Here is a 110,141-nt window from a genome sequence, read left to right as displayed (position 1 = left end):
CGCGCCCAGGCCGCCTACTATCAGCGCCGCTTCGGCGTGAAGCTCGACCCCGACACCCAGGTCGTGGCGACGCTGGGTTCGAAGGAAGGCTTCGCCAACATGGCGCAGGCGATCACCGCGCCCGGCGACGTGATCCTGTGCCCCAACCCGACCTATCCGATCCACGCCTTCGGCTTCATCATGTCCGGAGGCGTCATCCGCTCGCTGCAGGTCGAACCGGATGACGGCTTCATCCCGGCGGTCGAGCGCGGCATCCGTCATTCGATCCCGAAGCCGCTGGCGCTGATCCTCAACTACCCGTCGAACCCGACGGCGCTGGTCGCCTCGCTCGATTTCTACAAGGACGTGGTCGCCTTCGCCAAGAAGAACGACATCATCATCCTGTCGGACCTTGCCTATTCGGAGATCTATTTCGACGGCAACCCGCCGCCTTCGGTGCTGCAGGTTCCGGGCGCCATCGACGTCTGCGTCGAGTTCACCTCGATGTCGAAGACGTTTTCCATGCCCGGCTGGCGCATGGGCTTCGCGGTCGGCAACGAGCGGCTGATCTCGGCGCTGACGCGGGTCAAGTCCTATCTCGACTACGGCGCCTTCACGCCGATCCAGGTGGCGGCGGCGTATGCGCTCAATGGCGACGGCGCCGATATCGCCGAAGTGCGTGAGGTCTACCACAAGCGCCGCGACGTCATGGTCGACGCCTTCACCCGTGCCGGCTGGACCATCCCGGCGCCCGCTGCCTCGATGTTCGCCTGGGCGCCGATCCCGGAACCATTCCGCCATCTTGGCTCGCTCGAATTCTCGAAGCTGCTCATCGAGCACGCCGACGTGGCGGTGGCGCCGGGCGTCGGCTTCGGCGAGCATGGCGACGATCATGTGCGCATCGCACTCGTCGAGAACGAGCACCGGATCCGGCAGGCTGCCCGCAACATCAAGCGCTTCCTGGCGTCCAGCGCCAAGCAGCCCAACAATGTGGTGCCGCTCTCCGCGCACCGCTGAGTTTGCCTGACATCATCGAAACGAATTTTGAGGGGCGTCGCCGGACATGGCTGAAGCGTTGCGTGTTGGAATTGCCGGTCTCGGCACTGTCGGCGCCTCGGTGGCGCGCGTGCTCAGCGACAAGGCGGCGGAACTGACCCGCCAGTGCGGCCGCGAGATCGTCGTCACTGCCGTCTCCGCCCGCGATCCGAAGCGCGACCGCGGTGTCGACCTTGGCTCGGCCGAGTGGTTCGACGACGCCGTGAAGATGGCGGAGAAGGCCGATATCGACGTCTTCGTCGAGCTGATCGGCGGCGACGAGGGGCCTGCGCTCGCGTCCGTGAAGGCGGCACTGGGAGCCGGCCGCCATGTGGTGACCGCCAACAAGGCGCTGCTGGCCAAGCACGGCGTGCAGCTTGCCGAGATCGCCGAGAAGAAGGGTGTGCTGCTCAATTACGAGGCAGCGGTGGCCGGCGGCATCCCGGTCATCAAGACGATGCGCGAGGCGATGGCCGGCAATTCCGTCACCCGCGTCTTCGGCATCCTCAACGGCACCTGCAACTACATCCTGACCCGCATGGAGGCCGAGGGCATCTCCTTCGACGCCTGCCTGAAGGACGCGCAGCGGCTGGGCTATGCCGAGGCCGATCCGACCTTCGACATCGAGGGCCATGATACGGCGCACAAGCTGTCGATCCTGACCAGTCTTGCCTTCGGCACCAAGATCGCCGCCAACGACATCTACATGGAAGGCATCTCCAACATCAGCCAGGCCGACATCCGCGCGGCCGGCGATCTCGGCTACCGCATCAAGCTGTTGGGCGTCGCCCAGCGCACCGACAGCGGCATCGAGCAGCGCGTGCACCCGACCATGGTGCCGACGGCCTCCGTCATCGCGCAGGTGCATGGCGTCACCAATGCGGTGGCGATCGAAACCGACATCCTCGGCGAACTGCTGCTCTCCGGCCCGGGCGCCGGCGGCAACGCCACGGCGTCGGCCGTCATCGGCGATATCGCCGACATTGCCAAGAGCCGGCCGGGCTTCCAGCACGGTCCGGTCTTTGGCCGTCCGGCCAAGGAATTGAAACCCTACAAGAAAGCGCAAATGCGCAGCCATGCCGGCGGCTATTTCATCCGGCTGACCGTGTATGACCGCATCGGCGTCTTTGCCGCGATCGCCAAGCGCATGGCCGACAACGATATCTCGCTGGAATCGATCGTCCAGCACGCGTCCGGGCCGGAAACGGACGCGCAGAAGACGGTGATCCTGGTCACCCACGAGACGACCGAAGCGGCGGTGCGCAAGGCTGTCGACGGCATCACCAAGGACGGCCATCTGACCGACAAGCCGCAGGTCATCCGCATCGAGCGCGCCGGATAAATTCAATCATATTCTGTCTTTAATCAATTGATATTGCTGCGATTTCGAAAAATTGACGTGGCAAGTCTTGCCGTTGTCATGGAGCTTTGACACAAGAAGCGGGCCTCTGGCGGGAGGCAGCTTGGCAACGAGGATTTTCCATCGATGAATGTCGCCCAGAACATTGTCGCCGGTCTCGACCGGATACTCACCATGGAACTGGTGCGCGTCACCGAACGGGCCGCGGTGGCCGCCGCCAGGCTGCGCGGGCGCGGCGACGAGAAGGCCGCCGACCAGGTCGCGGTCGACGCCATGCGCCATGAGCTCAACCGGCTCGCCATCAAGGGCACGGTGGTGATCGGCGAGGGCGAACGCGACGAGGCGCCGATGCTCTATATCGGCGAAGAGGTCGGCACCGGCAAAGGCCCGGCGGTCGATATCGCGCTCGATCCGCTCGAAGGCACGACGATCTGCGCCAAGAACCTGCCCAACGCGCTTGCCGTCATCGCGATCGCGGAAAAGGGCAGCCTTTTGTTCGCGCCCGACGTCTATATGGACAAGATCGCCATCGGTCCGGGTTATGCCGAAGGCGTCATCGGCATCGACGCCTCGCCGGCCGAAAACATCGCCAGCCTCGCCAAGGCCAAGGGCGTTTCGGTATCCGAGATCACCGCCTGCATCCTCGACCGGCCGCGCCACGGCAGACTGATCGAGGCGGTGCGGGCGACGGGCGCGGCGATCCGGCTGATCGGCGACGGCGATGTCGCCGGCGTCATCCACACCACCGACCCGGAAGAGACCGGCATCGACATCTATCTCGGCACCGGCGGCGCGCCGGAAGGCGTGCTGGCCGCAGCCGCGTTGCGCTGCACCGGCGGCCAGATGCAGGGCCGGCTGATCCTCGACACGCCGGAGAAGGTGGCGCGCGCGGCCAAGATGGGCATTTCCGACCCGAAACGGATTTACCGGGCGCAGGACATGGCGCGCGGCGACGTGCTGTTTGCGGCAACTGGCGTCACCGACGGCAACATGCTCGATGGCGTCAAGTTCGGCCCCACCTACATCACCACGCATACGATCGTGCTGCGCTCGTCGTCGCGCACCGTGCGCGAGATCAAGGCACGCCACCAGGATCTGGAAAAGTTTTGATTCCTTCCTGCTTGGCCGTCGCCTATTGATGTCGTGACAGATGGCAATAGGCGGGCGGCGCGTCGCATGACGGGCGAGAAGAGGCTTTTCCTCGATATCAGGCAGTCGGCCACCGGTGTCTCCTGGGAGCACCGGCTGACCGAGCGGCAGGACATGACCGCACTTGCCATAGCGCAAGGCTACGGCGTGCCGGATATCGTCGCACGGGTGCTTGCCGGGCGGGGCGTGACCGCCGAGCAGACCGAGCGCTTCCTCGATCCGACGATCCGCGATCTCTTGCCGGATCCGGCATCGCTGACCGACATGGAGAAGGCCGCAGCCCGCATCGCCGGGGCCATCATCGCCAAGGAAAAGGTGGCGATCTTCGGCGACTACGATGTCGACGGCGCCGCGTCGTCGGCGCTGCTCAAGCGCTTTCTTGGGCATTTCTCGGTGCCGTCCGAAATCTACATACCCGACCGTATCTTCGAAGGTTACGGCCCCAACCCGGAGGCCATGCGCGACCTCATCTCGCGCGGCGCGACCCTGATCGTCACCGTCGACTGCGGCACCAACAGCGCCGTCTCCATCGACGCGGCGAGAGAGGCCGGCGCCGATGTCGTGGTGCTCGACCACCATCAGGTCGGCGGTCCGCTGCCGGCGGCGGATGCGGTGGTCAATCCCAATCGCGAAGACGATCTTTCCGGGCAGGGCCATCTTTGCGCCGCCGGCGTCGTTTTTCTCACCCTGGTGCAGACGGCCAGGATCCTGCGCGGCCGGCTGCCGGATGCCACGCCACCGGATCTGCTTTCGCTGCTCGACCTGGTGGCGCTGGCCACCGTTTGCGACGTGGTGCCGCTGACCGGCGTCAACCGCGCCTTCGTGGTCAAAGGGTTGCAGGTGGCGCGCCAGCAGAAGAACGAGGGGCTGGCCGCCCTTGCGCGGATGTCGCGCATCGGCGAGCCGATCAGCACCTTTCATCTCGCCTATCTGATCGGACCGCGCATCAATGCCGGCGGGCGCATCGGCGATGCCGCCCTCGGCAGCCGCCTGCTTGCCACCGACGATCCGGTCGAGGCCAACACGATTGCCGAGACGCTCGACCGGCTCAACCAGGAACGCCAGCAGATGGAGCTGGAGATGCTGGCGCAGGCACGCGCCGAGGCCGATGCCGAGCTTGCCGGCGGCAACGGCCCGGCCGTCGTCGTCACCGCCAGCACCACCTGGCATCCGGGCATCGTCGGCCTGCTCGCCTCGCGGCTCAAGGACCACGCGCGCCGGCCGGCCTTCGCCATTGCCTTCAACGCCAATGGCGTCGGCACCGGCTCGGGACGCTCGGTGTCCGGCTTCGACCTCGGGCGGCTGGTGCGCGAGGCCGCCGATGCCGGGCTGATCGTCAAGGGCGGCGGCCACGGCATGGCGGCCGGCATCACGGTCGAGCGGGCAAAGCTCGGGGCGCTGAGAGCCTTCTTCGAGGAGCGTGCGGCGGCCGAAGTGTTTCGGCTGCAGGACGAGGAGAGCCTGGCCATCGACGGTGCGCTCGCCGCCGAGGGCGCCACACTTGCCCTGCTCGACGCGCTGGAAAAGGCCGGGCCGTTCGGCGCCGGCCATGTCGCGCCGGTCTTCGCACTGCCGCGCCACAAGCTGGCGGATGCGCGGCCGGTCGGGACCAACCACATCCGCGCCGAGCTGCAGTCGCAAAGCGGCGGCCGCATCCAGGCGATCGCCTTTCGCGCCGTCGATACCGCGCTCGGCGAATTCCTGTTCAAGAACCGCGGCAAGACGGTGCATGTCGCCGGGTCGCTTTCGGGCAATTACTGGAACGGCAACCGCACGGTGCAGTTCCGCATCACCGACGCCGCGATTGCCTGAGATCTGTGTGATCGTGAGCGAGAGCAATTCCAGGAAAAGTGCGTAGCGGTTTTCCGTCCGGAATTGCGTGCCGGATATGAGGCCGATTAATCGCGACACGCTTTAGGCGAGAACCGTCTGCAGGCGGGTCAGTTCGGCGACCTGCGCCATCGTCGCCTGATAGCCAAGGCGGATCGCTTCGTCGGCGCGATGGAATTCGGTCAGGCCGACATGGCTGAGCTTGGGCTGCAGCGACATGTCGGGCGGGTCACCCGCCAGCCTGGCGCGCGAAATGCGATCCTGGATGATGTTGAAGGCTTCGACCATGACCCCGGTGATGCCGAGGCGTGTGTGGTGCGCCTGGTGTTCAGACTGGCCGGCCCGCGGCGCGTCATTCTCCACGACCAGTTCGCCGGCGCTGTGCTTGATCACGGCGGCGCGGCCGAACAGGTCGTAGTGAAGGTTGACCGCGACAACCAGCGGCTGCTCGTAGGCGCGGCAGACCGAGACCGGCACCGGATTGACCAGCGCGCCGTCGACCAGCACGCGGCCGTTGCAGGTCACCGGCTCGAACACGCCGGGAAGTGCGTAGGAGGCGCGCATGGCGGTGATCAGCGAGCCGCTCGACAGCCAGATCTCATGGCCGGTGCGGATTTCGGAGGTGACGCAGACAAAAGGCTTCGACAGGTCCTCGAAGCGGATGCCTGCCATGTGCTCGCGCAGCCTCGCGTCCAGCTTCATGCCGCCGAACAGACCGCTGCCGCGCAGATTGAGATCGAGAAGGCCGAAGATGCGCCGCTTGGTCAGGCTCCTGGCGAATTCCTCGAGATCGTCCAGTTTGCCGGCAAGGTAGCAGCCGCCGACCAGTGCGCCGATCGAGGTGCCGGCGATCATCGACACTTCGATGCCGGCCTCGTCGAGCGCGCGCAGCACGCCGATATGGGCCCAGCCGCGCGCGCAGCCACCGCCGAGCGCCAATGAAATGCCTGTCTTCTTGCCAGGCTTCGTATCGGATGCGCCGCCGGACGAGGAGGGGCCGTTGGCCTCTCGAACGTCAGGTCTGCTACGCAATGACGCCCATTCGAGCATCATGATCTCCCCTTGTCCCACATCCCTTCTACAGTAAGGATGTTTGAGAATAGTGAATATTAGTGCTTTGTGAGTATCAAATGGTTCACACCGGCTTCCGATACGTTTGTTTCGTATCGAACAGCGGTTTACTGCCGTCGTCGGCAAGCGTCGCCTTGCCGTCGTTTAGCCCCACCGTCCGATAAAAACATGAACGTCGGCCGGTGTGACAAGTTGCGTCGTGGCCCAACACTTTGACGCGCAACCATATGGCATCCTGATCACAATCCGTGAGCATCTCGACGACGGTCTGGAGATTGCCTGAGGTCTCGCCCTTCTTCCACAGCGCGTTACGCGAGCGCGACCAGTAGTGGGCGATGCCGGTCTCCAGCGTCAGCGCCAGCGCTTCGGCATTCATATGCGCGACCATCAGCAGCATGCCGTCGGCGGCATCGGTGACGACGACCGTGACGAGGCCATTGGCATCGAAGCGCGGTGAAAGGACACTACCTTCCTCCAGCGCTTTCTTGTCTGACGGAGCTTTGGGAAATTCCAGTGCCGACATCGCCGGATCTTCTTGTTTGACCATGATCTTGTCCAAAAACCGGTTTCCACTTTTTGGGATCATGGCCTAGCGGCCGGCGAGGGCCGATCAGACCCCGCCGCCGCGCACCATGGTGACAAAGCGGACCTGTTCTTCGGGCGTGTCCTTGAAGACGCCGGTGAAGGTCGAGGTCAGCGTGGTGGAGCCCTGTTTGCGGATGCCGCGCATGGCCATGCACATGTGCTCGGCTTCGATCATGACGGCGACGCCGCGCGGATTGAGCACGTCCTGGATGACGCTGGCGATCTGCGCGGTCATCGCTTCCTGCGTCTGCAGGCGATGGGCGAAGATGTCGACGACGCGCGCGATCTTGGACAAGCCGACGACCTTGCCGTCCGGCAGGTAGCCGACATGCGCCTTGCCGATGATCGGCACCATGTGATGCTCGCAATGCGAATGGAAACTTATGTCCCTGACGATGACGAGGTCGTCATAGCCGGCAACTTCCTCGAAGGTGCGGCCAAGCTCGTCGGCCGGGCACATGTCATAGCCGTTGAACATTTCGAGGAACGCCTTGGTGACGCGCTTCGGCGTGTCGATCAGGCCTTCACGCTCCGGATTGTCGCCGGTCCAGCGCAGCAGGGTGCGCACCGCAGCCTCGACCTCGGCTTCGCTCGGCCGGTCGGTGACCGGCTTTTCCATGTAAGTGGACTGGGGCATGAGTTTCTTGATGACGGCATCCATAAAGGCGTCTCCCGTAGTCCCTCTCTCAGGAGGGACGAGTTGAACGGACCACGACCTTTCGGGTGTAAGAAACTCGCGGTTTCCAGCCCTCAAGCGGCGTGAATTGATTTGAGCAAAGACGTGGCCTTTGGCTGCCTTGTCGATGCTCGACTGTGAGCATTATATATGGTCGTGCCGAGCGAATGAAAGACGCATCAGCGGCAATCGCTGTTCGCTCGGCGGCGACAGATTGGAAAAAAATGATCGACGACGTCTACAATGCGAAAATTCTGGGTTTTGCCGGAAATATCGCGCGGATCGGCCGGCTCGACCATCCGGATGCGACAGCACGGGCGCATTCCAAACTGTGCGGCTCGACCGTGACCGTCGATCTCAAGATGGATGACGGCGTCGTCACCGATTTCGCGCATGACGTGAAGGCCTGCGCGCTCGGCCAGGCGTCGTCTTCGATCATGGCCGAGCATGTCATCGGTGCCAGCGCGGACGAGTTGCGCGCGGTGCGCGAGACGATGCTGAAGATGCTGAAGGAAAACGGCGCGCCGCCGGAAGGCCGCTTCGCTGACCTCAGATATCTGGAGCCGGTGCGCGACTACAAGGCGCGTCACGCCTCGACGATGCTGACCTTCGACGCGGTGGTCGATGCGATCGGCCAAATCGAAAAGAAGCGCGCCGAAGAAGCAGCTTAAATTTCTTCTAGAGAACGCCGGCTATCGGCAAATTCGGCACGGATCCAGTCGGCGAAGGCCGCGGCCGGTCCGGGCAGGTTGCGCAAGCTCCTTGCCACCAGCCAGTAGGCGCCGGATGCGACGTCGATGTCGAAGGGCTTGATCAGCGCGCCGGATGCCAGTTCGTCCCTGACCAGCATGAGATCGCCCAACGCCACGCCATGGCCGAGCAGCGCCGCCTGCTTCGAAAGCGAGGTATCCGCAAACATAGGGCCGCGTGCGGGCGCGGCGTCGGCGGGCACGCCGGCCGCTTCGAACCAGCGCGCCCAGCCCTGGCGATTTTCCTCATGCAGCAGCGTGTAGCGGCCAAGGTCGATCGGCTTTTCCAGCGGCGGACCCGAGGCAAGCAGCGCCGGCGACAGGACCGGCGAGTCGACGGTTGAGCCAAGCCGCTCGGCCTCGCTGCGCGGCCATGAGGTGTTGTGTGCGCTGAAACGCAGAGCGAGCTCGGCCTGGTCGCTGCGGAATTCGATGGGCCGTGGATCGACTTCGACGGAAACGTCGATATCGGGTCGCATTGCACGAAATCGATTGAGTCGTGGCACCAGCCATACGGCTGCAAGGGACGGTTCCACGCTGACGCGAACCACGGACTGGGCCGGCGTGACCACCATTTCCGAGAGCATGTTGTCGATATCGCCAAAACTTCTGACGAGCTGATCAAGCAGCCGCCGGCCGGCGTCGGTCAACTCGACGCGGCGATGATGGCGGAAAAACAGGGGCTGGTGCAGGAAGGTCTCGAGTTCGCGGATCTGGCGGCTGATCGCGGCTTGCGAAACATAAAGCTCCTCGGCCGCCCGGCTGAAACTCAGGTGCCTTCCGGCCGCCTCGAAACTCCTCAGTGCCGTCAGGGGCAGGCGTCCGCGCTTCATTCGGGAGCCTTCAGCCCGTCGGCGACCTTTTGATGCAGTTTGACGGCCGGCATGCGTCTAGCTCCTTTCTCCGAGTTTACATCAAGCACACAAACCGCGCGAAATAACCCTACGGCCCGCTCAACACAGCAAGCACGAAGCCGCCATGGCCAAAGCCAGATCGCATAATGATTTCACATAATTGCATCGTCATCATGCAGCCCGGCAAACCTCGATATGCATAATCTCAAGTTATCCGAGGTGGAAATTATACTCGTTTGAAGACGAAGACCAGCGGCAGTCTAATCGATGCCAAAGGAGATACGGCCATGATCCAGTTCCTGGAGATTTTTGGCGACGTCATGCGGATCGCGACGTTTCAATGGTATGGCGAGAAGCGGCCACAAGCCGGACGCCGCGAACAAGGGCTGGCAAGTCCCACGCGCTGGGTATCCCCGGCAGATCGGCGTACGTTTCATCGTTGAGAGGCAGGACAGCCAGCATCGACAACCGGCATCACCAGAGGCCAGCCTCGACAAGGGCCAGCATCAACAGGGGATTGCGTTCTCTGCTCGAAGTCCACATTTATCCCGGGGCGAAACGCGATACGGAGAATGCGGTGCGCGACCATCATCGGCATGCGCATGCCGCAACGCCGGCCCGGCGCGGGCGCAATTGGCCGGGACCCTGGCGCAGGACGCCCGGCCGTATCCTCGGCACGTCGCTTGTGCGTCTCTACCAGCTGACGCTGTCCGGCTTTGTCGGCAATTCCTGCCGGCATCTGCCGACCTGTTCGGAATACGCGCATGAGGCGATCGCCCGCCACGGCCTGTGGGCCGGCGGCTGGATGGGGCTTTTCCGGGTGCTGCGCTGCGGGCCGTTCGGCACGCATGGCATCGACCGCGTGCCGGAGGCGCTGGCCGGGCGGTATGTTTGGTTCATGCCGTGGCGGTACTGGCGGATCGGCAAGATGCGTGGCGACCCTAAGGTCTGACTGATCCACGGGCCTATGAGCCGGCCGGTCTTTACGATCTGGTAGGGTTAACGCCAGCCTGCACAAAGACTGCGAATTTGAGACAAAATCGAGACAAGACGCCTCGCTAAGTCACTCCTGCCCACCGTCAGGAGAGAGACTGCCCATGCGCCAGATAGACCGCCTTCCATTCGTTTTTGCCATCGTTCTTTTTCTTCTGGCCTGGCTGTTTGGGTTCCCGATGCGGGCGCAGTCGGCGCCGCTCGACAATGTCGAATGCACGCTGATCCAGGATGAGGTGAGCGGTGAGACGCTTTATCGGGACGGCGTTTGCGACCAGCGTTTCAGTCCAGCCTCGACCTTCAAGGTGCCGCTCGCGCTCATCGGCTATGACGCCGGTATCCTCAGTGACGAGCATACGCCGAGCTGGGACTACAAGCCCGAGTTCAATGCGGTGAAGCGGGACCGGAAGACCGTCGATCCGACGATCTGGGAGCGCGATTCCGTTCTCTGGTATTCTCGCGAAATCATAAGCAGGTTCGGCAGCGAACGATTTGCCGGCTATGTATCGAAATTCGGCTATGGCAACATGGATGTCTCCGGCAATGCCGGCAAGAATGACGGCCTCACCCATTCTTGGGTGAATTCCTCGCTCGAGATATCGCCGGCCGAGCAGACTGCTTTTCTGCGCCGGTTGCTTGCCGGCAAAATGCCGGTGTCGGCCAGGGCTCATGAGATGACCAGGGCGATCATTCCGACCTTCCAGGCAGATGGCTGGATCGTGCAGGGCAAGACCGGCAGCACGAGGCTCGGCAATGGCGGCACCGACAAACGCTCACTTGGCTGGTTCGTCGGCTGGGCCGGGAAGGATGGCCGCCGGATCGTCTTTGCGCGGCTCGCCGTCGATACGAAGCGGACCGACATGCCGAAGGGCCTGGCGACGCGGGCGGCGTTCCTGAAGGATTTGCCCGATCTGATCAAATAGAACAGCCGCGCGACTTTACGGCGCCGGAATCTGCCCCTAAAAGGCTGCCGCCGCCGGACGCATCCGGCATTTCACCACCCGCGCTCGTTTGCGGGACTGGATAGGAGATATCTATGCTGAATTCCGTTTCCCTGACATTTCCCGATGGCTCCGTCCGCGACTACGAAGCGGCGATGACCGGCGCCGGCCTGGCGCCATCGATCTCGAAGTCGCTGGCCAAGAAGGCTGTCGCCTACGCGATCGATGGCGTCGTGCGCGATCTGTCCGACCCGCTCGGCAAGTCCGGCAAGGTCGAGATCATCACCCGCGAGGACCCGCGCGCGCTGGAACTCATCCGCCACGACGCAGCACACGTGCTGGCCGAGGCCGTGCAGGAACTTTGGCCGGGAACGCAGGTGACCATCGGGCCGGTGATCGACAACGGGTTCTACTACGACTTCGCCCGCAACGAGCCGTTCACGCCGGACGATTTCCCGGTGATCGAGAAGAAGATGCGCGAGATCATCCTGCGCAACAAGCCGTTCACCAAGGAAGTCTGGCCGCGCGAGAAGGCGAAGAAGGTGTTTGCCGACAAGGGCGAGCGCTACAAGCTGGAGCTGATCGACGCCATTCCCGAGGACCAGGATCTCAAGATCTACGCGCAGGGCGACTGGTTCGATCTTTGTCGCGGCCCGCACATGGCCTCGACCGGGCAGATCGGCAACGCCTTCAAGCTGATGAAGGTGGCCGGCGCCTATTGGCGCGGCGACAGCAACAACCCGATGCTGACGCGCATCTACGGCACGGCCTGGGCCGACCAGGCGCAGCTCGACGCCTACCAGACGATGCTGGAGGAAGCCGAAAAGCGTGACCACCGAAAACTCGGCCGCGAGATGGACCTGTTCCATTTCCAGGAAGAGGGGCCGGGCGTCGTCTTCTGGCACGCCAAAGGCTGGAAGATGTTCCAGAACCTGGTCAACTACATGCGCCGCCGGCTGGACGAGCAGGGCTATCAGGAGGTCAACGCGCCGCAGGTGCTGGACAAGAGCCTGTGGGAGACGTCGGGCCACTGGGGCTGGTATCGCGACGCGATGTTCAAGGTGACGGTCGCCGGCGACGACACCGACGACGACCGGGTGTTTGCGCTTAAGCCGATGAACTGTCCCGGCCATGTGCAGATATTCAAGCATGGGTTGAAATCTTATCGCGATCTGCCCGTAAAGCTTGCGGAATTCGGCAATGTGCATCGCTACGAGCCATCCGGTGCGCTGCATGGGCTGATGCGCGTGCGTGGCTTCACGCAGGACGATGCGCATATCTTCTGCACCGAGGAGCAGCTGGCCTCGGAATGCCTGCGCATCAACGATCTGATCCTGTCGACCTATGCCGATTTCGGCTTCGACGAGATCAGCGTGAAGCTGTCGACGCGACCGGACAAGCGCGTCGGAACCGACGAGGCCTGGGATCATGCCGAGGAGATCATGAGCGGCGTGCTGGAGACGATCCGGACGCGCTCGGGCAATCGCATCAAGACCTCGATCAATCCGGGCGAGGGCGCCTTCTACGGTCCGAAATTCGAGTATGTGCTGAAGGACGCCATCGGCCGCGAATGGCAGTGCGGCACCACGCAAGTCGACTTCAACCTGCCGGAACGCTTCGGCGCCTTCTACATCGGCTCGGATTCCGAGAAGAAACAGCCGGTGATGGTGCACCGCGCCATCTGCGGTTCGATGGAGCGCTTCCTCGGCATCCTGATCGAGAACTATTCCGGCCATTTCCCGCTGTGGTTCGCGCCGCTGCAGGTGGTGGTGGCGACGATCACCTCCGATGCCGACGATTACGCGATGAAGGTCGTAGGCCAGTTGAAGGCGGCCGGGCTGCTTGCCGAAGCCGACCTGCGCAACGAGAAGATCAACTACAAGGTCCGCGAGCATTCGCTGGCCAAGGTTCCGGTCATCCTCGTCTGCGGCAAGCGCGAGGCGGAGGAAGAGACGGTCAACATCCGCCGTCTTGGCTCTCGCGACCAGGAATCGCTCGGTCTGGCCGAGGCGATCAAACTGCTTTCCGACGAGGCGATAACGCCGGATCGCAGGCGCAAGCGCGCTGCCTGATCCGCATAGTCCCGACGAAATGGCGGTGGAGCGATCCACCGCCATTTTCACATGCCTGTCACGCCAAGCCTGTAACGAGCCGCCATGCTCAAGTTGAAACTGCGGGAAAGACCGTTTCCCGAGCTTTCCTACGCCAGTCCGCACCAGCCGGCGCTGACGCGCTGGTTTATCCATTCGATCGAAGGCCTGTCGGGGCGCGACCGCTTTGCGGCGCTCTATGATTTCTGGCGCCGGCAGGTGGCGCCGAGCGGCGAGCGCGTGTTCAGCCGCATGCTGGAACTGATCGACGTCAGGGTGCGCAGCGCCGATCAATGGCCGCCGGCAAAATTGCCCGATACGCCGCTGGTCATCGTCGCCAACCATCCGTTCGGCATCGGCGACGGCATCGCCGTTCTGTCGCTGGCCGAGCAGCTCGGGCGGCCGTTCCGCGTCATGATCCACAAGGACCTACTCAAGATCCGCGAGATGGAACCCTATTCGCTGCCGATCGATTTTTCCGAGACCAAGGATGCGCTCAGGAACAACATGGCGGTGCGCCACGAGGCAGTGCGGCTGCTGAAGGAGGGCGTCACCATCGTCGTCTTCCCGGCCGGCGGCGTCGCCACCGCGCCGAAAGGCTTTGGCCGCGCGCGTGACCTGCCATGGAAGATGTTTCCGGCCCGTCTCGTCCAGGATGCCAGGGCATCGGTCATACCGATGCACTTCTCCGGCCAGAACGGGCGGCTGTTCCATCTGGTCAGCGGTCCGATGAACATGGCCGAGCGCGACGGACGGGTAGCAAAATTCGTCGGCAAGGCGTCACTGACGCTGCGCATTTCTCTGCTCATTCACGAATTCGCGCGGCTGTCCGGCAAGTCGATCGACGTGCGTGTCGGCGACGTTTTGAGCTGGAGCGAACTGGAACCGCTGCGCGACCGCAAGGCTTTGCTCGAGCGCCTCTATCGCGGCGTCTTCGATCTGGCGCCGGCCATACCGCGCGGCCGCGTCCAATTCCTGCCGCGACGCATGCGCAAGGCGGCTTGACCGCAGGCCGGTTAGTCGGCGCCTTCCTCGGGATCGATCGCCGAGGCTTCGGTGGCCAGAACCTCGATCTCCTGGTTCTGTCCGGCGACGACCGTGAAATCCTTCTGGTAGATGCGGTCGCGGTTCTTGGCGATGATGGTGTAGTCGCCTTCGGCCAGCACCATCGAGGCGAAGGCACCGACGGTTTCCTGGATCGGATCGCCGGATTCGTTGAGCAGCGACCAGGACGTGTCGGCGATCGCCTCGCCGCCGGCCTCGCGCACCAGCTTCATGGTCATCTCGGCCGCCCGGTGCTCGACGGTGGCTTCGGTAAGCTTGCCGGCCTCGACGCGGATGTCGGAGCGGATCACGGCATTGACCGAGCCATAGTTCGAGACGACGTGGTAGGTACCGGCATTCAGCCGCACGACGCTGTTCGGTTCGACATCGGGGATGATCAGCGCGTGCTCGCCATTGGCTTCGGTGCGCCCTTCATAGATCGAGAAACGCAGTTTCTTCGGCGGTATGTGCGCCCCGCCCGACAGGACGGCGTCGAGCTTGAGGCCGCCGGCATCGAGCACCAGGCTTTCGCGCCTGGCCTCCTTGCCGACGGTGATGCGCTTGGTGGCGCCGGCGCGTCCGTAGGAAGCGTGCACCAGATAGCTGCCGGGCTCGAGCTGGAACACGGCGGTGCCGCCATGGGCGGAGGCCACCATGGGCAGCTTGCCGTCGCTCGCGGCTTCAGGCTTGAAGACCCGCCAGACGATACCGCGCGTGATGTCGGTGCCCTTGTCCGTCAGCTGCGCCGAGAGCGTGATTGCGCCGCCGCTTCCCAACGCCAGCGACGTCTCGTTCTTGGGTGACGAATAGCTTGAGATTCCGGGAAGTTTGAGGTCGCTGATGCCGTCCTTGGTCTGCGCGGAAGCAAGCGAAACCGGCGCCATGAACAGCGCGGCGGCGAGCCAGACCAGGAAAAGACGCAGTGTCCCCTCAAACATGCCTTGCGTTGAAGCCCAAGGCGGTGGCAATTTCAAGGCTTAAGAGTCTGATCCGCTCTGCCGGAGGCTCTTCCTTCCGGCGCGCCGCGCCAATGCCCGAGCCGCCCGAATTCCCGATGGCGCGCTTCAGCTCACAGTTCAGGAGACTTGCGCCCATGGCGTCGCCGATCATCGACTTTCTGCTGACCCGAAATTCGGCGCCGATTCCCGAGCTGAGGGAGCCTGCGCCCGGAGACGCCGAGATCGCGACGATGATCGCTGCCGCCGCGCGTGTGCCAGACCATGGCCGGCTCGAGCCCTGGCGCTTCATCCTCTATCGCGGCGAGGCGCGCGTCGAGATCGGCAAGAAACTAGCGGCACTCGCCGAACAGCGCGAAGGGCCGCTGCCGGAAGGCCGCCGCAATCAGGAGCTGGCACGCTTTTCGCGGGCGCCACTAGTGATCGGCGTGGTGTCGATCCCCCGGGAGAACCCCAAGATCCCGCAATGGGAAATGTTCCTGTCCGGCGGCATGGCGGCACTGAACCTGATGATCGCGGCCAATGCGCTGGGCTATGGTACCAACATGATCAGCAACTGGTATTCCGACGTGCCGGAGGGCAGGGCGATCCTGGGACTGGCGCCGCAGGAGCGCGTCGTCGGCTTCGTCCATATCGGCTCCTACCAGGGGCCGGCGCCGGAGCGGCCGCGACCGGATCCGGCAAAGCTCTATGCCGAGTATCAGGGGCCGTGGGCGGGTTAGGGAGAAAATGTTCTACGAACCGGCGAAAGGGCACGGGCTGCCGCACGATCCGTCCAAGGCGATCGTGGCGCCACGCCCGATCGGCTGGATTTCGACCTTGAACAGGGAGGGCAAGATCAACCTCGCGCCCTATTCCTTCTTCAACGCCTTTTCGACCCGGCCCTTCATCGTCTGGTTCTCGTCCGAGGGCGAAAAGGATAGCGCCAGCTTCGCCGAAGAGACGGGCGAGTTCGTCGCCAATCTGGTCAGCCGCGAACTGGCGGAGAAGATGAACCGCACGGCGGTCGATGCGCCGCGCGGCGTCAGCGAATTCGACTATGCCGATCTCGCCATGGCGCCGTCGCGCCTCGTCGCGCCGCCGCGCGTGGCGGCAGCGCCGGCTGCGCTCGAATGCAGGGTGACGGAAATCCTGCGGCCGAAGGCATTGGACGGTACCCAGACCAGTGCTGTCGTGGTCGCAGGTGAAGTCATCGGCGTGCATATCGACGATGCTTTCCTGAATGACGGCAGGTTCGACATCGTCAGGGCGGGCAATGTCGGCCGGCTCGGCTATATGGACTATGCCAGCATCAGCGACATATTTTCGATGCGGCGGCCGCGCTGGGGAAAGGAGTAGAGCGGTTCAGCTTTTGATGAATCGCCGACCCGCTCTAAGTATTTGTTTTTACGCGATCCCGGACGGAAAACCGATGCACACTTTTCCTGGAATTGCTCTAGCGGATCGGGTCAGGAGGCATCTTGTGATCGCGAAGTTGATCCTGCAGACATTCGTGTGGTTCGGCGTCATGGGCGCCTTGCTCTTCCTGTCGGCCGGCACGCTGAACTGGCCGGGAGCCTGGGTGTATCTGGCGGTGATGGTTGGGCTCAGCCTTACCTTGGGCGTGTCGCTGGCCCGGCGCGATCCGGGCCTGATGAATGAACGGCTGAGCCCGCCCATCCAGAAGAATCAAGCCGCGGCCGACAAGATCCTGCTGAGTGTGCTGCTGCTCGCCATGTTTGCCTGGCAGGCCATCATGGGGCTGGACTACCGTTTCGGCTGGTCGGCGGTTCCCGTGTGGGTACAGGGCATCGGTTCGGCGATCCTGCTGCTCGGGATCTGGATCTGCTACCGCACGATGCTGGAGAACAGCTTCGCGGCGCCCGTCGTGAAGATCCAGGAAGAACGCGGACAGCACGTCATCACCACCGGCCCGTACAGCTACGTCCGCCATCCGATGTATGCCGGTGCCATTCTCTTCTTTGCCGGCACGGCGCTTCTGCTTGGTTCCTGGTGGGGGCTGGCGTCGGTGCTCGTGTTCGTCATTCTCCTGGCCGTCCGCATATTCATCGAGGAGAAGACGCTTCGGACCGGCCTTCAGGGCTATGACGACTACGCTGCAAACGTTCGTTACCGATTGATCCCGCTGGTCTGGTAGCGGGTCGAACGTTCAGGCGGAAATCCCAGCCGCCTTGGCGCGCGCCAGAAGCCGCTCGGCCAGCCGCAGATGCGGCCGGTCGACCATCTTGCCGTCGATGCCGACCACACCGGGATTTCCGGCCGCCGCGAATGCCTCGACGATGGCCTGGGAGTGTTTCACGGCCTCGACCGATGGCGTGAAAGCGGAGTTGATCACCGACACCTGTGCCGGATGGATCGCCATCTTGCCGGTGAAGCCGTCACGCTCGGCCTCGATGCATTCGGCTTCGAAGGCGGCCATATCGCGAAAACCGGGGAAAACCGTGTCGATCGCGGCGACCTCGGCAGCGCCGGCGGCGAGGATGGTCATGGTACGGGCAAAGCGAAAGACATCGGTGTAGCGGCCGTTTTTGTCGCGCGCTGTGCGGGCTCCTATGGCCGCCGACAAATCTTCCGCGCCCCAGGTGAGGCCGACAAGCCGCGCGCTTGCTCCGGCATAGGTCGCGGCCGCCAGCACGCCCGCGGCCGTCTCGGTGATGATCGGCAGGATTTTGATCCCGCCATCCGGCAGGCCGTTTTCGGCCTCGTGCACCCTGAGTTTCGCCGAAAGCTGCTGGACATCCTGGCCGCTGTTCGACTTCGGCAGCATGATGCCGTCGGGTTTCGCCGGGATCAGGGCGGTGAGATCATCGTCGGTCAGGCCGGTCGATAGATCGTTGACCCGTACATAGATGGCAGACTTCGTCTGCTGCCTCTGGCTGGCGATGAAGCTGGCCGCAACCGCGCGCGCCGACGCCTTGTTCGCGGCCGCGACGGAATCCTCGAGGTCGACGATGATCACGTCGGCGCCGGCCCCAAATCCCTTTTCCAGTTTCTTTTCGGAATCGCCTGGAATGAAGAGCAGCGAGCGCATGCGTCAGGCCGCCTTTTTCATCATCATCGCCTGCCTCGTGCATTTGGCGACGAGGATGTCATCCTGGTTATAGGCGCGATGCTCGAACTCGACGATGCCGCGATCGGGCTTGGATTTGGACTCGCGTACCGAAACCACCGTGGTCTCGACGCGAATGGTGTCGCCATGGAAGACCGGATGCGGGAACACCGTTTCCTTCATGCCGAGGTTGGCGACGGTGGTGCCGACGGTGATGTCGTTGACCGAGATTCCGATCATCAGCCCCAGCGTGAACAGCGAATTGACCAGCGGTCTGCCCCATTCGCTCTTGGCGGCAAAATCGAAATCGATATGCAGCGGCTGCGGGTTCAGCGTCATCACCGAAAACAGCATGTTGTCGCTTTCGGTGACGGTCTTGCGCAGCGTGTGCCGGAAGACACGGCCGACGACGAACTCTTCCAGATAAAGCCCGGCCATGGTCGATCTCCTCGCTTCCCGTTGCTTGATAGGCGTTGGCCGCGGCTCCATCAAGCCGGTTAAGGAACATGGTGAACGCTTCGTAAACCATTTCCGGCCTACGCTTCCATTGGGGCCAGGCGCGTTCTGGCAAGGGGCGTAAGCAGGCGGCATGGTTGTTTCGCATTTTCTGAAATGGATTGACACGGCGCGGGTCTCCGAGCGCGCCGCCGCGGCCAGCGCGCTGGCTCGCGCCTACATCAATTCCGACCTGCCTTTCGAGGACCGCTGCGCCGCCGAGGCCGCGCTGACGCTGCTGCTCGACGACGCATCGTCGAAGGTGCGGCTGGCGATTGCCGAAGCGCTGTCGATGAGCCACCACGCGCCGCTGCAGATCATCAGTGCGCTCGCTTCCGACCAGCCGGAAGTGGCCGCCATGGTTCTGGCGCGTTCGCCGCTGCTTACCGACGCGGACCTGATCGATCGGGTCGCCGGTGGCCAGAAGGCGACGCAAAAGCTGATTGCCGACCGGCCTGTCGTCTCGATGTCGCTCGCAGCGGCCATCGCCGAGATCGGCGAGCCGGAGGCTTGCGCCGTGCTTCTCGCCAACAGCGGCGCCGACATCGCCTCGCTCAGCTTCCGCCGCATGGCGGAGCGGCACGGCCACCTCGCCCTGGTGCGCGAAGCGCTGATATCGGATGCGCGCCTGCCCGCCGACTGCCGGCACATGCTGCTGGTCAAGCTCGGCGAAACGCTCAAGACATCGCCGCTGGTGCTGGCGCTGATGGGCGCCGCGCGGGCCGATCGCGTCATGCGCGATGCCTGCGTCAAGGCCTCTGTGACCTTGATCGAAGGCACGCGCGCCGAGGAGCACGCAGCGCTGATCGAACATCTCCGCTTGCGCGGCGATCTCACCGCAAGCTTCATCATCCGCACCATCGCGCATGGCAAGGTCGACTTCTTCGGCTCGGCGTTGGTGGCGCTCGCCCAGCAGTCCGAGCAACGGGTGAGGGCGCTGCTCGCCGGCGGGCACGACGTGGCGCTGCAAGCGCTGTTCCGCAACGCCGGCCTCGCCGCCGCCACCCATGGCATCATCCTTCGCGCGCTGAAAGTCTGGCGCGAGGTTGCCAACGGCAAGCGCGTCGCCGGCGTGCAGGAAGTCAGCTGGCTGATGCTGAAGGAACTCGGCGGCCAATCCGCCGAAGGCGATCTCGCCGGGCTGGTGAAGTCGATCCATCTCGAAGCGCTGCGTGAAAATGCGCGCGGCCACGCGCTGGCGATAGCAGCCGCCTAGGGTGTGCTGATGTTCAGGTGATGCCGGCCTGCAAACGATGACTTCCTGCGTGCCGCGCCTAGGCCTTTGCGAAAAAGTCCGGAAAATCCTCAATCGCCGCGGCGATGATGCGCAGCGAGGCTGCTACCTCAAGCATCTCGGCCGCGTCGCTGCGCTCGGCGATGCCGGCCGCATATTGCCTGGCGACGGCGACAGTCGCCGTTTGCGGCTCACCCGGTCTGCGAAACAGCAGCTCGCGTGCCAGCCCGCGCAGGAAGTTGGTGATCGAGAGCACAGTCTCTGGCGGGATCGCTGCACTTTGCTGGGCGCCACGCAGCCGCAGGATCTCAAGTCCGACGGTGACGGCGGCGATGCTGCCACCCAGGACGGCATCGCCTTGCTTGCCTTTGCGCTGCAGCTGCGGCATCAGCTGGTTGACCCGGTCGTAGGCGAGGCTTTCGAAGGCCGACCGCCGCGGCACGCGCTCGTGCAGGCAAAGGCGCGCCAGATCCTCCCGCATCGCCTGCAGGATACGGTTGACGGTGACCCAGGGGTCGGCGGGCAGCACGACGATGAAGACGCCGATTGCCAGCAGGATGCCGACCAGAATCGACGCCGATCCTGCGAAGAACGGTCCGGGGTCGTAGGTCATGGCCTGATGCGGGCTGAGGAAGGCGAAGAAGTTGATGGCGAAGGCGGTCGCCACGCCGACATGGCGCGGATTGGCCATGCCGAGTGCTGCCGGCACCATGATCGGCACGACGAAGACGACGAACCAGCCGAAGCCGGGCAGAGCGGGAAGGGCGATCTGACCGACGAGAAATGCGAAGGGCAGCGCGAGCAGCGTGCCCTTGAAGAAACCCCAGGCAGAGTCGACGGGATCCGGGCGGGCGGCGAACAGGCTGGAGACGACAGCGACGAGAATGACCGTGCCCGCCGCTTCCGACCATTTCGTCGTCAGCCAGAACGCCGCCACCAGCAGCGTGGCAAGGGCGGCGCGCACCGCGTTGCGCCAGGCCGCGTGATAGTCTCGGTGCACGACCAGTGCCGGCTGGCGCGGGTCGCGCGCGGGGCGGGAAATGGGCGAGCGGAGCGCGTCCAGGCCGCGCAGCACCTGCTTCAGCGCCTCGGCGAAGTCGGCGGCGATGGTGAGGCGGGTGATGGCGCCCACTTTGTCGCCGTCCTGCCCGGCCGGCATTTCCGGTATCTGCCGCGCTTTGCCGGCGATCGCGTCGAGCCGCGCGACCCACGGTCCGGTGTCATCCAGCGCGCCCGGCTGTGCCGCCAGCTCGCCGACAAGAGCCTGCAGTTCGCTGCGCACCGGGATCAGCGCCGCATTCTTCGGCGCGGCATGGGAGTGCAGCGCGCGTGCCGCAGACAGCGCCCACAGAAGCTGTCCGATCGTGCGCCTGACCGGGTGGGCGCGGGTGGCGAAACTTGGCGCTTCGAGCCTTGCATAGGTGCGCATCTCGGCGAGCGTCTGGGCGTCGGTGATCAGCTTGCGCTGGAGGCCGGCAAGCGCTGCCGTATCGCCGCCGGAAAAGGCGCCGCCGGCATAGGTGGCGAGATCGAGAATGCTGCGCTTCAGCCTGGAGATGATGGCGTCGGCCGCCAGTTTCGGCAGGATCAGTCGGCTGGTCACGCCAGCGCAGACAATGCCGAGCACGATTTCGGCGCAGCGCGCGACGGCGAGATCGACGACGAGGTGCGGCTGCCCAAAGGCCGGGAGCCCGATGATCATCGCGGTGTAGCCGGCAAGGGCGGCGCCGTATGCCTCCGGGTTGCGCAGCAGCGACGAGACCAGCGTGCAGAGGCCGATCCACGCCGCGAGCGCAGTGACCAGCAGCCAGGGATTGGTGCCGAACAGAGAGGTAACGCCGATCGCCGCCAGGCCGCCGGCCAGCGTGCCGAGCAGCCGGTAAAAACCTTTCGCCAGCACCATGCCGGCGACCGGCTGGGCGACGATGAAAACGGTCATCATCGCCCATTGCGGGTGGTCAAGCTTGAGCGCGTAGGCGGCGAGAAGCGCAATCAGCCCGGCCGAAACGGTGCGCAAGGCGAAAATCCAGTCCGAGCGCGTCGGCTGTGTCAGGCCGACGAATTTCGTGCCGATAAAATCGATCAGCTGCGCCCAGGTCACATGTCCGTCTCCGCGCTTGAGAGCAAGCTAGAACGACAGACGCTCAGATATCCAGTACGTCCGTTTCGGCGAATTCGGCGCGTTCCTGGATGAAGCGGAAGCGGGCTTCGGGCTTGGTGCCCATCAGCGCGTCGACCGCGTCCTTGGTCGCGGCCTCGGCGTCGATGACATCGACCCTGAGCAGCGTGCGCTTCCTCGGGTCCATGGTGGTCTCCTTGAGCTGCGCCGCCATCATCTCGCCCAGCCCCTTGAAGCGGCCGATCTCGACTTTGGCGCGCCCGGTGAATTCGGCGCGCAGCAGTTCGTCCTTGTGCGCGTCATCGCGCGCATAGGCGACCTTGCCGCCCTGGCGGATGGAATAGAGCGGCGGCACCGCCAGATAGAGATGGCCGCCGCGGACCAGGTTCGGCATTTCCTGATAGAAGAAGGTGATCAGCAGCGAGGCGATGTGGGCGCCGTCGACGTCGGCGTCGGTCATGATGATGACGCGGTCGTAGCGCAAATCCTCGTCGCGATATTTCGACCGCGTGCCGCAGCCCAGCGCCTGGACCAGGTCGGAGATCTGCTGGTTGGCGGCGAGCTTGTCGTTGCCGGCGCTGGCGACGTTGAGGATCTTGCCGCGCAGCGGCAGAACCGCCTGGCTGGCGCGGTCGCGCGCCTGCTTGGCCGAGCCGCCGGCCGAGTCGCCCTCGACGATGAAGAGTTCGGCGCCGGCGGCGGCATTCTGCGTGCAATCGGCGAGCTTGCCGGGCAGCCTGAGCTTGCGCACCGCGCTCTTGCGCGACACTTCCTTTTCCTGGCGCCGGCGCACCCGTTCATCGGCGCGTGCGATCACCCATTCGAGCAGCTTGGAGGCTTCCTGCGGGTTGTCGGCCAGCCAATGGTCGAACGGGTCGCGGATGGCGGTTTCGACAATGCGCACCGCCTCGATCGTCGCCAGCCTGTCCTTGGTCTGGCCGACGAATTCGGGCTCGCGGATGAACACCGACAGCATGCCCGCCGCCGAGATCATCACGTCTTCCGAGGTCACGATCGATGCGCGCTTGTTGCCGATCAGATCGGCATAGGCGCGAAGCCCGCGCGTCAGCACGTTGCGGAAGCCGGCCTCGTGCGTGCCGCCTTCGCCGGTCGGAATGGTGTTGCAATAGGAGTTGATGAAGCCGTCGCCGCCGAACCAGGTCACCGCCCATTCGAGCGAGCCATGGCCGCCTTGCTTGTCGCTCTTGCCGGCGAAGATTTCACGCGTCACCTGGAACTCGTCGCCAAGCGATGCCTTGAGGTAGTCCTTCAGGCCGCCGGGGAAATGGAATTCCGCCTTGGCCGGGGTCTGATCCTTTTCCTTGATCAGCGACGGGTCACAGCTCCAGCGGATCTCGACGCCGCCGAACAGATAGGCCTTCGAGCGCGTCATGCGGTAGAGCCGCGCCGGTTCGAACGCCGCACCCTTGCCGAAGATCTGCTCGTCGGGATGAAAGCGGATTTTCGTGCCGCGACGGTTGTGCACCTCGCCGAGCTGCTCCAGGCCGGTCACCGGAATGCCGCGCGAGAATCTTTGCCGGTAAAGCTGCCGTCCGCGCGCGACCTCGACCTCGAGATGATCCGACAGCGCGTTGACCACGGAGACGCCGACACCATGCAGGCCGCCGGATGTTTCATAGACCTTCGAGTCGAACTTGCCGCCCGAATGCAGCGTCGTCATGATGACTTCGAGCGCCGGCTTCTTGAATTTGGGGTGCGGGTCGACCGGAATGCCGCGACCATTGTCGGTCACCGAAAGATAGCCGTCGGCGGAGAGCTCGACGTCGATGAAGGTCGCGTGGCCCGCAACCGCCTCGTCCATCGAATTGTCGATGACCTCGGCAAACAGATGGTGCATCGCCTTGTCGTCGGTGCCGCCAATATACATGCCCGGCCGGCGGCGCACCGGCTCCAACCCCTCCAGCACCTCGATGTCGGCGGCGCTGTAGCTCTCGCTGCCGTCACGCGAGGCGGCCGGACGCTTCGCCGCCTGGACCAGCGGATCGGCGGGGCGCGTCGGTGCGCGAGCCGGTTGCGGCTGCTTGTCCAGATCGCGAAAAAGGTCGTTGTTGTCGTCCATACTGGCCATAAAGTCCGGTGCTGCGAATCACCCCGCGATACTGCCACGCTTTTGGCGGGCGAACGAGGTTCCTGTTCCGTTCAGGGATCAAAGTGTCTCTTATTCCAAAACCATTCGATAACCAAGCAGGCGGAAATAGGTCGATGTGCGCATCACGGCGTTCCTGATTCTTTAACAATGACGCCTAGCGTAAGCGTCAACGAACAAAAGACCACGGGCGTCAGGGGTTTAGCGTGAGGGGCAAGGCCATAACCATGATCGGCATCGCCGCCGTTTTCGGCGCGATCTCGATCTTTGCCGCGGATTTCTGGGTCAAAAGCCAGGCAAAGGCCGATTCCGAGGAAAAAACGGCGTCAATCGTGGCGCCGGCGGCACCCAAGGTCGAGTTCAAGACCATCGTGGTGGCGAACGCGCCGCTGCGCTACGGCATGCAGATCGACCGCGCTCAGCTCAGCGAAATCCCGTGGCCGCAGGATTCCCTGCCGCAAGGCGCCTTCACCACCATCGGATCGTTGCTTGACGAAGGCAGCCGCGTGGTGCTGTCGCCGATCGAGATCAACGAGCCGGTGCTGCTCACCAAGCTGTCCGGGCCGAACGGCCGCGCGACGCTGTCCAACATGCTGTCGCCCGGCATGCGGGCGGTGACCATCCGCACCGACGAAATCGCCGGTGTCGGCGGTTTCGTGACACCGGGCGACCGGGTCGACGTCGTTTTGACGCGCGATGCCGGCGAAATCCAGGAAGTGGCCAAGAACGCGCAGGGTGCCGCCGGTTCGACCATCACCTCCGAGATCGTGGTGTCCGACGCCAAGGTGCTCAGCGTCGGCCAGGGCGCCGACGAGCGGCAGACCGCCCCGCAGGTCGCCAATTCCGTGACGCTCGAGGTGACGACCGACGGGGCGCAGAAAGTGGCGCTGGCCCGCACTGTCGGCACCTTGTCGCTGTCGCTTCGCTCGGCCAACGAAGACGGCGCAGGCAAGGATGGCCTGACCACCATATCGTCCTTCGGCGGGTCGGTCGCATCCAACGTCCAGGCTGCAGCCGGATCGCTGTTCGATGCGGCCACCAAGGAGCCGGAGAAGCCGAAATTCAAGACGATCATCGTAACGCGCGGCACGCAGGCCGAGGAATACAAGGTTCCTTCTCCTTCGAAGGAACCGAATCAATAACCGGTGGGGACCGGACGGGGACAGTGCAATGTTTGGGCTGAATAACTATCGCTTGACGCTGGGGCTGCGCTTCGGACGCGCGCTCGTTGCGGCGGCCTCGCTGGCCGCGGCCGGAATGCTTGGCCTCAGCGCGCCGGCCATGGCCAACAACGACGTCGTCTACGTCTCGGCGACCAAGAACGCCTCAATCAAGGTGGCCAAGGGCAAACCGAAGACGATCATGACCAGCGCGGCCTTCTACCAGATCGTCATAGGCGATCCGGAGATCGCCAACGTCAATCCGCTGACCGACAAATCCTTTTACGTGTTGGGTAACAATCTCGGTACGACCGGCATCGCGCTGTTCGACGAGAACAAGCAGCTCGTCGGTACCGTCGATATCGAGGTGACGCTCGACACCGACCAGTTGGCAAGCACCATTCGCGCCAGCGTTCCTGACGCCAACATCAAGGTGGGCTCCGCCAACGGTCGCGTGGTGCTGTCGGGCGTGGCGGACGACGCGGTCGCCGCCGATAAGGCGAGCAAGATCGCCTCGCGCTTTTCCGGCAACGAGGAGGTGATTAACTCGGTCAACATCTCGTCGTCGCAGCAGGTTCAGCTCAATGTCCGCTTCGTCGAGATCAACCGCCAGGCCGGCCAGGAACTCGGTGCAAAATACGGGGCCAATTTCCAATTCGGCTTTGGTGGGCGCAGCATCACGCCGCTGCCAGAGGTGACGCCAGACACCGCAGGCACAGGCGAGATAATCGGCAATCTCCTGTCGAACGGCGTTTCGATCGATATCGCCATCAAGGCGCTGGAAGAGCGCGGCCTGGCGCGGCGGCTGGCCGAGCCGAACCTGATCGCCCGCTCCGGCGAAACGGCAAGTTTCCTCGCCGGTGGCGAGGTCCCGATTCCGGTCTCTCAAGAAAACGGCAACATCTCCGTCACTTACAAGAAATACGGCGTCAGCCTGGATTTCAAGCCCACCGTGCTCAAGGACGGGCTGGTCAGCCTGGACATAGCGCCCGAAGTATCCTCGATCGACCCGTCTGCCTCGGTCGCTGTCGGCAACGGCATTTCCGTTCCGGGCTTCATCGTGCGTCGGGCAAGCACATCGGTCGACCTGAAGAACGGCCAGAGCTTCATGATCGCCGGCCTGCTGCAGTCACAGAACGATATCACCACCTCGCGCATTCCCGGCATCGGCAAATTGCCCGTGCTTGGATCGCTGTTTTCCTCGAAATCCTATCAGCGGCGCGAGACTGACCTGGTGATCATCGTCACCCCCTATCTGGTCAAGCCGGTCGATCCCTCGAAAAAGCTCCTCGAGCCGACCGATGCTACGCAGCCGGCGAGCGATGCCGACTATTTTCTGAACAACACCGAGGAAGTGAAGGCGTCCACCGGCAACCGCTCGGCGACGCTGGCCGACGGCAGCGTTGCGCAGCCAGTTGCCGTCACCACGGTCGGTCATTTCCTCGACTTGCCCAAGGATTGAAGCCATGCGTCTGGTTCCGGGACTATGCATCGTGCTGCTGCTTGCCGGCCTCTCCAGCGGCTGCACCAGCGACGACTATGTGCGCAGCGAAGGCGTGACGCCTGCCGCCGGCAATGCGCAGGCATCCAATACCGTCATGCAGATGGTCGATCCGTGGAAATACGGCGTCCAGAACACCAGGCTTCTGGTGCCGGCCCAGCGCGACACTCCCGCGAGCGGCGGTGCCGACGCGGCGGCCAGCGCGACGACGGCACCGACATCCACAACCAATTGATTTGATTTGTTACTGACCTGACGGGCTGACGACATGGCAAGCGGCATCAAGACCAAGAAGATCCTGCTCGTATCCACCGACAGGACGTTCCTGCAGGACACGCGCACGGCGTTCGCCGCGTCGGAGGTCATCGAGCTTTCGATAGTCGACAAGAACGTCACCGAGCTTCGCGGCGAGGTTCAGGAGGCCGATTTCGGCGCCCTTATCGTCGACATGGATGCGGCGAAGCTCGAGGAGATCGAGTCGCTGCAGCGCATCATGCGCCGGCTCGAGGGCCGTGTTCCGGTCGTCGTCGTCACGCAGGAGTTCAACGCCGCGGCGGTGCGCATCCTGGTGCAGCTCAAGGTCGCCGACTTCCTGGTCAAGCCGATCACCACCGCCGATCTGGTGCGCTCCGTCATCCGCGCGCTGCAGGGTCCGGGGCGGGAGGAGAACACCGAGTCGCAGATCTATACTTTCATGCCGGCCGCGGGCGGCGTCGGCACCACGACGCTCGCCCTGCAGACAGCGTTCCAGTTGCATCATTCGGTGACGCGGGGCGCCTCGACCTGCGTGGTCGACCTGAACTTCCAGCAGGGCGCCTGCGCCGAATATCTCGACCTCGAACCGCGCTTCGACATCACCGAAATCGAGAACCAGCCCGAGCGTCTCGACCGACAACTGCTCGATGTGATGCTGTCCAAGCACGCGAGCGGGCTCTGCGTGCTGGCGGCGCCGACGCGCCCGTCGGAAATGCGCTCCTTCAAGACCGATGTCGTGGTGCGCATGCTCGATCTCGTCTCAGCCTATTTCGACAATGTCGTGATCGACATGCCGCGCACCTGGTTCCCCTGGACGGAAACGGTGCTGCTCGGCTCCAACAAGCTCTATATCGTCGCCGAAATGACGGTGCCGTGCCTGCGCCACACGCAGAGGCTCATCCAGGCGGTCTATGAGACGGCCGGCAAGGAAGTGAAGCCGAATGTCATCGTCAACCGCTTCGAGCAGAAGATGTTCGACAATGGCATCAAGCATGCGGATGTGCAGGAAATCCTCGGCGAGCATTTCGTCGGCGGCATCTCCAACAATTACCGGCTGGTGCGCGAGGCGGTCGATCGTGGCGTGCCGCTGCACGAGATCGACCCGAATGCCAATGTCGTCAACGATCTGAAGAAAATCATCCTGCCGGAAGAAGCGGTCGCGACGCCCGAGAAATCGCGCTCGCTGTTCGGTATCGGCAAGGGATTGCTGAGGAGGAAAGCAGGATGATCAGCCGTTTTTCCACCCTGCAGAACCGCGACGCTCGGCCGCTGAGGGCGCCCGAGACCGCGCCGGTCACCCAGCACGCCGTGGTCATTCCGACGACCCGCAAGCCCGTCGCACCAAAGCCGGAGGTCGCACCGGCCAAGAGTGGCAACAAAGTGGGCGACGCGCGCGTTCGTATCCACCGGATGTTGCTCGAGGAGATCAACCTGGTCGCGCTGGAACGGCTGCCAAAGGACGAGATGCGCCGCCAGGTGCATGAATTCGTTTCCGAAAAGGCCCGCCAGGAGCGGATGGCGATCAATACCGTCGAGCTTGACGCGCTGGTCGACGACATCGTCGACGAGATGGTCGGCCTCGGCCCGCTGGAGCCGCTGCTGAAGGATCCCGAGATCAACGATATCCTGATCAACGGCCACCAGAACTGCTTCGTCGAAAAACGCGGCAAGCTTCAGCAGGTCCACATTCCCTTCAAGGATGAGGCGCATCTGCTTCGAATCATTAACAAAATCGTCGCTGCGGTGGGCCGCCGCGTCGATGAATCGCAGCCCATGGTCGATGCGCGCATGCTCGACGGCTCGCGCTTCAACGCTGCGATCAGGCCTGTCGGCGTCGACGGGCCGCTGGTGTCGATCCGCAAATTCTCCAAGAACAAGCTTGGCTTGCACAGACTGGTCGAGTTCGGCGCCATCACCCAGAACATGGCCGAAGTGCTGGCGGCGGCCGTGCACGCCCGCAAGACCACCATCATCTCGGGTGGCACCGGCACCGGCAAGACGACGATGCTGAATGCGCTGTCGGCCTTCATTCCCGAAGACGAGCGGCTGATCACCATCGAGGACGCGGCCGAATTGCAGCTGCAGCAGCCGCATGTGGCGCGCATGGAAACACGTCCGGCCAACATCGAAGGCCACGGCGAACTGAAGCAGCGCGACCTGGTCAAGAACGCGCTGCGCATGCGCCCGGACCGCGTCATCCTCGGCGAGTGCCGCGGCGAGGAAGCCTTCGACATGCTGCAGGCGATGAACACCGGCCATGAAGGCTCGATGGCGACCATCCACGCCAACACGCCGCGCGACGCCATCTCTCGCCTGGAGCAGATGCTCGGCATGACCGGCATGCCGATGACGGTGCAGTCGATCCGCAGCCAGATCGCCAGCGCCATCGACATCATCGTCCAGCTGACGCGCCTGTCCGACGGCAAGCGCAAAGTGACCAGCGTCGCCGAGGTGACCGGCATGGAAGGCGACGTTATCCAGATGCAGGAGATCTTCCGCTTCGTGCGCACCGGCATGGAGGCCGACGGCAAGATCCTCGGTCACTATGAGGCGACCGGCATCCGCCCGCGCTTTCTCGAAGATCTGCGCGCCATGGGCATCGAGTTCCCCGGACGCTATTTCGAGCCCGGCCGGCCGCAGGAGTAGCAGGTGTTCGAGGGCTTCAGCGCGATCTACGTCGTCTATGCCGCGGCCGCGCTCACCGGCATCATGATCGCTGAGGCCTGCTATCTGCTCTATGCCGGCCGCAGCGACAAGCGCACGGCGATCAACCGGCGCATGAAGCTGCAGGAAAACAAGATCAGCCAGGAGCAGGTGCTGATCCAGCTGCGCAAGGAGCGGGGTCTCGAGGCCGGAGCGTCACGGTTTTCGCTCGACCAGTTCCGTGCGCTCCGCACCCAGTCCGGCATGGTCATGCCGTTGCCCAAATTCCTGACGATCACCTCCGGCGTGGCGTTTGCGCTGGCGCTGGTTGCTATCTGGTATGGCCTGCCGCTGCTGATGGGCCTGCTGCTTTTCGTCGTGCTGCTGCCGGTGCTGCCGGTGATGGTGATGCGCTCCCAGCGCAATCGCCGGCTGAAGCGGTTCGGCATGCAGCTGCCGGAGGCGCTGGAGCTGATCACGCGCGGCCTGAAGGCCGGCCACCCCGTGCCGGTGGCGATCGCCATGGTGTCACGCGAAATGCCGGACCCGATCGGCACTGAATTCGGCGTCATTGCCGACGAGGTGACCTATGGCTCGGACCTGGTTTCAGCGTTGAACGCGCTGTTCGACCGCGTCGGCCATGAGGACCTTCCGCTGTTCGTCACCGCGGTGTCGATCCAGACCAGCTCGGGCGGCAATCTGCGCGAAATCCTCGATGGGCTGTCGATGACGATCCGCGACCGCGGCAAGCTGCGCCGCAAGGTGCGCGCCATTTCGACCGAAGGCCGCATGTCGGCCTACATCCTGACGGCGGTGCCGGCGCTGCTGTTTGCCGCCATCATGGTGCTGATGCCGCAGTTTTATCAAGATGTGTGGGATGAGGCGAAGACCTGGTACCTGCTTGGCGGCTCGATCTCCTGGCTGATGCTTGGCAACCTCATCATGTTCAAGATGTCGAACTTCAAATTCTGACATGCAAAGCGTCATCGAATTCCTCGCCTCGCTTGCGCCAACGTCGCTGATACCGGTGGCGCTGCTGTTGCTTGTGCTGGGCGGTGGCGCGGTGGCGTGGCCGCTGGTCGCCGCGCAAGGCGACCGCAATGACGTCAAGCGCCGACTGAAGGTGGAGGACAGCCAGGCGGTCGAGCGGACCGAAGCAGCGCCCAGAAAGAAGCCCAGCGCGGTGCGCGAGAAGGCGGTCAAGCAAGCGCAGGAATTCTACGCCAAGAGCGATCCGGAAAACGTCGCGCGGCTGCGCATGAAACTCATCCAGGCCGGCTATATGGAGCCGCGTGCGGTGGGCACGTTCTTCCTGATCCGCTTTGCCGCCTTTGTCGGCGCCGCCGTCGGTGCGTTTCTGATCAACCAGTGGATGGCCAGCGCCGATGCGACCATGACCAGCCGCTGGAGTTTCGTCATCCTGTCGGGAGCGGCCGGCTACTTCCTGCCGGGACTGGTGCTGAGCCAGAAGGTAAGCGAAAAGATGCGCGAGTACCGCAACGGCTTTCCCGACTTCATGGACCTGATGATCGTCTGCTCCGATGCCGGCATGAGCATGGAGGCCGGCATCGAGCGGGTTTCGAAAGAACTTGCCAAGACCTATCCGTCGCTCAGCCATAATCTGCAGATGGTGTCGCTGGAGCTGAGGGCCGGCCGCAGCCTCGACGACGCGCTGAAGGCGCTTGCCGATCGCCTCAGCCTCGACGAGGTGCGTTCCTTCGCCACGCTCCTGCAGCAGTCGAAGGAACTTGGCACCAGCCTGTCGGGGGCGCTGCGCGTGTTTTCGGACGAAATGCGCCACAAGCGCATGTCGCTCGCCGAGGAGAAGGCGCATGCCTTGCCGGCCAAGATGTCGGTGCCGGTGACGGTCTGCATCCTGCCGGTGGTGCTGATGATCGCCATCATCCCGATCATCGTCAAAATGACGGCGGATTAGGATCTCGGCTTTGCGTCAAATGCGCCCCTTGTTCGAAACCAAATTTTAGGCGCGTTTCGGCACCGAAGGTTAATCGCCTCCTTGTACAGTGCTTCCTGAAGAACGACCCGGCAAATCGGGCGATTGGGGCAGGGGCATGCGTCACAGAACTCTCACGGCAATGGCCGCGATGGCAGCCGTCTTGATGATATCAGGTTGCACGTCGAGCAACGTCGACACGACCAAGACCACCGCCATCCAGCCAACGGCAAAAGACGTCAGCGCGTCCGACCTGGACCAGGGCAAAGCGCAGTTCCGCGAGGCGAATTACGGCCTCGCCGAAAAGCACTTCCGCAAGGCCGTCGAACTGAAGGCCGACAATGCCGAGGCATGGATGGGGCTCGCCGCTTCCTATGACGAACTCGGCCGTTTCGACTTCGCCGACCGTGCCTACGACCAGCTTTTGAAGGTTGCCGGCCGCAAGCCGCAGATCGTCAACAATATGGGCTATTCGCAGCTGCTGCGCGGCAACAAGAAGAAGGCGAGGGCGCTGCTCCTGGAGGCCAAGGCCCACATGGCCGACCAGACGGTGGTCGACGCCAATTTGGCGCTGCTGGCCAAGAGTTGATCGGCCTTCGCATCCGTAGCGTGCAGCGGCCCACCGAGGCAGGACATCGACTCTTTGTAAACCCTGTCCGCAGGTTGGGCGGGAAACCTGGCCAAAAATGGTATCTGCGGGCCGCCCCTGGCTTATGATGCATTGCAACCAAGGATCGCAAAGGCTGCCGCGCACATATGTTGGATTTCAGTTCGCTCCTGCTCGCGGCGGCGCTGTCGGGTACGTGTCTCAGCATAACCCTGCTTGCAATCTGGTTCACCACGCCGATGGCGCGGTTTGTCCTGACCGTGGCTTGCGGCATGCTTGTCCTCGTCGCGCATGTGGTGCTGTTCTGGCAGTACGGCAGAGATCCAGGCCCCTTGCTGTGCCAGGCCGTGCTTGCGCTGCTCAGCCTGGGCTTTCTGATCATCTGTCTGTCGGCCATGCAGTATCTGGGCGTTGGCCACTATCGAAGCGTCGTCTTGCCGACCGTTGCGGCAATGGCCGTCTGCGCGGCTGTCACCTATTTCGGCCTCGATGGCGTCGGCTTCATCCTCACCTACGTTGCCGTGACGGCGCTGCTGACGGTGACCGGGGTACTGTTCTGGATCCAGGGCGGTCATGACCGCCGGATTCTGCTGGTCGTTTCGTTCCTCAGCGGCACCTGTGCACTGTCCTTCGGACTGTGTGCCGCGATTCTGGTCGTCAACGGACAATGGGTGCTCGGCGTGGCGCCCGACAACTGGGCCGAACGATTGAATTCTGTCGTCGCGGTTGCTTGCATGACCGGTCTCGGCGCGTTGACGCTGTCGCTGCACCATTTGCAGGCGCAGATCGAATTGAAGGCCGAGACCTTGACCGACCCGCTGACCGGGCTGATGAACCGGCGCGCCCTGATGTCGCTCTATGGCGACCGCGCCTTCGGTCCGTTCATGTCCGTGGTCATGTTCGACCTCGATCATTTCAAGCGGACGAACGACGTATTCGGCCATCCGGTCGGCGACAAGGTTCTGTGCCGCTTCGCCGCGGTTATCCGCAAGTATGGCAGGACCGGCGTCGATGCGTTTCGACTGGGCGGCGAGGAGTTCGCGCTGGTCATGTCGCGCATGACGGAAGAAAAGGCCTACGACTTTGCTAGCAAGATCGGCGTCGCCTTCGGCGCCGAAGTCGTGCCCACCCCGCGTGGCCCCTTGCGCAGCACCGTCAGCGGCGGCATCGGCTTCGGCGAGGTCGGCGGCAGCAGCCTCGAGGACGTGCTGGCCGAGGCCGACAAGGCGCTCTACGCGGCCAAGAACGCCGGGCGAAACCGCGTGCTTGTCCTGGACAAGGCGAGCAAGGCCGACGGGCCGGCCTTGCGTTCCGCCTGACCCGTCGCGCGAAATTATTCGGCGGCGCCCAGATATTCCGACAGCGGCGGGCAGGAGCAGACGAGGTTGCGGTCGCCGGCGACATTGTCGATGCGCGACACCGGCGGCCAGTATTTGGCTGATGTATCGGTGTCACCTGCCGGATAGGCGGCCTCCAGGCGCGAATAGGGATGGGACCACTCGGCGGCGAGCGCTTCCGCCGCGGTGTGCGGTGCGTTGACCAGCGGATTGTCGGCCAGCGGCCATTCGCCCTTCGCCACCTTGGCTGCTTCGCCGGCAATCGCGATCATCGCCTCGCAGAAGCGGTCGAGCTCGCGCTTGGGCTCGGACTCGGTCGGCTCGACCATCAGCGTGCCGGCGACCGGGAACGACATGGTCGGCGCATGGAAGCCATAGTCGATCAGCCGCTTGGCGATATCGTCGACGCTGATGCCGGCGCGATCCTTGAGCACACGTGTGTCGAGAATGCACTCATGGGCGATGCGATCGTGCCTGCCCTTGTAGAGGAGCGGGAAGTGCGGCGCGAGCCGCGTCGCCACATAGTTGGCCGAGATGATGGCGGTTTCCGTAGCCTGCTTCAGGCCGGAAGCGCCCATCATGCGGATGTACATCCAGGTGATCGGCAGGATGGAAGCGCTGCCGAACGGTGCGGCCGCCACGGCATGCGCAGAGCCCTCGGTGACATGACCCGGCAGATAGGGCTGCAAATGGGCCTTGACGCCGATCGGCCCGACTCCCGGACCGCCGCCGCCATGCGGAATGCAGAAGGTCTTGTGCAGGTTCATGTGGCAGACGTCGGCGCCGATGTCGCCGGGGCGGGCGAGGCCGACCAGCGCGTTGAGGTTGGCGCCGTCGAAATAGACCTGCGCGCCATGCTCGTGGATGAGGGCGCAGAGGTGGCGCGCGCCTTCCTCATAGACGCCATGCGTCGAGGGATAGGTGAACATCAACGCCGCGAGATTCTTGGAATGCTCGTTGGCCTTGGCCCTCATATCGTCCATGTCGATATTGCCATCCTCGGAGCAGCGCACGACCACGACGCTCATGCCAGCCATCGCCGCACTGGCCGGATTGGTGCCATGCGCGGAGGACGGGATCAGGCAGACGGTGCGGTGGCCATCGCCGCGCGAGCGGTGATAGGCGCGGATGGCGAGCAGCCCGGCATATTCGCCCTGGCTGCCGGCATTTGGCTGCAGGCTGACCGCATCGAAGCCGGTGATCTCCGACAGCCAGCCTTCCAACTCGCCGACCATGGCGCGGTAGCCCGCCGAATGGCTGGCCGGCGCGAAGGGATGCAAATTGGCGACGCTCGGCCAACTCACCGGCATCATCTCGGCCGCGGCATTGAGCTTCATGGTGCAGGATCCCAGCGGGATCATGGCGCGGTCGAGCGCCAGGTCCTTGTCGGCCAGCCGGCGCAGGAAGCGCATCATCTCGGTTTCCGAGTGGTTGTCGTGGAAGACCGGCTGGCTGAGGAACTCCTTGCCGCGCGGTTTTCCGGGCAGGGTGCCGACACCGACAGCGCCGGCCTTGGCGCCGAACAGCGCGGCAATCGCCTCGAGATCGGCCTCGGTCGAGGTCTCGTCGAAGCTGATGCCGACATGGTCGGCGTCGATGGCGCGCAGTAGCCGGTCGGTTTTTTCGGCGGCGGCGGCAGTCGCCTTGGCCTTGCCTTTCACTTCCACCGTCACGGTGTCGAAGCGGCTGGCGCCAAGCACCGAAACGCCTGAGGCCTTGAGGCCGGCAGCCAGGCGGCTGGCGAGCTCATGAATGCGTCCGGCAATCGCCTGCAGGCCGGCGGGGCCGTGCCAGATGGCATAGGCCGTCGCCATATTGGCAAGCAGCGCCTGCGCGGTGCAGATGTTGGAGGTGGCCTTGTCGCGGCGGATGTGCTGCTCGCGCGTCTGCAAAGCGAGCCGGTAGCCGGGGCGGCCCTTGCTGTCGGTGGACTGGCCGACGAGGCGGCCGGGCATCAGCCGGGTCAATTTGTCGGAGACGGCGCAGTAGGCGGCGTGCGGGCCGCCAAAGCCCATCGGCACGCCAAAACGCTGCATCGGACCGACGGCGATGTCGGCGCCAAGCTTCGCCGGCGCGTCGGTCAGCGTCAGGCCGAGCGGATCGGCAATGAAGATGACCAGCGCACCAAGGGCGCGGGCTTTGTCGATCGCTGCCTTGTGGTCGCCGTAGACGCCAAACGTATCCGGCCAGGAGACGAGCAGCGCGGCGGTGTTGTCGTCGATGATCTCGCCATCGACCTCGGTGCCGAGCGGCTCGGCGCGGGTGCGCACGACGTCCAGCGTCTGCGGGTGCGGCGTGCCGGCGAGCGCCACCTTGGTGCGCTTGTCGCGATGGTGGCGCAGCGCAATGCCGACGGCCTCGGCCACGGCGGTGGCCTCATCGAGCAGCGAGGCCGACGCCACCGGCAGGCCGGTCAGTTCGGCGACCAAAGTCTGGAAATTGAACAGCATTTCCAGCCGGCCCTGGCTGATCTCGGCCTGGTAGGGCGTGTAGGCCGTGTACCAGGCCGGATTCTCGAACAAATTGCGCTGGATGACCGGCGGCACGTGGACGCCGTGATAGCCGGCGCCGATGAAGCTCTTCAGCACCGTGTTCTTTGCCATGGTCGCCGACAACTCGGCCAGCGCTTCAGCTTCGCTGGCCGGCGCGGGCAAGGTCAGCGGCAAGTCGAGGCGGATCGATCTCGGCACGGCCTGACTGATCAGCGTCTCGACCGAGGGCACGCCGATCGTGGCGAGCATCGCTCGGACATCGTTGAGGCCGGGACCGATATGGCGGGCGGCGAAGGGGGTGGGTGCTGCGCTCATTGTCATGATCCTCAGCCGATATGGGCCTTGTAGCCCGCCTCATCCAGAAGGCCTTCGAGCTGGCTTTCATTGGCGAGCCTCATCTTCCACAGCCAGCCTTCACCGGTCGCGGCTGAGTTGACCAGGGACGGGTCCGACGACAACGAACTGTTGGCGTCGGTGATTTCGCCGTCGACCGGCGCGTAGACGTCCGAGGCCGCCTTGACGGATTCGACCACAACCGCCGTATCGCCCTTGCTCAGTTTCTTGCCGATTTCGGGCAGTTCGACGAAAACGAGATCGCCGAGCTGCTCCTGCGCGTAGTCGGTTATGCCGACCGTGGCGATGCCGCTTTCGACGCGGAGCCATTCGTGGTCTTCGGTGAAATAGGTCTTTGCCATCGGGACTTATCCTTTGCGGTAGCGATGAGGTGTGAAGGGCAGGGGATTGATATCGATCGGGATTTTCGTCCCGCGAACGTCGGCGAAAAGTCTTGTGCCGGGCTTGGCCAGCGCAGCCTGGACATAGCCCATGGCAACCGGGTGGCCGGCGGAGGGACCGAAGCCGCCCGAGGTGACGTGGCCGGCCGGATTGCCGTCGGCGTCGAACAGGGCCGCTCCCGCACGCACCGGCTGGCGGCCTTCCGGCTTCAAGCCGACGCGTTTTTGCGCCGCGCCGCGCTCAACGATTGCGCGCAGCGCGTCGGCGCCGACGAACGAGCCCGAGGCGCGAACATCCTTGGGGATCGCCCACATCAGCCCGGCGCTGGCCGGATCGATCTCCGGCGTGATGTCCTGGCCGTGCAGGCAGAGCCCGGCTTCCAGCCGCAGGCTGTCGCGGGCGGCAAGGCCGATCCAAAGCACGCGCTCGTCTTCGAGCAATTTCGCGACCAGATCCCGCGCGTCCGCTTCCGGCAGGCCGATCTCGAAACCGTCTTCGCCGGTATAGCCGGAGCGGCTCATGAACAAGTTTTGCCTGGGTTCGATGCCGTGCATGAACAGCAGCGAGCCGGTCTCGATGCCGGCGCGGGCAAGGGCCGCCCATGCCTCGAGGCCCTGGATGGCCAGGAAGACGCGGTCGAAGGCGTCCACCTTTGCGTCGAAATCCTCGGCCAATGTCCGCAGGTGCTTCTCGTCGGTGGCGGCGTTGCCGGCATTGGCGACGACCATGAAGCGGTCATCGCCAAGCCTTGTGACGATCAGGTCGTCGATGATGCCGGCGGCTTCATTGAGGAAGAAGGTGTATTTGGACTGGGAGATATCGATCGCCCCGGCGTCGAGCGGGCAGGCGCGGTTGAGAAGTGCCGCGGCACCGGGACCGCTGACCTCGAACAGCTTCATGTGCGAGATGTCGAACAGGCCGGCATGCTCGCGCGTGTGAAGGTGCTCCTTCATCACGCCGGCCGGATAGGTGAGCGGCATCGACCAGCCGGCGAACGCGCCAAAGCGTGCTCCGGCAGCAGCGTGCAGGTCTTCGAGGGGTAGGTGGCTGGTGTCTTCGCCCGTCATGTCTTCTCCAGAGTCGCACGCAATCGGCCGCTGATGGCGACCAGTCCGTGCCCCTCTGTCTGAAGCCTGAGAGACTCGCGCCCCGTAACTCTGTCGGCAGCGCTTACACCTTCGGCGCGGGGGCAAGCCCCGACTTTCCAGAGTGTCTTTCCCGTCTACGGTTCTTTTGCCTGAGAGATTTCGGGCGATTTCCCCTTCGGCGGCAGCTCTCGCTGCTCTCTCCCGCAAACAGGTAGGACTCAGACCTTGAGCCCTCGACTCGTCATCCATAGCCCGTGAACGACACCTTGTCACCTGCCAGCGACATCTAAAGCGCGTCGCGTTGCAACGGACTCAGGCGATGCGCTTTAGATCTTTGTTTTGATGCATGTCGTTCTCCCAAAACCGCGGCACACTTTTGGGCGACATGCATTGGCTGACAAGTCTTCGCTAACCACGCCGTTTGCCGGATTCTCAAGACACTGCTGATATGCTGGTCGACATGGTGGCTTGCGACCGGCGGCAGCCGGCGCGGACGGGGACAAGAAAATGGGCGAACTGATCATGAGCGCGCCGGTGGCTGGACTGACCTCGAAGAACCGCATCACGGCCGAGGACGTGACAATGCTGCGCCGCGAGGTGTTCGGCGACGGCGTGGTGAGCCGCGGCGAGGCCGAGGCCCTGTTCGCGCTCGACGCCACGGCTCGCGACAAGTGCCAGGAATGGCCTGAATTCTTCGTCGAGGCGATCACCGACTACATCGTCCACCAGGAAAAGCCGGCGGGCTATATCTCAGAGGACAATGCCGACTGGCTGGTGCGGACGATCTCGCGCGACGGCATGGTCGACAGCCGCACCGAGCTCGAGCTTCTGGTGCATGTGCTGGAAAAGGCGAAATCGTCGCCGAGCCGGCTTTCCGCCTACGCGCTGGAGCAGGTCGCCCATGCGGTGATCGACGGCAAGGGGCCCCTGATGCTCGGCGGCCATCTGGTGCCCGGCCAGATCGCCAAGGCCGAGGTCGATCTGTTGCGCCGCATCCTCTATGCCTATGGCGGCGACGGCAACATCGCCGTCACCCGCGCCGAGGCCGAGGTGCTGTTCAAGATCAACGAGCGGACCGCCGCGGCCAGCAACGACCCATCCTGGAACGATCTGTTCGTCAAGGCGATCGCCAATTTCGTCATGTGCTCGGCCGGCTACGAGGCGCCGACGCGCGAAGTGGCGCTGCGCCGAGACGCCTTCTTCGATCAGGCCGATCCCGAAATCGGCGGCTTCTTCGGCCGCATGGTGGCGGGCGGGCTCGCCAGCATCATGGAAGCCTATCGCTCGCCCGATGATATCGAGGCCGACTGGGAAGCGAAGAACCGGGCAGCGGAAGCGCTGGCCCGCCGCGCCGAGACGATCGACGCTGGCGAGGCGAAGTGGCTGGCCGAGCGCATCGGCGCCGACCGGCCGTTGCTCGATAATGAGCGCGCGCTGTTGACGCTGATCAAGCATGCCTCGCCGGAAATCCATCCGGCGTTGAAGCCGCTGCTCGACAAGGTCGCCTAGGTCCAGCGATATCAAGGTGATGCCGGCTGCAAGTGGTGGTTTCCTGCGCTCCCGGTGCGTACTTTAGGTACGCTCCGCTCCGGTTCTCGGAACCCGTCTAGACTGGTCGCTTCGCGCCCGCCTTCGACCCCGGCTCGGCCTGACCTCAATCTCGACGGCCCTGTATGGTCCATTCACTAGATTCCAGCGTACCAGTCGTAGCCATTGTCTTCCCAATAGCCGCCGCGGCCGCCGCCGATGCTGGCGAAGCTGTCGACCAGTTCGATCTTGTAGAGATACTTCGGCATCTTGTAGCCGAGCTGCCGCTCGACTCGCACGCGCAGCGGCGCACCGTTCTCGACCGGCAATGGCTTGCCGTTCAGACCATAGGCCAGGATCGTCTGCGGATGGCGGGCATCGATCAGGTCGATCGTGCCGTAATATTTGATGTCGCCGGCAAGACTCCGGTCGATCGTGTCCAGGCAATGGAACATGACGTAGCGCGCCTGTGGCTTGACCACCGCCTGGTCGAGAACCAGCGACAGCGGCGTGCCGGTCCATTTGGCGATGCAGCTCCAGCCCTCGACACAGTCGTGGCGGGTGATCTGGGTGCGGCTCGGCATGTTCTGAAGCTGCTCGCGGGTCAGCGAGAGCGGCTTCTCGACGAGGCCTGAAATCTCCAATCGCCAGTCGGCGAAGTTGTTGGCGAGCAGGCCCTTGTATGTATCGTCGTCGGGCGCGGTGACGCCGTTCGGCCGTTGCGGCTGGCGGATGTCGGCCTCGGTGAATTCCTGGGCCAGCGCATCGCGGCCGGCGAGCCAGCGTTGCGCGCGATATGTCAGACCGTTGGCGCCTTCCAGGAAGCTGCGCAGGCCGTCGCCGACGCCAAGCCCACTGTCAAAGGCATCGCAGCCCGATAGCATGATGCCGGAAGCGCCAAGGCTGGCCGAGGTCAGGAATTTTCGGCGGCTGATCTCGAACTTTGCCATGTCAGGCGCTCCTCTCGGGCGTGTTGTCGCCATGCGCCGGCGGGTCGGTGCGGTACCAGCCGGTGATGATCGAGCGCAATTCGTTGATCGGGCCGGCGGCAAGGATCATCAGCATATGGATGACGAAGAAGCCGACGAGCAGCACCATGACCGCGAAATGGATGGTGCGCGCCGTCTGCCGGCCGCCGAGCAGATCGTTGAGGAACGGCAGCACCGAATTCATGCTCGGCGACATGGCAAGGCCGGTGATGATCATCAGCGGCAGCAGCACGAACAGCACGCCGCCATAGGCCATCTTCTGCAGCGTGTTGTATTCGCGGGTGTGGTGGAACTTCAGTTTGGCGTGGTCGACGATGTCACGCGGCAACCGCTTGAGGTCGTCGATGCGCGGCGCGAGATCGCGGCGCAGATGGCCGTTGATCAGGCTGGCGACGAGCCACACGAGCAAGGTGGTGCTCAAAATCCAGGCGAAGAAAAAATGCACGACGCGGGCGGTGCCGAGATCATAATAGGACGGAATGGTCGCCCAGGACGGGAAGCCGCGCGCCGTTTCCTGGCCTGCCGGTCCTGACCAACCGAGCACACCGGTGGTGTCGAAACGCTTCCCGAAGATCTCGGTGTAGCCGCGCGTTCCGGCATCGGTGTTTTCGGCGCCAATGGCGAAGACGGTGTTGTTGTAATCGAACCCGGACTCCTTGCCGATATAGAGCTGGGGGCGGGCGTTGAAGATCTGCAGGCCGGAAAGCAGCATGAAGAACAGCGAGATCGCCCACAGCCAGTGGGTCAGCCGCGTCCAGCGCGACTGGCGATAGATCAGCGTCGCATCCTTCGGCGCGGCATCCACCTCGGCGGTTGGTTGGCTCCTGGCAACGGTATCCATCGTCTTTTGTACTCCCGGCCGCGCGTCCCGTCGCGGCCTCTCAGTTGTTCGTTCTCCTCCCAATACGTCGCCAGCCCAAGCGATGTTTCACACGATCACGTTTTTATTACGGGCTGCCGAGGCTGACTGCGAGGTTGACCGCGGCAGCGACAATGACCGTGTTGAAGAAGAACGCCAGGATCGAATGGACAAGCACCACGCGACGCATATGCGAGGTCGTGATGCCGGTGTCGGCGGTCTGCGCCGTCATGCCGATGACCGTTGCGAAATAGAGGAAATCCCAGCCTTCCGGCCGTTTGCCGCCGGGGAACTCGAGGCCGCCGACCGGTATCTTCTTCTTGGTGGTGGCGTCGATCTCGTCGCCGTCCATCCAGTAGACATGAGCGTAGTGGAGCGCCGCCATGGCATGGATGGCAAACCAGCCGAGCGGAATGGACATCATTGCGAAGACGAGCTCCAACGGGTGCGCGCTGTCCTTCTGGTTGATGAGCTGAAAAAGCGAGCCGATGGCGATGCCGACGACGAACAGCGTGACGGCAAAGATCACCAGCACCGGCAGGTCGGTGGCGCGCGCGTTCTTGCTGAGATAGTGGCCGGTAAGCCGTGGCATAAGAGCGAGCACGAGAACGACGTAAGTGGCAAAGAACGCGTTGGCGCCGATCGAATAGGGGAGCGGCGCATTGAGCAGCAGTGCAACGACGAGTGCGACGACACCGACGACAGCGGACACGGCGAACTGCTTGTGCCGGGGCATCGGCAACTTGGCGGATGTGTCGTCAACCATGGCCCAGCCTCTGAAGGGCGCCTGAAGTCAATCCGGTGTGGCGGATTTGAGCGCCCGCCGCAAGATGCGGTCGAGCTCGCCGAGAAACCGCGAACGGTCCTGCGGCATGAAGCCGGCATTGTAGCCCTTGCTTTCGCCGGTCTCGCGCAGATGCTGTTTCAAATCGCGCATCGCCACCGCCATGCCGATCGTTTCCGGCGTGAACGGCCGCCCGGTCGGGCCGAGCACATGGGCGCCGAGCGTCACCGCGCGGGCGGCGAGCGGGATGTCGGCGGTTACGACGACATCGTTGGGCCTGGCATTGTCGACGATCCAATCATCGGCGGCATCGGCGCCCTTGGAGACGACGATGTTGCGGACCATCGGGTCGCGCGACGGGCGCAAGCCGCCATTGGAGACGAAGGTGATGACGATGCCGTGGCGCTCCGCGACCTTTTCAACCTCGGCTTTCACCGGACAGGCATCGGCATCGACGAGGATGGCAGGTGCAGGCATTGTCTCTCCAAACGAGCATGGGGCCGGAGACATGCCCGGCCCCATGTCTGAAATCGAAACGAATGTCAGGCCGGCAGCGCGCCCGACTTCTTCGCAGTCCAGGTGGCGATATAGTCCATCAGGCCCGGATTGAGGCAGTCATAGGGCTCGATGCCGATTGACTTCAACTGTGCGCGGATGCCGTCCATGCGGCTCGGATCGACACCGGATTCGATGATCGAGGAGACGAAGGCGGTGAAGCCCGGCGGCGACCAGCCGTCCTCCTCGAAGCGCTCGGGATGGATGAAGGAAAGCCCCTTGAACGGATGATCGCGTTCGACCGGACCGTGCATGTGGACGCCGCAGCCGGTGCAGGCATGGCGCTGGATCAGCGCGCTCGGATCGACCACTTTCAACTTGTCGCCGTTCTCGACGACGGTGACGTCGCCGGTGCCAGCCACGGCAACAACCGAGAAGATCGCGCCATCAGGCTTCCAGCATTTGGTGCAGCCGCAGGCGTGGTTGTGGGCGATCTGGCCCTTGACCTTGACCTTCACCGGCTTGCTGGTGCAGGCACAAACCAGCGTACCGCCGGCAAAGCTCGCGCTTTCCCTGGGCAGGCCATTGTCGATTTTCGGATGCAGTTTTTCCGGCATTTTATTCCTCCCTTGTTGAACCCTGTGCAACGTCAGTCGCTGGCCCTTCGGTCGGCGGCTTTTCTTCTCTCAGTAAATCACCACGCTCCTGATCGACTTGCCCTCATGCATGAGGTCAAAGCCCTTGTTGATGTCTTCGAGCTTCAGCGTGTGGGTGATCATCGGATCGATCTGGATCTTGCCGTCCATGTACCAGTCGACGATCTTGGGCACATCGGTGCGGCCGCGCGCACCGCCGAAGGCGGTGCCCATCCAGGTGCGCCCGGTGACCAGCTGGAACGGCCTGGTCGAGATCTCCTGGCCGGCGCCGGCAACACCGATGACGACCGACTTGCCCCAGCCGCGATGCGAGGCTTCCAGCGCCTGGCGCATCACCTTGGTGCTGCCGGTGCAGTCGAAGGTGTAGTCGGCACCGCCGATCTGGTCGGCACCGCGCTTGGTCATGTTGACGAGATGAGGAACGACGTCGCCGTCGATCTCCTTCGGATTGACGAAATGCGTCATGCCGAATTTCTCGCCCCAGGGCTTCTTGTCGTTGTTCAGATCGACGCCGATGATCATGTCGGCGCCGGCAAGTTTTAGGCCCTGGATGACATTCAGGCCGATGCCGCCGAGGCCGAAGACCACGGCGGTGGCGCCCTGCTCGACCTTGGCGGTGTTGATCACAGCCCCGATGCCGGTGGTGACGCCGCAGCCGATGTAGCAGATCTTGTCGAAGGGGGCGTCGGGATTGACCTTGGCCAGTGCGATCTCGGGCAGCACGGTGAAGTTCGAGAAGGTCGAGCAGCCCATATAGTGGAAAATCTTGTCCTTGCCGATCGAGAAGCGCGACGAGCCATCGGGCATCAGCCCTTGCCCCTGCGTGGCGCGGATCGCGGTGCACAGATTGGTCTTGCGCGACAGGCAGGACGGGCACTGGCGGCATTCGGGCGTATAGAGAGGAATGACGTGGTCGCCCTTCTTGAGCGAGGTGACGCCCTTGCCGACATCGACGACGATACCGGCACCTTCATGGCCAAGAATTGCCGGAAACAGGCCTTCCGGGTCGGCGCCGGACAGGGTGAATTCATCGGTGTGGCAGATGCCGGTCGCCTTGATCTCGACCAGCACCTCGCCATCGCGCGGGCCTTCGAGGTCGACCTCCATGATCTCCAGCGGCTTTCCGGCGGCAACAGCGACAGCGGCGCGCGTTTTCATCAGGCAGTTCCTCCCAAGGCAATCGATAAGGTTTTCCGGTTTTGCCAGGACGATGAGCCTGCCCAGCGTATGCCCGCGTGCCCGTCCCAGCTGAACTCACGATCCACCTTATAGGGTTCGGCGGTGCCGGCCAACTTCCCCTTGCGACGTTTTTCGGCGCACCGGCCAGAAGGTGCTGGGTGGACCGCCGGGGCACTTGAGACATGGCCGGAGAGGCCATAGAACTGGTTCCTCCGGAGGACATGAATTCAGTATGTTCAAGAAGATCCTGATCGCCAATCGCGGCGAGATCGCCTGCCGTGTCATCAAGACGGCGCGCAAGATGGGCATCGCCACCGTCGCGGTCTATTCGGACGCCGATCGCGACGCCGTGCATGTCGATATGGCCGACGAGGCCGTGCATATCGGGCCTGCGCCGGCGGCGCAGAGCTATCTGGTGGCCGAAAAGATCATCGCCGCTTGCAAGGAAACCGGGGCTGAAGCCGTGCATCCCGGCTACGGTTTCCTCTCGGAGCGCGCGTCGTTCTGCGAGGCGCTTGAGAAGGAGGGCATCGTCTTCATCGGACCGAAGCCGAAAGCCATCAAGGCGATGGGCGACAAGATCGAATCGAAGAAGTTCGCCAATGCCGCCAAGGTCAGCACCGTGCCCGGCTGGCTCGGCGTGATCGAGAATGCCGATCATGCCGAAAAGATCGCCGGCGAGATCGGCTATCCGGTGATGATCAAGGCCTCGGCCGGCGGCGGCGGCAAGGGCATGCGCATCGCCTGGAGCAAGGCCGAAGTGCGCGACGGCTTCGACCGGGCGCGCTCGGAAGCCAAAAGCTCGTTCGGCGACGACCGCGTCTTTATCGAAAAATTCGTGGTCGATCCGCGTCATATCGAAATCCAGGTGCTGGCCGACGCGCATGGCAACGCGCTCTATCTCGGCGAGCGCGAATGCTCGATCCAGCGCCGCAACCAGAAGGTCGCCGAGGAGGCGCCGTCGCCGTTCCTCGACGCCAAGACCCGAAAAGCCATGGGCGAGCAGTCGGTGGCGCTGGCCAAGGCGGTCGACTATCAGAGCGCCGGCACGGTCGAGTTCATCGTCGACAAGGACAAGAACTTCTATTTCCTTGAAATGAATACAAGATTGCAGGTCGAGCACCCGGTGACGGAGCTGGTCACCGGCATCGATCTGGTCGAACAGATGATCCGCGTGGCGGCCGGCGAAAAGCTCGCGATCAAGCAGAGCGACGTGAAGCTGAACGGCTGGGCGGTGGAAAGCCGGCTCTATGCCGAAGATCCATACCGCAATTTCCTGCCGTCGATCGGCCGGCTGACGCGATATCGGCCGCCGGAGGAGGGGACGTTCGGCGATATCGTCATCCGCAACGACACCGGCGTCACCGAAGGCTCCGAGATTTCGATGTTCTACGACCCGATGGTGGCAAAGCTCTGCACCTGGGCACCGACGCGGCTCAAGGCCATCGACGCGATGTCGGAGGCGCTGGACAGTTTTGTCGTCGACGGCATCGAGCACAACATTCCGTTCCTGGCCGCGCTGATGCAGCACCCGCGCTGGCGGGAAGGGCGACTGTCGACCGGCTTCATCGCGGAAGAATATCCCGACGGCTTCGCGCCGATCGTGCCGGACAAAGACGAGAAGGCGGTGCTGGCATCGATCGCGACCGCGATCGAATTGCTGCGCCGCGACCGGCTCGATCGGCTGGGCGGGCGGCTGGCGCCGCATTCGGGCATCCTGAAACGGGACTGGGTGGTCAAGATCGGCGCCGACTATCTTTCGGCCGCCATCATCGAGGGCATGATCTCGATCCCGATGGAAGTCGACCTGTCGATCGACGGCGGCAAGGCGCTGACCGTGGCCTCAGACTGGCGGCCGGGCGACCTCATCTGGCGCGGTACGGTCGACGGCCGCAGGATCGCCGCACAGATCAGGCCGGTGCCGAACGGGTTGTGCATCGCCTGGAAGGGCATGTCGGTGACGGCTCAACCCATGCTGCCGCGTATCGCGGAGCTTGAAAGGCTGATGCCGGAAAAAGTGCCGCCGGATACTTCGAAAATGCTGCTTTGCCCGATGCCTGGTCTCGTGGTGTCGATTGCCGTCGCCGAGGGGCAGGAGGTCAAGGCCGGTGAGACTCTGGCCGTGGTCGAGGCGATGAAGATGGAAAATGTGCTGCGCGCCGAGCGCGACCTCACCGTGTCGAAGCTCAACGCCAGGCCCGGCGACAGCCTCGCCGTCGACGCGGTGATCATGGAATTCGCCTGATGTTTGTCACGGTCTGAAGGAGGGCAGGCCTGGAAGGCCCGCCCCCCGAGGTCAGATCAGGCGTGTGCCACCAGCGCGCTCTGATCGGTGACGACATAGACGCAGGCACGGCAGGCGTCCGCGCCACGCTGGCTGTACCAGCGGCATGTGCCACGGATGACGCAGCGTGGCAGGTTTTCGGCAGGCTGGATGTTCTGGTCGGTCATGCCTGTCAGCACCTTTTCGATGACGCCGCAGGAATTGCCGGTCCATTGCTTGCACTTGCCCTCGACGCAACGTCCGCCAAAGCGGAAACGCGCTTCGGGCACGCCCGATTTGCTCGCCTGCTCGACGAAGTCCGCGTCGATCTCGAGCCGGGTCGGGATCGGTTGCACAATGCCGTCGGCCCCGACGACGCCGATCAAAAGCGCTCCGGGTTCGGCGCGGGCGCTTGGACACGACTTTTCGCCGTGATCGGCGATCTTCGGGCTCGCCGAGCCGTTTTTGCCGTCTGGCGGAGCGAGCGACATGGCGTCAGCGGATCAATCCGCCGATCTCTTTCTCGACGGCGGGCAGCTTGAGCTGGTCGATATGCGCAACCAGGCCGAGCCATTCCTTCGGGAAGCGCAGGACGACGTCCGGCTGTGCGCGGGTTTCGGCAATCGACGCCAGCACCGCCTGCTGGATGGTCTTTGCCAGCTTCTCGTCCATGCTCTTGGAGAGTTTGAGACCGGATAGATCGACGACAAAACGACTAGCCATGGAAATTCTCCTCGTAAAAAACTTCCTCTACATCCGGCAGTTTGTGGGAGCTGTTTCAGATCAACCATGAAGCGCTTCACACGGATCCGGAACGAAAGGGGAGCCGGGGGCTTTTCCACTCGAAATCGACAAGTTTCGGGGGATCGGGAGATGCCGGGATCGGGAACGCTGGCGGCTCGTTGCGGGGGAGCCTAGATTAGGGCGACGAACCAAGATTCGCGGATCAGATTGAAGGCAGGCCGGGTGGCAGACGAGAAAATGACGCGCGATCCGTTGCTGCGTGAAGCCTATGAGAGGGCGTCGAGGCCGGAAGCGCCGGCGCGGCCCTTCATTCATCTGCGCGTGCATTCGGCCTATTCGCTACTGGAAGGCGCCTTGCAACTCGGCACCGTCGTCGGCCACGCGGTCAAGGACGAATGTCCGGCCATCGCTGTCACCGACACCAACAATCTGTTCGGGACTCTGGAGTTCGCGCAAAAGGCGGTCAAGGACGGCATACAGCCGATCATCGGCTGTCAGATCGATCTCGCCTTTTCCGGTGAAAACAGCGACGGCCAGCGCGACCGTCGGCGGCAGGGACCGGAGATGCGCGCCGTGGTGCTGATTGCCGCGACCGAGGCCGGCTATGCCAATCTCGTCCGCCTCGTCAGCCGGGTTTATCTCCATACGCCGCCTGGCGAGCCTGTACACCTGACGACCGACATGCTGCAGGGGCAGTCCGATGGCCTGATCTGCCTGACCGGCGGGCCGCGCGGCCCGATCGGCAGCGCCTTGAAGGAGGATCGGCGCGATCTCGCCGAGGCGCGGCTGCTGACGCTGAAAGCGCTGTTCGGCGACCGGCTCTATGTCGAGCTGGAGCGGGTTTCCGGCTATGACCGGACGGTCGAGAAGTCGACGGTCGATCTTGCCTACACCCACGACCTGCCGCTGGTCGCCACCAATGAGGCGTTCTTCTCCGCGCGCGACGACTACGAGGCGCATGATGCGCTGATTGCGATTGCCGAGGGCTCCGTGGTCGCGGCCGACAACCGCCGCCGGCTGTCGCCGGACAACTTCCTGCGCAGCCAGGCCGATATGGCCAGGCTGTTTTCGGATCTGCCGGAAGCGGTCGACAACACGGTCGAGATCGCGCTGCGCTGCTCCTACTACCCGAAGAACCGCAATCCCATCCTGCCGCGCTTTACCGGTGGCGATGGCGCCGACAATGAAACGGCGCTGAAGGCAGAGGCCGACGAGTTGCGCCGCCAGGCCCATGAAGGGCTGGACGCGCGGCTCGCGGCGCATGGACCCACTGCCGGCTATACGGCCGAACAATATCGCGAGCGGCTGGATTTCGAACTCGGCATCATCGAGAAGATGAAATTCCCCGGCTATTTCCTGATCGTGGCCGACTTCATCAAATGGGCGAAGTCGCAAGGCATCCCGGTGGGGCCCGGCCGCGGTTCGGGCGCCGGTTCGCTGGTCGCCTATTCGACGACTATCACCGACATCGACCCGCTGCGCTTCTCGCTGCTGTTCGAGCGCTTCCTCAACCCCGACCGCGTGTCGATGCCCGACTTCGACATCGATTTCTGCCAGGACCGGCGCGAGGAGGTGATCCGCTACGTCCAGCAGAAATACGGCCGCGACCAGGTCGGCCAGATCATCACCTTCGGTACGCTGCAGGCACGCGCCGTGCTGCGCGACGTCGGCCGCGTGCTGCAGATGCCTTACGGCCAGGTCGACAAGCTTTCCAAGATGGTGCCGCAGAACCCGGCCAATCCGGTCAAGCTCGCCGATGCCATCGCCAACGAGCCGCGCTTTGCCGAGGAGGCGGAAAAGGAGCCGATCGTCCAGACGCTGCTCGACACGGCACAGAAGCTGGAAGGGCTCTATCGCCACGCCTCGACGCACGCCGCCGGCATCGTCATCGGCGACCGGCCGCTGTCGGAGCTGGTGCCGATGTACCGCGATCCGCGCTCGGACATGCCGGTCACCCAGTTCAACATGAAATATGTCGAGCAGGCCGGGCTGGTGAAGTTCGACTTCCTCGGCCTGAAGACGCTGACGGTGCTGGAGACGGCGGTCAAGCTGATCCGCCGCCGCGGCATCGAGATCGATCTCGCCCGCATTCCGCTCGATGACCCCGATACCTACGCGATGCTGTCGCGCGGCGAGGTGGTCGGCGTGTTCCAGGTGGAAAGCGCCGGCATGCGCAAGGCGCTGATCGGCATGCGGCCCGACTGCATCGAGGACATCATCGCCCTGGTCGCGCTCTACCGTCCGGGTCCGATGGAGAACATCCCAACCTACAACGCCAGAAAGCATGGCGAGGAGGAGATGGCCTCGATCCATCCCAAGATCGACCATCTGGTGAAGGAGACGCAAGGCGTCATCGTCTACCAGGAACAGGTCATGCAGATCGCGCAGGAGCTGTCCGGCTATTCGCTCGGCGAAGCCGACCTTTTGCGCCGCGCCATGGGCAAGAAGATCCGCGCCGAGATGGACAAGCAGCGCGAGCGTTTCGTCTCGGGTGCCGTCGAGCGCGGCGTCGGCAAGCCGCAAGCCGACTTCATTTTCGATCTGCTGGCAAAGTTTGCCGACTATGGTTTCAACAAGTCGCACGCCGCGGCCTATGCCGTGGTGTCCTATCAGACGGCCTATCTCAAGGCGCACTATCCGGTGGAATTCCTGGCGGCGTCGATGACGCTCGACATGGGCAACACCGACAAGCTCGCGGATTTCCGCCAGGACGCGCTACGCCTCGGCATCCAGGTGCTGGCGCCGTCGGTGATGACCAGCTTTCGCGACTTCGAGGTCGGTGAGAACAAGATCTTCTATTCGCTGGCAGCGCTTAAAGGTGTCGGCGATGCGGCGGTCGAGCACATCGTCGCCATGCGCGGCGAAAAGCCGTTCAAGAACCTTGCCGATTTCTGCGAGAGGGTCGATCCGAAGATCGTCGGCAAGCGCGTCTTCGAAAGCCTGATCACCGCCGGCGCGCTCGATTGCTTCGGCCACGATCGCGCCGCCATGATGGCAGGTGTCGAGCGGATGATGGGACTGGCGTCGCTGGCGCAGCAGAATGCGGTGTCGGGTCAGGCCGACATCTTCGGCGCCTCGCTCGGCGCACAGTCGCAGGCGCTCAACCTGCCGGCGACCGAGCCTTGGCTGGCCGCCGACCGGCTGCACCGCGAATTCCAGGTGGTCGGCTTCTATCTCTCTGCGCACCCGCTCGATGAATACAAGGCGGCGCTGCAGAAGATGCGGGTGCAGAACTGGGGCGAGTTCTCGGCCGCCGTCAAACGCGGTGCCGCAGCCGGCCGGCTTGCCGGCACTGTCACCACGAAGCAGGAGCGCAAGACGCGCACTGGTAACAAGATGGGTGTCGTGCAGTTTTCCGACACGTCGGGCCAATATGAGGCGGTGCTGTTCTCCGAGGGGCTGGTGCAGTATCGCGACCTGTTGGAGCCCGGCCGTTCGGTGGTGATCACCGTTTCGGCCGAAGACAGGCCGGAAGGCGTCAACCTTCGCATCAACTCGGTGCAGTCGCTGGAAGACGAGGCCAGCCGCATCCAGAAGGCGCTGCGCGTCTTTGTCCGGGACGATGGGCCAACGTCGATCATTCAATCGCAACTCAAACAGCGTGGCGACAGCCAGGTCAGCATCATTGTCCTCAAGGGAGAGGCGCAGGGCGAGGTCGAGATCGCCTTGCCAGGCGGGTATCGCGTCTCGCCGCAAATCGCATCCGCCATGCGCGCGGTGCAGGGCGTGGTGGAAGTGGAACTTGTTTGAGGTATGCTGATATTCAGGTGATGCCGGCCTGCAAAAGGCGGCTTTCTGTGCTTCCGGTGCTCACGTACTTCAAGTACGCTCCGCTCCGGTTCTTTAAAACCACCATTTTTGGGCTCGGCCTGACCTGAATCTCAACATACGTTGGAGCCGATTGCTGGCCGTCGGGGGGGCGCCATGGATCCGCGAACAGCCGCTTTTGAACTGATACGGATGGTCAACGAGTACCGGGTGTCGCAGGCGATCTGCGTTGCCGCGACGCTCGGCATCGCCGACCACATCAAGGACGGCAAACGCTCCGCCGCCGAGCTTGCCGAATTGACGGACACGCATCCGCGCGCGCTCTACCGCCTGCTGCGCGCGCTGGCAGCCATCGGCATTTTCCATGAGGGGGAAGACGGCTTGTTTTCGCTGACGCCGCTTGGCGGCGCCTTGCGCCTCGACGCCGAGCATTCGGCCGCCCCATGGGCGACTTTTGTCGGCCAACCCTACTACCGGCAGGCATGGAGCGATCTGCTCTTCAGCATCAAGACCGGCAAGAACGCGTTCCGGCATGCGCACGGCAAGGGCGTGTGGGAATACCGGGCCGAGCACCCTGAGGAATCGCTCATCTTCGACCGCGCGATGGGGGCGAATTCGAAGAACGTGGCGGCAGCGTTGCTGGCGAGCTACGATTTTTCGCCCTTTTCGGTGATCATGGACGTTGGTGGCGGGCGGGGCTCGCTGCTTGCCGAAATCCTCGCCGCTACGCCTGACAGCCGCGGTATTCTGTTCGACCAGCCGCATGTGGTGGCGACCGCGGCTCAGGTCATGGAGGCGGTGGGCGTCGCCGATCGCTGTGACATCGTCGGCGGCGATTTTCTCGCCGCGCTGCCCGAGGGAGCCGACGCGCTGCTGCTCAAATGGATCCTGCATGACTGGGACGACGAGACCAACGTCGCGATCCTGAAGAACTGCCGCCAGGCGATCCGTGCCGATGGCAGGCTGCTGGTGTTCGAGGCCGTTCTTGCGCCGCCCAATGAAGGGGCGAACGCAAAATTCGCCGACATCAATATGCTGGTCGGGCCGGACGGCCAGGAGCGGACGGCGGCGGAATACAGGTCGCTGTTGGCCAGGGCAGGGTTCGCGGTGACGGACATCATCGCGGCCGGGCCGCATATCAGCATCGTCGAGGCCAGGCCGGCGTGACCGGGAGCAATTCAGCCCTGGCGCGGCTTCGCGATGTGCTGCGCAGGCTCTATCACGGGCGCACACCGGCGGCCTTCCGCTTTCAGCTGGTGGCCGTCATCATCGATCTTGCCATCATCGCCTTCTTCATCGCCACGCCGGTCCTTCAGGACAAACCGTCGTTCCTCTGGCTCGACTATTCGGTGGCAGCGCTCGTCGCTGCCGACATCATCGCCCGGCTGCTTGCCTCCAACGACATGCTGCGGCTGATCAGGCAGCCGACCTCCTGGGTCGATATCTTCATCCTGCTGACGCTGCTGATGCCCACGGCCTTCGCCAATCTCGCCTTCCTTCGCATCCTCAGGCTGTGGTCGCTGTCGCGCAGCGGTTCGCTCTGGCGGCATTTCGAGATGCGTGGGCTGAAGCCGTGGCGCGAGGCAAGCCAGGCGGTGATCAATCTTTTGACCTTCCTCTTCGTCGTCACCGGCTTTGTCTACACCTTCTTCTTCCGCAGCCAGGCAGGTCTCGAAGGCTATATCGACGCGCTCTATTTCACGGTCGCGACAGTGACCACGACCGGCTTTGGCGACATCGTGCTGCCGGGGATAGCAGGCAAGCTGACGGCGATCGCCACCATGATCATCGGCATATCGCTGTTCGTGAAGCTGGCGCAGGCGATCTTCCGTCCAACCAAGGTGTTCTTTCCCTGCCCGCAATGCGGACTGCAGCGGCACGAGCCGGACGCCGTCCACTGCAAGGCCTGCGGTCATCTCCTGAACATACCGGACGAGGGAAGCTGATCGAGTTGGCTACGAGGTGGCGACCTCGGCCGGTTGCGGCGCCTTGCGGTGCAGATTGAGCAGATTGCCCAACAGGATCAGCAAGGCGCCGCCGGCGGTGAAAACGTCGATCTGCTCTTGGTAGAGCAGCCAGCCGATCAGCGCCGACAGGGGCACGCGCAGGAAATCCATCGGCGAGATGACGGTGGCATCGGCATGGGCAAGCGCACGGGCCATGCAGAAATGCGACGACATGCCGGTGAAGGCGACGAGCAGGATCCATGGCCAGAGCTCGATCGGCGGGTTGCGCCACACGTAGAACGCCGGGATGAGGCCGAGCACCGACTGGATGATCAGCATCCAGAAGATGATGCGCACGACGCTGTCCGTGCGCGTCAGCGACTTGACCATGACCACCGAGATGCCGAAGCAGACCGCCGCGCCCAGCACGACAAGATGTCCGGGGTCGACGGAACCGACGCCCGGGCGAACGATGATCACGACACCCACCAGGCCCAGCACGATCGCTGCGAGCCTCGGCCGCGACAGTTTTTCGCCCAGGAAGCTGACGGCCAGGATCGCCGTCCAGATCGGCGTGGTGAACTCGATCGAGATCAGCACGGCGAGCGGGATCAGCGTCAGCGCATAGAGCCACGCAGCCTGGCCGGCATAGTGGACCACGTTGCGGCCAAAATGGGCCAGCGGCCGCTCGGTGCGCATCGCGGCAAAGCCGCCATTCGTGATCACCAGCGGCAAAAGGATGAAGAACCCGATCACCGAGCGCAGCTCGAGCACCTGAAAGACGTTCAGTTCGGCCGTCGTGGCGCGGCCTGCGACCGACATCGCCAAAAACGACGCGATCGACAGCGCCATCCAGAACGCGGCCTTGGGGATCGAGGGAGCGGGTGCCATGCGCGCTGTGTCGCAAGCTCCGCCTTTTGCCGCAACCGCTAGTCGACGCATTCGACTGGGCCAGCCGCAAGAATCCGGGCGTTAAAAAACAGTCATGTTGGAGGCGGAACCTGCAGTCTTGGCGGGCGTTCCTTGAGTCTGCGTATTGCCAGCTTCGCTGGCTGCACTACGTTTCCGATACACTTCTCGGGGGAGAGTTCGATGAAATCACTTGCATTCCTTGTCCTTGCCGGCGGCCTGATGGTCGCGGCGGACGCCCGTGCCGACGATGCCGACTTCCTGCGTTCGTTCCAGGGCAGCTTCGCCGGCAAAGGGACCGTCAAGGTGACCACCGAGGCACCGACGGTGAATGTTTCCTGCACCTTCAGTTCCGGCGCGACCGCGACATCGCTGTCGCTCGACGGCAAATGCCGCGGTCTCGCCGTGGTGACGCGTGCCATCAGCGCCGATCTGAAATCGAACGGCGCCGGCTACACGGGCGTTTATGTCGGATCCCGCACCGGACCGGCGCAGCTCGCCGGCAAACGGTCCGGCAATGCGATCAATTTCGGCATTCGCTGGGCGAAGGAGGTCAATGGCGACCGCAAGGCGCGACTGACGGTCGAGAAAACCGGGGGCAACGGCATGCGGCTGACGGTCACCGACGTCGATCCCAAAACCGGCAAGACCGTGGTGACCAGCCGTATCGACCTGCAACGTAGCTGAGCGCGACGCAGGCCGACTGTCGCCGGGCGGTCCTGGAGCGGTTCAGCTTTTGATAGAAACGCTGCCCCGCTCTAAATATTTGTTTTTGCACAATTCCGGACGGAAAACCGCTGCGCACTTTTCCTGGAATTGCTCTAATCCTCGATCGGTTCGGGTGGGTTGGCGCTGCGGCCCTTGCCGAAAGTGTAGCCGGTTTCCACGGCCTTCTTGCCGAACTTGTCGCGCAGCGTGTCGATGGCGCCTTCGGCGAGCGCGCGCTTGCGCGACTGGATGTCGACCAGATCGGGCGGATCGGCCTTGTCGTCGTCCGAGAGATCGCCGACGCCGATGCCGAGCAACCGGTACTTTGTCCCATCCGCTTCCCGACGCAACAGGTCGAGCCCGGTCTGGAAGATGCGGTCGGCCAGCCGTGTGGGATCGCCGAGTTGGCGGTTGCGAGTGCGGAGCTTGAAATCCTGGCTCTTCAGCTTCAGCACCACGGTGCGTCCGGCAATGCCCGACTTCTTCAGCCGTGCCGAGACTTTTTCCGACAGCGCCCGCAGCACCGGGACAAGCTCGGCCATGGCCGAAATGTCGGTGTCGAAGGTGGTTTCCGCCGACACGCTCTTGGCGTCGCTGTCGGGGTGGACGCGGCGATCGTCCTCGCCGCGCGACAGATGGTAGAGCCGGTCGCCCATCACGCCGTAGCGGCGCATCAGATCGCCACGCTCCATGCGCTGCAACTGGCCGATGGTGCGGATGCCGTCACGCTCCAGGCTTGCGGCGAAGGCCTTTCCGACGCCCCAGATCAGCGTTACCGGCTGTTCGGCCAGGAAGCCGAGCGCCTCGGCCTCGCCGATCACCGACAGGCCGCGCGGCTTGCGGAAATCGGACGCCACCTTGGCCAGGAACTTGCAATAGGAGAGGCCGGCCGAAACCGTGATGCCGAGTTCCTTTTCCACCGTCAGCGCGAAACGCGCCAGCACCACGGCAGGCGGCATGCCATGCAGGCGCTCGGTGCCGGCAAGGTCGAGAAACGCCTCGTCGATGGAGAGCGGCTCGACCAACGGCGTCAGCGCCTGCATGAGCGCGCGCACCTCGCGGCCGACGCGGACATATTTTTCCATGTCCGGCGGGATGACGACCGCTTCCGGGCAGGCTTCGAGCGCCTTGAACATTGGCATCGCCGAGCGCACGCCGTGGATGCGGGCGATGTAGCAGGCGGTTGAGACGACGCCGCGCTTGCCGCCGCCGACGATCACCGGCCGGTCCTTCAGCGCCGGGTTGTCGCGCTTTTCGATGGCCGCGTAGAACGCATCGCAGTCGATATGGGCAAGATGCAGCCGGTAAAGCTCGGGGTGGCGGGCCAGCCTGGGGCTGCCGCAGCGCTCGCAGCGGCGCGTCTCGCCGCGCTGAAAGGTCAGGCAGTCGCGGCAAAAACCGTGATCGGGATTGTTGACAGGAGCCGCCATCGCTGCGAACATAAAGAGAACAGATGCAATGGTACGTCAGGACGGAAGCTGCCACAAGCGGTTAGCCGGGAGAGAGTTCATGAGCACGACCATCGCGCCGCTGGCGCCCGAACTGTGGGCGGATTTCGAGGATCTTTTCGGCAAGCAGGGCGCCTGCTACGGCTGCTGGTGCACGCATTTCCGGCTGGCGCCGGCGGTGCGCCGCGCGAGCGACCGGGAGCGCAACAAGGACCATATCAAGGCGCGGATCGAAGCCGGGCCGCCGCCCGGGCTGCTGGCGTTCGAGGACGGCAAGGCGGTCGGCTGGATGCAGATCGGTCCGCGCGCCGACGTGCCCGAATGGAACAATCAGGGCAGGGGCTCGGCTCCCGTCGATCCGGCGGACGCAGCCGACCCGGACGTCTGGGCGATCTCGTGCTTCTTTATCCGCGTCAAGGCGCGCGGCAGGGGCATCAGCCATCGCCTTGTCGAGGGCGGTATCGCGTTTGCGCGGGAAAACGGCGCGCGGCTGGTCGAGGCCTGCCCGATCGACCTGTCGCGCGATTCGCGCTCGATCGGCCTGTTCGTCGGCTCATCGCGGGTGTTCGAGAAGGCCGGCTTCGAGCGACTTGTCGAACGTAAGCCAGGCCGCCCGCTGATGCGGTTGGTGCTATAGCTAGGAACGCGACGGCCCAGCGTACTGGTGTTCGTCTTGCGGCTGTGATGGTATTTCCCTAACAGGAGCAAGAAGTGATTTTTGCCCGCAAAGGCCAAAGGGAGAAGCGACGTGAAGCGTGTTTTGCCATTTGTTTTCGTTCTCGCGCTCAGCGCGCCTGCCTTCGCCCAGACCGTCGACAGCCAGGGCGCGAAGCAGCTTTCCGAAGATCTGTCCCGCTATGTCGGCAAACAGGCGATCGAGAAAGGCGTGCTCAAGGTCTCGGTTGAAGGCGACGCTTACAGGATCGCGTTTGATTTCAAGGCGCTGGTCAACGCCTTGCCGGAACAGAAGCTCGTGAAGCTGGACTTTGCGCCCTACGCCATGATGGTGAAGCCGCGCAGTGACGGATCCTGGGACGTCTCGATGGAGTTCTCGCAGACCGGGTCCTTCGAGGTCAACGGGCCGGAAGGTTTGCAAAGCACCCAGTTCACGATCAAGGACGGCAAAGGCAACGGCGTCTACAATCCCGATCTGGCTGCGTTCACCAGCGGCTCCAGCACGATGGCCGGCATGACGATGACGTCCAAGGATGCCAAGCAGCACATGGAGGTCAGCGCCGGCGCCAGCACGGCAAACTTTGCCGCGACCAAGTCCGCGACCGGCGGCGTCGACGTGACAATGACGCAGAAGATGTCGAGCTTCGTGGAAGCGATCAAGTTCGACGATCCTGAGAGTGGGATGAAATTTCCGGTCACCGTGAAGTCGCCGGAACTGTCGGTGGATGCAAACGGCAAGGGAATGCGGACAAAGCCGCTGCTCGACCTTTTGGCATTCGCCGTGGCCAATGAAGACGAGGCCGCGCTGAAAGCAAACCAGGCGCAGCTCAAGTCGCTTCTTCTGGCGGCGCTGCCCTTGTGGGAAAGGCTCGACGGAACCTACGGCTTCAAGGATTTCGCGGTCGAAAGTCCGGTCGGCAATTTCGGCGCAGCGCAGCTGAGCACAGCGTTCGGAATGGACGGCATCGCCCAGGACGGAAAGATCAATTATGCGATCAAGGCATCGGGGCTGACGATCCCGGCGCATCTCCTGCCCAGTTGGAGCGTGGCATTGCTGCCCACCGATATCGATCTTAACTTCGGCGGTGCGAATATCGATCTCGACAGCATGGCGAAGAAGACTATCGAGACCCTTGATCTCAACAAGAATCCACCGCTGCCGGCTGATTTCGGCGATCAGATTTCCGCCGATTTCCTGGCCAAGGCGCCGAAGCTCGTCATCGGGCATAGCACGGTGAAGAACGGCAGTATCGAGGTAGCGCTGGAAGGCGAGATGACCTTCCCCGGTGAGAAGCCCGATGCAAATGTGACAATCGATGTCGCCGGCTATGACAAGATCGTGGCGAGCCTGCAGGAAGCGGCCAAGACCGAGCCTGAGGCGGCGCAGTATTTTCCGATCGCGTTGGCCATCAAGGGATTTGGCAAGACGCTGCCGGACGGCCGCATCGAATGGGCAATCAACGCCAAGCCGGACGGTTCGGTCACCGTCAACGGCGCCATGCTGAAGCAGGCCGATCCTGTCACGGATGACAGCACCGATCAGGATGGCGGTTCGGGCGAGGACGGCGGGGCAGGAGCGAAGCTGAAGCCCTGAGTGTTCAGGCTCTAAAGTCCGAGCGCCGCCGCGATCTTCGGCGCGGCGTCGCGCCAGTCTTCCGCGACGGTGACGCCGTCCGGCGCCGGCGGCAGGAAGGCGCGCAGCGAGTTGTCGGCCATCAGATGGACGAGATACGCGTCGGCAACCGAACTTTGCACCGACGCCAGATTGGACGGCTGGTCGTCGACGAAAACCACCGGCCGGCGCTTCTTACCGCGCAATTTGGCCACAGCCGGCCCCTTGGCCATTTCGGTGGTCAGAAGCGGGTAGGGCAGCCCGAGCGCATCGAGATGGGCGCGGCGCACGGCACGGTGCTTGTGCGGCATGGCCGTCAGAAGGACGATCTCGGCGCGGCCACCGAGCGTGGCAAGGGCTTCTGCGGCGCCGTCAGTGATGCTTTGCCAGTCGGCCTGGGCGTCGAAGAATTCACCCAGAAGCGCCGTCACCTCTTCCTGTTCGATCAGGCGGCCGCTGGCGGCCTCGGCGATGTTGCCGGTGAGGCGGAAGGACGCCAGCGTCAGGCCGAAGCCGCGCGATTTGAGAAAATGCGGGAAGGGCCGGATGAATTCGAGCACGACGTCGTCGACGTCGAGCACCAGCAGCGGCCGGTCGTCCGCGGCAAGCTCTTCGATCTGCCGCGCCGTCTCGGGATCGTCGCTCATATCGAACGCTCATGATCGTCGTCGCCGAGCGGCAGCGCGCGCAAGGCCTTGCCGACGGCAGCCGGCGGGGTTCCGGTCTCCTCGGCGAAGCGCAGCAAGGTCGGCTCGTGGGCGAGGATGAACTGCAGCACGCCGGCCAGGAAACCCGGCTCGCCTGCCGCCCTCCGGATCGACTGCGCCTCGATGCCGGTGATCGCCAGGAAGCGCGGCAGAAGCTCCGGATCGGCCGCGACGAAGCCCAATGCCTTGACGGCAATGGTCTCCGCTTCCTCGCGCATTGACGCTGCGTTTGCCATCATTACCTTCTTGGTGCGGAATGAGTCTCTTTCCGCAGTAATGGCAAGCGTCGCTTGCGGCAAGCCACCACCGTCTCCGCGTTGGAATCCGGACAGCTTTTGCGGCGGCCGGTTTCCGTTTCGTCAATCAAATTGGCGTAGAGTGGCGAAGGGTTGGGTGCGATCCGGCAAGGACGCATGACGATGGTCTTCACGCAGAAGGCCGTCGGGACGGGAAATCGATGCCTAAGAAGGTCATGATCGTCGAGGACAACGAGCTCAACATGAAGCTCTTTCGGGACCTCATCGAAGCCAGCGGTTACGAGACGGTTCGCACACGCAATGGCCTGGAAGCGCTGGATCTGGCGCGCCAGCACCGGCCGGACCTGATCCTGATGGACATCCAGCTGCCGGAGGTTTCGGGGCTGGAAGTAACCAAATGGCTGAAGGAGGATGACGATCTCCACTCGATTCCGGTCATTGCGGTCACCGCCTTCGCCATGAAGGGCGACGAGGAACGCATCCGCCAGGGCGGCTGCGAGGCCTATATTTCCAAGCCGATCTCGGTGCCGCGCTTCATCGAGACCATCAAATCCTATCTGGGCGATGCCTGATGTCCAGCCAAGCCGGAGCCTTGTGACATGACCGCGCGGATCCTCGTCGTCGACGACATCCCTGCCAATGTGAGGCTGCTCGAGGTTCGGCTGCTGGCCGAATATTTCGAGGTGCTGACTGCCTCCAACGGGCCGGACGCCATCGAGACCTGCGAGAACGGCAAGGTCGATGTCGTGCTGCTCGACGTGATGATGCCCGACATGGACGGGTTCGAGGTCTGCAAGCGGCTGAAGAGCGACCCGGCGACCGCGCATATCCCGGTCGTCATGATCACCGCGCTCGACCAGGTTTCGGACCGGGTGCGCGGCCTCGAGGCTGGCGCCGACGATTTCCTGACCAAGCCGGTCAACGATCTGCAGCTGATGACGCGCGTCAAGAGCCTGGTCAGGCTGAAGTCGCTGACCGACGAGTTGCGGCTGCGCGCCTCGACCACCCGCAACATCGGCATCGAGGAGCTTTTGAGCCGCAACTTCACCGCGGCCGACACCACTCCGAAGGTTCTTTTGATCGACGAGCGCAAATCGTCCTTCGAGCGGATCCGGAAGATGCTGCGCGGCAGGGCCGATCTCGACATCGCCACCGATCCGCATGCCGGTTTCTTCCAGGCCGCGGAGACGCCCTACGAGTGTGTGCTGATCTCGACGGCGTTCGCCGATTTCGATCCGCTGCGGCTGTGCTCGCAATTGCGCTCGCTCGATCGCACGCGCTTCCTGCCGATCATCCTTCTGGCTGACGAGGGCGAGGAGGGGCGCATCATTCGCGGCCTCGAACTCGGAATCAACGATTTCCTGATGCGGCCGATCGACCGGCAGGAACTGACCGCGCGGCTGCGCACGCAGGTGCGCCGCAAGCGCTACAACGACCAGCTCCGCGCCAGCGTCACCCAGACCATCGAGATGGCCGTGACCGACGGACTGACCGGGCTGCACAACCGCCGTTACCTCGACAGCCATCTGCAGACGCTGTTCGACCGCGCGGTGGCGCGGCGGCGGCCGCTTTCGGTGATGATCACCGACCTCGACCGCTTCAAGGCCATCAACGATCTGCACGGCCACGACGGCGGCGACGACGTGCTGCGCGAATTCGCGCGGCGGTTGCGCAAGAACGTGCGCGGCATCGACCTTGCCTGCCGCTTCGGCGGCGAGGAGTTCGTCGTGGTGATGCCGGATACGGACGGCGCGGTGGCCGAAAAGGTCGCCGAACGCATCCGCGCCGAGATTGCCCAGTTGCCCTTTGCCATCGGCCATGAGGGCAAGACGATCGAGGTCACCGTCAGCGTCGGCGTGTCGTCGGTGCTGAAGGGGAACGACACGGTTGCGGCGCTGATGAAGCGCGCCGACCTTGCGCTTTACGAGGCCAAGAGCGGTGGCCGCAACCGCGTCGTCGCCAAGGCTGCATAGAGCCTGTTCCCTTCCGATGGGGCCGGGATGAGGCTCTATCTTTTCTGTTCGAGCATGATCTTTTCCGAAACCGGATACCACTTTTGGGGGATCATGCTCTGGCGCCGGCGCCCGATTATCCGGTCAAGCCAACAAGGTTAGGAATTTACCTTAATCCAAGCGATTCGCGAGGCTTGGTTAAGAAACTGTTGATTTTCATAAGGTCTTGCGCAAATGTGAAGCCATAGACCAAGACGACCGGCACGAGGGTAGATTTGCCGGTTCGATCCGAAAAATACCCCATGATGCTCAGGTCCGCCGCATCTCCTGGGTCCGTGGGGTCGGCCGGCCGGCGCTGGCACATAGTGGCCTCCTCGTACCGCTGCCAAACGCCGACCGGCCCCCTTTTTCCCGAAAGACGACATCAGGATTCCGCGCCGAGCGGCGGAAGACCTGTGTTTTTGGCGCGGGCTTGCGATCAGTTCGCCAAACGAAAAACGCCGCCCGGTGGGCGGCGCTTCGGCATACTCGGAGGAAACCGATTACTTGATCTTGGTTTCCTTGAATTCGACGTGCTTCTTGGCGACCGGATCGTACTTGCGGAACGACAGCTTGTCGGTCTTGGTACGGCTGTTCTTGCTGGTCACGTAGAAGAAACCGGTGTCGGCGGTCGACAGAAGCTTGATCTTGATGTTTGCGGCTTTGGCCATGATGTTCGTCCGTTAATGTTCGTGGAGTTTTGGCCGCTGGAGCACGGGGAAACACCCGGACGCGGGAAACTTGGCGCGACACATAAAGAACGCGCCCGGAAAGTCAAGCCCGGCCGGGCCTTTGCCGTGCCCAATGCCCATATTGCCGCCGGTAACTGAGCGTGCCGGCGGTAGCAGGCGTCTTCCCTGACCGGCGAAGCGGCCTTCTTCCAGTCGCCAGTCGTATTCCACCAGCGGTTGGGGTTGGCGCGGTCGTCGAGGCCTTTCGAGCGGCTGGCGAGTAGTGGCTGGATGCGGATCACCGGCTCCTGGTAGGAGTGCGCCTGGTAGATCGCCTCGACGATTCGGGCGGCCAGCATCTGGTCGTCGGGCAGCTCGAACGACACCTCGACCGTGCCCGGCCGCTCACGCAGGATCGTCTCGGCGCCGGCGGCAGCACCTTCGAGCGGCCGGTAGCGCTCGACGCCGCCAGCCGACTGGAAGGCGTTGCTGTCATAATTGCCCATGCCGAGCGGGTTGATCGCCACCACCGCTTCCATAATGCGGTCGACATCGGCGGGCGGTGCCTGGAAGCTGACAAGCAGCAGCAACTCCATTCGCACCGATCTGGTTTCAAATCCACTGTCGATCATCTGATATCTCCCTGCTTGTGGAGCGCCGATATAGCAGGGGTGCTGCTGACACGGTGATGTCAGTAGCCTCGCGCGCCGAGGCGCTTGATCGAGCCCGGCTACAGGATTTTCCGGACGAGCCTGATGCCGACCAAAGCGATGTAGGCGGCGAAGAAAACACCGAGCGACCAGCCGAAGCCGGAGGGTCCGAAGATGTCCATGCCGATGCCGATCGCCTGCGGCCCGAGCACCATGCCGACGCCATAGCAAAGCACGAAGGCGGCGTTGGCGGAGGCCAGCTCATGGCCGGAGAGCTGGGAGCCGAGATGGGCAAGGCCGATCGTGTAGAGCGCGGCGACCACACCGCCCCAGACGAACAGAAGCGCTGCCATCAGGTGCCAATTCGCGGCGAAGTGCGGCATGAAGATCGTGCCGGCGAGGCCGACGGTGGCGCAGGCCAGAAGCAGATGGCGGCGGTCCGGGACGCGGTCGCTGATCATGCCGATCGGGATCTGCAAAAGCACGTTGCCGAGGCCGATCATGGTCAGCAGCAGGGCGGCGTCGGCTTCGGAGTAGCCGATGCGGCTGCCATAGATCGGGAACAGTGCGAAGCCGCCGGTCTCGACGGCGCCGAACACCAGCACCGCGAAGGTGGCGGTCGGCACCAGCCAGATGTAGCGCAGGAAATTGCTGGTCTCGCCGTCCGCCACGATCGTCGGGCTCTCGTTGCGTGCCGCCAGCACCGGTATTGCGGCGAGTGTCACCAACCCGATGATGACGCCGAAGGGCCTGAAGCCGGAGCTGCCGAGATGGGAAAACAGCCACGGTCCGGCGGCGAAACCGAGCGACAGCACGGTGGCATAGATGCCCAGCACCAGGCCGCGCCGGTGCGGGGGTGCCGAGGTGCTGATCCAGAATTCCGACAGGATGAACAGCACCGTCAGCGCGATATGCAGCACCACGCGCAGCGGAAACCACATCCAGAAGTCCGGCGCGAAATGGAAACCGACGAAGGCGAGCGCGCCGGCGGCAATCATGGCTAGCATGGTCCAAGCGACGCCGAAGCGCATGGCAAGCGGCGTGGCGAGCGGTGCGCCGGCGATCGAGGCCAGGCCGGCGACGGCCGTGTTGAGGCCGATCATCGAGGCCGAGTGGCCGCGGGTCTCCAAAATGACGCTGAGCAGCGGCATGCCGAGGCCGATGGCGATGCCGACGACGCTGATCGAGGAGATCGCGGCGACCATCGGCAGCCAGTGTACGCGTTCGTCGCCCTGTTGCTGGGTATCGACCGTCATGTGATGCCTGAATTACCTATAGAATTTCGCGGATGAAGCGGTTGCGGACAAGCCTGTAGAGTGGCACGGAGCCGCCCGGACGCAGCAGCGGATCGTCGGCGAGCCGCCTTTCCAGTTCCTCCAGGATCATGCGGGTGATGTCGGGTATGTCTGCCTGCCTGGCCTTGGCCAGCGGCAGCCAGACCAGTTCCTCCAATTCGTTGGTCGGACCGCCGCCCGGAAGCTCGACCGCGACGTCGCTGCGCCAGGCGCTGAAGAAGCGGGTGTCGAAACGACGCACCCGGTTTGGCGGCGTGATCGCCCGCGCGATGAAGCGCAGCGGCTCCAGCGATGGCATGACACCGTGTTCGGCAAAGCCCTGCCAGTCGCGCCTCGTCGTCGCGAAGGCGCCTTTGCGGCCGATGAGCAGGCCGGCTTCCTCGTAAGTCTCGCGGATCGCCGACAGCGCAATGGCGCGGGCGCGCGCTACGCTCGTGCGGCCAAGGCCGGCGGTCAAATTGGCTTGTTCCTCCAAGTGGAGTGCTGCGGCTACGGGAATGCGGCTATCGGCCGGATCGGTGCGGCCGCCGGGAAAGACGAATTTCCCCGGCATGAAGGCATGACCGGCGTGGCGCCGGCCCATCAGCACCTGGATGTCATCGCCTTTGCGGTCGAGCAGGATCAGCGTGGCGGCATCGCGCGGACGCAGCGCCCTGGCCCGTGGCGGGATTTCGTTCCGCTCAACCTTGTCGATGTCGGCCTTGGTCATCCCGTCCATACGCTCGACCTGATGCATGTCGTCCAGAAGGTTCGGGGACCAACGACCTGCATGGAAATAAGATCTGAAGCGTGTCGCGTGAACCCGTTCATACGCGACGCGCTTTAGCGGAAACTTGTCTCGTGCGAAAGTGGCGTTCAGCCATCGCCGATTGCACCAGCCGCGACTTCAAGTCTCGGGGTGAGACTCGATGACATCCTTTTCGCCGCCGAAGCCGTGCATATAGAGCGCCCATTGCAGGCCGATGACGGCGCCCTTGACCGGCTGCAGCAGCACCACCGCAAGCAGGATGGTCAACGGCACCCAGATGGCGATGTGCTGCCAGGTCGACAGCGTGGAGGTCGCCTCGACGCCCATGAAGGCGCCAAGCACGATGTGGCCGACGATGACGATCACCAGATAGGCGGGCAGGTCGTCGGCGCGGTGGTGATGCAGTTCCTCGCCGCAGACAGCGCATGCGTCGACGGACTTGGTGAAGCCGCGAAACAGCTTGCCTTCGCCGCAATGCGGGCAGCGCCCGAGCAGGCCGCGCTTCATCGCCGTCCACAGCGGGCGCGCAACGCGGCCCGAATGAAGTTCGCCGCCGAAAACCTGGTCTTCCATCTGCAACTGTCTTGCCATCATCGTCTCCTGCCGCGCGTGCCTGGACGCGATTGCGACGCGCGGGCGCGGCCCTTGGCCTTGTGGAACGACCGTTTGGAGCCGGGCAGCGGCTTCGGGTCGGTCAGCATCTCGAAACGCATCGCGCCGGCCATCGGCGCCACCTCGACCAGGCGAACCTCGACGCGGTCGGCAAGCTGGTAGCCCTTGCCGGTGCGCTCTCCGTACAGCGATCGAGCCGTTTCGTCGTAGATATAGTAATCGCCGTCCAGACTTGACACCGGGATAAAGCCATCCGCGCCGTACTGCGGCAATTGGACAAATAGTCCCGATTTGGTGACACCAGAGATGCGGGCGTCGAAACGGTCATCGATGCGCTCGGCCAGATAGGCTGCGACCAGACGGTCGACCGTGTCGCGCTCGGCCGCCATGGCGCGGCGTTCAGTGCCGGAGATCAGCACGGAAACATCTTCCAGCCGGTCCGCTTCGTTCTGCGTCAGGCCGCCCGCGCCGAGGTCGAGTGCGGCAATCAGCCCGCGATGTACGATCAGGTCGGCATAGCGGCGGATCGGCGAGGTGAAATGCGCGTAGCGTTTCAGATTGAGGCCGAAATGGCCAATATTCTTTGGCGAATATTCGGCCTGACTCTGCGAGCGCAGCACCACTTCGTTGACCAGGCCCTCATTGTCGGCGCCGCTGACGCGCTCGAGGATGCCGTTGAACTGCGCCGGCCGCATCTGGGCGCCGCGCGCCAGCGACAGGCCGAGCGTCTGCAGGAATTCGCGCAGCGATTCCTGCTTGGCCAGCGAAGGCGCATCGTGGATGCGGTAGACCAGCGCCTGGCGCTTGGCCTCGAGCGTTTCGGCGGCCGCGACATTGGCCTGGATCATGAACTCTTCGATGAGCTTGTGGGCGTCGAGCCGCTCCGGCACGACGACGCGGTCGACGTTACCGTCCTGCTTGAGCATGATCTTGCGCTCCGGCAGGTCGAGTTCCAACGGCTGGCGGGAGTCGCGACCGCGCTTGAGAATGGCATATGCGTCCCACAGCGGCTTCAGCACCGTGTCGAGGATCGGGCCGGTCTTGTCGTCAGGCACGCCGTCGATGGCCGCCTGCGCCTGCGGGTAGGCAAGCTTTGCCGCCGACTTCATCATGACACGGTGGAAGGAATGCCTGACTTTGCGGCCGTCGGCCGAAAAAATCATGCGCACGGCGAGTGCCGGGCGGTCCTGGCCCTCGCGCAGCGAACACAGATCGTTGGAGATGCGCTCGGGCAACATCGGCACGACGCGGTCGGGGAAATAGACCGAATTGCCGCGCTTCAACGCCTCGCGGTCGAGCGCCGAGCCATAGCGGACGTAAGCCGCGACATCGGCGATCGCCACGGTGACGACAACGCCGCCAGGGTTCTTCTCGTCGGTGTCGGGCGTGGCGAACACGGCATCGTCATGGTCCTTGGCGTCGGCCGGATCGATGGTGACCAACGGCAGGTCGCGCCAGTCCTCGCGATGATCAAGCGTCGCCGGCTTCACAGCCTCGGATTCGGCGATGACGTCGGCCGGAAAGATATGCGGGATGTCATGGGCGTGGATGGCGATCATCGAGACCGCCTTCTCGCTGGTCAGCGAGCCCAACACCGCCAGCACTTTTGCGCGCGGCAGCCCATAGCGGGAGGCGCGCGCCGGCTCGACCTCGACCAGATCGCCGTTCTTGGCGCCATTCTGGAATTCCTTGTCGACGACCAGTTCGGGCTGGCGCCGCTCCACCGGCTCGATCCGGAAGGTGCCGTCCTTCAGCACACGAAAAATGCCGAGCACGGCATCGGTGCGCTTCTCGAAGATCTTCATCACCCGGCCGGTATAGGCGGGGCCCGTCGCATCGTCGGTCGGGAAGGTCTTGGCCAGTACGCGGTCGCCGATGCCTGGCGCCGGACCATTGCCGCCGCGCGAGACGCGGATCGAGACGACGGGCGGCTCGCCGCTGCCGACGGTCTCGGCCGGATGCGCCAGCAGCACGCCATCGCCATCGCGGCCAAAGATGTCGAGCACGGCAACATGGGGCAGGCTACCGACGCGGGCGAGCCGCTTGCGCTCCTTGGTCAGGATACCTTCGTCCTGCAGGTCGCGCAGCATGTCCTTCAGCCAGATGCGGTCCTCGCCGCGCAGGGCGAACGCCTTGGCGATGTCGCGCTTGCCGGCGCGGTCCGGGTTCTCGGCGATGTAGCGCAGGATCTCGTCGCGCGAGGGCCGGTAGTCGTCCTTCACCTTGGCGCGGGTATCGGCGGTGCGCGGATCGCCGTGGCTTCGTCCGGAGATCCTGCGCGCCACGGCCTGCTATCCCTTTTTCTTCGCCGCCGGCTTTTTGGCGGCCGCGGGCTTCGCACCGGCTGCCTTGCGGAACGGCTTCTTGCCGCCGCCGCCCTTGGCTTCCTTCTCGGCAATCAGCGCCAGCGCGTCCTCGATGGTCACCGCCTGCGGGTCCTTGCCCTTGGGCAGCGTCGCGTTGACCTTGCCGAAATTGACGTAGGGCCCGTATTTGCCGTCGCGCACGACGATCTTGCCGCCGCCATCCGGGTGATCGCCAAGCTCCTTCAGCGCGGCCGGGGTGCCGCCATTGCGGCCGCCCTTGCCCTTCAGCTGCTTCTCGGCGATCACCGACACGGCGCGGTTGAGGCCGATCGAGAACACGTCCTCGATGCTTTCGAGATTGGCGTAGGTGCAGTCATGCAGCACGAACGGCCCGTAGCGGCCGAGCCCGGCCGAAATCATCTTGCCGCTCTCCGGATGCTTGCCGACATCGCGTGGCAGTGCCAGCAAAGCGAGCGCCTTTTCGTGGTCGATGGTGTCGACCGTCCAGCCCTTGGGCAGGCTGGAGCGCTTGGCCTCCTTGCCGTCGCCGCGCTGGATGTAGGGGCCGAAGCGGCCGCTGCGCAGCGTGATCTCCTCAGCCGTGTAGGGATCCTTGCCGAGCACCTTGGTGCCGTCGTCGCCATTGCCGTTCTCGCCATTGGGGTTGGCGGCGTCACCAAGCTGGCGGGTGAACGAGCATTCCGGATAGTTCGAGCAGCCGACGAAGGCGCCGAATTTGCCGAGCTTGAGCGACAGATTGCCGGTGCCGCATTTCGGGCAGATGCGGGGGTTCGAACCGTCTTCCCGCGCGGGGAACACCAGCGGCGCCAGCTCTTCGTTCAGCGCATCGAGAACGTCGGTGACGCGCAGTTCCTTGATGTCGGCGACGGCGCCGGAAAAGTCTTTCCAGAAGTCGCGCAGCACATCTTTCCAGGCGAGCTTGCCGTCGGAGATCTCGTCGAGCTTTTCCTCGAGGGATGCGGTGAAATCATATTCGACATAGCGCTCGAAGAAGCTTTCGAGGAAGGCCGACAACAGCCGGCCCTTGGCCTGCGGCACCAGCTTGCGTTTGTCGATCTCGACGTAATCGCGGTCTTCGAGCGTCTTCAGGATCGCCGTGTAGGTCGAGGGGCGGCCGATGCCGAGCTCTTCCAGCTTCTTGATCAGCGAAGCCTCGGAATAGCGCGGCGGCGGCTCGGTGGTGTGCTGGGTGGCGTTGATCGCCTGGCGCGCAAGCTGTTCGCCGGCGCGGATCTCGGGCAGGCGGCGGCTTTCCTCGTCCTCTGCGTCCTCGTCCTTCTGGTCGGTGTAGGCGGCGATGAAACCATCGAAGCGAACGACCGAACCGATGGCGCGAAGCTCGGCGGTGCGGGCGCCGTTGACCGCCTCGATCTCGACCGTGGTGCGCTCGATCTCGGCCGGCTGCATCTGGCTGGCGATGGCACGCTTCCAGATCAGCTCGTAGAGCCGCGCCTGGTCGGCATCGAGATATTGCCGGACCGAAGCCGGCGTGCGCATGAAATCGGTCGGGCGGATCGCCTCGTGCGCTTCCTGGGCGTTCTTGGCCTTCGTCGTGTAGAAACGCGGCTTTTCCGGCAGGTATTTGGGACCGAACTCCTTGGCGATCGCATCGCGGGCGGCGTCGATCGCCTCCGGCGCCATCTGCACGCCGTCGGTTCGCATATAGGTGATCAGGCCGGCGGCCTCGCCGCCGATGTCCATGCCTTCATAGAGGCGCTGCGCCACCTGCATGGTGCGGCTGGCGGAAAAGCCGAGACCCGAGGAGGCCGCCTGCTGCAGCGTCGAGGTGGTGAAGGGCGGACCGGGATTGCGCTTGGTCGGCTTGGCTTCGACAGAAAGCGCCTTGAAGGTGGCACCTTCAAGCATCGACTTGATGTCGTCGGCCTGGGCCTTGTTGGCGATGTCGAGTTTTTGCAGCTTCTTGCGCTCGAAAGCGGTGAGCCGGGCCTCGAAATTCTCGTTGCGCGGCGTGCCGAGGATAGCGGCGACTTGCCAGTATTCCTCGCGGATGAAGCGCTCGATCTCGGATTCACGGTCGCAGACCAGGCGCAGCGCCACCGACTGGACGCGGCCGGCCGAGCGGGCGCCGGGCAGCTTGCGCCACAGCACGGGCGACAGCGTGAAGCCGACGAGATAATCCAGCGCGCGGCGGGCGAGATAGGCGTCGACCAGCGGCGCGTCGATCTGGCGCGGGTTGGCCATCGCCTCCAGCACCGAGGATTTGGTGATGGCGTTGAAGACGACGCGGCTGACCGGCTTGTCCTTCAGCGCGCGCTTCTGCTTCAGCACTTCCAGCACATGCCAGGAGATCGCTTCACCCTCGCGGTCCGGGTCGGTGGCGAGAATCAGGCCGTCGGCATCCTTGACCGCCTTGGCGATGTCGGCCAGGCGCTTGCCGGAGGCTGTATCGACGGCCCAGGACATGGCAAAATCCTCGTCCGGGCGCACCGAGCCATCCTTGGCCGGCAGATCGCGGACATGGCCGAACGAGGCCAGAACCTTATAGTTCTTGCCGAGGTATTTGTTGATTGTCTTTGCCTTGGCCGGCGATTCGACGACGACGACGTCCATGAGGTCTCATATCAGCTGTGGGGCGGCAGAAGAATTCCGCAGCGCGCGACGCGTTCTTTTCGTCGCTCACATGGCCGCGCTTTTTCAATCGGTCAAGGGCAAGCGCCCAAATTGGCGGGACGTCGGCAGCAATACACTCTTAGAGTGTATGGAGAAAATCACAGAATTTCGGGAAAGGCGGTTTGTGCTTCGAGCGACCGGAAACGACTCGGGGATACGTGGCCGGCGCCCGCGCAAATCCGGCTGAGTGGGCACAATTGCCTGCATAGTGAAACCGGCCGCCGGCGCATGGAGGGTGCCCGGCGACCAGTCGACTCGAAGTCCTGCCAGCAGGCAAGACGATGATTGGGAACTCTAGTCAGCCTTGACGACGTGCCAGACTTCGCCGACGCCGTCGCCGGTCATGTCGCCGGCCTTCTTGTCCTTGATGAAGGTGTAGACCGGCTTGCCCTCATAGGCCCACATCTTGGTGCCGTCGGTGCGGTCGACGACTGTCCATTCACCGTCGGCTTTCGCGTCGGCCTCGGCCTTCAGCGGCGGCCAGTTGGTGGCGCATTTGTCGTAGCAGTTGGTCTTACCCTTCTCGTCCTTGTCATAGGTGTAGAGCGTCATGCCGTTGGCATCGGTGTAGATCTTGGTGCCGCCGACATCGGCTTCCTTCCACGCCTCGGCGGCGAAGGATGCGGCGGTGCTGAGCAAAAGCGCAGCGAGCCCGGCTGTGATCGTTTTCATGGAAATCTCCCTGGGTATCCGAAGAAGCGCGCGGGAAATCGCGGCTTCTTTTTGATCAACGCGTCCAGCCGTTCGTTTCTTCCCCGGTCTGTCGCTCCAGGGCCGGCGGCTTGCCACAAAATGGTGATTGGTGGACAAGGCGGTGCGTCGCTATATGCGCGCCAGCATTGTTGGAGCTACGGAATGGCATTGGATATCGGCTATGTCAGCGCGGTTGGGGCGGGGGCGATCTCGTTCCTGTCGCCTTGCGTGCTGCCGCTGGTGCCGCCCTATCTCTGCTACATGGCCGGCGTCTCGGTCGACGACTTTCGCGGCGATGCCGGCGCTACGGCAAGGGCCGGCGCGCGTGGCGCATTGATTGCGTCCTCGATTGCTTTCGTACTCGGCTTCTCCACCGTCTTCGTCGCGCTTGGTGCCGGCGCTTCGACCATCGGTCATTGGCTGCGCGTCTGGCAGGAGCAACTGGCGATGGCCGCCGGCGTGCTGATCATCCTGATGGGACTGAATTTCCTCGGCATATTGCGCATCCCGCTTCTGTCGCGTGAGGCGCGCTTCCAGTCGCAAGGCAAGCCGGCCAGCCTGATCGCCGCCTATGTCATGGGGCTGGCCTTCGCCTTCGGCTGGACGCCCTGCATCGGCCCGGTGCTGGGGCCGATCCTGACGCTGGCCGGCGGCCGCGAGACGGTCGGCGAGGGGGCGCTGCTGCTTGCCGCCTATTCGCTCGGGCTGGGCATCCCGTTCCTGATCGCCGCGCTGTTTTCCGGCGCCTTCATGCGCTTCCTCGGCAAATTCCGCGTCCATCTCGGTCGCGTCGAAAAGGCGATCGGCGCGCTGCTTGTGGTCGCCGGCGTGTTTTTCCTCACCGGCGGGGTGCAGAGCGCGTCGTATTGGCTGCTGGAGAATTTCCCGGCGCTGGGGCAGTTGGGGTAAACCCGATCCACCATCTCACCGGAATTTAACCGCATTGGTGCAGCATGGCGCCAATGCTAGATAGTTTCGATTCCTGATCCCTTTTCATACGGTTGCCCTTTCATGAGCTCGAGATCCTGCCTGTCCGTCATCCTTGCCGCCGGCGAAGGCACGCGCATGAAAAGCGTGCTGCCAAAGGTGCTGCACCAGATCGCCGGCTTGCCGATGGTTGTCCATGTGGTGAAGGCGGCTGAGGCCGCCGGTGCCGGCGACCAGGCGCTGGTGATCGGCCATGGGGCGGAGGAGATGCGCAAGGCGGCACAGAAGTTTGCGCCGAAGGCCGAGACTTTCGTGCAGGAACGGCGGCTCGGCACCGCGCATGCCGTGCTTGCCGCGCGCGATGCGATATCAAGGGGTTACGACGATCTTCTCGTCATGTTCGGTGACACGCCGCTGATCGATCCGGGCGCGCTGACCGCGGCGCGGCTGAAGTTGGCGAAAGGTGCTGGCGTCGTGGTCATCGGTTTTCGCACCCCGAACCCCACCGGCTATGGCCGGCTGATCGAGAAGGGCGGCAAGCTGGTCGCCATTCGCGAGGAGAAGGACTGCACCGACGAGGAGAAAAAGATCACCTTCTGCAATGGCGGGCTGATGGCGGTGGCGGGCAAGCAGGCGCTGAAATTGCTCGACCAGGTCGGCAATAAGAACGCCAAGGGCGAGTATTACCTGACCGATATCGTCGAGATCGCCGGTGGCCAAGGGCTGGATGTCGTTGCCACCGAAGCCAGTTTCGAGAACGCGCTTGGCATCAATAACCGTGCCGAGCTGGCCGAGGCCGAAGGCATCTGGCAGCGGCGCCGGCGGCGCGAGGCCATGCTGTCCGGCGTGACGCTGATCGCGCCCGAAACCGTGTTCTTCTCGCACGACACCGAGATCGGCGCCGACACCATCGTCGAACCCAATGTCTGGTTCGGGCCGGGAGTGAAGATCGCCACGGGCGCCAAGATCCATGCCTTCAGCCATATCGAAGGCGCCACCGTCGCTTCCAACTGCGATGTCGGGCCGTTCGCCCGGCTGCGGCCGGGTGCCGATCTCAAACAGAAGGCCAAGGTCGGCAATTTCTGCGAGGTCAAGCAGGCTGTCATCGAGGAGGGCGCCAAGGTCAATCATTTGACCTATATCGGCGATGCCCGCGTCGGCGCGGGCGCCAATATCGGCGCAGGCACCATCACCTGTAATTATGACGGCTATTCGAAATTCTTCACCGACATCGGCGAAGGCGCCTTCATCGGTTCGAACTCCTCGCTGGTGGCGCCGGTCACGATCGGCAACGGCGGCTACATCGCCTCGGGCAGCGTCATCACCGAAAGCGTGCCCGACGATGCACTGGCCTTCGGCCGCGCCCGCCAGAGGACGCTGCCCGGCAAGGGCAAGGAATTGCGCGAGCGCTTTGCTTCGGCGGCGGCTGCCAAGAAAGCTGCCGCCAAATAAGGCAGGGAGTCAGCCGGCTGCATCCGTGCCAAACGCAGCGGTCACTTCGATCTTGCCGACGATTGACCTGTTGAAGTCAGGCAGGTCTTCGGCAGGGATCCAGTACTCCAGATGCGCCTTGCTGCCGGCATGCTCGACTCGGTAGCGGTCGAGAAGCTCCTTCAAGACGTCAAACCGGGTGACAAAACCCGAGCCGCTGGCGGGTACATTCCAGTCGCGTGCGATCTGCGTCGCATAGGCTTCGGACAGAACCGGATAGAAAATCGGCTGGTCGGGCAGGCGTGGCGGGAACGCCCGCATGCCCGATGCCTCGATCAATTTCAGCTCTTTCGGTCCAACAGGACGCCAGAGTGTCACGGTGGGTTTGGTTTCGCTCATGGCCAGACTTTAGCCAAATATTTCTGAAACGAGAACCAAGTGCCTGAAAAGCCGAACGATTGCAGTAACCGGATTGCAAGAGCGGTCTGTCATGGTGCATTGCGAGCAGGACCGTTCCGCTGACACGGAACGAAACGCAAAGTGACTTTTACGGCAGGCCGGCAATCCCTAGATAGCGCTGGGTTTCTGCAGGGAATCGGGGGCAAGGGCCATGTGCGGTATCGTCGGAATTGTCGGCCAGCAGCAGGTCGCGCCGCTTATCGTCGACGCGCTGAAACGGCTCGAATACCGCGGCTATGACTCGGCGGGCGTCGCCACCATCGAGAACGGCGCGCTCGGCCGCCGGCGCGCCGAAGGCAAGCTGGTCAATCTCGAACGCCTGCTGAAGAACGAGCCGCTGGATGGCACGATCGGCATCGGCCACACGCGTTGGGCGACGCATGGCGTGCCGAACGAAACCAACGCGCATCCGCATTTTTCGGACGGCGTCGCCATCGTCCACAATGGCATCATCGAGAATTTCGCCGAATTGCGCGACGAGCTGATCCGCGACGGCTATGAATTCTCCTCGCAGACCGACACCGAGGTCGTTGCGCATCTGGTGGCGCGCGAACTGGCCAAGGGGCTGAAGCCGGTCGAGGCCGCGCACCAGGCGCTGAAGCGGCTGGAAGGCGCCTTTGCGCTGGCCATCATGTTCAAGGGTGACGAGGATCTGATCGTCGGCGCCCGCAACGGCCCGCCTTTAGCCGTCGGCCATGGCGACGGCGAGATGTTTTTGGGGTCCGACGCCATCGCGCTGGCGCCCTTCACCAACTCGATCACCTATCTGGAAGACGGCGACTGGGCGGTGGTGCGCCGCAACGACGTCGCCATCTTCGACATGGACGGCAACAAGGTCGACCGCAAGCGCCAGCAGTCGCTCTCGACCAGCTTCATGGTCGACAAGGGCAACCGGCGGCACTTCATGGAAAAGGAAATCCATGAGCAGCCCGAAGTGATCTCGCACACGCTGGCGCATTATGTGGATTTCGTCTCCGGCGTTTCCAAGCCGCTCGAGCTGCCCTTCGATTTCGCCAAGATCGGACGGCTGGCGATCTCGGCCTGCGGCACCGCCTATCTCGCCGGGCTGATCAGCAAATACTGGTTCGAGCGCTATGCACGGCTGCCGGTCGACATCGATGTCGCTTCGGAATTCCGTTACCGCGAGATGCCGCTGTCGGCGAACGACGCCGCTTTCTTCATCTCGCAGTCGGGCGAGACCGCCGACACGCTGGCCTCGCTGCGCTACTGCCGCAAGGCCGGGATGAAGATCGGCGCGGTCGTCAACGTGCGCGAATCGACCATGGCGCGCGAATCCGATGTGGTGCTGCCGACACTGGCCGGTCCGGAGATCGGCGTTGCCTCCACCAAGGCTTTTACTTGCCAGCTCTCAGTACTGGCTTCGCTTGCGGTGCGGGCCGGCGTGGCGCGCGGAACGATTTCGCGCGAGCAGGAGCGGACACTGGTGCGCGAACTGTCGGAAGCGCCGCGCTTTGCCAACCAGGTGCTGAAGCTCGACGGGCAGATCGAGCGTATCTCGCGCGAACTCTCGCGCTACAAGGACGTGCTTTATCTCGGCCGCGACACCAATTTTCCGCTGGCCATGGAAGGCGCGCTGAAGCTCAAGGAAATCTCCTACATCCACGCCGAAGGCTATGCCGCCGGCGAGCTGAAGCACGGGCCGATCGCGCTGATCGACGAGAACATGCCGGTGATCGTGATCGCGCCGCATGACCGTATCTTCGAAAAGACGGTGTCGAACATGCAGGAAGTGGCGGCGCGCGGCGGCAAGATCATCCTGATCACCGACAGCAAGGGCGCGGCGCAGGCGAGCGTCAAGACGATGGAGACGATCATCCTGCCCGACGTGCCGGAAATCATCTCGCCGATCATCTACGCGCTGCCGATCCAGATGCTCGCGTACTTCACTGCCGTGTTCATGGGCACGGATGTCGACCAGCCGCGCAATCTGGCGAAATCGGTGACGGTGGAATAGGCGCCGTTTAAAAACTTCGCAATTCCAAAGCGCCTTGCGGTTCACTAATGTCGCGTTGCAATCAGCGCGCCGCGGTGAACCCATGTCCGACGCTTCCAAGACCTCAGGCATGACCCGGCTGCGGAATTATTTCCTGACCGGCTTCATCGTCTGCGCACCGTTGGCCATCACCGCCTATATCGCCTGGTCCTTCATCGGCTGGGTCGATTCCTGGGTGAAACCCTATATTCCGGCACGCTACAGCCCCGACACCTATCTGCCGGTCCCGGTTCCGGGCTTTGGCCTGATCGTTGCCTTGATCCTGATCACGCTGATCGGTTTCATGACGGCCAACATCGTCGGCCGCGCCATCGTCAACTTCGGCGAACGCTTGCTCGGTCGCATGCCCTTGGTGCGCGGCATCTACGGTTCGCTGAAGCAGATTTTCCAAACGGTGCTGTCGAACAAGGGCGACATGTTCCACCAGGTCGGGCTGGTCGAATATCCGCGCAAGGGCGTCTGGTCGCTGGTTTTCGTCGCCAGCGAGAAGGAAACCGAGATCAACCAGAAGCTCGACCAGGAAGGCGATCCGCTGATCGCGGTGTTCATGCCGTGCACGCCGAACCCGACCACCGGCTTCCTGATGTATGTGCAGAAGTCCGATATCGTGCTGCTCGACATGACGATCGAGGACGGTGCCAAGCTGATCGTGTCGGCCGGGCTGGTGGCGCCGGAGGTGAAGGCCAAGATCGTGACCGTCAACGGCGAGCGGATCGAAGGTCCGCTTGCCAATCCGCCGCTCGGTGTCGGGCCTCAGCCGGCGCGCAGCAGGCGCACGGCCTCGTCGCGGCCGAACAGATAAAGCAACAGCCGCAGGGCCGAGCCGCGCTCGGACTGCAATTCCGGATCGCGCGACAGGATCAGCCTTGCGTCATCGCGGGCGGCTTCGAGCAGGTCGGCATGCGCCTCGATGCGCGCCACCTGGAAGCCCGGCGTGCCGGACTGGCGCGTGCCGAGCAATTCGCCTTCGCCGCGCAGCTTCAGGTCCTCCTCGGCGATAAGGAAGCCGTCCTCGGTCTCGCGCATCACCGACAGCCGGCGCTTTGCCGTCTCGCCGAGCGGGTCCTTGTAGAGCAGCACGCAGGAGGACGGCTTGTCGCCACGCCCGACCCGCCCGCGCAGCTGGTGCAACTGGGCAAGGCCGAAGCGCTCGGCGTGCTCGATGACCATGATGGTCGCGTCCGGCACGTCGACGCCGACCTCGATGACCGTGGTGGCGATCAGGATGCGCGTCTCGCCCTGTTTGAAGGCGCGCATAGCCTCGTCCTTTTCCGTACCCTTCATGCGACCATGCACCAGCCCGATCCGGTCGCCGAACAAAGGCTTCAGCGAGGCAAAGCGGTCCTCCGCCGACATCAGTTTGATTTCTTCGGATTCCTCGACCAGCGGACAGATCCAGTAGATTTTTTGGCCGCCGGCGACGGCGTCGAGCATGCGGCCGACCAGTTCGTCCAGCCGTTCGAGCGGCAGGGTGACGGTGCGGATCGGCTGGCGGCCGACCGGCTTTTCGGTCAGCTTCGAGACGTCCATGTCGCCAAAGGCGGTCAGTACCAAAGTGCGCGGGATCGGCGTCGCCGTCATCACCAGCATGTCGGGCGCGTCGCCCTTGGCGGTGATGGCGAGCCGCTGGTGGACGCCGAAACGGTGCTGTTCGTCGACGACGGCGAAGGCGAGGTCGTGAAACGTCACCGTTTCCTGGAACAGCGCATGGGTGCCGACGACGATGTCGATCTCGCCGCTCGCCAGACCGGCGAGCGTGTCGGTGCGCTCGCGGCCTTTTTCGCGGCCGGTGAGGATGGCGACGCGCAGCCCGGCCCTTTCCGCCAAAGGTGTGATCGTTGCCAGGTGCTGGCGCGCCAGGATTTCCGTTGGCGCCATCAGCGCCGCCTGGCCTCCGGCCTCGACGGCGCGCGCCATGGCGAGCAGCGCGACCACCGTCTTGCCGGAGCCGACGTCGCCCTGCAGCAGGCGCAGCATGCGCTCGGGATCGGCGAGATCGGCGTTGATTTCGGCCAGCGCGAATTCCTGGCTGGTGGTCAGCGAATAGGGCAGGGCCGCGCACAGTTTTTCGACGATGCGGCCATCGCCGATCAGCGGCCGGCCGGACAGGCGGCGGACCTTCGCCCGCACTAGCGCCAGCGACACCTGGCCGGCCAGCAACTCGTCATAGGCAAGCCGCCGCCATGCCGATCCTTCGATGGCGACATCGATCGGGTCGGCCGGGTTGTGGATGCGGGCAAGCGCCTCGCCAAAGGCGGGAAAGGTCTGGCGGCGCATGAAGGCGTCGTCCTGCCATTCCGGCAGCTCCGGCAGCCGGCCGAGCGCCTGGCCGATCGCCCGGCGCAGCACTTTTCCCGACAGGCCGGCGGTCAGCGGATAGACCGGCTCGACCAGCGGCAGGGCTTCGGCGTCATTGGCGAGTGCGATATGATCGGGATGGACCATGGTCGGGCGGCCGTTGAACCATTCCATGCGGCCGGAGACGACGACATGCTCGCCTACGGGCATGGCCTTTTCGAGATAGGCGGCATGGGCATGGAAGAAGGTCAGCCCGATCTCGCCGGTATCGTCATGGGCATAGACCCGATACGGCACCGACCGGTTGCCGCGCGGCGGCGGCTGGTGGCGGTCGATGCGCACGTCGAGGGTGACGATGGCGCCTGCCGGCGCGAGCGCAATGCCCGGCCGGTTGCGGCGGTCGATCACGGTGTGGGGCAAGACGAACAAGAGGTCGCCGGCGCGCGCGGCGCGGTCGCCGAGATCGGCAGCCACCACCTTCTCGATCAGCAAGCCGACCTTCGGCCCGACGCCGGCAAGCGAGGTGATCGGGACGAACAGCGGATCGAGGAGGGAAGGACGCATGATGTCAGCTTATGTCGCGACGGCCATTGCGCAAGGCTGACACCGCCCTCTATCCACGCTATATGCGCCGCTTCAGACAGGGATGCGGCACGATGACCGGAACGAAACGATCAAGCGAGGGGCTCGATGCCCGCCGCCGCAAGCTTCTGTTCCGTTCCTGGCATCGCGGCATGCGCGAGATGGATCTCATCCTCGGCAGCTTCGCCGATACCGAGATCGGCGCCTTGACCGGCGACGAAATCGACCAATATGAGAGGCTCCTCGACATTCCCGACACCGAATTCCTGCCTCTGATTACCGGCGAACGCGCGGTTCCGCCTGATATCGATTGTGCCGTGCTGCAAAAGATCCTGGCGTCGCGCCGGACCATGACATTCCGAACGACGTGATTTCATGAGCCTCATTCCCACCATCGGCCTGCCGAAAGGCCGCGCCGGCCAGTTCATCGTCGATGGCGTCGCCGACGGCTACGAAGCCTTCGCGCTGGTGCAGGCTGCGCACGAGATTGCTCCCGACAAGCCGGTGCTGTTCGTGGCGCGCGACGGCCAGCGCCTGCCGGCGATCATAGAGGCGCTGGCCTTTGCCGCGCCCGGCCTGCCGGTGCTGGAATTGCCGGCCTGGGATTGCTTGCCTTACGACCGCGTCTCTCCAGGCTCGGACGCCGCCGCCAAGCGGCTCGACGCGCTGACCGCAATGATCGCGCTGGCGAGGAGGCCGCACCGCGCGGTCATCCTCACCACGGCCAATGCGCTGTTGCAGCGTATTCCGCCGGCCGATCTGGTCGAGGCGCAGACCTTCCATGCCAAGCCTGGCAACCAGATCGACATGAACGCGCTGGTGTCGCGGCTGGAGACCTCGGGTTTCGAGCGGGTGCCGACGGTGCGCGGCGTCGGCGAGTTCGCGGTGCGCGGCGGCATTCTGGACCTGTTCGCGCCCGGCTGGACGGAAGCGCTGCGGCTCGATTTCTTCGGCGACACGCTGGAATCGATCCGCGTCTTCGACGCCGCAACGCAGCGCACCACCGGCCAGCGCAAGTCGATGGCGCTGCAGGCGATGAGTGAAGTGGCGCTGACGCCCGAGACCATCAGCCGCTTCCGCCGCGCCTATATCGAGGCCTTTGGCGCGCCGCAGCGCGATGACGGACTCTACGCGGCGGTCAGCGAAGGGCGGCGCTTTGCCGGCATGGAACATTGGCTGCCGTTGTTCTACGAACGGCTGGAGACGGTGTTCGACTATCTGCCGGATACTCCCGTCGTCTTCGACCACCTGGCGCATGAGGCGCTGGCCGAACGGCATACACTGATCCTCGACCACTACGAGGCGCGCCGGAAACAGGCCGACGGCGCGCTGAAGGACGCCGTGCCCTACAAGCCGGTGGCGCCGGACCTGCTTTACCTCTCGCCGGAAAACCTCGTTGCGTCGCTGGGGCCGCGCGAAGCCATCGACTTCACTGCCTTCGACGCGCCGGATGCAGGCGCCAAAAAGGTCTTCCACGCCGGCTCGCGCCACGGCCGCGCCTTCGTCGAGGAACGCGCCGACCCCAACGTCAATGTCTTCGACGTCGTCGTGAAACACATCGCCGCCGAGCGCGCCGCGCGCCGTCGCGTCGTCATTGCCGGCTGGACGGAAGGCTCGCTCGACCGACTAGGCCAGATCCTGGCCGAACATCATCTCGGCAATCTCGTGCCAGTGGCGACGCTTGCCGAAGCGGACAAGCTCGAGCCGGGGCAGGCAGCACTTGCGGTGTTGCCGCTGGAATCCGGCTTCGAGACCGAAAAACTGGTCGTCGTCGCCGAGCAGGACATTCTGGGCGATCGGCTGATCCGGCGTTCGAAGCGCAAGAAGCGTGCTTCCGACTTCATCGCCGAAGCCTCGTCATTGTCGGCCGGCGACATCGTCGTGCATACCGACCACGGCATTGGCCGCTTCATCGGCTTGCGCACCATCGAGGCGGTCGGCGCGCCGCATGACTGCCTCGAAATCCACTATGCCGGCGACGACCGGCTGTTCCTGCCGGTGGAGAATATCGAGCTTCTGTCGCGCTACGGCTCGGATTCGGCCGAAGCAACGCTCGACAAGCTCGGCGGCGGCGCCTGGCAGTCGCGCAAGGCGCGGCTGAAGCGCCGCCTGCTCGACATGGCCGGGCAGTTGATTCGGATTGCCGCCGAGCGGCAGATGCGCTCGGCGCCGTCGCTGGTACCGGCCGATGGCCTCTATGGCGAGTTCGCCGCGCGCTTTCCCTATGAGGAGACCGACGACCAGCAGACGGCGATCGATTCCGTCATGGACGATCTGGGTGCCGGCAAGCCGATGGACCGGCTGATCTGCGGCGATGTCGGCTTCGGCAAGACGGAAGTGGCGCTTCGCGCCGCCTTTATCGCTGCCATGGAAGGTTTCCAGGTTGCAGTTGTCGTGCCGACGACTTTGTTGTCGCGCCAGCATTTCAAGACCTTTTCGCAGCGCTTCTCCGGCCTGCCGATCCGCGTCGCCCAGGCCTCGCGGCTGGTCGGCGCCAAGGAACTTGCCGAGACCAAGAAAGGCATCGCCGAGGGCACGGTCGACATCGTCGTCGGCACGCATGCGCTGCTCGGGTCCGCGATCTCATTCAAGTATCTCGGCCTGTTGATCATCGACGAGGAGCAGCACTTTGGCGTCAAGCACAAGGAACGGCTGAAGGATCTCAAGACCGATGTGCATGTGCTGACGCTGTCGGCGACGCCGATCCCCCGCACCTTGCAGCTTGCCTTGACCGGCGTGCGCGAACTGTCGCTGATCGCGACACCGCCGGTCGACCGCATGGCGGTGCGCACCTTCATCTCGCCCTTCGATCCGCTGGTCATCCGCGAGACGCTGCTGCGCGAGCGCTATCGCGGCGGCCATTCCTTCTATGTCGTGCCGCGCATCAGCGATCTCGCCGAAATCCATGATTTCCTGCGTGAATCCGTGCCCGAGCTGAAAATCGCGGTGGCCCATGGCCAGATGCCGCCCGGCGAGCTCGACGACATCATGAACGCCTTCTACGACGGCCAGTACGACGTGCTGTTATCGACCACCATCGTCGAATCCGGCCTCGACATCCCGACCGCCAACACGCTGATCATCCATCGCGCTGACATGTTCGGCCTGTCACAGCTCTACCAGCTGCGCGGCCGCGTCGGCCGCTCGAAGGTGCGGGCCTATGCGCTGTTCACGCTGCCGGCCAACCGCAAGCTGACCGATACGGCCGAGCGGCGGCTGAAGGTGCTGCAGTCGCTCGACACACTCGGCGCCGGCTTCCAGTTCGCCAGCCACGACCTCGACATCCGAGGCGCCGGCAACCTGCTCGGCGAAGAGCAGTCCGGCCACATCAAGGAGGTCGGCTTCGAGCTCTACCAGCAGATGCTGGAGGAGGCCGTCGCCGAGGTGAAGGATTCTGGCGAGGTGCAGGATGGCGGCTGGTCGCCGCAGATCGCGGTCGGCACGGCGGTGATGATACCGGAGGGCTATGTTCCGGACCTGCAGCTCCGGCTGACGCTCTACCGCCGCCTCGGCGATCTCGAAAACACCGAGGAGATCGATGCCTTCGGCGCTGAATTGATCGACCGCTTCGGGCCGCTGCCGGAGGAGGTGAAGCATCTCTTGAAGATTGTCTTCATCAAGGCGCTCTGCCGCAGCGCCAATGTCGAGAAGCTCGATGCCGGGCCGAAGGGCGTCGTCATTCATTTCCGCAAGCGCGAGTTCCCCAACCCGGTCGGGCTGGTCAAGTTCATCGGCGAGCAGGGCTCGCTGGCCAAGATCCGGCCGGATCACAGCGTCGTCTTCATCCGCGACTGGCCGAACGCAGAAAAGCGGCTGGCCGGCTCGGCGGTGGTGATGACGCAGTTGGCGCGGCTGGTGGCCGCATAGCAAGGCGCCGGGCGCTTCGCTGCGTCGGCCTCCATTCGCCAGCGCTGAAATTCCGGTCTAGAATAGGAAATCGGCTTCGTGTATGGAGCCGCCACCCCATATAGGGGCGGAATGGCGGGCGATGGCGTTCGCTTGTTTGTTTGACGCAATTCGGGACGGAAAACCGTTTCACACTTTTCCTGGAATTGCTCTGAAAGGGCGTTTGGGTGCAACGATGACGAAATGGTCGCCGAATTCCTGGAGGGCAAAGCCGATCAAGCAGGTTCCTGCTTATCCGGACCTTGCCACGCTGAAGAACACGGAAGCCCAGATCGCCACCTTTCCGCCGCTGGTTTTTGCAGGTGAGGCGCGCAAGCTGAAGAAGCAGCTTGCGGCTGTCGCAGCCGGTGACGCATTCCTCCTCCAGGGCGGCGATTGCGCCGAGAGTTTTGCCGAGCACGGCGCGGACAATATCCGCGACTTCTTCCGTGTCTTCCTGCAGATGTCGGTGGTGCTGACCTTCGCCGGCGCACAGCCGGTGGTGAAGGTTGGCCGTGTCGCCGGCCAGTTCGCAAAGCCGCGCTCGTCCGACAACGAGACCAAGGGCGAGGTGACGCTGCCGAGCTACCGCGGCGACATCATCAACGGTATCGAGTTCGACGCCAAGTCGCGCATTCCCGATCCGGCCCGGCAGGAGATGGCGTACCGCCAGTCGGCGGCGACGCTCAACCTTTTGCGCGCCTTCGCGCAGGGCGGCTATGCCAGCCTGGAGAACGTACATAGCTGGATGCTGGGCTTCGTCTCCGACAGCCCGCAAGGCGAGAAATACGAATCGCTGGCGAACCGCATCACTGAGACGATGGATTTCATGCGCGCGGTCGGCATCACGTCCGAAACCAATTTCGCGCTGCGCGAGACGGATTTCTACACCAGCCACGAGGCGCTGCTGCTCGGCTACGAGGAGGCGCTGACCCGCGTCGATTCGACCTCGGGCGATTGGTACGCCACGTCGGGCCACATGATCTGGATCGGCGACCGCACGCGCCAGCCCGACCATGCGCATGTCGAATATTGCCGCGGCATCAAGAACCCGCTCGGCCTGAAATGCGGTCCGTCACTGACGCCGGACGGTCTGCTGGAGCTGATCGACCTGCTCAATCCGGAAAACGAACCGGGGCGGCTGACGCTGATCGCGCGCTTTGGTTCCGACAAGGTCGCCGACCATCTGCCGAAGCTGGTGCGGGCGGTGCAGAAGGAAGGCCGCAGCGTGGTGTGGTCATCCGACCCGATGCACGGCAACACGATCGAGGCTGCCGGCTACAAGACGCGGCCGTTCGACCGCATCCTGAAGGAGGTGCAGACCTTCTTCGAGGTGCACCGCGCCGAAGGCACGCATCCGGGCGGCATCCATGTCGAGATGACCGGCAAGAACGTCACCGAATGCACCGGTGGCGCCCGTGCCATCACCGCCGAGGAATTGCAGGATCGCTACCACACGCATTGCGATCCGCGCCTCAATGCCGACCAGGCGATCGAGCTGGCCTTCCTGGTCTCGGACCTGCTCAAGAAGAGCCATCCGGTCCAGCAGAAGCAGGCCGCCAACGGCTGAGTTTGCCTGCAAGCAGAATGGATTGAAGAAGAAGCGCTGGAGAAATCCGGCGCTTTTTTCGTTTGCGCGGCGATGCATGACGGGCCGTGATCACATCAGTGCTTACGAAAATGTGTTCTCACACGACCATCGCAAAGCCAGGATTGAGGCAGAACGCACGGCGAACTCCGAGCCCTCTCGATGCGATCGCCAGCACCATGCGCCACGAGCATGCCATCATTCACCACCGCGCGCTTGATTTCTGGTCGGCGCGCGCCGCGATCCTCGTCATCATCTGTCTGCAGCTTCTCGTCATCAACGATCTTTCGTTCGGCCCACGCTGGCTGGCTCCCTCGATCGAAGCGACGCTCCTCATCCCTCTCTCGATCGCAACGGCCTGGACGCAAATGGCAACCCAGAGGGCCGTCGAGCACGATCACTGGTACACGATCGGCCGGTTTCGCGTGTTCATCCGTCGGATGGCGCTGGTGATGACCGGCGTCATCAGCATAATGAATTGCGGCGCGCTGGCCTTCCTGGTGCGTGCGCTGCTGGAGGGCCACGCCGGCGCCGGAACGACGCTTCTCGTCGACGCGCTGAATATCTGGGTCACCAATGTCATCGTCTTTGCGCTCTGGTTCTGGAGCACCGACCGGGGCGGACCGCCGACCTGCGGCCTCGTCAAGCGTGCGCAGGCCGACTTCCTGTTCCCGCAAATGACGCTGCCAGATCGCGAAATCCGCGACTGGCTGCCCGGCTTCGTCGACTATGTGTTCCTGGCGTTCACCAATTCGACGGCATTCTCGCCGACAGACACCTTGCCGCTGTCCAAGCGCGCCAAGTTGTTGATGATGGCGGAGGCGATGATCTCGCTGCTGACGATTGCGCTGGTGGCCGCGCGAGCCGTCAACATACTAGCTTAAAGCCGCCCGCGGTCCCAGCGTAGGCCGGCGAGCCTCGGGTCGGAAAAAGCCGTCCTGGAGAACTCGATGCGCTTTTCGGGGAATTCGCAGATCGCCTGCACGCCGAAGGCGCCGAGGCGGATGCGCCAGGTTTGCGGCTCCAGCGGCTTTGCCTTGGCAAAACCCTTGCAGGTCAGCAGCGCGATGTTGGCGCCTTTCGGGTCGCGCGCCGAGCGGTAGCGGATCGCCTGCAGCCCGGCCTCGCGCGCGACGTCGGCAATGGACTGGCAAGCGCTGTAGTCGGTCGGATGCGTCCATGCGGCCTGGTCGCGATCGAGCGGCGGTCGTGCCAGGTCGATGGCGTTGGCACATTTGATGGCGGAGGCGAAGGCGGTGTAGTCGGCGGCGTCGCGCGGCCAGGGTGTATCAGGGGATTCCGCGAAGAACAGAAGACGGTAGAAGGCCATCTCGGCCACCGCCGTCAGCATCGTCTCGGCGGCATAATAGACGCCCAAGGTCCTGCCGGCGCGGCGGAAGCGCGATCCGTGCGGGTAGACCGAACCGTAGCGGAAAGGCGTCGCCAGCAGATAATGGAGATGCCGGCATTCGAGCGGGATTTGCGGCTTGGTCTCCTCGATCAGATCCTCGAGCAGCGCCTGTTCGTCGAGCGTATCGACGACCTTCAATGTCGAGACGCGGTGCTGCGCCTCGACCATGCGCCAGTACTTGCCGTCGAGTGGAACGGCCTCAGACGAGAGCGCGGCGGGAGTCCAGATAGGCGATGACATCGACAAGCCCTGAAATGGTCTGGATTTTCTCGACGGGCGCGCCATCGAAGGCCGTGTTGGCATTCTTCAGCCATGCCCGGGCGATGGTCTCGTCGCCGCCGACAATGGCGTCGAGCGAACGGAACAGGCGGACGAACAACACCGCAAGCTCGAATGGCTTGGTGCCGCGCTCCAGCAGGAATTCCTGCCTGCGCATGCGCGAAACCGTGGCTTCCGAAACCCCGATGATCGAAGCCAGTACCCTGGCGGTGACGTCGAGCAGTTCAGCGGCGCGCAGCGTGGCCTTGGTGAGAACCGCGTTCTCGGCTGCGCCGGCGGCGATTTGAGGCTGTATCATGGGTGCGAACTTTCCATTTCCATGGAAAATATAGGACACAAAAATTTACATGGAAAGGTGGCGGCAACAATTTTTCTGAATTCTGGCGGGCAATCCCCGTCGCAGAAGGGGCCGCGCGATGCCTCAGTCCTTCTTGTAGAGCAGCCAGCTCTTGCCGGCGCGGCTGGCCATCGCCGAATGCCGGGTGACGCGGTTGCGCCCGCTGACCTTCGAACGATAGAGCGCCCGGTCGGCCTTGGTGTAGAGATCCTCGGGGCTTTCGGCCTCCGATGCCATGCAGATGCCCATCGACACAGTCACCGTGCCGTAATTGGTGCCGGTCTGGCTGCTGGTGAACGGCGTCTGCTCGATCAGCATGCGGATGCGCTCGGCGATCTCGTAGGTGGTGTCCTCACTGGCGCCTTCGACGATCAGCGCGAACTCCTCGCCGCCGGTGCGGGCGACGAACATGTCGCCGCGGATGCTGGTCTGGAGGATCTCGGCGATGATCTGGATGATCCTGTCGCCGACCGGGTGGCCGTAGCGGTCGTTGATGTCCTTGAAGCGGTCGATATCGGCAAGGATCAGGGCGTTGAACAGGATGCCCTTGTTGCTGTTGTAGATCTTGGTGATTTCCTTGTCGAAGGCGCGCCGGTTCCAGATATGAGTCAGGGGATCGGTGTCGGCGAGGCGCTTGTATTCCTCGAGCTTCGACTTGACGCTCTCGAGTTCGGCCGTCTTGTCGCTGAGCGTGCTCGCCACCTGCTTGCCGTGGTCGATCGTCGAATTGGTGGCGGCCGACATGGCGCCGACGATCTTCTGCAGCAGGTCCTGCGACAGCAGGCTGCGGTTGCTCAACCCGCTCGATGTCTCGTCGAGGATCCTGCCGTATTTCTCGATATGGGTGCGTTCGCTTCGCAGCAGCGAGGCGATGTCCTCGAGTTCCTTGGCGATGACGTCCCGGGCGTGCTCGACGATGCCCGGACCGTGATGCTGGGCAAAGAAGGTACGCCCGATGCGGTCAAGGTCTTCCTGAGTCGGCCGGTTGCTCAACGAGACGACGGCGAGGCTGAGCTCATGGTTGCTGCCGCTCAGCGCCTCGTAGAAGATCTCGTAGTTGCGCGGCAGGCCCAGCACGCCGAGCTGGCGCATGGTTGCCACGACAGTGCTTGCAATGTCCGTGTTCCTGTCGGTCGGGGCGGCTGCCGGCTGCATGTTCTGTTCACTCTACCCCTAAGAGCCACCGCGGACCTGCGAGTGCCGGACGTCGACGATGCGGGGAGTGCGACCGAAATTCCAGACGTGCGAAGAGATGCGTCCCCAAATCACGACCTCCGCTTGCAGGGACAATAGATGCGAGCGCGCTAAAGTTTCCTTAATGCGCTGCATTGCAACGCATTTTCCTCTACCTCAGGATGCAAGAGGTTTTTTTGGTGAGCAGGCGGCCAGGATTTCGGAACGCGTCCTTGCGGTGTCGCTTTTGTCTGTGCCTGGCCGGTGCAAAACTGGAATCCTGCGGGCGAAACTGACTCCTGGCAGCGAAATCAAACGGAGGCCGAGATGAGCGACGATCACAGCGGATCATGCCTGTGCGGGGCGGTGCGCTTCAGGACGCGGGGGGCCTTGCGCGGCGTGATCTACTGCCACTGTTCTCAGTGCCGCAAGCAGAGTGGGCACTACTATGCCGCAACCAACGTCCCCGATGAAAACATCACGATAGCGGGCGCCGAGAACATCAGCTGGTACGAAGCGTCGTCGTTCGCCAAACGAGGCTTCTGCAAGACATGCGGCTCGGTGTTGTTCTGGAAGCCTCACCAGGATGCCTATGTTTCGGTCATGGCCGGATTGTTCGATGCGCCGACCGGGCTTCAAGGTGAGAGTCACATCTTCGTTGGCGACAAGGGCGACTACTACACGATCGACGACGGACTGCCGCAATTCGAGAAATCGACGCCGACGCTCAGGGTAGCGGACGAATGATTTTTGCGGGGTCTCCCTTATTCCCTTGATCCAGCGGTTGCGATATCCCCTGCCGGTGACTCGGAAAGGGACGTTGGGCATGCAGCGGCTTATCGATGCTTACTTCAACTCGGTGCGGGCGTTTCGCAAGCTGGCCGCCAGCGAGAAGGCTTTCCAGCAGGAGCTGATGCTGCTGGTGCTGGCCTTGCCGCTCGGCTGGCTCGTGTCGGTGTCGTGGCGCGGCTATGCGCTGCTGATCGGCGCGGTGCTGCTCCTGATCATGGTTGAAGTGCTCAACACCGGCATCGAGGCGGCGTGCGATGCCTTCAGCCGCGAATTCAACGTCGACATCCAGCTGGCGAAGGATTGCGGCTCCTTGGCGGTGCTGATTTCGGTGGTGATCGTCGCCGGCGTCTGGGGCATCGCCATCATCGAGCGCATCACTGGACTACCGATCTAGTCTTTCGGTCCCTACATGTCGGTTACCAAAGGAGACCGACATGGCTGAAGCCGCCAATTTTCTCTTGCTCGAACGAGCCAGCCTGCCAGACGATTTGCGCTGGCTGGTCGAACAATATCCGCGCGAGATGTGGCAGGGCCACGCCAACATCCACGGCATGGCCACTATGTGGCTGCAACGGCACGATATGTTCCGCGAACTCGGCGGCATGCTCACCAAGGGCATCGGCGACTATCGCGAGGGCAGGCTGACGGCGCCGGATTTCGCGCGCTGGTTCGCGCCGCGCCTCAACCATTTCCTCGGCAATCTCGACGGCCACCACAATGTCGAGGACCACCACTATTTCCCGGTCTTTGCCAAGGCCGAGACGCGGCTGAAACGCGGCTTCGAGATCCTCGACGCCGACCATCACACGATCCATGAAGGGCTGGAGCGCAATGCCGAGACGGCGGACGCCTTCATCCGGACACTGCAGGAGAGCGAGGACAGGCAGCGCTTTGCCGCCGATGCCTATGCCGACGAGAACAGCCGGCTGATCGCCATGCTGACAAGGTATCTGGCCGATGAGGAAGACCTGATCATCCCGTTGATCCTCGACCGGGGCGACCGCGCGCTGGACCCCGACTGACGGTCACGTTTCCCCGGCATCCTTGGCGCGTTCCTTGCCTGCAACATGGTGGGCGAGGATCCAGGCAAGACCGGCCACGGCAAGACCGATAGCCAGGGCGATGAGCAACCGCTCGTGGCGATGCAGCGCCTGGCCGACGATGCGCTCGGCACCTAGCCCGAAGACGTAGCCGACAGTGCCGAACAGCGCGGCCCAGACCAGCGACGAGATGGCATTGAGGATGACGAAGCGCGTTGCTGTGATGCTGGCGAAGCCGGCGGCGATGCCGCCGACCAGGCGCATGCCGTATATGTAGCGGTTCGACAGCACGAAGATGTTGGGGTGCGAGGAGACGAGACGAAAGGCATGGCTGAATCCCGGCCTTGCCTTCAGCTTGAGGACATAGGGATGATCGGCAAAGCTGCGGCCGAGGATGAAGAAGAAAGTGTCGCCGACGAAGGCGCCGAAGGCGGCCACCAGGAAGGCTTGCCACAAGATGAAAACGTGCTGATGGGCGAAGAAGCCGCCGAGGATGGCGGCACTTTCGCCTTCGGCCACGCAGCCGAGGAAAACCACGATCAGCCCATATTGCTCGATGAGATGATGGATCGCCTCGGTCATCAGGAGGCTTGCCGTGCCGACAGCTTCTCGTCGATCCGTTTGACCTGTTCGGCCAGACGCAAGATCTCGTCGCGCAAGCCGATGATCTCGCTGTGGCGCAGCTCGTCCAGCTTCTCGTGCAGCGCCATGATCTCGATCTCGGCCTTGAGATTGACCTCGTAGTCGTGGGCGGCGTCGATGCGGTCGCGCTCGGTCTGGCGGTTTTGCGACATCATGATGACCGGCGCCTGAAGCGCCGCGACCATGGAGAGGATCAGGTTGAGGAAGATGAAGGGGTAGGGGTCGAAGGCATTACGCGTCAGCAGCCAGACATTGCCTGCGGTCCACAGGATCAGAAAGGCGATGAAGCCCAGGATGAAGGACCACGAGCCGCCGGTCCGGGCGATGGTGTCGGCCACGCGGTCGCCGAATGTCTGGTGGAAGGCGATGGCCTTGTTGGTGTCCTTCGATATGGTGGTGCGTTCGAGCGTTGACTGCAGCACCCGGCTTTCGAGCTTGCTCAAGGCATCCGGCCTTCGCTTCAGCCAGCGGTTTGCCAGATCTTCGACGGTCTTGTTCATGTCTCGCCTCCGTCAGCGTCTGCGATAGACGTAGAGGCTGCCGGTTCGAACGGGAAGTGGTAGATTGACGCGACCTGCGAGGACCAAATGGCCAATTTTCAGAAAATCCGCGCCCGTGCGGCAAAACGCAAAGGCGGGGAGGCGGCGTTGGCGTCTCTGCTCGGGCCCATGCCTGACAACGCTGCCGTGGCGAAGGTGACGGACGATCGCATCCTGTCGACCATGGCCGAGCGTGTCTTTGCGGCCGGCTTCGTCTGGCGCGTCATCGAGCAGAAATGGCCTGGTTTCGAGGAAGCTTTCCTCGGCTTCGAGCCGAAGCGGCTGTTGTTCCAGCCCGAAGATTTCTGGCACGAGCTGGCATCCGACAAGCGCATCGTGCGCAATCCGCAGAAGATCAAATCCGTCCGCGACAATGCCGTCTTCGTCGAGCGCGTGTCGAAAGAGCATGGCGGCTTCGGCAAGTTCCTCGCCCAATGGCCGGCCGACGACCAGGTCGGGCTGATGGCCTATCTCGGCAAGCATGGCAGCCGGCTCGGCGGCAACACCGGTCAGTATTTCCTGCGCTGGCTGGAATGGGACGCCTTCATCGTCTCGGCCGACATGGCGGCCGCGCTGCGCGATGCCGGTCTCGACATCGCCGAAAGCCCGACCTCGAAGAAGGACATCGACAAGATCCAGGCTCAGCTCAACACATGGGCCGCGCAAACCGGCCTGCCGCGCCGGCACATCTCGCGCATGCTGGCGATGTCGATCGGCGAGAACCATTCGCCCGAAGCGTTGCGCGAGTATATGGGCGAGTAGGACACGATCGGCGATCGGTCCAACACGATCGACATCCTTTCGATCAGTCCGGTTTGGTCCAAACGAACGCCATTGCCCGGCGAATTCTGCCACGCTAAACCCGTAGGCATGACCAAGAAGCCCGACATACTGCGCATCGCCGTTGCCCAGCTCAACCCCACTGTCGGCGATGTCGCCGGCAATCTCGCCAAGGCGCGCGAGGCGAGGGCGGATGCCGCCCGCCAGGGCGCCGATCTCGTGCTCTACACCGAGCTGTTCCTCGCCGGTTATCCGCCGGAAGATCTGGTGCTGAAGCCGGCGTTCCTGAAGTCATGCGAACGGGCAGCGGAAGAGTTTGCCAAGGATACGGCCGATGGCGGGCCGGGGGTCGTCATCGGCACGCCGCTGAAGCGCAAGAGCGGCACGCACAATTCGATCATCGTCGCCGATGGCGGCAAGATCCTGGCTGAGCGCTACAAGCTCGACCTGCCCAATTACGGCGAGTTCGACGAGAAGCGCGTCTTCCAGGCCGGACCGGAACTGCAGGGGCCGGTCAATTTCCGCGGCGTGCGCATCGGCATCCCGATCTGCGAGGACATCTGGGGCGATGTCGCCGTCTGCGAGACTCTGGCCGAGAGCGGGGCGGAGATCCTTCTGGTGCCGAACGGCTCGCCGTACTACCGCGCCAAGATGGACGTCCGCCACCAGGTCGTCATCCGCCAGGTCATCGAATGCGGCCTGCCGATGATCTATGCCAACCAGCTTGGCGGCCAGGACGAGTTGATCTTCGACGGTGCATCCTTCGCCATCGGTGCCGACAAGACGCTCGCCTTCCAGATGAGCCAATTCGAGGAGGCGATCGACGTCACCATCTGGAAGAGGACGTCCGACGGCTGGATCTGCGCCGAAGGGCCGATGTCGAAAATCCCCGAAAGGGAGGAGGCGGATTACCGCGCCTGCATGCTCGGCCTGCGCGACTACGTCAACAAGAACGGCTTCAAGAATGTCGTGCTCGGCCTTTCCGGCGGCATCGATTCGGCGATCTGTGCCGCCCTTGCCGTCGATGCGCTTGGCGAGGAACGGCTGCGCGCCGTGATGATGCCTTACCGCTATACGTCGAAGGATTCGCTGAAGGACGCCGAGGATTGCGCGCGCGCGCTCGGCTGCCGCTACGACATCGTGCCGATCTTCGAGCCGGTCGAAGGCTTTCTGCACGCGCTGACGCAGATGTTCGAAGGCACCAATGAAGGCATCACCGAGGAAAACCTGCAGAGTCGCGCGCGCGGCACCATTCTGATGGCGATCTCCAACAAATTCGGCTCGATGGTGGTCACCACGGGCAACAAGAGCGAGATGTCGGTCGGCTACGCCACGCTCTATGGCGATATGAATGGCGGCTTCAATCCGATCAAGGACCTCTACAAGATGCAGGTCTATGCACTGTCGCGCTGGCGCAACGGCCATGTGCCGCCGGGCGCGCTCGGCCCTTCCGGCGAGGTGATCCCGAAGAACATCATCGACAAGGCGCCGTCGGCGGAATTGCGCGAGAACCAGACCGACCAGGATTCGCTGCCGCCCTATCCGGTGCTGGACGACATTCTGGAATGCCTGGTCGAGCACGAGATGGGCGTCGACGAGATCGTCGCGCGCGGCCATGACCGGGCGACGGTGACGCGGATCGAGCACCTGCTTTACATCGCCGAATACAAGCGCCGCCAGGCGGCGCCCGGCGTCAAGATCACCCGGAAGAACTTTGGCCGCGACCGCCGCTATCCGATCACCAACCGGTTCAGGGATCGCGGCTAAGGCATGTTGATATTCAGGTGATGCCGGCCTGCAATCGCCGGTTTCCTGCGCTTCCGGTGCTCACGTACCTCAAGTACGCTCCGCTTCGGTATGCGGTTTGACCGCACCGCGGCAGCCTGAGCAATAACGGCGCGCAACCAGCCGTTGTTGCAAATTCGTCTCACTGCCTGGACCAGTTGCGCTTTTGGCCACGGCCTCACTTGGCGATGCGCCGGGGCGTCTCTATAAGAACTCCTCCGCGCTTCCCCTTCAGGAGGAACCGAATGCCACGATTTGACATCGCTATGCGAGGCCGCGAAGCCTAGGTCCTGGTCAGCTGCCGCGAGGGTTCGCCTTCGCGACAAGAGCTGAACTGAGGACAGGCATTTGCCGCTGCCGGTCGCCGCCCCCCTGCGGGCGTGCCGCCAATATGCCGAACCTCCGCATCTTCGGGCGCCAATGGCGCCAGCGCGGTTTTTTCAATTTCTACCTTACCGGGACCGGGCATTTTTGCGCCCGGATGACATCATGGCTCGTTTTCGAATAGACCTGCGCGCCGACGCCTTCCGCAGCGTTCTCGGCTTTACGCTCACCCACTGGCGGCGCCAGCCGTGGCGGCTTTCGCTGATCATGGGCGCCTTCCTTTTGTCGACGCTGGCCGACGTGCTGACGCCGCTCTATTCGGGGCGGCTGGTCGACGCGGTTGCCAGCAGCGCCGCGGCGGACGACGTCGCCTGGAATGCGGCGATCGCTGCCTTTTCGATGCTGGTGGCCCTGGCGCTGGCCGGGGTCGTGCTGCGCAACGCCGCTTTCATGGCCATCGTCGAACTGACGCTGAAGATGATGGCCGATATCGCCGCCGATGCCTTCCACCGCGTCCAGCGCTTTTCGACCGACTGGCACGCCAACAGCTTTGCCGGATCGACCGTGCGCAAGGTCACGCGCGGCATGTGGGCGCTTGACCTGCTCAACGACACGATCCTGATCGCATTGTTGCCATCCGTGGTCATGCTCGTCGGCTCGACGCTGCTGCTCGGCTGGTTCTGGCCGCTTATGGGCGCGGTGGTCGCCGCCGGATCTGTGCTGTTCATCGCCGTCACGGCGATGCTGTCGCTCGGCTATGTCGCGCCGGCGGCGAGGCTTGCCAACACATGGGACACGCGCCTCGGCGGCTCGCTGGCCGACGCGGTGAGCTGCAACGCCGTGGTCAAGGGTTTTGGCGCCGAGGCGCGCGAGGAAACGCGGCTGGCGAGGGTCGTCGCCAAGTGGCGGGCGCGTACGCGCCGCACCTGGGTGCGCGGCACCGTTAACGGCACGACGCAAGGCACGATGCTCTTGCTGCTCAGGACGGCGGTGATCGGCCTGGCGCTGATGCTGTGGGCATGGGGCGAGGCGAGCGCCGGCGACGTCGCCTTCGTGCTGACCTCGTTCTTCGTGCTGCAGGCTATCTGCGCGACATCGGCACGCATATCCGCAATTTGCAGCGCTCGATCAACGACATGGAGGAACTGGTCGACTTCCAGTCCGAGCCGCTCGGCATCGAAGATCGGCCCGGCGCCGGACCGATCCCCATCGGTGACGGACGCATCACCTTCGACAAGGTCACCTTCCACTATGGCAACCACCGGCTGCCGCTTTATCGCGACTTCTCGGTAGAGATCGCGTCCGGCGAACGTGTCGGCCTGGTCGGCCATTCCGGTTCGGGCAAGACGACCTTCGTCAAGCTGATCCAGCGTCTCTATGACGTTAGCGCCGGGAGGATCCTGATCGACGGACAGGATATTTCCGAGGTTGCGCAGGCATCGCTGCGCGGGCAGATCGCCATTGTCCAGCAGGAGCCGATCCTGTTCCATCGGTCGCTGGCGGAAAACATCGCCTATGCCAAGCCGAACGCCAGCCAGGCCGAGATCGAGCATGCCGCGAAGCTGGCCAGCGCGCACGACTTCATCGCCAACCTGCCGAAGGGCTACGGCACGCTGGTCGGCGAGCGCGGCGTCAAGCTGTCCGGCGGCGAGCGCCAGCGGGTGGCGATCGCGCGTGCCTTCCTTGCCGATGCGCGCATCCTGATCCTGGACGAGGCAACGTCGAGCCTCGATTCGGAATCGGAAGTGCTGATCCAGCAGGCGATGGAGCGGCTGATGGTCGGCCGCACGACGCTGGTTATCGCGCACCGTCTGTCGACGGTGCGGGCGCTCGACAGGCTGCTGGTGTTCGATCGCGGCCGCATCGTCGAAGAGGGCTCGCATGGCGAGCTGATCCGGCTGAATGGCGGCATCTACCGCCGGCTGTTCGAGCGTCAGGCGCTCGAATTGACCAAGGGTCTGGTGGTCTGATTCGCCCGACGCCGGATAAACGGTACCCGGATCGGAATGGTCCGGGTGCCTACGACGCCAATGGCGTCAGCCGTAATGCAGCTTCGGCTTCGGCGCGGTGCCGGTGAAGCGGACGCCGACGCGGTCAGTGCGGCGCCAGCGGACTTCCGCGCGATAGGCAATTCCATCGACCGGCACATAGAGCAGGAAATTATCGGGAACCCGCGAGTCGGGAGCAACCTTCAACTCGGCGCCGCCAGCATGCTGATTGCGCAAGGTGCAGCTGACTTCGGAATTCTGGATGCCGGTGATGATCGTGCCGCCCTTGAGCACACGCTGGCGATGCTCGCGCTTGTGTTCGCCGGAATTCGCTTCGAGTGGTCGTGCGGTGTTCGTCATCGGTAAAACGCCAGAGCAGTCGAACCGACTCTAGACGCAATAGCCGCAATAGCAAAGCATTCGTCCCCGGCGCCCGGCGACGTCTGGCCGGGCTGGCGCCCCTCGGCCGGTCAGCTCCAGATCAGGCGTATCCGTGCGGATCGGCGCAGAAATGGGCGATGATCTGGCAGAGGTCCGGCTCGTTGATCATGCGCACGGCCTCTGCCGAGCTTACCCATTTGCGGGTGCGCGCGCGCTTTTCCTTCCAACGCTCGGCGACGCGGTCGACCTGCAACGGAAAGACCAGCACCTCGCAAGGCACTTCCTCGCCGGAAGCCAGCGCCTTGGCGTAGAAATAGCGACCGGCCTCGAAATGCGAGACTGTGCCGCGCAATCCGGCTTCCTCGCCGGCTTCACGCGCCGCCGCTTCGCAAAGCGGCTCCCTGGCCTCTGGCCAGCCCTTCGGCAGCACCCAGCGGCCGGTGTCGCGGCTGGTGATGAGCATGATCTCAACGCCACTCCCGGCCTCTCGCCAGGGCAGGGCGGCAACCTGCAGGCGGCACGGCGCGCTGCCGAAGAGTCGTCGGACTCTTTCGACCAGGTGGTTGTGCGTCGTTGGCCTCGTCAACATCGGAGAAGCTGCCCCAGCCTCCAGAATCATTTGCCGCCTGACAAATCTTACGACGTATCTTGGGCATTGAAAGTAAAAAACTTCACTCGGATTGGTTAAATTCCACCAAGACGGACTGGTTCCACAGAATATCGTGCCCTGCGATCCTCCTCGAGGAGCAAAGGGTGCTCGCCGAAGCGGGCTGGGTGGAAAAAATGGCTTCCGACGAATCAGCCGGCGTGGTCGTCGGCAATCGGCTTCTGGTAAGTAAAACCCATGTCCCACGGAAAGTAGATCCAGGTGTCCTGGCTGACCTCGGTGACGAAGGTGTCGACCATCGGTCGGCCTTTCGGCTTGGCGTAGACCGTCGCGAAATGCGCCTTCGGCATCATCGCGCGCACGATGCCCGCCGTCTTGCCGGTGTCGGTGAGGTCATCGATGATCAGCACGCCGGCGCCGTCGTCGACGAGCAGCGCCGGCGTGATCTCCTTCAGCACCTGCAACTGCCCTTGCGAGGTGTAGTCGTGATAGGAGGCGACGCAGACCGTCTCGATGACCCGGATGCCGAGTTCACGCGAGATGATGGCGGCCGGCACGAGACCGCCGCGGGTGATGCAGACGATCGCCCTCCACTGACCCTTGCTGGCGCCTGCAAGCCGCCAGGCAAGCGCGCGGGCGTCGCGGTGAAACTGGTCCCAGGAGACCGGGAAGGCTTTTTCGGGAAGAGACATGGTCGCGCACTCCGCAGGCGCGCTGGCCGCGCGCAGTCACGATTGAATGCGCGCGGCATTAGCCGGAAAGCGCTGGCATTGGCAAGGGCGTCCCAGCTATTGGCTGTGGACGTGAAGCGCGTCGCATTCAAACGGCCATATGCGACGCGCTTCAAGTCTTTGCGTGTGCATGTCGTTATCCCAAAACCGCTACGCACTTTTGGGCGACAGGCATTACCGCGACAGGAAGGCCGCAACCTGCACTGTACGCAGCACTGTGCGCGTCACGCCGCCGAACAGAAGCTGGCGCAGCCAGGAGTGGCTGTAGGCGCCGAGCACCAGAAGGTCGGCGCCGGTTTCGGCGATCCTGGTCTGGATGATGTCATCGACCGAAATGCCGCCCGACTTCTGAACCGAGACGCTGACGTTTGCGCCGTGCCTGGAAAGTGCTGCGGCGATTTCGGCGCCGGCGGCGTCTGGGCTCTCGTCCAGCGTCTCCGGCGGGTCGATGACCAGTATGTCCGTCTTTTCCGCCTCGATGATGAAGGGCAGGGCGTCGAAGGCCGCGCGTGCCGCTTCTTTGCTGCCGTTCCAGGCGAGCAGCACATGCTTGAAGGTGGTGACAAGAGGGCCGCCATGCGGCACGACGAGCACGGGCCGGCCGGCATCGTAGACCAGCGTGTCGACATCGGCGCTCGGATCACCGCCGGTGTCGCGCTGGGCGGCGATGACCAGATCGGCGGCGCGGACATTGGAGATGCCGGTCAGCGCGCTGTCGCCGGAAAAACTCTCGAGGCTGCGCCATTCGAAGGACAGGCCGGACTCCTCGATGCGCTTGAGGAAGAGAGCCTGCAATTTCTCGGCCCGCTCCTTGTTCATTTCGGCGGAGACCTGCAGGAACTCAGTGTCGGGAAAACCCGTCGCGGACGTGTAGGGGACGGGAAGCGCCTCGGCATGGATGCCGACGAGATGGCTCTGGAAGCGGTCGGCGAGCGGGATGGCGCAGTCGAGCACGCGCTCTGCATCCTGTTCGTTCTGCAATATCGCGACAATGGTCTTGAAGCGCATGGGAATCCCTCAAATCTGCTGGCGCTGGGTGCGCCCGGGGGAAACGTCAGAATGCCGCGCTTGGTTCCGGGCCGATCACGGCCCCGGGGATCACGGATCAGTTGCGCCGCCGGCGATGCCGGCCACCATGGCTTCGACATCCTTGCGCGCCGCCTCCAGCGCCTCTTCGCTGCGGGCGCGGACGACGAGTTCGGTCCAGAACTTGCCGTCGCCATATTTTGGATAGGAGCCGATGATCGTGTCCGGATGGGCTTTCTGGATGTCGCCCAGCGGTCCGCCGACCAGGCCTTCGCCGAACGGGCAATGCACGGTGGCCGAGAGCATTTTGGTGCCCGCCTTCAGTGTCGGCACGACATTGTCGAGCATGGCCTGGAAGATCGACGGCACACCGGCCATGACATGGACGTTGCCGATGCGAAAGCCGGGCGCGATCGAGACGGGATTGTCGATATGGTCGGCCCCGCGCGGCATGCGCGCCATGCGCTTGCGTGCGTTGGTGTATTCGATGCCGCGCGCGGCGTAGCTCGCTTCGAGCATGGCATAGGCCTTGGCGTCGTATTCGCACGGCACGCCGAAGGCCTTTGAGATCGAATCCGCGGTGATGTCGTCATGCGTGGGGCCAATGCCGCCAGTGGTAAAGACATAGGTGTAGCGGGCGCGCACGGCATTTACCGCGGCGACGATCTCGTCCTCCTCGTCGGGAACGATGCGCACTTCCTTCAGGTCGATGCCGATCGCGGTCATGATATCTGCGAGATGGCCAATGTTCCGGTCCTTGGTACGGCCGGACAGGATCTCGTCGCCGATGACAAGCATGGCGGCGGTGACGATTTCAGGCATGAGAGGCTCCGGCAACAGTCGCCTTGGGAAGACAAGGTCGCCTGAGATAGCGCGGCGGGCGGCCGGCGGCAATGCGCCACGGATCGCGCGTCAATAGGCTTGCGGCGGTACCGGCGGCAGGTATGGTGCGGGGGTTCGCTTCGGGTGAAAAATGCTTCTGTCTGTTCTGTCGTGGCTGTTCGTCGGTCTATTGCTGCTGGCGGTGATCGTGGTCTCCGGCCTGGCTCTGGCGACATGGAGGATCGCCGCGAAGGCGGAAAGGCTGGTGCCGGCACACGGAAAGTTCATCGAGATCGACGGCAACCGCATCCACTATGTCGAGGAAGGCGAGGGCAGGCCGATCGTCTTCCTGCACGGGCTTGGCGCGCAGCTCCACCATTTCCGCCACACGCTGTTCGGCCGTTTCGGCCCGGGTTACCGTCTTATCGCGCTCGATCGCCCGGGCTCGGGCCATTCACTACGGGCAAGCGGAGCGACAGGCCGGTTGCCGGAGCAGGCGCAACTGGTGCGGCGCTTCATCGAGGAGCTCGGGCTGGAACAGCCTTTGGTCGTCGGGCATTCGCTCGGCGGCGCCATCGCGCTGACCCTGGCGGTGGAACATCCCGAGACGATTTCGGGCATCGCCCTGCTGGCGCCGTTGACGCATCTGGAAACCAGGGTGCGCCAGAGTTTCGACCTGCTCTATGTTCGTTCACGCCTGGTGCGCTCGGTCATGGCCTATACGGTCGCGATACCGGCAAGCTTGAAATACGCGGAGCCGACGATGAAATTCATCTTCGCGCCGCAGGCCGTTGCCGACGACTACATGATCGGAGGCGGTGGCTGGCTCGGGCTGCGGCCCGCCCATTATCATGCAACTTCGACCGACGTCGTGGCGGTGGAACAGGATCTCGACCGCATCGCGCAGCGCTATGGCGAGATCGCCATGCCGGCCGGCATCCTGTTCGGCACGGCGGACTGCGTCATAGGCATCGCTGACCATGGCGAGCCGATGCGGGACAGGATCAAAGGGCTCGATTTCGAGGCCGTCGATGGCCTTGGACATATGCCGCAATTCGCCGAGCCGGAACGCGTCACCGCTTTCGTCAAGCGCATTGCCGAGCGTGCATTTGCCGTCAGGAGTCTTTCGGGCGCCGATCGAGCCTGACCGAACGGCTGGCCGCGACTTCACGCATCACTCACAAAAAGGTGTCGAAGTTTCAGCGCTTTAACGGCTTTTGCCGCGGAACTTCGACCCGGCGCATGGGTTCTAGCCCTGTCGTGCAAAGCGACGCAATCGAACCCTAGACGAAATGGAGCATCTCCATGCTTAGCAGACTTCTCTCGGCCGCGGTCCTCACTGCTGGTCTCGCCACCTCGGCGATGGCGCAATCGTCCGATGTCTACACATCGCACACCCGCCATCGCCCTGTTGCCACAAACGAACAGTCGATGACCGTTGATCCGAACACCACAAGTAGCGTCAACGCCGGCGCTGGCAATCCGGGCCTGAACAGCCTGGGCAACACCGGTCCGCTTGGACCATGCGCGTCGGACACGGCAGGGCCCGACGCCAACGCCGGGCTGAGCGTAAACGACAAATACTGCGGCAAGTAGTCAGGCCGCAGGCTCTCGACTGACCGGCAGGATGCCTCCAGAGGGCATCCACGGCCGGCAGAGAGACAAGCAAAATCAAAAACTAATCGGAAACTTCGGTTTGCGGCCGATCCCGGCCGTCGGCCAGTTCGTCATGCCATTTGCCGTCGGCGTCCTCGTACTGGATGCCGTCCGTGGTGCCGGCAATCTGCTGCTCGGCCGACGCGATCTCGGCGGCGCGCAGCGCATCCTGATGACTGGGGAACGTTTCCGAGAAGGTCGAGCCGACCTTGTAGGCCCAGCCGCCATCATGCTCGACGATCTTGTAAGTCAGCTTCGCCATGAAGTCCTCCGGTTGAAAATGCCCCCGTCGTTCAATGCAGCTTGCTGTCGAGCAGCCTGTCGTCGGGAACCAGCACTTCCGATTCCTTGGCGGCTTCGATCAATGCCCGCCGCGCATCCGCGGTCGAACGATATCCCTCCAGCACTTTGAGGCAAGTGTCGAGGGCATCACGATGCCGGGGGCCGCGGTTGAGCGGCCACACCGTCATCAGGCACTCAGCGGCTTCCCGGGTGCTGCGGATCTGGCGATATTTGCCGACATGGCCGAGTTCGACCACCACCGGCTTTTCAAAAGGCTTGCTGTCCATCATGGCCGCCAACGCAAAGCAGCCAATTTGGTTGCAAGCGTGTCTTCAGCGTGCGCCCAAACGTCTCAGCAGCCGAAATTTTGGTGTTGTCAGCCCGTTGCCGACGAAGCCGGTCAACCCATTGCCGACGAAGTCGATCAACCCGCCGCCTTCATCCAGTGCCGCATCGTCGTCATCGAGCGGGCAAGCTGCGGCGCCGGGTGGATCTGCTCGCCGAAGGTGGCCGCCGCGCGCCAGCCCCAGCGCGGGCCAGCGCTTCTCTGGCGCGAAGCAGGCAATGAGACTAGACTTGAAGTCGGAGAGAGACCCAATGCCGGGCCCGTTCGAAGCCGTTAGCACATACTTCTATGCGAAGGATGGGAACCGTCCGTTCTTGATGCGGCGCGCCTTTACTGAAGACGTCTATCTGGAAATGGTCGTGAAGACTGAAGCCATCTCCTTTCCGAGTTCGGCCGACGGCGTGGCCGCGATCGAAGAGATTCTCAGTCGTGGTTTCGCGAATGATTTCGAGAACGTCTACACCTTCTGCCTAGCGCAACCAACGGAGGCCAACCGCCGCCATTTTCCCTGCCATTGGCTGGTCGGCATGTCGGGCAAGAACAATGGTCCAGTTCGGGTCGGGAGCGGGCGTTACGACTGGTATTTTACGCGGAATGCGCCGTGCAAGGTCGAAAAGCTAGTCATCACCATAGATTTGATGCAGATATTTTCTGCAGATGAACTCGACCGGATCATGGGCTGGATTGCAAAGCTGCCTTATCCTTGGTGCGAGCCCGACGAGATGATGAGAGAAATGCCGCCCCTTGAGGGGCTTGCACCCATCCAGCGCTATCTGAAGGAGATTCGGCCAATTCCGCCGGAGCGCTGATGCCCGCCAAGTGCGCCCGTCAGGACCTTTATCGCTGATCCAGACCAATCGCTGCCCGGATTGCATGAATGGCGGTTCGCGGCTACGCCTCGTGCGCGAGCACGGGTTGATCGGAGTTCATCATGGAAGATCGCATTCGCATTCGTTCGGAGGAAGTGCTTTCCGATGACTGGGCGGTTCTGAAGAAGACCGTGCTCGACTATCGCCGCCGCGACGGGCAGTGGGAGACACAGATCCGCCAGACTTACGATCGCGGCGACGGCGCGGTGATCCTGCCTTTCGATCCCGATCGCTCGACAGTGCTGCTTGTGCGGCAGTTCCGCTATCCGGCCTATGTCACCGGCCATCGCGAGCCGCTGATCGAGGCTTGCGCCGGCCTGCTCGACGAAAATGACCCGGAAACCTGCATCCGCAAGGAGGCGGAGGAGGAACTCGGCTACCGGCTGAAAGACGTCGAGCGGCTGTTTTCGCCCTATATGAGCCCCGGCAGCGTGACCGAGCGGCTTTGGTTCTTCATTGCCCGCTACACGCCCGCCGACCGCATTTCGGCCGGCGGCGGCGCGCCGGAGGAAGGCGAGGATATCGAGGTCCTGGAAATGACCCTCGACGATGCACTCGCCGGCATTGCCGACGGCCGCATCGTCGATGCCAAGACGATCATCCTCATCCAGCACCTGAAATTGCACCCGATTCCGGCCTGAAACGACGGGCTATTCCAGCGCCCGAGTGCGTCTGGCGCTTGGATACCGAGGCGCTGCGCCGGACCTTGCCGTCCCGGGATCACCAAAGGCTCGTTACAATCTGCGAATTTGCTAATATACTGTTAACCAAGCCGTCAGCTCCGGGACAGGAGGATGTTGGCGGCAGGCATGGAGGCGCCTGTCGCAGGGCGCCTGCAAAAGTAAGGAGTAGTTCCATGCAACGGTTCATGCTCACGTCACTCGTACTGGCGCTGTCGGCAGGCTTTGCCCTGGCGCAAACGGCCACCCCCAACGCCACCAATGAGATCAAGGTCAATTACGGCGCGGCCGGCGGGATGAAGCTCGACCCGACGACAACGGGGGGCACAACGGCTGCGCCCGCGAAGGAATGCCCGACCGGCCAGCAGGCAAACAGCACGACGGCGAGCAGCCAGGACGCCAATGCTCCTGCTCCCAAGTGCTGAACAGATCATCCCGATCGATCGTCAGCCCACCAGCTGAGCCTCGGCTGTAAGCCTAATGCGACCTCCGGAGCCATGTTCAGGCGGTGACGCATTCTTGTGCCTGCGCAGAGGCGGTTGACGTTTTGGCGCGAAGCCCCGAAAAGCAACGGGCGCGGACGTGGCGGAATTGGTAGACGCAAGGGACTTAAAATCCGCGCTAGGCCATCCCGACGCGTCCCGTTGAGTGCTGAATAGCCCGGTTTTCCGGGCTTTTTCTTGACCCTCGCTGCACTGTCATCCTGCCTCGTCACCGCCCGTGCTTAGCTGTCCGGTGCCAATTGCGGTGCCATTTCTTTCCTGCGAGTATCGATAGGTCCACGCGACATGGACGCGACACATGGGAGAGAGCAGTGGCAGACGACAAATCGAAACGCGGCAAGCAGGATCGGGCGCGGGTTTCTGCAAGCGAACCGTACGAGGTGAAAACCTCGCTAGGAAGCACACCATCACAAAGGACCAAGCCCTCAAAATCATCAAGGACACGAAGGGCAATCGGGTAAAGGCCAACGCTGCGGCCGAAAAACTCAAATAAGGATGCTCGCTGGCGGAAGAGTTTTCCGCCGCGTCAGTCTGTAGTCCGAATTATCGATCTACTTGGCGAGCTCCTCTATCGCGCTCGCCAGCGTGGCAGAATGGTTCTTTTTGCAATAGGCCGCGACCTTGGCTGCATTGGCCTCCGCCTTGTCACCATCCACCATGGTGTTGCCTGCCTTGCCATGGACATAGCCGTTCATCCACATGGCGACGGCAACAGTCTTGCGAGCCGACATGGCTCCGACTTCCTTGCAGGTGAGCTTCGACATGTCCACTTCCTTGGCCGTTGCTTGGCCGGCCAAGACGACACTTGCAACTGCGAGTGCAATTGGAAAATGGCGTTTCATGGTGAGGTCTCCTCCCAAAAAGCCCCCGCCTTGGCCTAGCCAATAAACACGCGTGTTCTGTTGGAAATATGACGCTCACCGCCATCCGGGGCGACGCTACGGCCGAGAGACGAAAACCGCCACCATCGCCGGCGCGGGTGTGAGGCTCAGGAAGGCTTAGGCTTGGGCTCCGCAGGCGGCGTGTTCGGCTCTGGGCAATCAGGATTTGACCATTCCTCACACGGAGAAAGCCGACCGCCAACGCCGCCATAACGCTCCACAAGTTTTGCGAATCCGTAAGCGAAGGCGAAAAGCAGCGCCAGGACAACCACTATTCGAGCGGCCATAGGGGATTGTAGCAGGATTCCCTCATCCTGACGCGAAAAGGCCCGCCACCGTGAGGCAGCGGGCGCTAGTTCGGGAGGAGTGTCGGGCGCGTCCCCTTTGCCCGTGAACAACGGTACGCCTCACTTAGCTGGATAATAAGCGCGCGCCGGTTGAAGCTCTGCATATTCAATCTGCGTGACTTTTCTGCCACAAGATAAAGAAAGCCCGCCACCGTGAGGCAGCGGGCTTAGGCATCTAGCAATCTTACCTACTTCCATTGCAGGCGCCGTTACCGCTAATCTCCAGATCGATCAAACGACGCTTGCCTTGTACCCTGCCAAAATTAGCGCTCGTAGCTCAATCCAGGACAGAGCGGGACCTCCCGGGCAGATGCAGGTTCGAGCCCTGCCGAGTGCACCAATTTTCTTGCTTCAGTAGTGGTCGGGTTGTTCCCGCTCGTCGTCGCCTTCGCGATCGTCGCGGGGTTCGTCCACAGTGCATCCTAGGCCGTCGCTGGATAAAGAAAGGCCCGGAAGCCGAAGCCGCCGTCAATTATAGCCAGTTCGAAAACCACGGACTGGTGTCATACCCTAAGCGCGGATTATGCGGATTATAATGATCCAGGAAGTTTGCGGCCCTATTTGACGGTCGCGCAACAACGGTGCCCGTCGATTTGCAATCCAGTTTCGGGGTCGGCTTGCTGCCAGCCTTCATATGAGCTGCAGAACACGAGGTTGCAGCCTGAGCGGTGGCCACCTTTTTCTTCTCTTTCGCAACAGCTGCTCCGGTGGCGGCCAATACCATTGCTACGCCAAAGACAACGAGTTTCATTGAAACGCCCTCACCCTCTCCTGCACAATCCGAAATGATTGCGCCTAGTTAACCTTACGTCAGCCACATTTTGTCCGCAACGACAGCGAATAGTGCCAGTAAAAGAGCCCGCCACCGTGAGGTAGCGGGCCAATTATTCCAGACCGGAAGAATTAGCGGGCGAAGAGCGGGAATGCCGGCCCGACGATCGTCAGTGACGGCTCAGGCCGCAACCGGTGGCGGCGACTGCGCAGCAAGTCCCTGGCTTGGTCGCAGCCCTCGCTGGTGAAGTTGCCGGCGCCGCCATAGTCGGGACTGTCTTTCACTTCCTGCACGCTCTCGACGTCAATGCCGGTCTGCCCGGTGGCGTTTGCCCAGCCCAGCCAAGGCTTGTCGTCGTCTCGGCCATCGTGGGGCTCATCGAGGATATCCCCGCCGTGTTCGTTCTCCTCCTCGACGTCTTCGCACCAGTGACCGCCCTTTGCCCAATTGGCGGTTGCTGATGCGTCGTGCTCGTCGCCGCTGTCTTCGAAGTCGCTGAAATCGCCTTCGCGATCGTCAGTGCTGCCGTTCTGGTATGAGCCGAGCACCGTCGAGCCCTTAAGGCTCACAGGAAGCGTCAACTTGAGCAGCGTGTGTCCTTGGGGCTCGGGAAGCCCGGTAAGGATGCTCTCGTCTTCTGCGGGCCGGAAGGCGAGGCGATAGCGCCGTCTCGAGTTTCGGGAGCATGGCGCGATGCGATCGACCGATTGAGAAAGCCAGCCGGGGAGGGTGCTCCCGCCAACGAGTTTCCTAAGGTTCGTTTCCACGACCTACGGCACACTCACGCTTCCGCACTGATCGCCAGCGGTCTCGACGTGGTTGCAATCAGCCGTCGTCTGGGGCATGCGTCACCCGTGGTCACGCTGTCAGTCTACGCCCACCTGTTCAAGAGGTCGGACGAAGGCGCGGCAGCGGCGATCGAAGCTGCGATGAGAACGGGCGCAGAACAGTAATCCGGCCTTTCGGTGCCAATCCGGTGCCAATCCGGTGCCAAATCGGCTCGCACGGCTGGACCTGTATTCGCTTAAGTGCTTGTAATCGCGGCGCGCGGACGTGGCGGAATTGGTAGACGCAAGGGACTTAAAATCCCTCGATCTCTGATCGTACGGGTTCGATTCCCGTCGTCCGCACCACGTTGAAAACAAACATTAATTTGTAATCTATTGATTTGCTGGCTACCCTGGAGAAATCGCGCTTGGGTAGCCGTAGGGGTAGCCCTGTCTACCGTTCGGTGCCAATTGCGGTGCCAATTCTTTCCTGCAACTATCGGCGGGTCCACGCGACATGGATGCGACATAGGGGCATAGGAGGGGCTATGTGGAGAGATCTGTGAGGTTTGTCACAGACGCATCGACGCATCGGACCTAGCTTGCAGGCGGGGTGTTCCTGCAAGCGGTGAGGAGTAACTTGGATGCTTATGAAGCTTCCTCTTATCGCAGTTAGTCCCCTTGTCGATTGGCTCAGTCGCCGAGCCGAACAGAAGGCGCGGTTGAAGGCAATGGACGAGCTGACCGAGTCACCGGACGACCTGCTCAGCGACATCGGGATTTCCCGCGATTACATCGAGACCAGGCGCCTGCTGTCCAGCCGGAGGGCGGTGGGCTAACAAAAAGCCCGCCACCGGGAGGTGGCGGGCGCTAGTTCGGGAGGAGTTGTCGGGCGCGTCCCCTTTGCCCTTGAACAACGGTACGCCTCGCTTAGCTGGATAATAAGCGCGCGCCGGTTGAAGCTCTGCATATTCAAGCCGCGTGACTTTTCTGCCACAAGACAACGAAAGCCCGCCACCGAAGCAGCGGGCCTCGCTAGCGGAATGATCAGATACGCCAGAGGTCGGCTCGGGCCGCGGCAAGGGACTCGCAAGTCGCGACATAGTTATTGAATGCCCGATCGCACTCGGCCTTGTTGAGCGGCTTTACCCGCAAGCTCGCGCTGTAGGCATTGGCTGCCGCCACAGAGGCGCGATAAGCGTCTTGCCATGCTCTGAGCGGAACATCGGACGGGTCGGCCTGCGCAGGCGTGTCGACCACGGCAGGCAGGGCTGCGGCAGCAAAGCCTATTGGGAACGCGCGCAGGAGGTTTCGTCTGGAGAGAGTGTTCATATCGCACTCTCCACCAGCACTTCCTGCGATTTCAGATCGTCGGGCCACATGATGTGCTCGCCGTAGATGTCCGGGCAGTGTTCGGCGTCGCCGCCTTCCTCGTCGTCGGCGTTGTCCTGCTCCAGATCGTCAAGGCAGCCCAGTGACGGCTCGTCGTCGGCGGTGTCCTCGAGATCGCAATCGACTTCCATCATGTCGAGCGCTGTGATGAGGGCCATGGCGCGGTCCAGGAGGTCGTTCAGGCGCGTCTCGACCGATTGCCGCCATGTGCGAGGGTCGACGCCTGCCGGGATGCCGTAGGGCTGCAGAATGGGCGTGTGGGCGTTCATGACGTCGCCTCCGCTGCAAGCCGCCTGATGTCAGCGGCGATCGACACAAAAACTTCGTTTTCCGGAAAAGCGGCCAAGCCTAACGTGTCGTTCACGCGAAGCTTTACCATGATGCCTTCAAGGGTATGTGCAGGGATTTCGCAGATGCGCATTCCAATGTCCCATTCTACTCCCAAAAGCGCGTTGAAAGCCTCCTCCCTGGCATCATAGTTGTGTTCGCGGTGCCTCTCGTCTCTCAGGGCGGCCCACTCATCCCACGTGGCTTTGACCTGCGCTTTTTCTCTAGCGTTCGCATCGAACCATGCTCGAACCGGTTCCGGCTCCCATCCTCCCTTGGTTAGAACAACGACGGGCACGGCTTTAAGCGCTTCATCATGTAGTTGCTTCAGGTGAGCCGGCATCGGCGGCGATTTCCAGTCAGTGGGGTGAAGCGGCCTTGGCGGCAACGAGGCGTCAATCTCGTCGCCAACTCTGTTGTTTTCCTCCGAAGCATTTTCCATCCTGGCATGGGCCGCTTCGAGTTCCTTATCGAGCCGGAACAGCTCGGCGTCGGGATGCTCGGCAGGCGCCGGGACGGTCGCGGCCAATGCTGCCCCCATAGCGGGAACAGAAACGATGGCGCCAAGTATGAGGCGGCGAGAAAATCTTCCGATGATGGGCATTACCTCGGCAGCGGGCATAGCTTCGCCGGCTGCCGGAACTGATGTGTTCGGCATGATTTCGTCCTTTCAACGAAAAACGTTTACAGTTCTTGTAAACCGTTAAACTTACACCATGTCAACGGATTTCGTTTGTGGTAGACGGAATTCGCGGAACAGGAGATGCGGGAAATGTCGATAACGCCTTCACAGTCGCGAGCAGCGCGAGGGTTGCTCGACTGGTCTCAACAGAAATTGGCGGACCGATCGAACCTCAGTCAGAGCACGATTCGCGACTTCGAGAAGGGGCGCCGAGTTCCTTCGGTCAACAACCTGGCCGCCATCCGTTCCGCCCTGGAAGTGGCCGGCGTCGAGTTCATCCCCGAGAATGGCGGCGGCGCCGGGGCGAGGCTGCGGAAATGACCTGGCTTGAGATACTCACCCAATTTGTCTTGCCGCCGCTGCTTGGTGGCGCCGGTGGCATAACAACTGTTTGGATGGCCTGGGATGTCGAGAAGCGTCGATCTCGGCTCGCCCGTCGAGCGCAGCTTGTCGACAGATGGCGCGATGAACTTATCGGTAAGCTCGACGCATCTGCGGCGGAGACGCGGGGAGACCTGAACTTCGCGTTCGAGAGTTGGCCTGTTTATGCCAGTTTAAGGCCGCACCTGACCAAAGACACCCTTCAAAAAATTGAAGGGCCACAGCGGACAGTCTACGTCCTCGGCGACTTTCCACGGCGCAATCTGATCGAAGAGATCGGCCGAATCGAGCGCTTGTGGAAGCTCGCATAGCCATCGCAAATTTCATCGCAACGACCATCGGGAACAATATGCTGTTCACCACGTTGACCACTCAACACATATGTTGACTTCAACAGAAGTGTTGACTAGCGTATATGAATGAATGCGAACGAACTTCGACGCTATCTCGCCAAGCAGGGATGCAAATTCGAGAACCATCGAGGTGGCAGCGGCCACACTACGATAAAGCTTGGCGAAAAGAAGTCCCAACTCCCGATGCATGGAGGCAGCAAGGAATTGGGACAAAAGCTGGTTGCAACGATCCTGAAGCAACTCGGCCTGAAGTAAAAACGGAAGGACACATCAATGGCTTGGTATGAACTGGCAATTCAGCCGGATGGAGACTCATGGCTGGTAACCGCGCCCCAGTTCGACGAGGTCGTAACGTATGGGGCCACGCAGGAGGAAGCTTGCCGTCAAGGACGCAACGCGATCGAGGAAGCTATCGCCGCACGGATCGCAGACGGAGAAGATATCCCATTTCCCATGCAGGAAACCCCTGGCGTTGGACGCTTTGTCGAAGTTCCGGCTATGGTTTACCTAAAATCGGCTCTTTACATGATCTTACGTGAGAAGGGGCTAACTCGCGCCGATCTAATGCGGCTACTCGAGTGTCACCGCGAACATGTCGATCGGCTCTTTAGGCTCGACCACAATTCGCGTCTCGACGCCATCGAAGATGCGTTCAAGGCACTCGGGGTTCCGCTTCGTTTTGATGTGCCTTTTCCGGAACCCGTAGCAGCTTAACCAGGTCGTCCCGGTCCCCCTAAAGGGGGGGCCGGGATCATCCCCAATGGTCGATCATCGATCCCAAGGCCAAGCCAGGCGATAAGCTCCGCTTCGAGGGAGACGTCGTCTTTGTC

The 110,141-nt window shown here is 63.4% G+C and carries 109 protein-coding genes, 2 tRNA genes, 2 pseudogenes and 1 riboswitch (1 of these 114 running past the window's edge); of the genes and pseudogenes, 60 read left to right on the top strand and 53 right to left on the bottom strand.

The features are described from left to right. The 4 genes from ACSQ3Z_RS14365 to recJ all read left to right on the top strand — a co-directional run. Positions 1–996: the 3' portion of an LL-diaminopimelate aminotransferase gene (locus ACSQ3Z_RS14365; RefSeq protein ID WP_436172013.1), read on the top strand. Its footprint begins 222 nt before the window's first position; 996 of the gene's 1,218 nt are visible here — the last part of the coding sequence; its start codon lies beyond the left edge, outside the window; its stop codon occupies positions 994–996. Between the two features lie 46 nt (positions 997–1,042). Further along, positions 1,043–2,356, top strand: coding sequence for a homoserine dehydrogenase (locus ACSQ3Z_RS14360; RefSeq protein WP_436172012.1), 1,314 nt, complete (start codon positions 1,043–1,045; stop codon positions 2,354–2,356). Positions 2,357–2,500: 144 nt separating this feature from the next. Further along, positions 2,501–3,484: a class II fructose-bisphosphatase gene (gene glpX, locus ACSQ3Z_RS14355; protein WP_436172011.1), complete on the top strand. Its 984-nt coding sequence runs from the start codon at positions 2,501–2,503 to the stop codon at positions 3,482–3,484. 66 nt (positions 3,485–3,550) lie between these two features. After that, the gene (gene recJ, locus ACSQ3Z_RS14350; RefSeq protein WP_436172010.1) at positions 3,551–5,335 is read left to right on the top strand and encodes a single-stranded-DNA-specific exonuclease RecJ; all 1,785 of its coding nucleotides are present in this window, start codon (positions 3,551–3,553) and stop codon (positions 5,333–5,335) included. Positions 5,336–5,437: 102 nt separating this feature from the next. On the opposite strand, the gene ACSQ3Z_RS14345 is transcribed toward recJ, so the two are convergent. The 3 genes from ACSQ3Z_RS14345 to folE all read right to left on the bottom strand — a co-directional run bounded on the left by ACSQ3Z_RS14345 (position 5,438) and on the right by folE (position 7,670). Further along, complete coding sequence (locus tag ACSQ3Z_RS14345; RefSeq protein WP_436173907.1) at positions 5,438–6,403, bottom strand: patatin family protein; 966 nt, start codon at positions 6,401–6,403, stop codon at positions 5,438–5,440. An 85-nt stretch (positions 6,404–6,488) separates the two neighbouring features. Beyond that, a complete protein-coding gene (gene hisI / locus ACSQ3Z_RS14340) occupies positions 6,489–6,947 on the bottom strand; it encodes a phosphoribosyl-AMP cyclohydrolase (RefSeq protein ID WP_436173906.1) in 459 nt (152 codons plus the stop codon). A gap of 87 nt (positions 6,948–7,034) precedes the next feature. After that, entirely contained in the window at positions 7,035–7,670 is a 636-nt protein-coding gene (folE, locus tag ACSQ3Z_RS14335) for a GTP cyclohydrolase I FolE (RefSeq protein WP_436172009.1), read from the bottom strand. Positions 7,671–7,909: 239 nt separating this feature from the next. On the opposite strand from folE, the gene ACSQ3Z_RS14330 reads away from it, so the two are divergent. Beyond that, complete coding sequence (locus ACSQ3Z_RS14330) at positions 7,910–8,356, top strand: iron-sulfur cluster assembly scaffold protein (protein ID WP_006201636.1); 447 nt, start codon at positions 7,910–7,912, stop codon at positions 8,354–8,356. Here ACSQ3Z_RS14330 and ACSQ3Z_RS14325 read toward each other — a convergent pair. After that, on the bottom strand, positions 8,353–9,267 hold the full coding sequence (locus ACSQ3Z_RS14325; RefSeq protein ID WP_436172008.1) for a LysR substrate-binding domain-containing protein: 915 nt from the start codon (positions 9,265–9,267) through the stop codon (positions 8,353–8,355). The two genes, ACSQ3Z_RS14330 and ACSQ3Z_RS14325, sit on opposite strands and share 4 nt — an antisense overlap. Before the next feature lie 308 nt (positions 9,268–9,575). Between ACSQ3Z_RS14325 and ACSQ3Z_RS14320 the strand changes: the two genes are divergently transcribed. The 5 genes from ACSQ3Z_RS14320 (at position 9,576) to ACSQ3Z_RS14300 (ending at position 14,317) form a co-directional block, all read left to right on the top strand. Next, on the top strand, positions 9,576–9,731 hold the full coding sequence (locus ACSQ3Z_RS14320; protein WP_436172007.1) for a hypothetical protein: 156 nt from the start codon (positions 9,576–9,578) through the stop codon (positions 9,729–9,731). A 134-nt stretch (positions 9,732–9,865) separates the two neighbouring features. Continuing rightward, a complete protein-coding gene (yidD, locus tag ACSQ3Z_RS14315; protein ID WP_436172006.1) occupies positions 9,866–10,240 on the top strand; it encodes a membrane protein insertion efficiency factor YidD in 375 nt (124 codons plus the stop codon). A 145-nt stretch (positions 10,241–10,385) separates the two neighbouring features. Next, a complete protein-coding gene (blaOXA, locus tag ACSQ3Z_RS14310) occupies positions 10,386–11,204 on the top strand; it encodes a class D beta-lactamase (RefSeq protein ID WP_436172005.1) in 819 nt (272 codons plus the stop codon). 113 nt (positions 11,205–11,317) lie between these two features. Then, complete coding sequence (gene thrS, locus ACSQ3Z_RS14305; protein WP_436172004.1) at positions 11,318–13,294, top strand: threonine--tRNA ligase; 1,977 nt, start codon at positions 11,318–11,320, stop codon at positions 13,292–13,294. 84 nt (positions 13,295–13,378) lie between these two features. Further along, positions 13,379–14,317, top strand: a complete 939-nt coding sequence (locus tag ACSQ3Z_RS14300) for a lysophospholipid acyltransferase family protein (RefSeq protein WP_436172003.1) — start codon at positions 13,379–13,381, stop codon at positions 14,315–14,317. 11 nt (positions 14,318–14,328) lie between these two features. Here the strand turns inward: ACSQ3Z_RS14300 and ACSQ3Z_RS14295 are convergent, their stop codons facing one another. Both ACSQ3Z_RS14295 and ACSQ3Z_RS14290 read right to left on the bottom strand, forming a co-directional pair. Beyond that, positions 14,329–15,294, bottom strand: coding sequence for a hypothetical protein (locus ACSQ3Z_RS14295; RefSeq protein WP_436172002.1), 966 nt, complete (start codon positions 15,292–15,294; stop codon positions 14,329–14,331). Continuing rightward, positions 15,287–15,466 carry a hypothetical protein gene (locus ACSQ3Z_RS14290; RefSeq protein ID WP_139032197.1) on the bottom strand — a complete coding sequence of 60 codons (180 nt, stop codon included), beginning with the start codon at positions 15,464–15,466 and terminating at the stop codon, positions 15,287–15,289. Before ACSQ3Z_RS14290 ends, ACSQ3Z_RS14295 begins: the two co-directional genes overlap by 8 nt. Here ACSQ3Z_RS14290 and ACSQ3Z_RS14285 point away from each other — a divergent pair. The 3 genes from ACSQ3Z_RS14285 (at position 15,450) to ACSQ3Z_RS14275 (ending at position 17,449) form a co-directional block, all read left to right on the top strand. Continuing rightward, entirely contained in the window at positions 15,450–16,034 is a 585-nt protein-coding gene (locus ACSQ3Z_RS14285) for a nitroreductase family protein (RefSeq protein WP_436172001.1), read from the top strand. The genes ACSQ3Z_RS14290 and ACSQ3Z_RS14285 overlap by 17 nt on opposite strands. A 7-nt stretch (positions 16,035–16,041) precedes the next feature. Continuing rightward, entirely contained in the window at positions 16,042–16,650 is a 609-nt protein-coding gene (locus tag ACSQ3Z_RS14280) for a flavin reductase family protein (RefSeq protein ID WP_436172000.1), read from the top strand. A 124-nt stretch (positions 16,651–16,774) separates the two neighbouring features. Then, on the top strand, positions 16,775–17,449 hold the full coding sequence (locus ACSQ3Z_RS14275; RefSeq protein WP_436171999.1) for a methyltransferase family protein: 675 nt from the start codon (positions 16,775–16,777) through the stop codon (positions 17,447–17,449). Between the two features lie 12 nt (positions 17,450–17,461). Here the strand turns inward: ACSQ3Z_RS14275 and ACSQ3Z_RS14270 are convergent, their stop codons facing one another. Next, positions 17,462–18,343 (bottom strand): HpcH/HpaI aldolase/citrate lyase family protein, encoded by an 882-nt coding sequence (locus tag ACSQ3Z_RS14270; protein WP_436171998.1) that lies wholly within the window; start codon positions 18,341–18,343, stop codon positions 17,462–17,464. Positions 18,344–18,346: 3 nt separating this feature from the next. Then, positions 18,347–18,799 (bottom strand): MaoC family dehydratase, encoded by a 453-nt coding sequence (locus ACSQ3Z_RS14265; protein ID WP_436171997.1) that lies wholly within the window; start codon positions 18,797–18,799, stop codon positions 18,347–18,349. 151 nt (positions 18,800–18,950) lie between these two features. Between ACSQ3Z_RS14265 and ACSQ3Z_RS14260 the strand changes: the two genes are divergently transcribed. Next, positions 18,951–20,072 (top strand): DUF2336 domain-containing protein, encoded by a 1,122-nt coding sequence (locus ACSQ3Z_RS14260; protein WP_436171996.1) that lies wholly within the window; start codon positions 18,951–18,953, stop codon positions 20,070–20,072. Positions 20,073–20,130: 58 nt separating this feature from the next. Here the strand turns inward: ACSQ3Z_RS14260 and ACSQ3Z_RS14255 are convergent, their stop codons facing one another. Continuing rightward, positions 20,131–22,191: an FUSC family protein gene (locus tag ACSQ3Z_RS14255; RefSeq protein WP_436171995.1), complete on the bottom strand. Its 2,061-nt coding sequence runs from the start codon at positions 22,189–22,191 to the stop codon at positions 20,131–20,133. 43 nt (positions 22,192–22,234) lie between these two features. Continuing rightward, positions 22,235–24,289: a DNA topoisomerase IV subunit B gene (parE, locus tag ACSQ3Z_RS14250; protein WP_436171994.1), complete on the bottom strand. Its 2,055-nt coding sequence runs from the start codon at positions 24,287–24,289 to the stop codon at positions 22,235–22,237. A gap of 233 nt (positions 24,290–24,522) precedes the next feature. Here parE and cpaB point away from each other — a divergent pair, with 233 nt between their 5' ends. From cpaB to ACSQ3Z_RS14205, 9 genes are all read left to right on the top strand, one after another. Beyond that, positions 24,523–25,458 (top strand): Flp pilus assembly protein CpaB, encoded by a 936-nt coding sequence (cpaB, locus tag ACSQ3Z_RS14245; RefSeq protein ID WP_436171993.1) that lies wholly within the window; start codon positions 24,523–24,525, stop codon positions 25,456–25,458. Positions 25,459–25,486: 28 nt separating this feature from the next. Beyond that, a complete protein-coding gene (locus ACSQ3Z_RS14240; RefSeq protein ID WP_436171992.1) occupies positions 25,487–26,938 on the top strand; it encodes a type II and III secretion system protein family protein in 1,452 nt (483 codons plus the stop codon). A 4-nt stretch (positions 26,939–26,942) separates the two neighbouring features. Further along, positions 26,943–27,212, top strand: a complete 270-nt coding sequence (locus ACSQ3Z_RS14235; protein ID WP_436171991.1) for a hypothetical protein — start codon at positions 26,943–26,945, stop codon at positions 27,210–27,212. A 33-nt stretch (positions 27,213–27,245) separates the two neighbouring features. Continuing rightward, positions 27,246–28,460 carry an AAA family ATPase gene (locus tag ACSQ3Z_RS14230; protein WP_436171990.1) on the top strand — a complete coding sequence of 405 codons (1,215 nt, stop codon included), beginning with the start codon at positions 27,246–27,248 and terminating at the stop codon, positions 28,458–28,460. Next, positions 28,457–29,878 (top strand): CpaF family protein, encoded by a 1,422-nt coding sequence (locus ACSQ3Z_RS14225; protein ID WP_436171989.1) that lies wholly within the window; start codon positions 28,457–28,459, stop codon positions 29,876–29,878. The genes ACSQ3Z_RS14230 and ACSQ3Z_RS14225 overlap by 4 nt, the downstream gene beginning before the upstream one ends. 3 nt (positions 29,879–29,881) lie before the next feature. After that, positions 29,882–30,847: a type II secretion system F family protein gene (locus tag ACSQ3Z_RS14220; protein ID WP_436171988.1), complete on the top strand. Its 966-nt coding sequence runs from the start codon at positions 29,882–29,884 to the stop codon at positions 30,845–30,847. A gap of 1 nt (position 30,848) precedes the next feature. Continuing rightward, the gene (locus ACSQ3Z_RS14215) at positions 30,849–31,811 is read left to right on the top strand and encodes a type II secretion system F family protein (RefSeq protein ID WP_436171987.1); all 963 of its coding nucleotides are present in this window, start codon (positions 30,849–30,851) and stop codon (positions 31,809–31,811) included. 136 nt (positions 31,812–31,947) lie between these two features. Beyond that, positions 31,948–32,418 carry a tetratricopeptide repeat protein gene (locus ACSQ3Z_RS14210; RefSeq protein ID WP_436171986.1) on the top strand — a complete coding sequence of 157 codons (471 nt, stop codon included), beginning with the start codon at positions 31,948–31,950 and terminating at the stop codon, positions 32,416–32,418. A 167-nt stretch (positions 32,419–32,585) separates the two neighbouring features. Beyond that, a complete protein-coding gene (locus ACSQ3Z_RS14205) occupies positions 32,586–33,755 on the top strand; it encodes a GGDEF domain-containing protein (RefSeq protein ID WP_436171985.1) in 1,170 nt (389 codons plus the stop codon). A gap of 14 nt (positions 33,756–33,769) precedes the next feature. On the opposite strand, the gene gcvP is transcribed toward ACSQ3Z_RS14205, so the two are convergent. The 3 genes from gcvP to gcvT are packed head-to-tail and all read right to left on the bottom strand — an operon-like array spanning position 33,770 to position 38,067. Then, positions 33,770–36,580: an aminomethyl-transferring glycine dehydrogenase gene (gcvP, locus tag ACSQ3Z_RS14200; protein WP_436171984.1), complete on the bottom strand. Its 2,811-nt coding sequence runs from the start codon at positions 36,578–36,580 to the stop codon at positions 33,770–33,772. A gap of 11 nt (positions 36,581–36,591) precedes the next feature. Next, the gene (gene gcvH / locus ACSQ3Z_RS14195) at positions 36,592–36,960 is read right to left on the bottom strand and encodes a glycine cleavage system protein GcvH (RefSeq protein ID WP_436171983.1); all 369 of its coding nucleotides are present in this window, start codon (positions 36,958–36,960) and stop codon (positions 36,592–36,594) included. A 6-nt stretch (positions 36,961–36,966) separates the two neighbouring features. Continuing rightward, positions 36,967–38,067 (bottom strand): glycine cleavage system aminomethyltransferase GcvT, encoded by a 1,101-nt coding sequence (gene gcvT, locus ACSQ3Z_RS14190; protein ID WP_436171982.1) that lies wholly within the window; start codon positions 38,065–38,067, stop codon positions 36,967–36,969. Between the two features lie 148 nt (positions 38,068–38,215). Next, positions 38,216–38,302: riboswitch (glycine riboswitch) on the bottom strand. Positions 38,303–38,595: 293 nt separating this feature from the next. On the opposite strand from gcvT, the gene ACSQ3Z_RS14185 reads away from it, so the two are divergent. Further along, positions 38,596–39,597, top strand: a complete 1,002-nt coding sequence (locus ACSQ3Z_RS14185; RefSeq protein WP_436171981.1) for a hypothetical protein — start codon at positions 38,596–38,598, stop codon at positions 39,595–39,597. Positions 39,598–39,773: 176 nt separating this feature from the next. Here the strand turns inward: ACSQ3Z_RS14185 and ACSQ3Z_RS14180 are convergent, their stop codons facing one another. The 6 genes from ACSQ3Z_RS14180 to ACSQ3Z_RS14155 all read right to left on the bottom strand — a co-directional run bounded on the left by ACSQ3Z_RS14180 (position 39,774) and on the right by ACSQ3Z_RS14155 (position 44,556). Continuing rightward, on the bottom strand, positions 39,774–40,565 hold the full coding sequence (locus ACSQ3Z_RS14180) for a molybdopterin-binding protein (protein WP_436171980.1): 792 nt from the start codon (positions 40,563–40,565) through the stop codon (positions 39,774–39,776). Between the two features lies 1 nt (position 40,566). Then, positions 40,567–41,445, bottom strand: coding sequence for a cytochrome b/b6 domain-containing protein (locus ACSQ3Z_RS14175; RefSeq protein ID WP_436171979.1), 879 nt, complete (start codon positions 41,443–41,445; stop codon positions 40,567–40,569). A gap of 106 nt (positions 41,446–41,551) precedes the next feature. Beyond that, on the bottom strand, positions 41,552–42,229 hold the full coding sequence (locus tag ACSQ3Z_RS14170; protein WP_436171978.1) for a DUF1345 domain-containing protein: 678 nt from the start codon (positions 42,227–42,229) through the stop codon (positions 41,552–41,554). A gap of 27 nt (positions 42,230–42,256) precedes the next feature. Further along, the gene (locus ACSQ3Z_RS14165; protein WP_436171977.1) at positions 42,257–42,724 is read right to left on the bottom strand and encodes a YaiI/YqxD family protein; all 468 of its coding nucleotides are present in this window, start codon (positions 42,722–42,724) and stop codon (positions 42,257–42,259) included. A 65-nt stretch (positions 42,725–42,789) separates the two neighbouring features. Then, complete coding sequence (gene gfa / locus ACSQ3Z_RS14160; protein ID WP_436171976.1) at positions 42,790–43,359, bottom strand: S-(hydroxymethyl)glutathione synthase; 570 nt, start codon at positions 43,357–43,359, stop codon at positions 42,790–42,792. A 69-nt stretch (positions 43,360–43,428) separates the two neighbouring features. Further along, positions 43,429–44,556: an S-(hydroxymethyl)glutathione dehydrogenase/class III alcohol dehydrogenase gene (locus tag ACSQ3Z_RS14155; protein WP_436171975.1), complete on the bottom strand. Its 1,128-nt coding sequence runs from the start codon at positions 44,554–44,556 to the stop codon at positions 43,429–43,431. A gap of 253 nt (positions 44,557–44,809) precedes the next feature. On the opposite strand from ACSQ3Z_RS14155, the gene ACSQ3Z_RS14150 reads away from it, so the two are divergent. Further along, positions 44,810–46,822: an acetyl-CoA carboxylase biotin carboxylase subunit gene (locus tag ACSQ3Z_RS14150; RefSeq protein WP_436171974.1), complete on the top strand. Its 2,013-nt coding sequence runs from the start codon at positions 44,810–44,812 to the stop codon at positions 46,820–46,822. A gap of 56 nt (positions 46,823–46,878) precedes the next feature. Here the strand turns inward: ACSQ3Z_RS14150 and ACSQ3Z_RS14145 are convergent, their stop codons facing one another. Continuing rightward, positions 46,879–47,331, bottom strand: a complete 453-nt coding sequence (locus ACSQ3Z_RS14145; protein WP_436171973.1) for a hypothetical protein — start codon at positions 47,329–47,331, stop codon at positions 46,879–46,881. Positions 47,332–47,335: 4 nt separating this feature from the next. Further along, complete coding sequence (locus ACSQ3Z_RS14140; RefSeq protein ID WP_404279077.1) at positions 47,336–47,563, bottom strand: hypothetical protein; 228 nt, start codon at positions 47,561–47,563, stop codon at positions 47,336–47,338. A 243-nt stretch (positions 47,564–47,806) separates the two neighbouring features. Between ACSQ3Z_RS14140 and dnaE the strand changes: the two genes are divergently transcribed. From dnaE to ACSQ3Z_RS14125, 3 genes are all read left to right on the top strand, one after another. Beyond that, positions 47,807–51,334, top strand: a complete 3,528-nt coding sequence (gene dnaE, locus ACSQ3Z_RS14135) for a DNA polymerase III subunit alpha (RefSeq protein ID WP_436171972.1) — start codon at positions 47,807–47,809, stop codon at positions 51,332–51,334. A 174-nt stretch (positions 51,335–51,508) separates the two neighbouring features. Next, a complete protein-coding gene (locus ACSQ3Z_RS14130; protein WP_436171971.1) occupies positions 51,509–52,519 on the top strand; it encodes a methyltransferase in 1,011 nt (336 codons plus the stop codon). Continuing rightward, positions 52,516–53,298, top strand: a complete 783-nt coding sequence (locus ACSQ3Z_RS14125; protein WP_436171970.1) for a potassium channel family protein — start codon at positions 52,516–52,518, stop codon at positions 53,296–53,298. Before ACSQ3Z_RS14130 ends, ACSQ3Z_RS14125 begins: the two co-directional genes overlap by 4 nt. Before the next feature lie 9 nt (positions 53,299–53,307). Here the strand turns inward: ACSQ3Z_RS14125 and ACSQ3Z_RS14120 are convergent, their stop codons facing one another. Further along, a complete protein-coding gene (locus ACSQ3Z_RS14120) occupies positions 53,308–54,189 on the bottom strand; it encodes a DMT family transporter (RefSeq protein WP_436171969.1) in 882 nt (293 codons plus the stop codon). A gap of 201 nt (positions 54,190–54,390) precedes the next feature. Here ACSQ3Z_RS14120 and ACSQ3Z_RS14115 point away from each other — a divergent pair, with 201 nt between their 5' ends. After that, entirely contained in the window at positions 54,391–54,894 is a 504-nt protein-coding gene (locus ACSQ3Z_RS14115) for a hypothetical protein (RefSeq protein ID WP_436171968.1), read from the top strand. Between the two features lie 134 nt (positions 54,895–55,028). On the opposite strand, the gene ACSQ3Z_RS14110 is transcribed toward ACSQ3Z_RS14115, so the two are convergent. Further along, a complete protein-coding gene (locus tag ACSQ3Z_RS14110; protein WP_436171967.1) occupies positions 55,029–56,357 on the bottom strand; it encodes a DNA polymerase IV in 1,329 nt (442 codons plus the stop codon). A gap of 67 nt (positions 56,358–56,424) precedes the next feature. Between ACSQ3Z_RS14110 and ACSQ3Z_RS14105 the strand changes: the two genes are divergently transcribed. Then, positions 56,425–57,000, top strand: coding sequence for an N-acetyltransferase family protein (locus tag ACSQ3Z_RS14105; RefSeq protein WP_436171966.1), 576 nt, complete (start codon positions 56,425–56,427; stop codon positions 56,998–57,000). A 111-nt stretch (positions 57,001–57,111) separates the two neighbouring features. After that, positions 57,112–58,632, top strand: coding sequence for a hypothetical protein (locus tag ACSQ3Z_RS14100; protein WP_436171965.1), 1,521 nt, complete (start codon positions 57,112–57,114; stop codon positions 58,630–58,632). 11 nt (positions 58,633–58,643) lie between these two features. On the opposite strand, the gene ACSQ3Z_RS14095 is transcribed toward ACSQ3Z_RS14100, so the two are convergent. Together ACSQ3Z_RS14095 and ACSQ3Z_RS14090 are read right to left on the bottom strand one after the other, a co-directional pair. Further along, positions 58,644–59,297, bottom strand: coding sequence for a hypothetical protein (locus tag ACSQ3Z_RS14095; protein ID WP_436171964.1), 654 nt, complete (start codon positions 59,295–59,297; stop codon positions 58,644–58,646). Beyond that, positions 59,294–59,593: a DUF3572 domain-containing protein gene (locus ACSQ3Z_RS14090; RefSeq protein ID WP_040582650.1), complete on the bottom strand. Its 300-nt coding sequence runs from the start codon at positions 59,591–59,593 to the stop codon at positions 59,294–59,296. Before ACSQ3Z_RS14090 ends, ACSQ3Z_RS14095 begins: the two co-directional genes overlap by 4 nt. 221 nt (positions 59,594–59,814) lie before the next feature. Here ACSQ3Z_RS14090 and ACSQ3Z_RS14085 point away from each other — a divergent pair, with 221 nt between their 5' ends. Together ACSQ3Z_RS14085 and ACSQ3Z_RS14080 are read left to right on the top strand one after the other, a co-directional pair. After that, a complete protein-coding gene (locus ACSQ3Z_RS14085) occupies positions 59,815–60,186 on the top strand; it encodes a response regulator (RefSeq protein WP_023667574.1) in 372 nt (123 codons plus the stop codon). A gap of 27 nt (positions 60,187–60,213) precedes the next feature. Further along, positions 60,214–61,587: a PleD family two-component system response regulator gene (locus tag ACSQ3Z_RS14080; RefSeq protein ID WP_436171963.1), complete on the top strand. Its 1,374-nt coding sequence runs from the start codon at positions 60,214–60,216 to the stop codon at positions 61,585–61,587. Positions 61,588–62,108: 521 nt separating this feature from the next. Here ACSQ3Z_RS14080 and rpmG read toward each other — a convergent pair. The 8 genes and pseudogenes from rpmG to ACSQ3Z_RS14040 all read right to left on the bottom strand — a co-directional run bounded on the left by rpmG (position 62,109) and on the right by ACSQ3Z_RS14040 (position 71,211). Then, positions 62,109–62,276: a 50S ribosomal protein L33 gene (gene rpmG, locus ACSQ3Z_RS14075; RefSeq protein ID WP_006201775.1), complete on the bottom strand. Its 168-nt coding sequence runs from the start codon at positions 62,274–62,276 to the stop codon at positions 62,109–62,111. Between the two features lie 176 nt (positions 62,277–62,452). Continuing rightward, a pseudogene (locus ACSQ3Z_RS14070) lies at positions 62,453–62,908 on the bottom strand (hypothetical protein); the annotation flags it as partial. A 98-nt stretch (positions 62,909–63,006) separates the two neighbouring features. Further along, positions 63,007–64,182: an MFS transporter gene (locus ACSQ3Z_RS14065; protein WP_436171962.1), complete on the bottom strand. Its 1,176-nt coding sequence runs from the start codon at positions 64,180–64,182 to the stop codon at positions 63,007–63,009. A gap of 16 nt (positions 64,183–64,198) precedes the next feature. Then, positions 64,199–64,939, bottom strand: a complete 741-nt coding sequence (locus ACSQ3Z_RS14060; RefSeq protein ID WP_436173905.1) for an NUDIX hydrolase — start codon at positions 64,937–64,939, stop codon at positions 64,199–64,201. 168 nt (positions 64,940–65,107) lie between these two features. Next, positions 65,108–65,542, bottom strand: coding sequence for a DUF983 domain-containing protein (locus ACSQ3Z_RS14055; protein WP_436173904.1), 435 nt, complete (start codon positions 65,540–65,542; stop codon positions 65,108–65,110). Positions 65,543–65,559: 17 nt separating this feature from the next. Then, on the bottom strand, positions 65,560–67,866 hold the full coding sequence (gene rnr, locus ACSQ3Z_RS14050) for a ribonuclease R (protein WP_436171961.1): 2,307 nt from the start codon (positions 67,864–67,866) through the stop codon (positions 65,560–65,562). A gap of 6 nt (positions 67,867–67,872) precedes the next feature. After that, entirely contained in the window at positions 67,873–70,479 is a 2,607-nt protein-coding gene (topA, locus tag ACSQ3Z_RS14045) for a type I DNA topoisomerase (protein ID WP_436171960.1), read from the bottom strand. Between the two features lie 354 nt (positions 70,480–70,833). Next, on the bottom strand, positions 70,834–71,211 hold the full coding sequence (locus ACSQ3Z_RS14040) for a COG4315 family predicted lipoprotein (RefSeq protein ID WP_040582653.1): 378 nt from the start codon (positions 71,209–71,211) through the stop codon (positions 70,834–70,836). A gap of 183 nt (positions 71,212–71,394) precedes the next feature. Here ACSQ3Z_RS14040 and ACSQ3Z_RS14035 point away from each other — a divergent pair, with 183 nt between their 5' ends. Both ACSQ3Z_RS14035 and glmU read left to right on the top strand, forming a co-directional pair. Then, positions 71,395–72,141 carry a cytochrome c biogenesis CcdA family protein gene (locus ACSQ3Z_RS14035; protein WP_436171959.1) on the top strand — a complete coding sequence of 249 codons (747 nt, stop codon included), beginning with the start codon at positions 71,395–71,397 and terminating at the stop codon, positions 72,139–72,141. 102 nt (positions 72,142–72,243) lie between these two features. Further along, positions 72,244–73,611 carry a bifunctional UDP-N-acetylglucosamine diphosphorylase/glucosamine-1-phosphate N-acetyltransferase GlmU gene (glmU, locus tag ACSQ3Z_RS14030; protein WP_436171958.1) on the top strand — a complete coding sequence of 456 codons (1,368 nt, stop codon included), beginning with the start codon at positions 72,244–72,246 and terminating at the stop codon, positions 73,609–73,611. Positions 73,612–73,620: 9 nt separating this feature from the next. Here glmU and ACSQ3Z_RS14025 read toward each other — a convergent pair whose 3' ends face one another. Then, on the bottom strand, positions 73,621–73,989 hold the full coding sequence (locus tag ACSQ3Z_RS14025) for an ADP-ribosylation/crystallin J1 (RefSeq protein WP_436171957.1): 369 nt from the start codon (positions 73,987–73,989) through the stop codon (positions 73,621–73,623). A 211-nt stretch (positions 73,990–74,200) separates the two neighbouring features. Between ACSQ3Z_RS14025 and glmS the strand changes: the two genes are divergently transcribed. Together glmS and ACSQ3Z_RS14015 are read left to right on the top strand one after the other, a co-directional pair. Then, the gene (glmS, locus tag ACSQ3Z_RS14020; RefSeq protein WP_436171956.1) at positions 74,201–76,024 is read left to right on the top strand and encodes a glutamine--fructose-6-phosphate transaminase (isomerizing); all 1,824 of its coding nucleotides are present in this window, start codon (positions 74,201–74,203) and stop codon (positions 76,022–76,024) included. A gap of 82 nt (positions 76,025–76,106) precedes the next feature. Continuing rightward, positions 76,107–76,865: a DUF502 domain-containing protein gene (locus ACSQ3Z_RS14015; protein ID WP_436171955.1), complete on the top strand. Its 759-nt coding sequence runs from the start codon at positions 76,107–76,109 to the stop codon at positions 76,863–76,865. On the opposite strand, the gene recG is transcribed toward ACSQ3Z_RS14015, so the two are convergent. Continuing rightward, positions 76,817–78,925 (bottom strand): ATP-dependent DNA helicase RecG, encoded by a 2,109-nt coding sequence (gene recG, locus ACSQ3Z_RS14010; RefSeq protein ID WP_436171954.1) that lies wholly within the window; start codon positions 78,923–78,925, stop codon positions 76,817–76,819. The two genes, ACSQ3Z_RS14015 and recG, sit on opposite strands and share 49 nt — an antisense overlap. A 92-nt stretch (positions 78,926–79,017) precedes the next feature. Here recG and ACSQ3Z_RS14005 point away from each other — a divergent pair, with 92 nt between their 5' ends. The 4 genes from ACSQ3Z_RS14005 to ACSQ3Z_RS13990 all read left to right on the top strand — a co-directional run bounded on the left by ACSQ3Z_RS14005 (position 79,018) and on the right by ACSQ3Z_RS13990 (position 85,300). After that, positions 79,018–79,314: a succinate dehydrogenase assembly factor 2 gene (locus tag ACSQ3Z_RS14005; RefSeq protein ID WP_436171953.1), complete on the top strand. Its 297-nt coding sequence runs from the start codon at positions 79,018–79,020 to the stop codon at positions 79,312–79,314. A 4-nt stretch (positions 79,315–79,318) separates the two neighbouring features. Beyond that, positions 79,319–82,810: a transcription-repair coupling factor gene (mfd, locus tag ACSQ3Z_RS14000; protein ID WP_436171952.1), complete on the top strand. Its 3,492-nt coding sequence runs from the start codon at positions 79,319–79,321 to the stop codon at positions 82,808–82,810. Positions 82,811–83,024: 214 nt separating this feature from the next. After that, a complete protein-coding gene (locus ACSQ3Z_RS13995) occupies positions 83,025–84,398 on the top strand; it encodes a class II 3-deoxy-7-phosphoheptulonate synthase (protein WP_436171951.1) in 1,374 nt (457 codons plus the stop codon). 197 nt (positions 84,399–84,595) lie between these two features. Beyond that, the gene (locus tag ACSQ3Z_RS13990) at positions 84,596–85,300 is read left to right on the top strand and encodes a hypothetical protein (protein ID WP_436171950.1); all 705 of its coding nucleotides are present in this window, start codon (positions 84,596–84,598) and stop codon (positions 85,298–85,300) included. On the opposite strand, the gene ACSQ3Z_RS13985 is transcribed toward ACSQ3Z_RS13990, so the two are convergent. The 3 genes from ACSQ3Z_RS13985 to ACSQ3Z_RS13975 all read right to left on the bottom strand — a co-directional run bounded on the left by ACSQ3Z_RS13985 (position 85,297) and on the right by ACSQ3Z_RS13975 (position 87,598). Then, positions 85,297–86,067, bottom strand: coding sequence for an RES family NAD+ phosphorylase (locus tag ACSQ3Z_RS13985; RefSeq protein WP_436171949.1), 771 nt, complete (start codon positions 86,065–86,067; stop codon positions 85,297–85,299). The genes ACSQ3Z_RS13990 and ACSQ3Z_RS13985 overlap by 4 nt on opposite strands. Continuing rightward, positions 86,027–86,404 (bottom strand): MbcA/ParS/Xre antitoxin family protein, encoded by a 378-nt coding sequence (locus ACSQ3Z_RS13980; RefSeq protein ID WP_436171948.1) that lies wholly within the window; start codon positions 86,402–86,404, stop codon positions 86,027–86,029. The genes ACSQ3Z_RS13985 and ACSQ3Z_RS13980 overlap by 41 nt, the downstream gene beginning before the upstream one ends. A 123-nt stretch (positions 86,405–86,527) precedes the next feature. Further along, complete coding sequence (locus ACSQ3Z_RS13975) at positions 86,528–87,598, bottom strand: GGDEF domain-containing protein (protein WP_436171947.1); 1,071 nt, start codon at positions 87,596–87,598, stop codon at positions 86,528–86,530. Positions 87,599–87,943: 345 nt separating this feature from the next. On the opposite strand from ACSQ3Z_RS13975, the gene ACSQ3Z_RS13970 reads away from it, so the two are divergent. The 3 genes from ACSQ3Z_RS13970 to ACSQ3Z_RS13960 all read left to right on the top strand — a co-directional run bounded on the left by ACSQ3Z_RS13970 (position 87,944) and on the right by ACSQ3Z_RS13960 (position 89,430). Next, on the top strand, positions 87,944–88,363 hold the full coding sequence (locus tag ACSQ3Z_RS13970; protein WP_436171946.1) for a GFA family protein: 420 nt from the start codon (positions 87,944–87,946) through the stop codon (positions 88,361–88,363). A gap of 79 nt (positions 88,364–88,442) precedes the next feature. Continuing rightward, positions 88,443–88,802, top strand: a complete 360-nt coding sequence (locus ACSQ3Z_RS13965; protein WP_436171945.1) for a diacylglycerol kinase — start codon at positions 88,443–88,445, stop codon at positions 88,800–88,802. Between the two features lie 40 nt (positions 88,803–88,842). Further along, positions 88,843–89,430: a hemerythrin domain-containing protein gene (locus ACSQ3Z_RS13960; RefSeq protein ID WP_436171944.1), complete on the top strand. Its 588-nt coding sequence runs from the start codon at positions 88,843–88,845 to the stop codon at positions 89,428–89,430. A 3-nt stretch (positions 89,431–89,433) separates the two neighbouring features. Here ACSQ3Z_RS13960 and ACSQ3Z_RS13955 read toward each other — a convergent pair whose 3' ends face one another. Next, the gene (locus ACSQ3Z_RS13955) at positions 89,434–90,030 is read right to left on the bottom strand and encodes a DedA family protein (RefSeq protein ID WP_436171943.1); all 597 of its coding nucleotides are present in this window, start codon (positions 90,028–90,030) and stop codon (positions 89,434–89,436) included. Beyond that, the gene (locus ACSQ3Z_RS13950; protein WP_436171942.1) at positions 90,030–90,590 is read right to left on the bottom strand and encodes a DUF1003 domain-containing protein; all 561 of its coding nucleotides are present in this window, start codon (positions 90,588–90,590) and stop codon (positions 90,030–90,032) included. The genes ACSQ3Z_RS13955 and ACSQ3Z_RS13950 overlap by 1 nt, the downstream gene beginning before the upstream one ends. Positions 90,591–90,677: 87 nt before the next feature. On the opposite strand from ACSQ3Z_RS13950, the gene ACSQ3Z_RS13945 reads away from it, so the two are divergent. The 3 genes and pseudogenes from ACSQ3Z_RS13945 (at position 90,678) to ACSQ3Z_RS13935 (ending at position 95,488) form a co-directional block, all read left to right on the top strand. Then, positions 90,678–91,391, top strand: a complete 714-nt coding sequence (locus tag ACSQ3Z_RS13945; protein WP_436171941.1) for a DNA-3-methyladenine glycosylase I — start codon at positions 90,678–90,680, stop codon at positions 91,389–91,391. Between the two features lie 108 nt (positions 91,392–91,499). After that, on the top strand, positions 91,500–93,176 hold the full coding sequence (locus ACSQ3Z_RS13940; protein WP_436171940.1) for an NAD+ synthase: 1,677 nt from the start codon (positions 91,500–91,502) through the stop codon (positions 93,174–93,176). Positions 93,177–93,683: 507 nt separating this feature from the next. After that, positions 93,684–95,488 (top strand): annotated as a pseudogene (locus tag ACSQ3Z_RS13935) (ABC transporter ATP-binding protein). A gap of 66 nt (positions 95,489–95,554) precedes the next feature. On the opposite strand, the gene ACSQ3Z_RS13930 reads toward ACSQ3Z_RS13935, so the two are convergent. The 5 genes from ACSQ3Z_RS13930 to ACSQ3Z_RS13910 all read right to left on the bottom strand — a co-directional run bounded on the left by ACSQ3Z_RS13930 (position 95,555) and on the right by ACSQ3Z_RS13910 (position 99,073). Further along, positions 95,555–95,866, bottom strand: coding sequence for a PilZ domain-containing protein (locus ACSQ3Z_RS13930; RefSeq protein WP_436171939.1), 312 nt, complete (start codon positions 95,864–95,866; stop codon positions 95,555–95,557). Between the two features lie 121 nt (positions 95,867–95,987). Next, positions 95,988–96,476 (bottom strand): NUDIX hydrolase, encoded by a 489-nt coding sequence (locus ACSQ3Z_RS13925; RefSeq protein ID WP_436171938.1) that lies wholly within the window; start codon positions 96,474–96,476, stop codon positions 95,988–95,990. Positions 96,477–96,685: 209 nt separating this feature from the next. Then, positions 96,686–97,186: a xanthine phosphoribosyltransferase gene (gene gpt, locus ACSQ3Z_RS13920; protein WP_436171937.1), complete on the bottom strand. Its 501-nt coding sequence runs from the start codon at positions 97,184–97,186 to the stop codon at positions 96,686–96,688. A 213-nt stretch (positions 97,187–97,399) separates the two neighbouring features. Continuing rightward, positions 97,400–98,233: a universal stress protein gene (locus ACSQ3Z_RS13915; protein WP_436171936.1), complete on the bottom strand. Its 834-nt coding sequence runs from the start codon at positions 98,231–98,233 to the stop codon at positions 97,400–97,402. Between the two features lie 90 nt (positions 98,234–98,323). Beyond that, positions 98,324–99,073, bottom strand: a complete 750-nt coding sequence (locus ACSQ3Z_RS13910) for a competence/damage-inducible protein A (protein ID WP_436171935.1) — start codon at positions 99,071–99,073, stop codon at positions 98,324–98,326. Positions 99,074–99,224: 151 nt separating this feature from the next. On the opposite strand from ACSQ3Z_RS13910, the gene ACSQ3Z_RS13905 reads away from it, so the two are divergent. Beyond that, complete coding sequence (locus ACSQ3Z_RS13905) at positions 99,225–100,220, top strand: alpha/beta fold hydrolase (protein ID WP_436171934.1); 996 nt, start codon at positions 99,225–99,227, stop codon at positions 100,218–100,220. A gap of 158 nt (positions 100,221–100,378) precedes the next feature. Next, positions 100,379–100,669 (top strand): hypothetical protein, encoded by a 291-nt coding sequence (locus ACSQ3Z_RS13900; RefSeq protein WP_436171933.1) that lies wholly within the window; start codon positions 100,379–100,381, stop codon positions 100,667–100,669. A gap of 82 nt (positions 100,670–100,751) precedes the next feature. Here ACSQ3Z_RS13900 and ACSQ3Z_RS13895 read toward each other — a convergent pair whose 3' ends face one another. Together ACSQ3Z_RS13895 and ACSQ3Z_RS13890 are read right to left on the bottom strand one after the other, a co-directional pair. Continuing rightward, positions 100,752–100,991: a DUF2188 domain-containing protein gene (locus ACSQ3Z_RS13895; protein ID WP_120017345.1), complete on the bottom strand. Its 240-nt coding sequence runs from the start codon at positions 100,989–100,991 to the stop codon at positions 100,752–100,754. 31 nt (positions 100,992–101,022) lie between these two features. Beyond that, the gene (locus ACSQ3Z_RS13890) at positions 101,023–101,301 is read right to left on the bottom strand and encodes a DUF982 domain-containing protein (RefSeq protein WP_120017346.1); all 279 of its coding nucleotides are present in this window, start codon (positions 101,299–101,301) and stop codon (positions 101,023–101,025) included. On the opposite strand from ACSQ3Z_RS13890, the gene ACSQ3Z_RS13885 reads away from it, so the two are divergent. From ACSQ3Z_RS13885 to ACSQ3Z_RS13875, 3 genes are all read left to right on the top strand, one after another. Beyond that, complete coding sequence (locus ACSQ3Z_RS13885; RefSeq protein WP_436171932.1) at positions 101,300–102,166, top strand: hypothetical protein; 867 nt, start codon at positions 101,300–101,302, stop codon at positions 102,164–102,166. The genes ACSQ3Z_RS13890 and ACSQ3Z_RS13885 overlap by 2 nt on opposite strands. Before the next feature lie 122 nt (positions 102,167–102,288). Next, the gene (locus ACSQ3Z_RS13880; RefSeq protein WP_436171931.1) at positions 102,289–102,867 is read left to right on the top strand and encodes an NUDIX domain-containing protein; all 579 of its coding nucleotides are present in this window, start codon (positions 102,289–102,291) and stop codon (positions 102,865–102,867) included. Between the two features lie 215 nt (positions 102,868–103,082). Further along, the gene (locus tag ACSQ3Z_RS13875) at positions 103,083–103,331 is read left to right on the top strand and encodes a hypothetical protein (protein ID WP_436171930.1); all 249 of its coding nucleotides are present in this window, start codon (positions 103,083–103,085) and stop codon (positions 103,329–103,331) included. 629 nt (positions 103,332–103,960) lie between these two features. Here the strand turns inward: ACSQ3Z_RS13875 and ACSQ3Z_RS13870 are convergent. Continuing rightward, positions 103,961–104,251: an HdeA/HdeB family chaperone gene (locus ACSQ3Z_RS13870; protein ID WP_436171929.1), complete on the bottom strand. Its 291-nt coding sequence runs from the start codon at positions 104,249–104,251 to the stop codon at positions 103,961–103,963. Positions 104,252–104,903: 652 nt separating this feature from the next. Here ACSQ3Z_RS13870 and ACSQ3Z_RS13865 point away from each other — a divergent pair. Continuing rightward, positions 104,904–104,977, top strand: a tRNA-Gly gene (locus ACSQ3Z_RS13865). 132 nt (positions 104,978–105,109) lie between these two features. Here ACSQ3Z_RS13865 and ACSQ3Z_RS13860 read toward each other — a convergent pair. After that, the gene (locus tag ACSQ3Z_RS13860; protein ID WP_436171928.1) at positions 105,110–105,388 is read right to left on the bottom strand and encodes a hypothetical protein; all 279 of its coding nucleotides are present in this window, start codon (positions 105,386–105,388) and stop codon (positions 105,110–105,112) included. Positions 105,389–105,540: 152 nt separating this feature from the next. After that, positions 105,541–106,176, bottom strand: a complete 636-nt coding sequence (locus tag ACSQ3Z_RS13855; RefSeq protein WP_436173986.1) for a hypothetical protein — start codon at positions 106,174–106,176, stop codon at positions 105,541–105,543. On the opposite strand from ACSQ3Z_RS13855, the gene ACSQ3Z_RS13850 reads away from it, so the two are divergent. The 3 genes from ACSQ3Z_RS13850 to ACSQ3Z_RS13840 all read left to right on the top strand — a co-directional run bounded on the left by ACSQ3Z_RS13850 (position 106,069) and on the right by ACSQ3Z_RS13840 (position 107,015). Continuing rightward, positions 106,069–106,362: a tyrosine-type recombinase/integrase gene (locus ACSQ3Z_RS13850; RefSeq protein ID WP_436173903.1), complete on the top strand. Its 294-nt coding sequence runs from the start codon at positions 106,069–106,071 to the stop codon at positions 106,360–106,362. The genes ACSQ3Z_RS13855 and ACSQ3Z_RS13850 overlap by 108 nt on opposite strands. A gap of 94 nt (positions 106,363–106,456) precedes the next feature. Beyond that, positions 106,457–106,542, top strand: a tRNA-Leu gene (locus tag ACSQ3Z_RS13845). 278 nt (positions 106,543–106,820) lie between these two features. Beyond that, positions 106,821–107,015, top strand: a complete 195-nt coding sequence (locus ACSQ3Z_RS13840) for a hypothetical protein (RefSeq protein ID WP_436171927.1) — start codon at positions 106,821–106,823, stop codon at positions 107,013–107,015. Between the two features lie 208 nt (positions 107,016–107,223). On the opposite strand, the gene ACSQ3Z_RS13835 is transcribed toward ACSQ3Z_RS13840, so the two are convergent. Genes ACSQ3Z_RS13835 through ACSQ3Z_RS13825 form a run of 3 tightly spaced genes read right to left on the bottom strand, consistent with a single transcriptional unit; the run spans position 107,224 to position 108,553 of the window. Next, entirely contained in the window at positions 107,224–107,508 is a 285-nt protein-coding gene (locus ACSQ3Z_RS13835) for a hypothetical protein (protein ID WP_436171926.1), read from the bottom strand. Continuing rightward, a complete protein-coding gene (locus ACSQ3Z_RS13830) occupies positions 107,505–107,837 on the bottom strand; it encodes a hypothetical protein (RefSeq protein ID WP_436171925.1) in 333 nt (110 codons plus the stop codon). Before ACSQ3Z_RS13830 ends, ACSQ3Z_RS13835 begins: the two co-directional genes overlap by 4 nt. Then, complete coding sequence (locus tag ACSQ3Z_RS13825; protein ID WP_436171924.1) at positions 107,834–108,553, bottom strand: hypothetical protein; 720 nt, start codon at positions 108,551–108,553, stop codon at positions 107,834–107,836. The genes ACSQ3Z_RS13830 and ACSQ3Z_RS13825 overlap by 4 nt, the downstream gene beginning before the upstream one ends. Before the next feature lie 114 nt (positions 108,554–108,667). Between ACSQ3Z_RS13825 and ACSQ3Z_RS13820 the strand changes: the two genes are divergently transcribed. The 4 genes from ACSQ3Z_RS13820 (at position 108,668) to ACSQ3Z_RS13805 (ending at position 110,025) form a co-directional block, all read left to right on the top strand. After that, positions 108,668–108,898: a helix-turn-helix domain-containing protein gene (locus tag ACSQ3Z_RS13820; protein WP_436173902.1), complete on the top strand. Its 231-nt coding sequence runs from the start codon at positions 108,668–108,670 to the stop codon at positions 108,896–108,898. Beyond that, positions 108,895–109,269, top strand: a complete 375-nt coding sequence (locus ACSQ3Z_RS13815; RefSeq protein ID WP_436171923.1) for a hypothetical protein — start codon at positions 108,895–108,897, stop codon at positions 109,267–109,269. The genes ACSQ3Z_RS13820 and ACSQ3Z_RS13815 overlap by 4 nt, the downstream gene beginning before the upstream one ends. Before the next feature lie 108 nt (positions 109,270–109,377). Continuing rightward, positions 109,378–109,566 (top strand): type II toxin-antitoxin system HicA family toxin, encoded by a 189-nt coding sequence (locus ACSQ3Z_RS13810; RefSeq protein ID WP_436171922.1) that lies wholly within the window; start codon positions 109,378–109,380, stop codon positions 109,564–109,566. 18 nt (positions 109,567–109,584) lie between these two features. After that, complete coding sequence (locus tag ACSQ3Z_RS13805) at positions 109,585–110,025, top strand: type II toxin-antitoxin system HicB family antitoxin (protein WP_436171921.1); 441 nt, start codon at positions 109,585–109,587, stop codon at positions 110,023–110,025. Positions 110,026–110,141: the final 116 nt, after the last annotated feature.

The sequence above is a fragment of the Mesorhizobium sp. LjNodule214 genome, assembly GCF_964252735.1.
In the GTDB taxonomy this organism is placed as follows: domain Bacteria; phylum Pseudomonadota; class Alphaproteobacteria; order Rhizobiales; family Rhizobiaceae; genus Mesorhizobium.
This window is presented reverse-complemented; position numbering and strand designations above follow the sequence as displayed.

Bases quoted from the DNA above. Each gene is read 5' to 3' on its own strand.
- ACSQ3Z_RS14360 (WP_436172012.1), top strand. From the start codon at position 1,043: ATGGCTGAAGCGTTGCGTGTTGGAATTGCCGGTCTCGGCACTGTCGGC.
- glpX (WP_436172011.1), top strand. From the start codon at position 2,501: ATGAATGTCGCCCAGAACATTGTCGCCGGTCTCGACCGGATACTCACC.
- recJ (WP_436172010.1), top strand. From the start codon at position 3,551: ATGACGGGCGAGAAGAGGCTTTTCCTCGATATCAGGCAGTCGGCCACC.
- ACSQ3Z_RS14345 (WP_436173907.1), bottom strand. From the start codon at position 6,403: ATGCTCGAATGGGCGTCATTGCGTAGCAGACCTGACGTTCGAGAGGCC.
- hisI (WP_436173906.1), bottom strand. From the start codon at position 6,947: ATGTCGGCACTGGAATTTCCCAAAGCTCCGTCAGACAAGAAAGCGCTG.
- folE (WP_436172009.1), bottom strand. From the start codon at position 7,670: ATGGATGCCGTCATCAAGAAACTCATGCCCCAGTCCACTTACATGGAA.
- ACSQ3Z_RS14330 (WP_006201636.1), top strand. From the start codon at position 7,910: ATGATCGACGACGTCTACAATGCGAAAATTCTGGGTTTTGCCGGAAAT.
- ACSQ3Z_RS14325 (WP_436172008.1), bottom strand. From the start codon at position 9,267: ATGAAGCGCGGACGCCTGCCCCTGACGGCACTGAGGAGTTTCGAGGCG.
- ACSQ3Z_RS14320 (WP_436172007.1), top strand. From the start codon at position 9,576: ATGATCCAGTTCCTGGAGATTTTTGGCGACGTCATGCGGATCGCGACG.
- blaOXA (WP_436172005.1), top strand. From the start codon at position 10,386: ATGCGCCAGATAGACCGCCTTCCATTCGTTTTTGCCATCGTTCTTTTT.
- thrS (WP_436172004.1), top strand. From the start codon at position 11,318: ATGCTGAATTCCGTTTCCCTGACATTTCCCGATGGCTCCGTCCGCGAC.
- ACSQ3Z_RS14300 (WP_436172003.1), top strand. From the start codon at position 13,379: ATGCTCAAGTTGAAACTGCGGGAAAGACCGTTTCCCGAGCTTTCCTAC.
- ACSQ3Z_RS14295 (WP_436172002.1), bottom strand. From the start codon at position 15,294: ATGTTTGAGGGGACACTGCGTCTTTTCCTGGTCTGGCTCGCCGCCGCG.
- ACSQ3Z_RS14285 (WP_436172001.1), top strand. From the start codon at position 15,450: ATGGCGTCGCCGATCATCGACTTTCTGCTGACCCGAAATTCGGCGCCG.
- ACSQ3Z_RS14290 (WP_139032197.1), bottom strand. From the start codon at position 15,466: ATGATCGGCGACGCCATGGGCGCAAGTCTCCTGAACTGTGAGCTGAAG.
- ACSQ3Z_RS14280 (WP_436172000.1), top strand. From the start codon at position 16,042: ATGTTCTACGAACCGGCGAAAGGGCACGGGCTGCCGCACGATCCGTCC.
- ACSQ3Z_RS14270 (WP_436171998.1), bottom strand. From the start codon at position 18,343: ATGCGCTCGCTGCTCTTCATTCCAGGCGATTCCGAAAAGAAACTGGAA.
- ACSQ3Z_RS14265 (WP_436171997.1), bottom strand. From the start codon at position 18,799: ATGGCCGGGCTTTATCTGGAAGAGTTCGTCGTCGGCCGTGTCTTCCGG.
- ACSQ3Z_RS14260 (WP_436171996.1), top strand. From the start codon at position 18,951: ATGGTTGTTTCGCATTTTCTGAAATGGATTGACACGGCGCGGGTCTCC.
- parE (WP_436171994.1), bottom strand. From the start codon at position 24,289: ATGGACGACAACAACGACCTTTTTCGCGATCTGGACAAGCAGCCGCAA.
- ACSQ3Z_RS14240 (WP_436171992.1), top strand. From the start codon at position 25,487: ATGTTTGGGCTGAATAACTATCGCTTGACGCTGGGGCTGCGCTTCGGA.
- ACSQ3Z_RS14235 (WP_436171991.1), top strand. From the start codon at position 26,943: ATGCGTCTGGTTCCGGGACTATGCATCGTGCTGCTGCTTGCCGGCCTC.
- ACSQ3Z_RS14230 (WP_436171990.1), top strand. From the start codon at position 27,246: ATGGCAAGCGGCATCAAGACCAAGAAGATCCTGCTCGTATCCACCGAC.
- ACSQ3Z_RS14225 (WP_436171989.1), top strand. From the start codon at position 28,457: ATGATCAGCCGTTTTTCCACCCTGCAGAACCGCGACGCTCGGCCGCTG.
- ACSQ3Z_RS14215 (WP_436171987.1), top strand. From the start codon at position 30,849: ATGCAAAGCGTCATCGAATTCCTCGCCTCGCTTGCGCCAACGTCGCTG.
- ACSQ3Z_RS14210 (WP_436171986.1), top strand. From the start codon at position 31,948: ATGCGTCACAGAACTCTCACGGCAATGGCCGCGATGGCAGCCGTCTTG.
- ACSQ3Z_RS14205 (WP_436171985.1), top strand. From the start codon at position 32,586: ATGTTGGATTTCAGTTCGCTCCTGCTCGCGGCGGCGCTGTCGGGTACG.
- gcvP (WP_436171984.1), bottom strand. From the start codon at position 36,580: ATGAGCGCAGCACCCACCCCCTTCGCCGCCCGCCATATCGGTCCCGGC.
- gcvH (WP_436171983.1), bottom strand. From the start codon at position 36,960: ATGGCAAAGACCTATTTCACCGAAGACCACGAATGGCTCCGCGTCGAA.
- gcvT (WP_436171982.1), bottom strand. From the start codon at position 38,067: ATGACGGGCGAAGACACCAGCCACCTACCCCTCGAAGACCTGCACGCT.
- ACSQ3Z_RS14185 (WP_436171981.1), top strand. From the start codon at position 38,596: ATGGGCGAACTGATCATGAGCGCGCCGGTGGCTGGACTGACCTCGAAG.
- ACSQ3Z_RS14180 (WP_436171980.1), bottom strand. From the start codon at position 40,565: ATGGCAAAGTTCGAGATCAGCCGCCGAAAATTCCTGACCTCGGCCAGC.
- ACSQ3Z_RS14175 (WP_436171979.1), bottom strand. From the start codon at position 41,445: ATGGATACCGTTGCCAGGAGCCAACCAACCGCCGAGGTGGATGCCGCG.
- ACSQ3Z_RS14170 (WP_436171978.1), bottom strand. From the start codon at position 42,229: ATGGTTGACGACACATCCGCCAAGTTGCCGATGCCCCGGCACAAGCAG.
- ACSQ3Z_RS14165 (WP_436171977.1), bottom strand. From the start codon at position 42,724: ATGCCTGCACCTGCCATCCTCGTCGATGCCGATGCCTGTCCGGTGAAA.
- gfa (WP_436171976.1), bottom strand. From the start codon at position 43,359: ATGCCGGAAAAACTGCATCCGAAAATCGACAATGGCCTGCCCAGGGAA.
- ACSQ3Z_RS14155 (WP_436171975.1), bottom strand. From the start codon at position 44,556: ATGAAAACGCGCGCCGCTGTCGCTGTTGCCGCCGGAAAGCCGCTGGAG.
- ACSQ3Z_RS14150 (WP_436171974.1), top strand. From the start codon at position 44,810: ATGTTCAAGAAGATCCTGATCGCCAATCGCGGCGAGATCGCCTGCCGT.
- ACSQ3Z_RS14145 (WP_436171973.1), bottom strand. From the start codon at position 47,331: ATGTCGCTCGCTCCGCCAGACGGCAAAAACGGCTCGGCGAGCCCGAAG.
- ACSQ3Z_RS14140 (WP_404279077.1), bottom strand. From the start codon at position 47,563: ATGGCTAGTCGTTTTGTCGTCGATCTATCCGGTCTCAAACTCTCCAAG.
- ACSQ3Z_RS14130 (WP_436171971.1), top strand. From the start codon at position 51,509: ATGGATCCGCGAACAGCCGCTTTTGAACTGATACGGATGGTCAACGAG.
- ACSQ3Z_RS14120 (WP_436171969.1), bottom strand. From the start codon at position 54,189: ATGGCACCCGCTCCCTCGATCCCCAAGGCCGCGTTCTGGATGGCGCTG.
- ACSQ3Z_RS14115 (WP_436171968.1), top strand. From the start codon at position 54,391: ATGAAATCACTTGCATTCCTTGTCCTTGCCGGCGGCCTGATGGTCGCG.
- ACSQ3Z_RS14110 (WP_436171967.1), bottom strand. From the start codon at position 56,357: ATGTTCGCAGCGATGGCGGCTCCTGTCAACAATCCCGATCACGGTTTT.
- ACSQ3Z_RS14105 (WP_436171966.1), top strand. From the start codon at position 56,425: ATGAGCACGACCATCGCGCCGCTGGCGCCCGAACTGTGGGCGGATTTC.
- ACSQ3Z_RS14095 (WP_436171964.1), bottom strand. From the start codon at position 59,297: ATGAGCGACGATCCCGAGACGGCGCGGCAGATCGAAGAGCTTGCCGCG.
- ACSQ3Z_RS14090 (WP_040582650.1), bottom strand. From the start codon at position 59,593: ATGGCAAACGCAGCGTCAATGCGCGAGGAAGCGGAGACCATTGCCGTC.
- ACSQ3Z_RS14085 (WP_023667574.1), top strand. From the start codon at position 59,815: ATGCCTAAGAAGGTCATGATCGTCGAGGACAACGAGCTCAACATGAAG.
- ACSQ3Z_RS14080 (WP_436171963.1), top strand. From the start codon at position 60,214: ATGACCGCGCGGATCCTCGTCGTCGACGACATCCCTGCCAATGTGAGG.
- rpmG (WP_006201775.1), bottom strand. From the start codon at position 62,276: ATGGCCAAAGCCGCAAACATCAAGATCAAGCTTCTGTCGACCGCCGAC.
- ACSQ3Z_RS14065 (WP_436171962.1), bottom strand. From the start codon at position 64,182: ATGACGGTCGATACCCAGCAACAGGGCGACGAACGCGTACACTGGCTG.
- ACSQ3Z_RS14060 (WP_436173905.1), bottom strand. From the start codon at position 64,939: ATGGACGGGATGACCAAGGCCGACATCGACAAGGTTGAGCGGAACGAA.
- ACSQ3Z_RS14055 (WP_436173904.1), bottom strand. From the start codon at position 65,542: ATGGAAGACCAGGTTTTCGGCGGCGAACTTCATTCGGGCCGCGTTGCG.
- topA (WP_436171960.1), bottom strand. From the start codon at position 70,479: ATGGACGTCGTCGTCGTCGAATCGCCGGCCAAGGCAAAGACAATCAAC.
- ACSQ3Z_RS14040 (WP_040582653.1), bottom strand. From the start codon at position 71,211: ATGAAAACGATCACAGCCGGGCTCGCTGCGCTTTTGCTCAGCACCGCC.
- ACSQ3Z_RS14035 (WP_436171959.1), top strand. From the start codon at position 71,395: ATGGCATTGGATATCGGCTATGTCAGCGCGGTTGGGGCGGGGGCGATC.
- glmU (WP_436171958.1), top strand. From the start codon at position 72,244: ATGAGCTCGAGATCCTGCCTGTCCGTCATCCTTGCCGCCGGCGAAGGC.
- ACSQ3Z_RS14025 (WP_436171957.1), bottom strand. From the start codon at position 73,989: ATGAGCGAAACCAAACCCACCGTGACACTCTGGCGTCCTGTTGGACCG.
- glmS (WP_436171956.1), top strand. From the start codon at position 74,201: ATGTGCGGTATCGTCGGAATTGTCGGCCAGCAGCAGGTCGCGCCGCTT.
- ACSQ3Z_RS14015 (WP_436171955.1), top strand. From the start codon at position 76,107: ATGTCCGACGCTTCCAAGACCTCAGGCATGACCCGGCTGCGGAATTAT.
- recG (WP_436171954.1), bottom strand. From the start codon at position 78,925: ATGCGTCCTTCCCTCCTCGATCCGCTGTTCGTCCCGATCACCTCGCTT.
- ACSQ3Z_RS14005 (WP_436171953.1), top strand. From the start codon at position 79,018: ATGACCGGAACGAAACGATCAAGCGAGGGGCTCGATGCCCGCCGCCGC.
- mfd (WP_436171952.1), top strand. From the start codon at position 79,319: ATGAGCCTCATTCCCACCATCGGCCTGCCGAAAGGCCGCGCCGGCCAG.
- ACSQ3Z_RS13995 (WP_436171951.1), top strand. From the start codon at position 83,025: ATGACGAAATGGTCGCCGAATTCCTGGAGGGCAAAGCCGATCAAGCAG.
- ACSQ3Z_RS13990 (WP_436171950.1), top strand. From the start codon at position 84,596: ATGCGCCACGAGCATGCCATCATTCACCACCGCGCGCTTGATTTCTGG.
- ACSQ3Z_RS13985 (WP_436171949.1), bottom strand. From the start codon at position 86,067: ATGTCATCGCCTATCTGGACTCCCGCCGCGCTCTCGTCTGAGGCCGTT.
- ACSQ3Z_RS13980 (WP_436171948.1), bottom strand. From the start codon at position 86,404: ATGATACAGCCTCAAATCGCCGCCGGCGCAGCCGAGAACGCGGTTCTC.
- ACSQ3Z_RS13975 (WP_436171947.1), bottom strand. From the start codon at position 87,598: ATGCAGCCGGCAGCCGCCCCGACCGACAGGAACACGGACATTGCAAGC.
- ACSQ3Z_RS13970 (WP_436171946.1), top strand. From the start codon at position 87,944: ATGAGCGACGATCACAGCGGATCATGCCTGTGCGGGGCGGTGCGCTTC.
- ACSQ3Z_RS13965 (WP_436171945.1), top strand. From the start codon at position 88,443: ATGCAGCGGCTTATCGATGCTTACTTCAACTCGGTGCGGGCGTTTCGC.
- ACSQ3Z_RS13960 (WP_436171944.1), top strand. From the start codon at position 88,843: ATGGCTGAAGCCGCCAATTTTCTCTTGCTCGAACGAGCCAGCCTGCCA.
- ACSQ3Z_RS13955 (WP_436171943.1), bottom strand. From the start codon at position 90,030: ATGACCGAGGCGATCCATCATCTCATCGAGCAATATGGGCTGATCGTG.
- ACSQ3Z_RS13950 (WP_436171942.1), bottom strand. From the start codon at position 90,590: ATGAACAAGACCGTCGAAGATCTGGCAAACCGCTGGCTGAAGCGAAGG.
- ACSQ3Z_RS13945 (WP_436171941.1), top strand. From the start codon at position 90,678: ATGGCCAATTTTCAGAAAATCCGCGCCCGTGCGGCAAAACGCAAAGGC.
- ACSQ3Z_RS13940 (WP_436171940.1), top strand. From the start codon at position 91,500: ATGACCAAGAAGCCCGACATACTGCGCATCGCCGTTGCCCAGCTCAAC.
- ACSQ3Z_RS13930 (WP_436171939.1), bottom strand. From the start codon at position 95,866: ATGACGAACACCGCACGACCACTCGAAGCGAATTCCGGCGAACACAAG.
- ACSQ3Z_RS13925 (WP_436171938.1), bottom strand. From the start codon at position 96,476: ATGTTGACGAGGCCAACGACGCACAACCACCTGGTCGAAAGAGTCCGA.
- gpt (WP_436171937.1), bottom strand. From the start codon at position 97,186: ATGTCTCTTCCCGAAAAAGCCTTCCCGGTCTCCTGGGACCAGTTTCAC.
- ACSQ3Z_RS13915 (WP_436171936.1), bottom strand. From the start codon at position 98,233: ATGCGCTTCAAGACCATTGTCGCGATATTGCAGAACGAACAGGATGCA.
- ACSQ3Z_RS13910 (WP_436171935.1), bottom strand. From the start codon at position 99,073: ATGCCTGAAATCGTCACCGCCGCCATGCTTGTCATCGGCGACGAGATC.
- ACSQ3Z_RS13905 (WP_436171934.1), top strand. From the start codon at position 99,225: ATGCTTCTGTCTGTTCTGTCGTGGCTGTTCGTCGGTCTATTGCTGCTG.
- ACSQ3Z_RS13900 (WP_436171933.1), top strand. From the start codon at position 100,379: ATGCTTAGCAGACTTCTCTCGGCCGCGGTCCTCACTGCTGGTCTCGCC.
- ACSQ3Z_RS13895 (WP_120017345.1), bottom strand. From the start codon at position 100,991: ATGGCGAAGCTGACTTACAAGATCGTCGAGCATGATGGCGGCTGGGCC.
- ACSQ3Z_RS13885 (WP_436171932.1), top strand. From the start codon at position 101,300: ATGGCCGCCAACGCAAAGCAGCCAATTTGGTTGCAAGCGTGTCTTCAG.
- ACSQ3Z_RS13890 (WP_120017346.1), bottom strand. From the start codon at position 101,301: ATGATGGACAGCAAGCCTTTTGAAAAGCCGGTGGTGGTCGAACTCGGC.
- ACSQ3Z_RS13880 (WP_436171931.1), top strand. From the start codon at position 102,289: ATGGAAGATCGCATTCGCATTCGTTCGGAGGAAGTGCTTTCCGATGAC.
- ACSQ3Z_RS13875 (WP_436171930.1), top strand. From the start codon at position 103,083: ATGCAACGGTTCATGCTCACGTCACTCGTACTGGCGCTGTCGGCAGGC.
- ACSQ3Z_RS13870 (WP_436171929.1), bottom strand. From the start codon at position 104,251: ATGAAACGCCATTTTCCAATTGCACTCGCAGTTGCAAGTGTCGTCTTG.
- ACSQ3Z_RS13860 (WP_436171928.1), bottom strand. From the start codon at position 105,388: ATGAAACTCGTTGTCTTTGGCGTAGCAATGGTATTGGCCGCCACCGGA.
- ACSQ3Z_RS13840 (WP_436171927.1), top strand. From the start codon at position 106,821: ATGCTTATGAAGCTTCCTCTTATCGCAGTTAGTCCCCTTGTCGATTGG.
- ACSQ3Z_RS13835 (WP_436171926.1), bottom strand. From the start codon at position 107,508: ATGAACACTCTCTCCAGACGAAACCTCCTGCGCGCGTTCCCAATAGGC.
- ACSQ3Z_RS13830 (WP_436171925.1), bottom strand. From the start codon at position 107,837: ATGAACGCCCACACGCCCATTCTGCAGCCCTACGGCATCCCGGCAGGC.
- ACSQ3Z_RS13825 (WP_436171924.1), bottom strand. From the start codon at position 108,553: ATGCCGAACACATCAGTTCCGGCAGCCGGCGAAGCTATGCCCGCTGCC.
- ACSQ3Z_RS13820 (WP_436173902.1), top strand. From the start codon at position 108,668: ATGTCGATAACGCCTTCACAGTCGCGAGCAGCGCGAGGGTTGCTCGAC.
- ACSQ3Z_RS13815 (WP_436171923.1), top strand. From the start codon at position 108,895: ATGACCTGGCTTGAGATACTCACCCAATTTGTCTTGCCGCCGCTGCTT.
- ACSQ3Z_RS13810 (WP_436171922.1), top strand. From the start codon at position 109,378: ATGAATGCGAACGAACTTCGACGCTATCTCGCCAAGCAGGGATGCAAA.
- ACSQ3Z_RS13805 (WP_436171921.1), top strand. From the start codon at position 109,585: ATGGCTTGGTATGAACTGGCAATTCAGCCGGATGGAGACTCATGGCTG.